We start from the raw sequence: 111,970 nt of genomic DNA, 5'->3' as shown, positions 1-111,970 counted from the left end.
ACCCGTGCTGACGACCGCCGCGGACCCCGGCGGCCCGGGCGGTGCCGCCTGGCGCACCAACGAGGCGGCGCACCGCGCGCTCGCCGACGAGCTGCACGACCGGCTCGCGGCCGCCCGCGCCGGCGGCGGCGAGAAGGCCCGCGCCCGGCACACCGCCCGCGGCAAGCTGCTCCCCCGCGACCGCGTGGACGGCCTGCTCGACCCCGGTTCGCCGTTCCTGGAGCTGGCGCCGCTCGCCGCCGAGGGCATGTACGGCCCCGACGGCAGGGACGCGCCCGCCGCCGGCGTCATCGCGGGCATCGGCCGGATCAGCGGCCGGACCTGCGTCGTCGTCGCCAACGACGCCACCGTCAAGGGCGGCACGTACTACCCGATGACGGTCAAGAAGCACCTGCGCGCCCAGGAGGTCGCGCTGGAGAACCGGCTGCCCTGCGTCTACCTCGTCGACTCCGGCGGCGCCTTCCTGCCCATGCAGGACGAGGTCTTCCCCGACCGCGAGCACTTCGGCCGGATCTTCTACAACCAGGCCCGCATGTCCGGCGCCGGCATCCCGCAGATCGCCGCCGTCCTCGGCTCCTGCACCGCCGGCGGCGCGTACGTCCCGGCGATGAGCGACGAGGCCGTCATCGTCCGCGGCCAGGGCACGATCTTCCTCGGCGGCCCGCCCCTGGTGAAGGCCGCGACCGGCGAGGTCGTCAGCGCCGAGGAGCTGGGCGGCGGCGAGGTGCACGCCCGTACCTCCGGCGTCACCGACCACCTCGCCGAGGACGACCCGCACGCGCTCCGCATCGTCCGCGGCATCGTCGGCACCCTCCCCGAGCCCGGCCCGCCGCCCTGGTCCGTACGCGCCGCGGTGGAGCCGAAGCACGACCCGGCCGGGCTGTACGGCGTCGTGCCGGCCGACTCGCGGACCCCGTACGACGTGCGCGAGGTCATCGCGCGGATCGTCGACGGCTCGCGCTTCCAGGAGTTCAAGGCCGAGTACGGCACGACGCTCGTCACCGGCTTCGCCCGCGTCCACGGCCACGCCGTCGGGATCGTCGCCAACAACGGCATCCTGTTCTCCGAGTCCGCCCAGAAGGGCGCCCACTTCATCGAGCTGTGCGACCAGCGCGGCATCCCGCTGCTGTTCCTGCAGAACATCTCGGGCTTCATGGTCGGCCGCAGCTACGAGGCCGGCGGCATCGCCAAGCACGGCGCCAAGATGGTGACCGCCGTGGCCTGCACCCGGGTGCCGAAGCTGACGGTCGTCATCGGCGGCTCGTACGGCGCCGGGAACTACTCGATGTGCGGCCGGGCCTACTCGCCCCGCTTCCTGTGGATGTGGCCCAACGCCAAAATCTCCGTCATGGGCGGCGAGCAGGCCGCGTCCGTCCTCGCGACCGTCAAGCGCGACCAGCTGGAGGCGCGCGGGCAGGAGTGGTCCGCGACCGCGGAGGCGGAGTTCAAGGCGCCGATCCGCGAGCAGTACGAGACGCAGGGCAATGCCTACTACGCGACCGCCCGCCTGTGGGACGACGGCGTCATCGACCCGCTGGACACCCGCCGGGTGCTGGGGCTCGCGCTGACCGCCTGCGCCCAGGCGCCGCTGCCCGCCAGGGACGGCGCGGCGCAGGGCTTCGGCGTCTTCCGGATGTAAGGGGGGGATGGCTGTGTTCGAAACCGTTCTGCTGGCCAACCGCGGCGAGATCGCCGTGCGGGTCATCCGTACGCTGCGCGCGCTCGGCATCCGCGCCGCGGCCGTGTTCACCGAGCCGGACGCGGGCGCGCGGCACGTACGCGAAGCCGACACCGCCGTACGGATCGAGAGCTATCTGTCCGTCGACGAGCTGCTGCGCGCGGCGCGCGAGACGGGCGCGGAGGCGGTGCACCCGGGCTACGGGTTCCTCGCCGAGAACGCGGCGTTCGCGCGCGCGTGCACGGCCGCGGGGCTGGTCTTCGTCGGCCCGCCCGCGGACGCGATCGAGCTGATGGGCGACAAGATCCGCGCGAAGGAGACGGTGCGGGCCGCGGGCGTGCCGGTGGTGCCGGGCTCGTCGGGCAGCGGGCTGCCCGACGCCGAACTGGCCGCGGCGGCCCGGGAGATCGGCATGCCGGTGCTGCTGAAGCCCTCGGCGGGCGGCGGCGGCAAGGGCATGCGGCTGGTACGGGACGAGGGCGCGCTCGCCGACGGGATCGCGGGCGCGCGGCGCGAGGCGCTCGGCTCGTTCGGCGACGACACGCTGCTGGTGGAGCGGTGGATCGACCGGCCGCGGCACATCGAGATCCAGGTGCTCGCGGACGGCCACGGGAACGTCGTGCACCTGGCGGAGCGCGAGTGCTCGTTGCAGCGGCGGCACCAGAAGATCATCGAGGAGGCGCCGTCGCCGCTGCTGGACGAGGCGACCCGGGCCGCGATGGGCGCGGCGGCGGTGGAGGCGGCGCGGTCGTGCGGGTACGCGGGCGCGGGGACGGTGGAGTTCATCGTGCCGGGCGGGGACGCCGGTTCGTACTACTTCATGGAGATGAACACCCGGCTGCAGGTCGAGCACCCGGTCACGGAGCTGGTCACCGGCCTGGACCTGGTGGAGTGGCAGCTGCGGGCCGCGGCCGGCGAGCGGCTGCCGTTCACGTCGGCCGAGGTGGCGCTGCGCGGGCACGCCGTGGAGGCCCGGATCTGCGCCGAGACGGCGCGGGCCGCGGCGGACGGCACCCGGGTCGACTTCCTGCCGTCGGCGGGCCGGGTGCGGCTGCTGCGCGAGCCGTCGGGGCCGGGCGTGCGGGTCGACTCGGGGCTGTCCGAGGGCACCGAGGTCGGCACGGCGTACGACCCGATGCTGGCGAAGGTCGTCGCCTGGGGCCCGGACCGGCCCGCGGCGCTGCGCCGGCTGCGGGCGGCGCTGGCCGACACGGTGGTGCTGGGCCTGGACACGAACGCCGGCTTCCTGCGGCGGCTGCTGGCGCACCCGGCGGTCGCGGCGGGCGACCTGGACACCGGCCTGGTGGACCGCGACGCGGCCGCCCTGGCGGCGGCCCCGGTGCCGCCCGAGGCGTACGTCGCGGCCGCGCTGCTGGCCCAGTCGGCGCTGGAGGCGGCGGCGCGGGAGCCGGCGGGCCCGGACGGCTGGACGGACCCGTTCGCGGAGCCCTCGGGCTGGCGGGCGGGCGGCCCGCCGGCGTGGACACAGCGGTGGTTCCGCGCGCCGGGGCAGGATCCGGTGCCGGTACGGGTACGGGGCCTGGCCGCCGACGCCGAGGTGGCGGCCGGCGACGGCGCGCCGCCGGTACGGGCCGGGCTGTGGCAGGGCGAGAGCGGCTCGGTCGCCCTCGAACTCGGCGGGGTCACCCACCGGTTCACCCTCGCCTCCGCCCCGGACGGCGTCTGGCTGGGCCGGGACGGCGACGCCTGGCACCTCGTCGCCCACGACCCCGTCGAGGCGGCCCTGCGCGGCGGCGCGCTGGCCGCCGGGGCGGACGCGCTCACCGCGCCGATGCCCGGCACGGTGACCGTCGTCAAGGCCGCGGTCGGCGACCGGGTGGCGGCCGGGCAGAGCCTGCTCGTCGTGGAGGCGATGAAGATGGAGCACGTGATCGCCGCGCCGCACGCCGGCACCGTCGCCGAGCTGGACGTCGCGGCGGGCGGCACGGTGGCGATGGACCAGGTCCTCGCGGTCGTCGTACCGGACACCGACGCCGCGCCGGACGCGGACGCCGCACCGGACGAAGACGCCGTACGGCACGAAGACGCCGTACGGCACGCGGACGACGCCGTACCGGCACCCGGGACCGCGCAGGAGGACCCGCGATGACCGGCTCCCCCCTCCCCCAGCGCGTCCCCGCCGCCGGGCTGCCCGCCCGGGTCCGTATCCACGAGGTCGGCCCCCGCGACGGGCTGCAGAACGAGAAGGCCACCGTCCCCACGGACGTCAAGGCCTCGTTCGTGCACCGCCTCGCCGCCGCCGGGCTCACCACCGTCGAGGCGACCAGCTTCGTGCACCCGAAGTGGGTCCCCCAGCTCGCCGACGCCGAGGACCTCTTCCCCCGGCTGGCCGGCCTGCCCGGGGACGTCCGCCTCCCCGTCCTCGTCCCCAACATCCGCGGCCTGGAGCGGGCCACCGCCCTCGGCGCCCGCCGCGTCGCCGTCTTCGCCAGCGCCACCGAGACCTTCGCCCGCCGCAACCTCAACCGCACCGTCGACGAATCCCTGGCGATGTTCGCGCCGGTCGTCGCCCGGGCCAAGGAGGAGGGCCTGCACGTCCGCGGCTACCTGTCGATGTGCTTCGGCGACCCGTGGGAGGGGCAGGTCCCGCTCGCCCAGGTGGTGCGGGTCGCCCGCGCGCTGGCCGACATGGGCTGCGACGAGCTGAGCCTCGGCGACACCATCGGCACCGCCACCCCCGGCCACGTCGCCGCGCTGCTCGCCGCGCTCGCCGCGGACGGGCTCGGCGCCGCCACCCGGCCGACGATCAGCGTCCACTTCCACGACACGTACGGCCAGGCCCTGGCCAACACCCTCGCCGCGCTGCAGCACGGCGTCACCACCGTCGACGCCTCCGCGGGCGGCCTCGGCGGCTGCCCGTTCGCGAAGAGCGCGACGGGCAACCTCGCCACCGAAGACCTCGTGTGGATGCTGCAGGGCCTCGGCGTCGAGACCGGCGTCGACCTCGACCGGCTCGTCGCCACCAGCGTCTGGATGGCCGACCGCCTCGGCCGCCCGAGCCCGTCCCGCACCGTGACCGCCCTCTCCCACAAGGAGTGACCTGCGATGACGCCGACCCTCGACCACCACCTCCCACCCGAGCTGGAGGAGCTCCGCCGCACGGTGGCGGAGTTCGCGCGCGACGTGGTGGCGCCGAAGATAGGCGACTACTACGAACGGCACGAGTTCCCGTACGACATCGTGCGCGAGATGGGCCGCATGGGCCTGTTCGGGCTGCCGTTCCCGGAGGAGTACGGCGGCATGGGCGGCGACTACCTGGCGCTGGGCGTGGTGCTGGAGGAGCTGGCGCGCGTCGACTCCTCGGTGGCGATCACGCTGGAGGCGGCCTGCTCGCTGGGCGCGATGCCGCTCCACCACTTCGGCACGGAGGAGCAGAAGCGCACCTGGCTGCCGAAGCTGTGCTCCGGCGAGATGCTGGGCGCGTTCGGGCTGACCGAGCCGGAGTGCGGCTCGGACGCGGGCGGCACGCGCACCACGGCGCGCCTCGACGAGGCGGCCGGCGAGTGGGTGATCAACGGCACGAAGTGCTTCATCACCAACTCCGGTACGGACATCACCGGCCTGGTCACCGTCACCGCCGTCACCGGCCGCAGCGAGTCGGGCAAGCCGGAGATCTCGGCGATCATCGTGCCGTCCGGCACCCCCGGCTTCACGGTCGCCGCCCCGTACTCGAAGGTCGGCTGGAACGCCTCCGACACCCGCGAGCTGTCCTTCAGCGACGTCCGCGTCCCGGCCGCGAACCTCCTCGGCGAACCCGGCCGCGGCTACGCCCAGTTCCTCCGCATCCTGGACGAGGGCCGCATCGCCATCGCCGCGCTCGCCACCGGCCTGGCCCAGGGCTGCGTGGACGAGTCGCTGACGTACGCGCAGCAGCGCCACGCCTTCGGCCGGCCCATCGGCGCCAACCAGGCCATCCAGTTCAAGCTGGCCGACATGGAGCTGCGCGCCCACACCGCCCGGCTGTCGTGGCGGGATGCGGCCTCCAGGCTGGTGCACGGCGAGCCGTTCAAGAAGGCGGCGGCGCTGGCGAAGCTGCACACCTCGACGGTGGCGGTGGACAACGCGCGCGAGGCGACGCAGATCCACGGCGGGTACGGCTTCATGAACGAGTACCCGGTGGCGCGGATGTGGCGGGACTCGAAGATCCTGGAGATCGGCGAGGGCACGAGCGAGGTGCAGCGCATGCTGATCGCCCGCGAACTGGGCCTGCCGCCCACGGCCTGACGGACGGGGCCGACGGACGGGGCGGCGGCCCGCCCCGTCCCGCCCCGCTTGCCCCGCGCCTCACGCGCAGCCGGCGTCCGTCCGCGGCCACAGTTCCGTGCCGTCCGGCGTGCGCACGTAGACCCGGGAGTCGTCCTCGTCGTCCACCCACAGCCGCCAGTCGTCGAGCCGGTAGCCGGTGTCCCGGGCGCCCTCGGGCAGTTCGGCGTCGCCGTCGTACGGTGCGGCGAGCGCCTGCTCCGGCAGCACACCCTTCGGGTCCCGGACGTACGTCGTACCGCGGCCGCCGTGCGCGTCCTCGCCCAGGGTCAGGAAGTGCGCCGACTGCCAGTCGCAGTGCTCCGGGCCGCGGTTGCTGCTCACCCGGGTGACGGGCACGCGGTTGCCCTGCTCATCGGTCCAGATCTCGTGGAACCCGTCGGCGTCGTCGGCCGGCTCGAACTCCGCCGGATCGCACTGGGCGGTGGTCTCCGGGCCCCAGCCCGGCCGGTCCTCGCGGTCCTTGGCGACGATCACCGCCTCCTTGGTCCGCCCGTCCACGTCGTGCGAGAAGAGCACCCGGTTCTTCTCCTCGCGCTCGACGCGGAAGCCGTACGGCGGCGGTTCCTCGCCGTTGATCGACCAGTGCCAGGCGAGCCCCTCCTCGGGCGTCGCGCCGCCGTCGTCCGAGGGCCACGGGTCGCTCCGGCCGCCCAGGTAGATGTCGCCGTCGCACTCCAGCGCCCGGCCGGCGGCCCCGGCCATGGCCCTCATCTCCTCGGGCCCGGGCTCCCCCTCGCCCTCCCACTCCGGGGCCGTCGGCACGTACAGCGGCCCGTCGTACGGCGCCGCGGGCGCCTCGCCCTCGACGACCAGCGACGCCGGCACCCCACCGCTCTCGCCGCCGCACCCCGCCGCCACCCCGGCCACCAGTGCCAGCGCCGCCCCCCCGACCCGTCTGCCGAACGACATCCCCGCCACCGCCTCGTCCCTCGCGTATGTGTCGTCTCTGGGACGGAAGCGGAGCCCTTCCGGATCCCCCTGGCCGGAATCCGGCGGCTGCGAGAGGAGTTAGGTTAGGTTAGCCTAAGCTGCGTCGCCGGTCCGTCAGGGCCTCCGTACGCACGAAAGAGATCCGCCATGCCCCACGTCCGTACCCGCCCCCTCTCCCGCCGCGGCCTGCTGGCCGCCGGCGGCGCCGCCGGCCTCGCCGCGTTCCTCGCCGCCTGCGGCGAGGACGGCGGCTCCGGCTCGTCCGGCGGCGGCGCGGGGGGCGGTTCGTGGTCGTTCACGGACGACCGCGGCAGGACGGCGAAGGCGGACGGGACGCCGCGGACGGTCGTCGCGTTCACCGGCACGGCCGCCGCGCTGCACGACTACGGCATCGAGTGCGCCGCGGTGTTCGGGCCGACGAAAACCAAGGACGGCGAACCGGACGTGCAGGCCGGCGACCTGGACGTCGACGAGGTCGAGATACTCGGCAACGCCTGGGGCCAGTTCAGCGTCGAGAAGTACGCGGCGCTCGCGCCCGAGCTGCTCGTCGCCCCGACGTTCGACGCCGCCGGCACCCTCTGGTACGTACCGGAGGAGTCCGCCGACAAGATCCTCCAGCTGGCGCCCAGCGTGGCCATCAGCGTCTACGACCGGCCGATGACCGAGCCGCTGGAACGCACCCTGAAGCTCGCCGCGGCGCTCGGCGCCGACACCTGGTCCGCGGAGATCAAGGCGGCCCGGAAGCGTTTCGAGGACGCCGCCGGGCGGCTGCGGCGGGCCGCGAAGAGCAGGAAGGACATCAAGGTCCTCGTCGGCTCCGGCAGCGCCGACCTCTTCTACGTCTCGGGCACCAACCTCTCCGCCGACCTGGAGTACTTCAAGCAGCTCGGGGTGAACTTCATCGATCCGCCCCGGGAGGCGAAGAAGAACAGCGGCGGCTGGTTCGAGGAGCTGAGCTGGGAGAATGCCGACAAGTACGACGCCGATCTGATCATGCTGGACAACCGCACCGCCACGCTCCAGCAGGACGCCCTCGCGGCCAAGCCCACCTGGGCACGGCTGCCCGCGGTCGAGGCCGGCCAGGTCGTGCCCCGCGTCACCGAACCCGTCTACTCGTACGACAAATGCGCGCCGGTCCTCGAAGACCTGGCCGAAGCCCTCGAAAACGCCCGGAAGGTGAGCTGACGTGACCACGGAACCGACCACCGAGCCGACGACCGAACCGACGGCGGAAGAGGCCGCGCAGGCCGCGGAGCCGTTCCGTTTCTTCCGTCTCGAAGTCGCCCGCACCGAGCGGCTCAGCCCCACGCTCCTGCGCGTCACCTTCGGCGGCGGCGAGGGCGGCGACGCCCTCGACGGCTTCGCCTCCGGCGGGTACGACCAGAGCCTGTCGCTGTTCCTGCCGCACCCCGGCCAGGCGGAGCCGGTGATGCCCACGGGCCCGGACTGGTTCAACGAGTACCGCGCGCTCGACCCCGACGTACGGGCCGTGCTGCGCTCGTACACCGTGCGCGCGCAGCGCCCCGGCGAGGTCGACATCGACTTCGTGCTGCACACCGACCCCGCGGGCCCCGCCGCGCAGTGGGCGAGCGGGGCCGTGCCCGGCGACTGGATCATCGCGCTCGGCCCGGCCGTGCCGGACAACACCGGCGTCCGCTTCCGGCTCCCGGAGGATACGGATTACGTCATCGTGGCCGCCGACGAGACCGCGCTGCCCGCCGCCGCGGCGATCCTGGAGTCGCTGCCCGCGGGGCTGCCGGCGAAGGTGTGGATCCGCGTCCCGCACGCCGACGACGCGATCAAGCTGGACTCCGCCGCGGACGTGGAGGTCGGCTGGCTCACCGGCACCGCCGACGGCGTCGTCGACGCGCTGCGCGCGGCGGAGCTGCCGGAGGGGACGCCGTACGCCTGGCTCGCGGGCGAGGCGGGGATGGTGCGGGAGCTGCGCCGGCAGCTCGTGCGGGAGCGGAAGTTCGACCGGCGCGCGGTCTCCTTCACCGGCTACTGGCGCCGCGGCGTGACGGAGGACCAGTTCCGCTACGAGCCCGAGGAGGCGGCCGAGGACACGGGCGCGGCGGGGTGAGCCGGCGGGAAGTGGCCGAAACGGCGGGGGCGGGGGACCTAGGGCCAATTACTTAGGTTAGGCTTCCCTAAGTTTTTGGGCTCCTATCCCGTTAACCCGTCGTAGTGAGGACAGCATCCATGAGGTCCCACCTGCTCAACGACCGCACCGCCGGCAGCTACCGTCGTACGGTCACCGCAGGCGTCGAGCACATCGCGGCCCGACTGGCCCATGCAGACCGCCCGTTCACGGGCGTCACACCCCCCGCCCTCGCCCCGGTCGTCGACGCCGTCGACCTCGACCGCCCCCTCGGCGACGCCGGCGCCGCGCTGGCCGAGCTGGACCGGGTCTACCTGCGCGACGCCGTCTACTTCCACCACCCGCGCTACCTCGCCCACCTCAACTGCCCCGTCGTCATCCCCGCCGTGCTCGGCGAGGCGGTGCTCTCCGCCGTCAACTCCTCCCTCGACACCTGGGACCAGTCCGCCGGCGCCACCCTCATCGAGCGCCGCCTCGTCGACTGGACCGCCGCCCGCATCGGCCTCGGCCCGGCCGCGGACGGCGTGTTCACCTCCGGCGGCAGCCAGTCCAACCTGCACGCGCTGCTGCTCGCCCGCGAGGAGGCGTGCGACGGCGTACGCAAACAGCGCGGCGCCCAGCTGCGCACCGCCGAGATCCTGCCCCGGCTGCGCATCCTCGCCTCCGCCCACGGCCACTTCAGCGTCCGCAAGGCCGCCGTGCTCCTCGGCCTCGGCGAGGAGGCCGTGGTCGAGGTGGCCTGCGACGCCGAGCGCCGGATGCGGCCCGCCGCGCTGGCCGCGGCGCTCGCGGAGCTCCAGCGCGACGACCTCGTCCCCATGGCCGTCGTCGCCACCGCCGGCACCACCGACTTCGGCGGCGTCGACCCGCTGGCGCGGATCGCCGGGCTCTGCGCCGGGTACGGGGTGTGGCTGCACGTGGACGCCGCGTACGGCTGCGGGCTGCTGGTCTCCGGCCGCCGCCGGCACCTGCTCGCCGGCATCGAGCGCGCCGACTCGGTGACCGTCGACTTCCACAAGTCCTTCTTCCAGCCGGTCAGCTCCTCCGCCGTGCTGGTACGGGACCGGGCCACCCTGCGGCACGCCACGTACCACGCCGACTACCTCAACCCCGAGCGCACAGCCGCCGAGCAGCTCCCCAACCAGGTCGACAAGTCCCTGCAGACCACGCGCCGCTTCGACGCCCTCAAGCTGTGGCTGACGCTGCGCGTCATGGGCGCCGACGGCGTGGGCGCGCTCTTCGACGAGGTCTGCGACCTCGCCGAGACCGGCTGGCGGCTGCTGGCCGCGGACCCCCGCTTCGAGGTGGCCGTACGGCCGCAGCTGTCCACGCTGGTCTTCCGCTACGTCCCGGACACCCCGGCCGCCGGCGCCGACCCCGCGCTGGCAGACCACGCGCTGGCCGACGCCGCCAACCTCCACGCCCGCGAGCAGCTGGCCGCCTCCGGGGCCGCGATGGTCGCGGCCACCAAGGTCGACGGCCGGCACCACCTGAAGTTCACGCTGCTCAACCCCGAGACCACGGCCGAGGACCTGACCGCCGTCCTCGACCTCATAGCCGAGCACGCCGCCGCCTACACGGGAGAATCCCTTGTCCCCGACGTCTCCGCCGTCCCCGCCCGCTGAGCGCCGTGTCCACGACTTCGTCGCCGTCGGCCTCGGCCCGTTCAACCTGGGCCTGGCCTGCCTCACCGAGCCCGTCGACGGCCTCGACGGCGTCTTCCTGGAGCGCAAGCCCGGCTTCGACTGGCACTCCGGGATGTTCATCGAGGGCAGCACGCTCCAGACGCCGTTCCTGTCGGACCTGGTCACGCTGGCCGACCCCACGTCCCCGTACTCCTTCCTCAACTACCTGAAGGAGACCGGGCGGCTGTACCCGTTCTACATCCGCGAGAGCTTCTACCCGCTGCGCGAGGAGTTCAACGACTACTGCCGCTGGGCCGCCGCCCGGCTCCCCTCCGTCCGCTTCGGCGAGGAGGTCACCGCCGTCCACCGGGACGCGGCGGACCGCACGTACGTCGTCCGCACCCCGCGCGGCGAGTACCGCGGGCGCCGGCTGGTGCTGGGCACCGGCACGCCGCCGTACGTGCCCGAGCCCTGCCGCGGCCTCGGCGGCGACGTCCTGCACAACAGCCGCTACCTGGAGCACAAGGAGCGGCTGAAGGCCAAGGAGTCCGTCACGATCGTCGGCAGCGGGCAGAGCGCCGCCGAGATCTACTACGACCTGCTCCAGGACCTCACGCCCGACGGCTACCACCTCACCTGGGTGACCCGCTCGCCGCGGTTCTTCCCGCTGGAGTACACCAAGCTGACGCTGGAGATGACCTCCCCCGAGTACGTCGACTACTTCCACGCGCTGCCCCCGCCCGTACGCGACCGGCTCGGCGCCGCGCAGAAGAACCTCTACAAGGGCATCAACACCGAGCTGATCGACGCGATCTTCGACCTGCTGTACGTCAAGTCCCGCCGCGGCCCGGTGCCGACCCGGCTGCTCACCAACACCGCGCTGGTCTCCGCCGGGTACGCCGACGGCACGTACACCCTGGGCCTGCGCCACGAGGAGCAGGGCCGGGACTTCGACCTGGCCACCCAGGGGCTCGTGCTGGCCACCGGCTACCGCTACGCCGAGCCGCCCTTCCTCGCCGGCATCGCCGACCGCCTCGCGCGCGACGAGCGGGGCCGCTTCGCGGTCGCCCGCAACTACACCGTGGACCGCGCGGGCCGCGAGGTCTTCGTGCAGAACGCCGAGCTGCACACGCACGGCTTCGCCGCCCCCGACCTCGGCATGGCCGCGTACCGCAACTCCTGCATCATCCGGGAGATGACCGGCCGCGAGGTCTACCCGATCGAGAAGTCCATCGCCTTCCAGGAGTTCGGAGCGCCGGCCTGATGAACCTCACCCTGCGCCCCCTCGACCCCGCCCGGGACGCGCCGCTGCTGCACGCCTGGGTCACCCACCCCAAGGCCGCGTTCTGGCTGATGCAGGGCTGCACGCTCCAGGAGGTCGAGAAGGAGTACGCGCGGATCGCCGCCGATCCGCACCACGACGCCTTCGTCGGCCTCGCCGACGGCGTCCCCGCCTTCCTCGCCGAACGCTACGACCCGGCGCACCGCGAGCTGGTCGGCGTCTACGACGCGCGGGAGGGCGACGTCGGGATGCACTTCCTCACCGCGCCGGCCGAGACCCCCGTGCACGGCTTCACCCGGGCGGTGATCACGGCGGTGATGGAGTGGCTGTTCACCGATCCGGCGGTGCGCCGGGTGGTGGTCGAGCCGGACGTGCGGAACACGGCGGTGCACGCGCTCAACGAGGCGGTGGGCTTCCGGGTGGCGCGGCGGGTGCGGATGCCCGGGCCCGCCGGGAACGAGACCGGGGACGAGGCCGGGAAGGAGGCGCTGCTGAGCTTCTGCACCCGCGAGCAGTTCGCGGCCGCGCGGGCGGCCACCGCAACTCCCGACGCCACCGCCACCGCCCACCTCACCCCCGGCCGCTGGGCGGAGGCCACGCGCCGGCTGCTGGCCAAGGCGATCGGCGAGTTCACCCACGAGCGGCTGCTGACGCCCGAGCCGCGGGGGGTCGGCTCGTACGCGCTACGGGCCGGGGACGCCGAATACCGCTTCGAAGCCCGCCGCTACGCGCTGGACCACTGGCGCGTCGACCCGCGCACCGTCACCCGCCACGCGCCGGGCGACCCGCCCGGCGGCTCCGGGCTCGACGCGCTGCGGTTCTTCACCGAGCTGCGCGAGCCGCTGGGGCTGAGCGCGGAGGTGCTGCCCGTCTACCTGGAGGAGATCACCTCCACGCTGGCCAGCACCGCGTACAAGCTCGCCGCCCCGGAGCACCCCGACCTGGCGCGGGCGGACTTCCAGACGATCGAGGCGGGGATGACCGAGGGCCACCCCTGCTTCGTCGCCAACAACGGCCGCCTGGGGCTGGGCGCCGCGGACTACCGGGCGTACGCCCCGGAGACCGGCGCCCGCACCCGTCTCGTCTGGCTCGCCGCGCACCGCGACCGGGCGACGTTCACGTGCGGCGCGGGGCTGGACTACGGCGCGCTGCTGGACGCGGAGCTGGGCCCCGCGGCGCTGGACGGCTTCGCCGCCCGACTCACGTCCCTCGGCCTCGACCCGGACGACTACCTGCTGATGCCCGCGCACCCGTGGCAGTGGGAGCACAAGCTCTCCGTCACCTTCGCGGGCGAGGTCGCCGCCCGGCGGCTGGTGTACCTCGGCGAGAGCGAGGACACGTACCAGCCGCAGCAGTCGATACGCACCTTCTTCAACACCTCGGCGCCCGGGCGGCACTACGTCAAGACGGCGATGTCGGTGCTCAACATGGGCTTCATGCGCGGGCTGTCGGCCGCGTACATGGAGGCCACACCGGCGATCAACGACTGGGTGGCCGGGCTCGTCGAGCAGGACGAGGTGCTGCGCGGCACGGGCCTGGGCATCCTGCGCGAGCTGGCCGCCGTCGGCTACCGCCACGAGGCGTACGAGGCCGCCACCGCGCCCGGCTCGCCCTACCGCAAGATGCTGGCCGCGCTGTGGCGGGAGAGCCCGGTGCCGCGGCTCGCGGCGGGGCGGCGGCTGATGACGATGGCGGCGCTGCTGCACACCGACCGGGCGGGCCGCCCGCTGGCGGCGGCGCTGGCCGAGGGCTCGGGGCTGGCGCCGGCGGAGTGGCTGCGCCGGTACCTGGACGCGTACCTGACGCCGCTGCTGCACGCCTTCTACGCGTACGGGCTGGCGTTCATGCCGCACGGCGAGAACGTCATCCTCGTCCTCGACGAGGCGGGGACGGTGGAGCGGGCGCTGTTCAAGGACATCGCGGAGGAGGTCGTGGTCATGGACCCGGACGTGCCGCTGCCGCCGGCGGCGGAGCGCATCCGGGCCGAGGTGCCGGACGACATGCAGCTGCTGTCGGTCTTCACGGACGTCTTCGACTGCTTCTTCCGCTTCCTGGCGCCGCTGCTGGACGAGGCGGGGGTGCTGGGCGAGGAGGAGTTCTGGCGGACGGTCGCGGAGTGCGCGCGGGACTACCGGGCGGCGGTGCCGGACCTGGCGGAGCGGTTCGCGCGGCACGACCTGTTCGCGCCGGAGTTCGCGCTGTCGTGCCTGAACCGGCTCCAGTTGCGGGACAACCGGCAGATGGTCGACCTGACGGACCCGTCGGCGGCGCTGCAACTCGTCGGCACCCTGCGCAACCCCCTGGCCCCCCACGCCCCCCGCACACCCACCCCAGGGTAGGCCGCCCCGCCGACAGAGGCCCGGACGGAAGCCGGGCCGAAGAAGGCGCGCAGAAGGCGCGCAGAAAGGGCGCAGAAAGGGCGCGGGAAGGGCGTCGGGAAGGGCACGGGAACCGCGCGCCCACGTGCCCCGAGATCCCCGCACACCCACCCCAGGGTAGGCGGCCCCACCGACAGAAGCCCCCGCCCACGGACACGCCTCGGCGCGGCGCCCGCGGGCGGGGCGGCGCTCAGCGCAGCGCGTCCGCGCCGCGGGCCGCCGCCCGCAGGAAGAACGGCACCGTCAGCACCGACGCCACCGCGAAGAAGCCGAACGCCGCCCGCGCCCCGGCCAGTTCGGCGAGCAGCCCCACCAGCCCCGCGCCCAGCGGCATCGCGCCCCACGCGAACATCCGGATCGCGGAGCTGAACCGGCCGAGCATCGCGTCCGGCACCGCCCGCTGGATGACCGTGCGGCTGTTGACCGTCCACAGCGTGCCGCCGAGCCCGCCGAGGAACGCCGCCGCGGCGACGGCGCGCGCGTCGGCGGTCAGCGCCGGCACGGCGGCCATCGCGGCGGTGCCGAAGAGGTCGGCGAGCATCACGCGGCGGCGGCCCAGCAGCCGGTTCAGCCGGGTGACGGCGACGGCGCCGAGGAGCCCGCCGATGCCGAGCGCGCTGAGCAGGGCCCCGTACTGGCCGGGGGTGAGGCCCATGTCGCGGGTGGCGTACAGCGGGATGAGGGCGAGCCAGGCGCCCCAGGTCCCGGAGAGCACGGTGAGGATGAGGGCGAGGGAGCGCAGCAGGCGGTGCCGCCAGAGGTAGCGCAGGCCCTCGGCGATCTGCCCGTTGACGGTGGTGGCCGCGGGCCCCGGCCCGTCTCCCCCGCCGCCCCCGGCTCCCGTGCCGCCTCCGTCGCCTGCGGCTCCCCCGTCCTCGTACGGTACGAGGACGGCCCGGAACCGCCCGACGAGCAGCACCAGGACGAGCGCCGCCGCGGCGTACGCCGCCCAGGTCGCGCCCAGCGCGTACCCCGCCCCCAGCGCGACGAGCAGCCCGCCGGCGAACGGCCCGGCGAACTCGCTGAACACCGTCTCCGCCCCCGCCATCCAGGCGTTCGCCCGGTCCCGCCCGGCGGGCGGCACGGCGGCGGGGACCAGGGCGGTGGCCGCCGTGGAGGCGACGACGTCGGCGACGCCGACGGCCGCGCCGGCGGCGGCCAGCAGCCCGATGGACAGCCCGCCGCCCGCGGCGGCGGCGAGCAGCGGCACCAGCACGAGCAGCCGCAGCACGTTGACGACCCACAGCAGCCGCCGCCGGTCGACGCGGTCGACGAGCACGCCGGCGTGCAGGGCGACGAGCAGCCACGGCAGCGAGATGGCCAGCGCCACCCCGGTGACCTGCGCCGCCGAGCCGCCGGCGCGGGCGGCGAGCAGCGGGAGCGCCATCTTCAGAACGCCGTCGGCGAGGTTGGTGACGGCGGTGAAGCCGACGAGCACGGCGGTGTTGCGGCGCCCGGGATCCCGGGCCGCCCGTATCCGACCGCCCTCCAGCACCGCGGACGCGTCCGCCATGACCCACCCCTAACCGTCAAAGCTGTTTGCCGGTGAGATGAATTTACCAGCAAACGCGATAGCCGGTAAAGTGGTCCGTATGCGCGCACCGCCCCGGGCCGCCGAGCTGGTGGCCGACTTCGCCAACACGCTTGACATCCACGCGGGCACGGACGCGCTGCGCACCCCGGCGGACCTGGCCGCCTGGCTCACCGCCCGCGGCCTGCTCCCCGCGCCGGGCCCGGCCCCCGCCCCGGCCCCCGCCCTCGACTCCGCGCTGCACGAGGCGTGCGTAGCCCTGCGCGCCGGCATCCGCGAGCACCTCGGCACGCACGTCGGCGACACCCCCGACCGCGCGGTCACGGAGGCCGCCGACGCGGCGCTGGCCCGCTTTCCGGTACGTATCGCCGCCGACGGCACCCTCGCACCCGCCGGCGCCCCGGCGGACGGCGCCGGGCGGGCGGTGACGGAGCTGGCCATCGCCTGGAGCACGCTGGCGGTCACCGGGGACGCCGCCCGGCTCAAGCGCTGCGCGGAGCACACCTGCCACGAGGTGTTCTGGGACGTGTCGAAGAACCGCAGCAAGCGCTGGTGCTCGATGCAGGGCTGCGGCAACCGCGCCAAGGCCCGCGCCTACGCCGCCCGCCGCGCCGCCTCGTCCGCCTGACCGCCGGGGGCACGCCCCGGACAGCCGTCAGGCCCGGTCTCCGTGTCGGAGAACCGGGCCCGGGCCGTTCTACTGCCGAGGGTGAGTGACGGGACTTGAACCCGCGGCCACCTGGACCACAACCAGGTGCTCTACCAGCTGAGCTACACCCACCGTGAGCTGATGCTTCCGCACCGGCCGACTAGAAGTGTACAGGGTCGCCGGCGGTGCTCGCCGCCGGCTTTCCCCGTCGTGCTACGAGCCGTCCGGTGCCAGCGTGTGCCGGGCGGCGATGGCCTTCGCGGTGTCCGAATCCGGGCCCGGCGGGGGCACGAAGACCGCCTCGCGGTAGTAGCGGAGCTCGGCGATGCTCTCCCGGATGTCCGCCAGGGCGCGGTGGTTGCCCGCCTTCTCGGGGCTGTTGAAGTACGCCCGGGGGTACCAGCGGCGGGCCAGCTCCTTGACGGACGAGACGTCCACGATGCGGTAGTGCAGGTGCCCCTCCAGGTCCGGCATGTCCCGGCCCAGGAATCCGCGGTCGGTGCCGACGGAGTTGCCGCAGAGCGGGGCGCGGCCGGGCTCGGGGACGAACGCGCGCACGTAGTCGAGCACCTGCCGCTCCGCGTCCGCCAGCGTGGTGCCGCCGGGCAGCTCGTCGAGGAGGCCGGAGGCGGTGTGCATGGCGCGTACCACGTCGGGCATGGACGCCAGGGCCGCCGCCGGCGGCCGGATGACGATGTCGACGCCGTCGCCGAGCACGTTCAGCTCCGAGTCGGTGACGAGCGCGGCCACCTCGACGAGCGCGTCGTCGACCAGCGAGAGGCCGGTCATCTCACAGTCGATCCAGACCATCCGATCGTTCATGGCCCTCACCCTACGTGCCGGTCCCGCTGCCCCGGCACGGTCGCGCGGCGGACGAGTGCGCTCCGGTGGCGCTGCGGGTGCGGCTCGGGGTGGCCGGGGGCGTACGCGTCGGACTGCGGCTTCTCGGCGCCGTCCGCGCCGCCGCCGCCCGCGGCGGCGGCCGGGCCGCCCACGCCGCTCACGGGACCGCCGGGGACGCCGCCCGGGACGCCGCCCACGGCCGCGCCCGGGACGTACCCGCCGGGGCCCGGCGGGCGCCGGGGCGCGGGCACCGTCGGGGGCTCCGGCGGCGGTACGGCCTGGGGGTTGCGGGCGCGGTAGGCCGCCCGGTACGCGGCCGGGGAGGAGCCGAGCTGGCGGCGGAAGTGCCCGCGCAGCGCGACGGGCGAGCGGAAGCCGCACCGCCCTGCCACTTCGTCCACGGAGAAGTCCGACGTCTCCAGCAGCCGCTGCGCCTGAAGCACCCGCTGGGTGATCAGCCACTGCAGCGGTGCGCTGCCGGTGAGCGTGCGGAACCGCCGGTCGAACGTGCGTCGGCTCATGTACGCGCGGGCGGCGAGAGTCTCCACGTCGAACTGCTCGTGCAGGTTCTCCAGCGCCCAGGCGACGACCTCCGCCAGCGGGTCTCCGCCGATCTCCTCGGGTAAAGACCTGTCGAGGTAGCGCTCCTGGCCTGTGCTGCGCCGCGCGGGCACCACCAGCCTCCGGGAGAGGGCGGCGGCGGCCTCGGCGCCGTGGTCCTGGCGGACCAGGTGCAGGCACAGGTCGATGCCGGCGGCCGTGCTCGCCGAGGTGAGGATGTCGCCGTCGTCGACGAACAGCTCGCGCGGGTCCATGTGGACCGACGGGTAGCGCTTGGCGAGCGTCGGCGCGTACATCCAGTGCGTCGTCGCGGGGCGGCCGTCGAGCAGCCCGGCCGCGGCGAGGGCGAACGCCCCGGTGCACAGCCCGACGACGCGGGCGCCGTCCTCGTGCGCGCGGCGCAGCGCCTCCAGCGCGGCGGGCGGCGGCGGCTGGGTGATCGAGCGCCACGCCGGTACGACGACGGTGCCGGCCCGGGCGAGGGCCTCCAGCCCGTACGGGGCGGAGAGCTCCAGGCCGCCGGTGGTGCGCAGCGGGCCGTCCTCACCGGCGCAGACCAGGAGCCGGTACCGGGGGGTGCCGGCGTCCTGGCGGTCGACTCCGAAGACGGAGAGGGGGATGGAGTTCTCGAAGACGGGGCCACCGCTGAACAGCAGTACGGCGACGATCTCCCGTCGCCGGCGGGGCGGGCGTGGTGCCTCGCCCGCGCGTGCCGCGGCTCCCGCCACCTCGGGTGGGCGTGGCCCGCCGGACCGGATCGTTGCGCCCGCTCCGGTGGAGTCCTGGCTCATGACGCTAAGCCCCCTCGCTTCTCTCCCTCTGCGTCCAGCACCTACACCCCCGAGACGATCTCGGTCTCTCGGCCAAGATCAAATCTACTGCGTCGTGTACGACGGACCGGACAGGTTCAGCCCCGCATCTATATCGACAGGTAAAGCGTGTCTTGTGTGACACGCGGGGCAGGTTCGGCCCCACCTGGGTGTCGACATGGAAACTTGGCGTGAAGCCATCGATCGCGAACGGTGTCACCGGTTCACGCGACAGGGAAGGCCACCCCCTCCGGTTCTCCGCCCTGCACGGCTCGTGCGCCCCGACTGCGCCCCCAGCCCCCCGAGCCCGGAACGTTCCCGCCCTGAGTCTCGCAACTCCAGTGTGCAGAAGGGAAGTTGGCCGAAAAGATCGGGTAGCCGGGGGCGGTCCGCGCCGTCCCGGGCGTACGGCCGCACGGAGTCGCGAAACCGCCGGTGAGAGGCCCGGCCCCGCCGTGTCCTGCGCCGCGTCCGGGGCGCGCGCGCCGCGTTCGCGTTCGCGGCGGCGACGACGCGCCCGGGGGGCGCGGCGAGAGCGCACGGAAGCGTGGGGGGCGGCACGAAGGCGGCACACCGGATCGGCGAGCGCCGGTACCGTGCGCCCCCCGGGCCGATCGCCGGGCCGCCCGCCCGGACCGGGCGGGCATTGCGCGGGGCGCCGCACTGGGGCATGCTCCTGTGAACCGTTCGCCGGGGCCACCTGGCATACTGCCGCCCGAGCCTGGGCAAGGGAGGTAGTGTCGCCGTACCCTTGTTGTACGGGATTGGGAAGATGATTCCCGGACACAGCATCCGAGTCCCTCCAGTCACGAGGATTCCCTTCGCCGAGACACCGATGGCCGGTCACGAATTCCCCGAACCCGCGGACCGCAAGCCGGTCGCCGATCCACTGGCGGACCTGGAAGCGGCGGCCGAGCCGCGCCAGAGTTGCGATCCGGCGTTCAAGCACGGCGTCGTCTGCGGCTTCGACGGCTCCACCTCCAGCGAACGCGCCCTCGCCTACGCGGTAGGCATGGCGCGCCGTCTGGGCTGCGGCCTGATCATCGTGCACGTGGCCAACCGGCTGCCCGCCACCGTCTGGGCGGGCTGCGAGCCGCCCGTCTTCGTGGACGTGCCGGACCACCGCACCGAGGTGCTCGGGCTGGAGCTCGCCTGCGCCGACTACCTCACCGACGTGCCGTGGATCCTGGTCGAGCGCGGCGGCGACATCTGTCACGAACTGGAGGAGGTCGGCCGGGAGTACGAGGCCGACGCCATCGTGGTCGGCTCCACGCAGGGCATCGTGGGCCGCATCTTCGGCTCCGTCGCCGGCCGTCTCGCGCGCCGGGCCCAACGGCCCGTCGTCGTCGTGCCGTAGCCGCCTCACGCGCGCGGATGCGCCGGTGGCGCCGGGGGTGGCGGCCGGTGCGGGTGCGTTCCCGTATCCCGGAGAAATTTACTCGCGAGTAGATGTGGGTTGTGAATTTGTGAGGGGCATATAGGGGACACGACGACGCGCTGCCCACCGGGAGGTGACGGTCCCCGGTACGGCAGCGGCACCGCCGGCGTATTGGGCGACGCCGGCACAGGGGAGGCGGCCCTCTGCGCGACGTGGTGGCACGCGCAGAGGGCCGCTCTTTCGCGGTTTCGCCTCCCGCTGAGGGGCGGCGGGGTGGCGCGGGGCCGGGTGGCGCCGGATCCTCGCGGTGCGTCGGAGGTTTCGGGTGTGCGTACGGTCGCCCTGCGCGGGGATCTCACCTTGCGCCCGGGGTCCGCGGCTTCGCCGCGGGGCTCCCACCCGCCCACCCTGTGGGCGGCTGCGCCCCGCGGCCGGGTGTTCCGGGGCTACTCCACCGTCACCGACTTCGCCAGGTTGCGGGGCTTGTCGATGTCGCGCTCCAGCTCCAGGGCCGTGTGGTACGCGAGGAGCTGGAGCGGGATGCCCATCAGGAGGGGGTCCAGCTCCGGTTCGCTGCGGGGTACCACGATCGTGTGGTCGGCCTTCTCCTGGCGGCGGTGGGCGACCGCCAGGATGCGGCCCTCGCGGGCCTTGATCTCCTCCAGCGCCGCCCGGTTCTTCTCCAGCAGCTCGTCGTCCGGCACGATCGCCACCGTCGGCACCTCCGGCTCGATCAGCGCCAGCGGGCCGTGCTTCAGCTCGGAGGCCGGGTACGCCTCGGCGTGGATGTAGCTGACCTCCTTCAGCTTCAGCGCCGCCTCCCGGGCCACCGGGTAGCCGCGGACCCGGCCGATGAACATCATCGACCGCGCGTGCGCGTACTCCCTGGCCAGCTCCCGGATCTCGTCCTCGCCACGCAGCATCTCGGCGATCTGCTCCGGCAGCCGGCGCAGCCCCTCGATGATGCGGCGGCCGTCGGCGACCGACAGGTCGCGGATGCGGCCGAGGTGGAGGGCGAGCAGGCCGAAGGCGACGACGGTGTTGGTGAAGCACTTGGTGGAGACCACGCAGACCTCCGGGCCCGCGTGCACGTAGATGCCGCCGTCGGTCTCCCGGGCGATGGCCGAGCCGACGACGTTGACGACGCCGAGGACCCGCGCGCCCTTGCGCTTCAGCTCCTGCACGGCGGCCAGCACGTCGTACGTCTCGCCGGACTGGGAGACGGCGACGTAGAGCGTGTCGGGGTCGACGACCGGGTTGCGGTAGCGGAACTCGCTGGCCGGTTCGGCGTCCGCGGGGACCCGCGCCAGCTCCTCGATCAGCTGCGCGCCGATCATGCCCGCGTGGTAGGAGGTGCCGCAGCCGAGGATCTTCACCCGGCGCACCGCGCGCGCCTCGCGCGCGTCCAGGTTGAGGCCGCCGAGGTGGACGGTGGAGAACCGGTCCTCGATGCGCCCGCGCAGCACGCGGTCGACGGCGTCGGCCTGTTCGCAGATCTCCTTGTGCATGTACGTGTCGTGGCCGGCCATGTCGTACGCCTCGGGCGACCACTCCACCGTCTCCGGCGAGGACGACGTGCGCGAGCCCTCGGTGGTGTACGTGCGGTAGTCGTCGGCCTTGACCGTGGCCATCTCGCCGTCGCCGAGGGTGACGACCTGGCGGGTGTGCGAGACGAGCGCGGCGACGTCGGAGGCGACGAACATCTCCCGCTCGCCGATGCCGAGGACGACCGGCGAGCCGTTGCGGGCGACGACGATGCGGTCCGGGAAGTCGGCGTGCAGCACGGCGATGCCGTACGTGCCCTCCACCAGCCGCAGCGTCTCGCGGACGGCCTCCTCCAGGGTGCCGGCGGCGGAGCGGGCGACGAGGTGGGCCAGGACCTCGGTGTCGGTCTCGGAGACCAGCTCGACGCCGTCGGCGGCCAGCTTGGCGCGCAGGTCGGCGGCGTTGTCGATGATGCCGTTGTGGACGACGGCGACCTTGCCGGACTCGTCCAGGTGCGGGTGGGCGTTGGCGTCGCTGGGGGCGCCGTGGGTGGCCCAGCGGGTGTGCGCGATGCCCGTGGCGCCGGCGAAGCGCTTGGGCAGCCGGGCCTGGAGGTCCCGTACCCGGCCCTGGGCCTTGACGGTCTTCAGCGCGCCGGAGCGGGCGGCGATGGCCACCCCGGCGGAGTCGTAGCCGCGGTACTCCAGCCGCTGAAGCCCTTCGAGCAGCAGGGGCGCCGCGTCGCGCTTGCCGATGTAACCGACGATTCCGCACATATCGTTCGCTTCCTGTCGGGAGGGTGAGGGGAGGGTGGGGCGGCTAGCCGTAGACGATGCGGCGCAGCTGACGCCGGGTCAGCTCGGGCGGGGCGACCGCGCGGTGCGCGAGCTCCCGGGCGATCCGGTCGAAGATCTCGTCGTTCACCAGGCCGTCCGCCCGCAGCTCGCGGTGGCGCCGGCGGACGAACACGGGCGTCGTCTCGTCGAAGTAGGCCAGGACGTCCTGGACGACCCGCGCGGCTTCGCCGCGGCTGAGCGGCGCGCTGCGTATCAGGTGGTCGATGAGGTCGTCGTGCACCCGTCGATACTGCTCGATGATCTTCCTTTTCGCAAGAAATCTGCCCGGAATCGGGCAGGGATTACTCCTTTCCCCGGACCTCCTCCCCCGCTTCTCGCAGATTGGTCTACACCCTTGACCCGGTCTCGCTTCCGGCGGTACGCCGGGGAATGTCCATGGCAACGCCGCACGATCCGCTTCTCCGAAGGGACCACCGTGAGACGTCACCCCCCGGACCGCCGCCTTCCACGCCTCGGCGTCGCGCTGCTCGTCGCCGTCGCCGCCGCCCTCGGTGCCGGCGCCTCGCCGGCGGCGCCCGGCACCACGGCGCGGGAGGCGCGGGCGGCCGAACCCGTCGCGCTGGACTCCGTGATCCCCGCCCCCGCCGAGGTCGCCCCCGGCGGCAGCCCGTACGAGATCACCGCCGGCTCCGCCATCCGGGTGCCGCCCGGGCGGTCCGACGCGGCCGTCTCCGCCCGCGCCGCCGGGGAGTACCTGGCCGGCGTGCTGCGCCCCTCGACGGGCTTCGAGCTGCCCGTCGGCAGCGAGTCCGGCGACGTCGAGCTGCGGCTCCGCCCCGGGCTCAGGAAGGCCGTCGGCCCCGAGGGCTACGAGCTGACCTCCGGCGCCGACGGCGTGCTGATCACCGCCGCCGCCCCCGCCGGGCTCTTCCACGGCGTCCAGACCCTGCGCCAGCTGCTGCCCCCGGCCGTGGAGGCGGACACCCCGCAGGACGGGCCGTGGCCGGTGGCCGGCGGGCGGATCAGCGACGAGCCGCGGTTCGCGTACCGCAGCGCGATGCTCGACGTGGCCCGGCACTTCTTCACCGTCGAGCAGGTCAAGCGCTACGTCGACCAGCTCGCGCTCTACAAGTACAACACCCTCCACCTGCACCTCACCGACGACCAGGGCTGGCGGCTGGCGATCGACTCGTGGCCGAGACTCGCCGAGTACGGCGGCAGCACGCAGGTCGGCGGCGGCGAGGGCGGCTTCTACACCAAGGACCAGTACCGCGAGATCGTCGCGTACGCCGCCTCCCGGCACATGACCGTCGTGCCCGAGGTCGACATGCCGGGCCACACCAACGCCGCCCTCGCCTCGTACGCCGAGCTGAACTGCGACGGCGTCGCCCCGCCGCTGTACACCGGCACCCAGGTCGGCTTCAGCACGCTGTGCGTGCCGAAGGAGGTCACGTACGACTTCGTCGACGACGTCGTGCGCGAGCTGGCCGAGCTGACGCCCGGCCCGTATATCCACATCGGCGGCGACGAGGCGCACTCCACCCCGCACGACGAGTACGTCGCGTTCATGGAGCGGGCGCAGGCGATCGTCGCGAAGTACGGCAAGACCGTGGTCGGCTGGCACCAGATCGCCGGCGCGGACCCCGCCGACGGCGCCGTCGCCCAGTACTGGGGCACGAGCGGCGACGAGCAGGAGGTCATCGACGCGGCGAAGGCGGGCACCCCGGTGGTGCTGTCGCCCGCCAACCGGACGTACCTCGACATGAAGTACCACGAGGGAACGCCGCTGGGGCTGAGCTGGGCCGGGTACGTCGAGGTGCGGCAGTCCTACGACTGGGACCCCGGCACGTACCTCGGCGGCGGCGTGCCCGAGAGCGCGATCCTCGGCGTCGAGGCGCCGCTGTGGTCGGAGACGCTGACGAACTCCGACGAGATCGAGTTCATGGCCTTCCCGCGCGCCGCGGGCGCGGCCGAACTGGGCTGGTCCCCCGCCGCGAAGCTCGGCTGGGACGGCTACCGCGACCGGCTGGTGGGACAGGGCCCGCGGTGGGAGCGGATGGGCGTCGACTTCTACCGCTCGGCGCAGGTGCCCTGGGAGTGACCCTCCCAGAAGAGGAGGCACGGGCCCGCCTCCCCCCGCCGCTGCCGGTCCGCGGCGGGCCGCGGAGCCCGCGGGGGGAGGCGGTGGGGGGACGGCCCGCACCGCTCGGCACGGCCGGCGGCCCTGGGCCGCCTCGCCGTCCCGAGGAACGCTACGCACGCTACTGACCCCGACTCGGGCAATGCGCCCAAGAGGGACGCCGGGCGCCAGCCTTAAGGCTCTCTTGAGGAACGCATCGGGGGCGCTTAAGAGCCGCGGCCGCACGCGTGTGCGCCGCCGGGGCGGGAGCACTCCCGCCCCGGCGGCCGTCGTTCAGCCGACGAGCTTCACCTCCTCCGGGGCGCCGTTGGCGCCGCTCCAGCCGGCGTTGAAGCCGAAGGAGACCGAGCCGCCGTCCGGGACCGCGCCGTTGTACGGCGTGTTCCGGCAGCTCACGGTGGTCCCGGACTGGGTGCAGACGGCGTTCCAGGCGTTCGTCATGCGCTGCCCGTCGGGGAAGTCCCACTCCACGGTCCAGCCGTCGAGGGACGCGCCGTCGCAGGAGAGCGTGACGCTGCCGGTGAAGCCGCCGGGCCACTCGTTGGGCACGGAGTACGCCGCGGCGCACTCCTCACCGGGGCCCGGGCCGGGGCCGGTGCCGCCGTCCGCGGCGCCCAGGTCGTCGGCGTAGCCGGCGATCCAGGCGAGCGGGGCGTTCCAGTTGATCGTGATCTCGTTGGTGGAGTACGACTCGATGTGGTCGATGTAGCACATCGCCGGCGGGCAGCCCTGGAGCTCCTGCTCGGCCACCGGGTCCTCCAGCTGCGAGTCCGGGCCGCCGGCGATCGAGCCGGGGGCGGGGTTCGGCAGGCTCGGGTCGAGCTGGTTGGCCCAGAACCGGTGGTGCTGGTTCTTCGAGTCCCGCTCGCCGTAGCCGGTGACGTACGACTGGTTCAGCGGATTGCGGCCCAGCAGGTAGTCCAGGCCGGTGAGCACGGCGTCGCGGTAGCCGGACTCGCCGGTGAGGCCGTGCGCGGTGGCCAGGACGACCATGTTGTTGAGGACCTGGCTGTTGGAGCCCCAGACGTACCGTCCGCCGTCGGGGGCGTACGGGACGCCGTAGGCGGCGTTCGCGGCGTCGGCCGCGTAGCCGTCGGCGGCGTCGGTGACCATGCCGCGTACGACGCCCAGCTGGGCGTCCGTCAGCCCGCTGTCGACGGTGGCCAGGTCCAGCGCGCCGAGCCCGGCGGTGGCGCCCCACGACATGCCGCCGCGCGGGAAGACCGCCTCGGCGTCGCCGTGCAGCGGCGAGCCGAGCACGTCCTGGAGGTAGGCGTCCTCGCCGGTGGCCAGGTACAGCTCGGCGGCGGCCCAGTAGAACTCGTCGCTCACGTTGCTGTCGCTGTACGCGCCGCCGCCGGTCCCGTCGTTCGGGTCGGCCAGCATGTCGGGGTGCGCCTCGGCCGCGGTGTACGCGGTCCGGGCGGCCGACAGGCAGCGGTCGGCGAACTCCGCGTCGAAGTCCGCGTACAGCCGCGCGCACTGCGCGCCGGTGGCGGCCAGGTTGAGCGTCGCGGCGGTGGACGCCGGGTGCAGCTCGCGCGGCTGCGGGTCCTCGTGCGGCAGCAGGGGCAGCCCGGTCCACTGCTCGTCGTGCAGCTTGTGGTGCGCCATGCCGGCCAGCTCCTCGCCCGCCGGCACCTGCATGGACATCAGGAACTCCAGCTGCCAGCGCGCCTCGTCGAGCACGTCGGGCACGCCGTTGCCCTGCTCGGGCACGGCCAGCTTGCCGTCGCCGATCGGCTCGCCGTCGGCGCCCTCGGTGGTCAGCGTGCGCTCGTACACGCTCATCACCTGGGCGGCGGCAATGCCGCCGTTGACGACGTACTTGCCGTGGTCGCCCGCGTCGTACCAGCCGCCGGCGGCGTCCAGGGTGTAGTCGCACACGCCCGGCTGGCACGGGACGTCGTCGTCGCCCTGGTTGGGCGCGACGTTCACGTGCCCGGCGGGCCGCGCGTACTCCTCGCCGACCAGGTCGGCGTCGATCTCGATGCCGCTGCGGTTGTGGTAGAAGTACGCGAGCGCGTCGGTGCGCAGCGTGCCGTAGATGTCGTCGCCGATGGTGAACGGCTCGCTGGTCTGGCCGTCGATCGTGACGGTGTAGCCCTCGCCGGCCTCGGTGAAGTCACCGAAGGCGAAGGTGTGCACGTTCTCCAGCGAGGTCGGGTCGGTGCCCGCGGGCACGGTGGTGCCGCTCGCCTTCTCGGTGCCGTCGGCGGCGTTCAGGGTCCAGGTCAGCGGCTCGGTCGCGTCGGTGACGAAGGTGCCGTTCTTCGGCCCCTCGGTGAGGTAGCCGACCTGGTTGACGCGCACCGGCGAGCCGGTGTCCGGGTCGTACGGGGGCCGTTCGGCGCCGCCGCGCAGCGAGACGTCGTCGACGCAGAAGGTGTACGCCGTGTCGCTGCCGCCGATCTGGAAGGCGAGCTGGGCGGCCTCGTCGCCGGCGGTGGCGGTGAAGATGTGCTCGAAGGTCTGCGCGGTGTCGGTGACCTGGTCCGCGGAGGCGAAGAACTGGGCCCACGGCTCCACGGCCTGCTGCACGTTGGTGCGGATGGTCACGGGTGTCGTGGCGGTGGCGGTGTAGCGCAGGGCGTAGGTCTCGCCGGCCTCGATCGGCAGGTCGTTCTGGCCGACGATGGCGTCCCACGGGTTGGCGGTGCCGGCGGGCACCTCGGCGCAGAGCCGCCCGTCGACCACGGTGGCGGGGTTGTCCGGCGTCCACCACCAGGGGTCGGTGCCGGCGGCGAAGTCGCCGTTGACGATCAGCTCGGGGCCCTCGTCGGCGGCCGCGGCGGCGCCGCCGGGCGCGGCGAGCGCTCCGGCGACCAGCACGGCGGCGAGGGCACGGGGTATGTGCCGTCTCACGGAAGACGTCCTTTCGGATGGGGGGTGTGGGGGAGGCGGGGCGCGGCCGCACCCCTCGTCGTCACGGCCGCGCCCCTCGCGGCGGGTTCAACCCGCGGTCCTGCCGCGGCCGGTGCGTACCGACGGGAGTTTCGACGGCGTACGCACCGGCCGCGCCGCCGGCGTCAGGGCTCCGTACCCCACACCGGCTGCCCGGCGACGTACGCGACGACTCGGGGCGCGTCGATGTACGTGCCGGTGGTGGCGCGGCTGTAGTCGTCCGACTCGTCGAAGGCGGACCAGTCGGTCTTGTTCAGCCGCAGCTGGATGTCGCCGGTGGAGTCGCCCGCGGCGAGGCTGCCGGCGCCGGCGGTGAAGCCGACCTCCAGGTAGTGCGTGGCGCCGGGGGTGCTGCCGCCGGCCGCGACGACGCGGTGCGTGACGTTGGCGGCGCCGAGCCGGGCGTAGTCGCAGTGCGTGCCGTACGTGGTCGCGCCGGACTCGCCGCTGAACCAGTAGCGCACGGTCAGCGTCGACAGGCTCAGCGCGCCCCCGCCGGTGTTGACGATCCGCAGGCCCGGCTTGATCTGGTTGTCGGTGGCGTTCTGGTCGTTGTTGCGGTACTCGACCTTCACCGTGCCGGTGCCGGTGCCGGCTCCGGTCGTCGCCTCCACCGCCTCCGACTGCTCCGAGGCGTTGCCCGCCGCGTCCCGGGCGGCGACCGTGTAGGAGTAGGTGGTCTCGGCGGCGAGCCCGGAGTCGGTGAAGGACGTCGTGGACGTGCTGCCGACGGGCGTGCCGTCGCGGTACACGTCGTACGCCGTCACCCGGGTGTCGTCCGTCGAGGCGGTCCACGCCAGCGCGACGCTGCTCCGAGCGGTGGCGGTGACCCGCAGCCCGCCCGGCACGGTCGGCGGCTCGGTGTCGTCGCCGGGCCCGCCGGGGGACTCGCCGCCGAGCAGCTCGCCGTAGGCGGCGAGCGCGAGGGCGAGGGCGGCCTGGGCCCAGAAGCGGTGGTACGTGAACACCGGCGCGGCGCCGCCGTCGAGGTACGTCTGCACCTTCTCCCAGTCCGGGTCGTCCCGGTACCAGGGGCGCAGGCCGATGAAGGTGACGCCGGGCTCGATGGTGTCGCCGTACGGGGAGGTGCCGGACCAGCCGTCCGGGACGTACACCTCGTCGTCGAAGCGGTCGTAGTCGCGGCGGGTCTCGGGGACGGCGATGCCCTTGTCGTCGGCGTGCGCGGCCATGGCGTCGAGCAGCGCCTTGGCCAGCGCCGCGGCATCGGCGTCCGCGGCCCCGGCGGCGTAGTACACGAGGGTCATGGCCAGCGCGGCGCCCACGCCGACGTCGTCGCCGTAGTCCACGACCTCCACGTGCAGCCCGGCGTTGTCGCCGGGGTTCGCGGCGTTCCAGGTGTCGGGGGCGCCGGTCCACCGCAGGGTGGCGGGGAAGCGGTAGCTGCCGTCGGCGCCGACGGTGGTCTCGGCGGAGGCCCAGGCGACCCACTTGGCGAGGACCGCCTCGGCGTCGGCGTTGCCGGTGGCGTGGTAGTACTGCGCCACGCGCTCCATGCCCCAGACCTGGAAGCCGAACCAGTTGTTGCTGGGCGGGTCGTGGTAGACGGGCTGCCAGTCGTACGGCATGCCGTAGAAGGTCGGCGTGCCGGTCGGCGGGACGCCGTACGCACCCTCCCAGCTGTTGGTGCAGCCGCCGGCGAGCGCGCCCTCGGTGGACTGGAGCCAGCGCAGGAACTCCAGCTGCCGCGTCAGGGACTTGGCCCAGTCGCCCTGCGCGGAGGGGGACTCGGGGATCAGCTCCGGGACGGTGGACAGCGCCCAGGCGGCGAAGGGGTTTTGGTAGCCCTGGTGGGAGGCGCCGTCGCCGATGCGCCAGGCCCAGCCGCCGCCGTCGCCGGCGGAGCCGCCCCAGGCGTAGTACCAGGACAGCAGGTAGTGCTGGGAGCTGCGGCCGGAGCCGGCGGGGCAGCCGGTGGGGCTGGTGCAGTCCCCGATCTGCTTGAAGTACTTGTCGAACATGGCGTAGCGCAGGTAGTCGCCCATCTTCGCGGCGCGCGCGACGGACTCCGCCACCTGGCTCTCGTTGCCCTGCGCCCGCGCCCAGGTCAGCGCCCAGTACGCGGCCTGCACGGCGCGCGCGTCGGCGTCCGGGGCGTTGGTGTACTTCCACTGCTGGGCGTAGGAGGCGTCCCCGACGAAGAGGTCGAGGTAGCCGTTCGGCCCGCCGAACTCGAAGAGGTCGGTGGTGGGTTGCGGGATGGTCTCCCAGACCGACTCCTGGGAGCCGCGCTGGTAGGTGTTGATGTACGACGCGCCGGGGCCGGGCCCGTTCTGGCCGCCGGTGCCGGGGGTGTTCCCGTAGCCGTAGGTGTTGTCCAGGTCCATCAGCCAGTGCATGCCGTAGACGTCCATCGTCCCGTACGTCGCGGCCAGTTCGGTGGCGATGGGGTCCTGCCCGACGGACACGTCCGGGTCGAGCTGGGACGGGTAGTCGGAGACCTCGGGGTGCTCGGGCGCGTAGGTGGCGGGCGAACCCGGCTGGTAGGAGCCGCTGCTGGCCTGGTCGGCGTGGGACGGGATGATGGAGCGCTCGGCGGTCTCCCAGGCGCCGTTGAACGGCCCCCAGTCGCCGGTGACCCTGCCGTACGCGGCCTCCAGCCAGATCCAGAAGCTGAACGCCTCCGAGGTGGTCTGGTGGCCGTGGTCGGGCGCCTCGACCATCAGCGTCTCGATGCTGTGGTACGGGATGCCGTCGGGGCTGAAGTACCCGTTGGCGGGGTCCTTGATCTTCTCGTACTGGGCGAGGAAGGCGTCGGTGTACGGGGTGGCGGCGACGGCCTTCGCGCTGCCGTTCGAGGGCGCCTCGGCGGCGTGGGCGGTGGCGCCGGCCAGGGCCTGGCCGGCGCCGAGGGCGACGAGCGCCCCGCCGGTGGCGGCGGTGAACGATCTTCGTGACAACCGTGCGGGCTCGTCGGGAGTGCGGGGTGCGTGCACGAATCCTCCTGGAAGGTGTTCGGGCGTGCGGACTCGCGAGCGGACGGCGTGGGGGGACAGCCGGGCCGGACGCACGGGGCCTTTGTGCGCCCGGCCCGGCTGAGCTGACCGGACGGGGGTGGTGGGCTGGGTGGTACGCCCCCGTCCTCGCGGCGGGAGGTGCAAGACTTGAACTGTGGGAGCGCTCCCAATCTCCCGAAGGGTTATGCACCTGTCAACCCTCCGGGCAGAAGTCGGGTTCGGCGGGGGGCGGTTGGGGCCAACGGGGCGGGGGGCGGGGCTCCCGGAGGGCGGGGGCCGGGCTCCCGGCGGCGGGGGGCCGGGGGGCGGCGTCGCGGCCGGGGCGGCGCCGGGAGACGGCGTCGGGGGACGGCGCCGGGAGACGCGGCCGGGAGACGGCGTCGGGGGACGGCGCCGGGAGACGCGGCCGGGAGACGGCGTCGGGGGACGGCGCCGGGAGACGCGGCCGGGAGACGGCGCCGGGGCACGCTGCGGCGATGGGCGTGGGGGATGTGGGGGGCGGACTGCGGCGCCGGGTGTCGGGGTTGACCTGCGGCGCCGGGCGTCGGGCTTGGCCTGCGGCGCCGGGATCGGGTCTGGTCGTCGGTGGGCGCGGTGTCGTGGGGTGGCGGTGTCGTGGGTGAACGGCGACACCCCCCGCCGGGCGCGCCCACCCCCCACCGGAGACGCCCCCCGCCGGGTACACCCGCTCTCCCCGCCGTCGGCGCCCGCCCTCCGCCGGGGACACCCGCTCCCCCCGCCGGGGACACCCGCCCCCGCCGGGGGCGCCGGCGCCCAGCGCTCCCGCCCCCGGCGCGACCACCCCCGGCGCCTCCGGCCCCGGACCCGGGTCAGCCCGAGGCGCGGACCACCAGTTCCGTCGGCAGCACCACGTGGCGGCCCTCCGCCGCGCCCGCCGCCGCGGCCCCCGCGTCCGCGTCGATGCCCTCCAGCAGGACCCGTACCATCGCCCGGCCCATCTCCTCCGTCGGCTGGCGGACGCTGGTGAGCGCCGGGTCGGTGTGGCGGGCCACCGGGGAGTCCTCGAAGCCGACGACCGCGACGTCGTCCGGCACCGTGCGGCCCGCGGCGCGCAGCACCTGGAGCGCGCCGGCGGCCATCACGTCGGAGGCGGCGAAGACGGCGTCCAGGTCGGGGCGGCGCTCCAGCAGCTCCGTCATCGCGCGCCGGCCGCCGTCCTCGGTGAAGTCGCCGTCCGCGACCAGCCCGGGGTCCTCGTGGCGGCCGGCCGCCTTCAACGCCTGACGGTAGCCGTCCAGCCGGCAGCTGGCGACGTACATGTCAGAAGGGCCGGTAATGGTCGCGATCGCGCCACGTCCGCGGCCTATCAGGTGTTCGACGGCCGCCTGCGCGCCGCCGGTGTTGTCCGAGTCGACGTAGGGTACGGCCTCGCTCGCCGCCCGGCGGCCGTTGAGGACCGCGGGCAGCCCCATGGCCGCCAGCATCTCCGGCAGCGGGTCGCCCTCGTGCACCGAGACCAGCAGCACCCCGTCCACCCGGTCGGCGCTCAGGTACGCCGCCAGCCGTTCCCGTTCCCGGGGGGAGCGGATGAGCGTCAGCAGCAGCTGTTTGTCCGTCTCCGCCAGTTCCGCGCTCACCCCCCGGACGATGTCCGAGAAGTACGGCTCGGAGAACAGCCGGGTCTCGGGCTCCGGGATCACCAGCGCGACCGCGTCCGCGCTGCCGGCGGCGAGCGCCCGGGCCGCGCGGTTGGGCACGTACCCCAACTCCGCGACCGCGCGCTCGACCGCCGCCCGCGCCTGCTCGCTGACCTGGTCCGATCCGTTGATCACCCGGGACACCGTCCCCCTGCCCACCCCGGCTCGCGCGGCGACCTGCTCCAGCGTTGGTCTCCCGCCACGGCCACCCCGTGTCACCGGCGTACGCCGATCCCTGACCGCCATTCCACCCTCCCGCGTTATGGCTGTCTGCTGACTGTCCGATTCTCGCCCCCGCCTCCGGTGCGCGGGCTGCGCCGAAGCTAACAGCCGCGTAACGGCGCGCGGTCGGGATGTCTGGTCCCTTGACACCCCCTTGCCGACGGGCCACCCTTCAACCAATCACTTCTGGGAGCGCTCCCACTCTACTCGACCCATTGAGAACCCGCACGACAAGCCCGCCCGAGCCGCCGATCCGAAACCCCCTCGTCACACCCGGCAGGTGCGGCACGCGTCAGGGCGCAAGGAGGATGCAGTGCGCAGTTACCGCACCACCCGACGGGCCGTGGGCCTGCTGGCCGCCGCCGCACTGGGCACGGGGTTGCTCAGCGCGTGCGCGAGCGATGACGACGACGGTTCGGACACCGACTCCGGCGACGGGGGCGGCGGCAAGACCACCATCACGATGGGGCTCTTCGGCACCTTCGGCTTCAAGGAGGCCGGGCTCTACGAGGAGTACGAGAAGCTCAACCCGGACATCAAGATCGAGCAGGATGTCATCGAGCGGAACGAGAACTACTACCCCGCCCTCCTCAACCACCTGACCAGCAACAGCGGTCTGGCCGACGTCCAGGCCGTCGAGGTGGCCAACATCGCCGAGGTGGTCGACACCCAGGCGGACCGGTTCATGGACCTCGGCAAGGTCGAGGGCGCCTCCGAGGAAAACTTCCTGGACTGGAAGTGGGCGCAGGCGACCACCGACGACGGCAAGACCATCGGGCTCGGCACCGACGTCGGCCCCATGGCCATCTGCTACCGCAAGGACCACTTCGAGACGGCCGGCCTGCCGACCGACCGCGAGGAGGTCGCGAAGCTCTGGGCGGGCGACTGGGAGAAGTTCCTCGACGCCGGCCGGGACTTCAAGGAGAACGGCCCCGAGGGCGTGGCCTGGGTGGACTCCGCCGACGCCGTATACGACGGCGCCATCGCCTCCAGCGAGGGCAAGTATTACAACGAGGACGGCGACGTCATCTACAAGGAGAGCCCGGACGTCAAGGCCGCCTGGGACATCGCCGCCACCGCCGCCGAGGAGAAGCTCACCGGCAACCTGGAGCAGTTCACCAAGCAGTGGGACCAGGCGATGAGCAACGGCGACTTCGCCACCATCTCCTGCCCGGCGTGGATGCTCGGCTACATCCAGGAGAAGGGCGGCAGCAAGGCCGAGGGCAAGTGGGACGTGGCCCCGTCGCCGAAGCCCGGCAACTGGGGCGGCTCCTTCCTCGGCGTGCCCGAGTCCGGTGACAACAAGGACGAGGCCGCCAAGCTGGTCGCCTGGCTGACGGCGCCCGAGCAGCAGGCCAAGCTCTTCGCCGAGCGCGGCAACTTCCCGAGCGCCCCGCCCGCGTACGAGATGGACGCGGTCAAGACCGCGACCAACCCGTACTTCGGCGACGCCCCGATCGGGGAGCTGTTCTCCGCCTCCGCCCAGGAGATCCCGGTGCAGACGATCGGTCCGAAGGACCAGATCATCGACCAGAACATCGGCAACGGCCTGCAGCTGATCGAGCAGGGCAAGGAGGACCCCGACGGCGCCTGGGACGAAGCCGTCGACGCCGCGGACAACGCTCTGGATCAGTGAGACAACCTGCTATGACGCAGACCGGTACGCCCGTGGACGCGCCCCCCTCCGCCGAGGGGGGCGCGGCCCCGAAACGGGCCGCTCCCGACGACCGGCGGCAGAGGTGGCGCAGCCGCCGCTACCGGTGGGACGCCAAGTTCAGCCCGTACGCCTTCATCTCGCCGTTCTTCCTGTTCTTCGGCGCCTTCGGGCTCTTCCCGCTGCTCTACACCGCCTGGGCCTCGCTGCACCGGGTGGAGCTGACCGCGCCCACCGACATGGAGTGGGCGGGCCTGCACAACTACACCCGGCTGTTCGAGGACGAGTTCTTCTGGAACTCGCTGTGGGTCACCTTCACCCTCGCGGTGCTCTCCACGGTCCCGCAGCTGCTCATGGCGATGGGCCTCGCGCACCTGCTCAACTACAAGATGCGCGCCGCCTCCGTCTTCCGGGTGGCGATGCTCGCGCCGTACGCCACCAGCGTGGCGGCGGCGACGCTGGTGTTCGCGATGCTCTACGGCCGCGACTACGGCATGATCAACTGGTTCTTCGGCCTGTTCGGCGTGGACGAGATCGACTGGAAGAGCGGCAGCTGGACCTCGAAGATCGCCATCTCCACGATCGTGATCTGGCGCTGGACCGGCTACAACACGCTGATCTACCTGGCCGCCATGCAGGCGGTGCCGCAGGACCTCTACGAGTCCGCGTCGCTCGACGGCGCCTCCCGCTGGAAGCAGTTCCGCTACGTCACCATCCCCTCGCTGCGGCCCACGATCCTGTTCACCGTCGTGGTCTCGACGATCGGCTCGGTCCAGCTCTTCGGCGAGCCGCTGCTGTTCGAGGAGGGCGCGGGCGCGTCCGGCGGCGCGGACCACCAGTTCCAGACCCTCGGGCTCTACCTGTACGAGCAGGGCTGGCGCAACCTGCATCTCGGCCGCGCCGCCGCCATCGCCTGGGTGATGTTCCTGATCCTGGTGGTGATCGGCATCGTCTTCGGCCTGATCTCCCGCCGCCTGCGGAAGAGCTGAAGGGAAGCTCATGGCACTGTTGACGAAAGCCGCCTGGAAAATGGACCGGAAGGAGCCCGGCAAGCGCCGGCGGCGCGGTCCGAAGGCCGGGGAGGCCGGCGGCCAGCAGCGGGCGGGCAAGCTGACGTACGCCGTCCTGCTGCTCTTCACCGTGGTCTCGCTCTTCCCGCTGATCTGGACCGCGGTCGCCGCCTCCCGTACCAACGAGCGGCTGGCGGAGACCCCGCCGCCGATGTGGTTCGGCGGCAACCTCTTCTCGAACCTGGAGACCGCCTGGTCCGACGCGAACATGGGCCTGGCGCTGTTCAACACCACGATCGTGGCCGGGTCGATCGCCGCGGGCACCGTGCTCTTCGGCACGCTGGCCGGCTTCGCCTTCGCCAAGCTGCGGTTCCGCTTCAAGAACATGCTGATGCTGCTGGTGATCGGCACGATGATGGTGCCGCCGCAGCTGAGCGTCGTTCCGCTGTACATGGCGATCGCGAAGCTGGAGTGGATCGACCAGCTCCAGTCGGTGATCCTGCCGTTCATCGTCAGCGCGTTCGGCGTGTTCTTCATGCGGCAGTACCTGATCCAGGCGCTGCCCACGGAGCTGATCGAGGCCGCCCGGGTGGACGGCGCGAGCAGCGTGCGGGTCATCTGGCACGTGGTCTTCCCCGCGGCCCGGCCCGCGATGGCCGTGCTGGGGATGCTGACGTTCGTGATGGCCTGGAACGAGTTCTTCTGGCCGATCATCGCGCTCACCCAGGAGAATCCGACCGTGCAGGTGGCGCTCACCAGCCTGGGCCGCGGCTACATCCCCGACCAGTCGGTGATCATGGCCGGGGCGCTGCTGGGCACGCTGCCGCTGCTGCTGCTCCTGCTGCTGTTCGGGCGGCAGATCGTCGGCGGCATCATGCACGGCGCGGTCAAGGGCTGAGCGGCCCATGGCTCGTTCAGCCCGTTCATCCCGCGGCGGTACGAACCGCGCGCCGCCCGGGGGCCGTTGAGATCCGACCGACCCCCGTTGTCCACGACGTTCGCCACCGCCGAGATTGGGAGCGCTCCCAGATGTCCGACACCACCGCCACCTTCCCCGAGGACTTCCTGTGGGGCACCGCCACCGCGGCGTACCAGATCGAGGGCGCCGCGCAGGAGCACGGCCGCACGCCCTCCATCTGGGACACCTTCTCGCACACCCCGGGGAAGACCGCGGGCGGCGACACCGGGGACGTCGCCGTCGACCACTACCACCGGCGCACCGAGGACGTCCGCCTCATGGCCGGGCTCGGCGTGAAGGCGTACCGCTTCTCGGTGTCGTGGCCGCGCGTGCAGCCCACCGGCCGCGGCCCGGCCGTGCAGCGCGGGCTCGACTTCTACCGCGGGCTCGCGGACGAGCTGCTGGAGGCCGGCATCAAGCCCGTCCTCACGCTCTACCACTGGGACCTGCCGCAGGAGCTGGAGACCGCGGGCGGCTGGCCGGAGCGCGACACCGCGCACCGGTTCGCCGACTACGCCCGCCTCGTCGGCGACGCCCTCGGCGACCGCGTCGAGATGTGGACCACGCTGAACGAGCCGTGGTGCAGCGCGTTCCTCGGGTACGCGGCCGGGGTGCACGCCCCCGGCCGCACCGACCCCGCCGCCGCGCTGCGCGCCGCGCACCACCTCAACCTCGCGCACGGCCTGGCGGTGGACGCGCTGCGGACCGCGCTGCCGGCCCGCGCCCAGGTCTCCGTCAGCCTCAACCCCGCGGTCGTGCGCCCGCGCACGGACACCGAGCCGGACCGGGACGCGGCCCGCCGGATCGACGCGCTGGCCACCCGCATCTTCACCGGCCCCATGCTCGACGGCGCGTACCCGCCGGACCTGCTCGACGACACCGCGCGGCTGACGGACTGGTCGTTCGTACGGGACGGGGACCTGTCGCTCATCAGCCGGCCGCTGGACTCGATCGGCCTCAACTACTACACGCCCACCGTCGTCTCCGCGGTCAGCGGCGACGCCGTGCCCGAGCGCGCCGACGGCCACGGCGGCGGCGCGTCCCCCTGGCCGGCGGCGGACCGCGTCGCCTTCCACCAGCCGCCGGGCGAGCGCACCGCGATGGGCTGGACCGTCGACCCGACCGGGCTGACGGACCTGCTGCTGCGGTTCTCGGCGGACGCGCCGGACCTGCCGCTGTACATCACCGAGAACGGCGCCGCGTACGACGACAAGCCGGAGCCGGACGGCTCGGTGCACGACCCGGACCGCATCGCGTACCTGCACGGGCACATCGGCGCGGTGCACCGCGCGATGCGGGAGGGCGCGGACGTGCGGGGCTACTTCCTGTGGTCGCTGCTGGACAACTTCGAGTGGGCGTACGGGTACGCCAAGCGGTTCGGCGCGGTGCACGTGGACTACACGACGCAGCAGCGCACCCCGAAGTCCAGCGCGGGCTGGTACGCGGACCTGATCCGCGCGGGCGCGCTGCCGGCGCTCGACATCTGACGCACGGCGCGCCGCCCCGCTGTCCGGCGCCCGGCTCGGCGCCGGACAGCTCGGCGCCGGACAGCGGCCACCGGCACCCGGGGACGGGTGCCCGAGAGACCGGCGCCCGCCGGATCGGCGACCGGTGGGCGTCTCAGGGGAGGGCGAAGGCCGTCGCACCGGCCCGGGCCGCCGCGTGACGGGCGGTGGCCCGCGGCAGGCGCGGCGCGCCGGCGCCTTTCAGGGACGGGGACCGTCCGCCCGCGCTAAGCGCGCCGCGCACCCGCGCTCGCGCCCGCGGCGGTCCCCGTACCCGCGCCCGGCCCCGGGGTCTCCGGAGTGCCCGGGGTCCCCGCGCCGCTCCTCCCCCGGCCGCGCCGCCGCCCGACCCGGTGCCGGCGCCGTTCGCCGTCCTCCGCCGGCCCGGTGCGCAGCGCCAGCCAGAGCCGTATCTCCGCGCCGCCCAGCACCGACCGGCCGATCCGTACGTCCCCGCCCGTGGACTCCGCGACCCGCCGCACGATGTCCAGCCCCAGCCCCGTCGACCCCGGCCCGCCCTGCCCCTGCCCGCGGGCCAGCGCCGCCTCCGGGTCGGGGATGCCGGGGCCGGCGTCGGAGGCGAGCACGATGACGGCGTCCCCGGCGTGGTGCACGTCGACGGAGAAGGCCGTGCCCTCCGGGGTGTGCCGGAAGACGTTGCCGATGAGCGCGTCGATCGCGGCGACCAGTTCGGCGCGCGCCACCGGCACCTGCGCCGGCCGGTCCGCCCCGGCCAGCCGCGCGGAGCGCCGCTCGTCCTCGGCCAGCGCCGACCAGAAGGCCATCCGCTCCCTGATGACCGCGGATACGTCGCAGCCGACGGCCGCCGCCGCCTGCTCCCCGGCCCCGGCGGGCGCCCCGCGGTGCTCGCGCACGGTGGCGATGATCTGGTCGATCTCGCGCTCCAGCTGGGCCACGGCCTGCCGGGTCTGGTCGGCGGCGCCGCTGTCGCCGAGGGAGGCGGCGTTGAGCCGCAGCACGGTCAGCGGGGTGCGCAGCCGGTGGGAGAGGTCGGCGGCCAGCTCGCGCTCGTTGGCGAGCAGCAGCGCGACCTGGTCGGCCATCGAGTTGAACGCCGCCGCCGCCGAGCGCAGTTCGGACGGCCCCGACTCCTCGACCCGTACGCCCAGCCGCCCCTCCCCCAGGTCGTGCGCGGCGCCCGCGAGCCGGCGCGCGGGCCGTACCATACGGGTCCCGAGCCGGTCGGCGACCGCGACCGAGCCCGCGACCAGCGCCAGCCCGACGCCGGCCAGCACCAGCCACGCCTGCGCCACGCCCTCGGTCAGCTGCCCCGCCGGCACGAACACCTCCACGACGGCGACCCGGCCGCCCTCGACGGCGATGGGCTGGAGCAGCGCGTGCCCGCCGTCGACGGCCACCAGTGCGGACGTGCCCCCGCCGGAGGCGCGCTCCACGTCGGCCGCGCCGGCGCGCGGGTGCCCGAGGCGTACCGCCGGCATGCCGTCCCCGGCGCCGCGCGGCACGTGCACCGCGATCCGCCCGGCCGCGCCGGCCCGGGTGCTGCCGACCGCGCGCTCCAGCTGCTCGGCGTCGGTGGTGATCGCCAGCGCCGGGCCGATGCCGGCGGCGATCCGCTCGGCGTTGGTCAGCGCCCGGTCCCGGGCCATCTCCTTGACGACGAGGCCGAGCGGCACGGCGAACGCCACCACGACCATCACCGTGACCGCCAGACAGACCCGGACCAGCGCCCACCTCATGACTGCCCCGTGGCCGCCGCACGGCGGCGGTACCGCCTCATGACCGCGGTGTCCCGCCCGGCGGCTCCAGCTTCACGCCGACGCCGCGCAGGGTGTGCAGGTAGCGGGGGTCGGCGGCGGTCTCGCCCAGCTTGCGGCGCAGCCAGGACAGGTGGACGTCGATGGTCTGGTCGTCGCCGTACGACTGCCGCCACACCTCGGACAGCAGCTCCCGGCGCGGTACGACGACGCCGGGCCGCTCGGCGAGGAACGCGAGCATGTCGAACTCGCGCCGGGTCAGGTCCAGTTCCCGGCCGTCCAGCCGGGCGCGGCGGCGCCGCAGGTCGATGGCGAGCCCGCCGACGCGCAGCTCCGGCGGCGGGGCGGCGACGGCGGCCCGGCCGCGGGCGCGGCGCAGCACGGCGCCGAGGCGGGCCTGGAGGTGCTCGACGGAGAACGGCTTGACGAGGTAGTCGTCGGCGCCGTCGTTGAGGAGGCGTACGGTCTCGGACTCGTCGTCGCGCGCGGTGGCGACGATCACCGGGACGTCGGTGATGCCGCGGAGCATCTTCAGCGCCTCGGCGCCGTCGAGGTCGGGCAGCCCGAGGTCGAGGATCACGACGTCGAAGCCGTGGTGCGCGACCTCGCGGAGCGCCTCCAGCGCGGTGCCCACGCTGCGCACGGCGTGGCCGGCGTCCGACAGATGCCTGATCAGCGCGGAGCGCACGAACGGGTCGTCCTCCACCACCAGCACGCTTGCCATGTCCGGCAACGTACGCCATCGGCGCGGCGCGCGCCGCCCCCCGTCCGCGGCCCGGTGCGGGCGGGGCGGGAGCGCGGACGCGGGAAGGGGGCGCGCGGGCGAGCGGCTTCGGCGGGTGTGCGGCACGGCCGGGGCGGGTGCGGCAGGATATGACCGATGCGTCGAAGGTTTGTGCACGCGCTCGCGTGGACCCTGGCGACACTGGCGGCCGTGACGGTGTCGTGGTTCGGGGTCCGGCTGGTGCTGGACAGCACCTCCGACCGGCCGCACACGGTGCCGCTCGCGGGGCGGGCGGCACCGGCGCCGGAGTCCGCGCCGGAGTCGCGGTCGCGGGTCGGTACGGCCACGGAGCGGCCGAGGCCGCCGTCGCCGTCCGCGTCGCGGGAGCCGGACGCCCCGTCGGCCACGGAGAGTTCGGCGGACCCGGCGCGCCCGGACAGCGCCGACAGCCCGGACGGCACCGACAGCGCCGACAGCACGGACAGCGCCGACAGCGCCGACGCCTCGGACGGCGGCGGGGGCGACGCGGCGCAGCAGGACCGGCCGGCGGAGAGCGCGACGGGGGACGTGCGGACGTATCCGGTGGCCGGCGGGCGGGTGACGTTCGAGATGGCCGCGGGCGCGGCGCAGCTGGTCTCGGCGACGCCGGAGGCCGGGTGGCAGATGCAGACGTGGGAGCAGACGAGCTGGATCCGGGTCGACTTCGTCGCGGGCGGCCGGCGGACGTCGGTGATCTGCACCTGGCACGACAGCGAGCCGCGGGTGGAGACGAACGAGCAGGCGGTGTAGGACGCGTACGGACGGGCGGTCGTCCGTCTCCTTAAGAGAACACCTCGGGCGGGGGCGGCGGGGACTCGGTCGCCGTGGCGTCCGTGACCGGGCGGGCGCCGGCGGCGAAGTCCCGCAGCGCGCGGCCGTGTTCGACGCGGCCGGGCTGCGGGTCGGTGGCCGCCCGCCGGGTCAGCTCGGCGACCGGCAGCGGGGCGTCGGAGGCGAGGAGCACGGCGTTGCCGAAGCGCCGGCCGCGCCAGACGGCCGGCGCGGCGGTGACGCACACCTCGGGGAAGGCCGCGGCCGCGGTGGCGGTCTGCGCGCGCAGGTACGCGAGCGGCGGCCCGTCGGCGAGGTTCGCGGCGTAGACGCCGCCGGGGCGCAGCACCCGGCGTACGCCGGCCAGGAACTCGGCGGTCGTCAGGTGCGCGGGCGTGACGGCGCCGCGGAAGACGTCCGCGACGATCAGGTCCGCCCAGCCGTCGGGCACCTTGCCGAGCACCGCGCGGGCGTCGCCCTGCCGCACCCGGATCCGCGCCCGCTCGGGCAGGGGCAGCTCGGCGCGTATCAGCGCGGTGAGCCGCACGTCGACCTCGGCGGCCTGCTGGACGGAGCGAGGGCGGGTGGCGGCGACGTAGCGCGGGAGGGTGAGCGCGCCGCCGCCGAGGTGCAGGACGTGCAGGGGGCGGCCGGCGGGGGCGGCGAGGTCGACGGCGTGGCCGAGGCGGCGCTGGTACTCGAACTCCAGGTGGGCCGGGTCGTCGAGGTCGACGTGGGACTGCGGGGCGCCGTCGAGGAGCAGCACCCAGGCGCGCGGGCGGTCGGGGTCGGGGCGCAGTTCGGCGGTACCGCCGTCCACCTCCGCCACGACGGGGCTGCGCCCGCCGCGCGACCTCTGCCTGGCCACGCGCCCAGTATCCCCCGCGCCCGGCGGTGCCGCCGCGCGGGCCGCGGGGCGCGGGACGCTCAGAGGCGGTCGGCGGCCTCGATCGTACGGGCCGCCTCGCACAGCGCCGCCGCCAGCAGCACCGGGTCCGTCACGGGCGCCGCGTCCTCCGGCGCCACCAGCCAGTGCGTGCCCGCCACCGGCGGCGCGGACAGCGCGGACGGCGTGCGGCGCAGCGCCGGGGCGCACGCGCTGCCCGGCAGGTCCCAGCGCTCCGCCGTGCCCGGCGGCACGAGAAAGCCGAGGGTGTCCATCCCGCCGTCGTGCAGCACGGGCCCGACGGCCGTGCGCAGCCGGAGGATGTCGACGGCTTCGAGGCCGTGCCTGGCCGGGACGGTGACCAGGTCACACGGGTCCGCGGCGGCCCTCGTACCGACAGTGGCCTCCCCGCCGGTGTGCGGCACAGGAACCCCTCCTCATCACAGTCCCCGGTCGTCGTGCCCCCGTTCCTCTGCCACATCCAACGGCCCGGCCGCGTCAACGGCACGGCGTGCGGCCGCCGCAAAGGATGGCGGTTTATAGCGGATCGGGGGCGGCGGGTCCCGCATGTCGGCAGACTCTCCGTGGCGGCGCGCCCACCGTCGGTACGGTCGAGCCGCCGCGCGGCTCCTCGGTACCGAGCGACCCGAGCAGCACGAGCGACACGAGCGACACGAGGGAGGAACAGCCGACGTGTCCGCCCCACCCGACCCACCGCGCCCCAACACCGCCTTCCGCGAGCTGCGCGGCAGCCGTTCACCGGGCGAGTTCGCCGCCGCGGTGCGGCGGGCCGCGCGGGAGATCGGCGAGCAGGTCTCCTGTGACGCGCGTTACGTGGGCCGCGTCGAGTCCGGCGAGATCCGGTGCCCCAACTACGCGTACGAGCGGGTGTTCCTGCACCTGTTCCCGGGCCGCTCGCTGGCGGACCTCGGCTTCGAGCCGCGGGAGGCGGTGCGCGGCCGGCGGGCCCGCGGGGCGCGCAGCTCCGACAGTGCGCCCCCCTTCACATCCGTGCGCCCGCCCCTCTCCCGTACGCCCGAGTTCCCCGAGGACGCCGTCGCCGAGGCCGTACGCCGCATCCGGCTGCACGACGACCGGCACGGCGCCGACGGCCTCTACGCCGACGCCGGCCGCACGCTGCGCACCGCCCGCGCCCTGCTCCCCGAGGCCGCCCTGCGCCCCGGCGCCGGCGCCGACCGGCTGCACAGCGCCGCCGGTGAGCTGGCACTCTCCGTCGGCTGGCTGGCCCACGACTCCGGCCGCTACGCCGACGCCCGCTCGCACTACGCCGAGGCCCTGGCCACCGCCCGCCTCGCCGACGACCCGGCCCTGGAGGCGCACGCCTTCTCCAACGCCGCCTTCCTCGCCCGCGACACCGGCCGCCCGCACGAAGCCGTACGCGCCGCCCAGGCCGGCCGCCGCGCCGCCGCCGCGCTCGGCTCCGACCGGCTGCGCTCCCTGCTGGCCGCCCGCGAGGCCGGCGGCTGGGCGCTGCTCGGCGACCGCGCCGCCGTCCACGAGGCGCTGACCGCCGCCCGCGACCTGTTCGCCCGGGGCGCGGCGGACGACGGGCCGGAGTGGATGTCCTTCTACGGAGAAGCCGAGCTCACGGGCCTGGAGGCGCAGTGCTGGGCGGCGCTCGGCGAGTACCCCCGCGCCGCCGAGTGCGCCCGCGGCGCCGTGCTCCTCCAGGACCCGCACTTCGTCCGCAACACCGCCCTGTTCACCGCCGAGCTGGCCGCCGACCTCGCCGCCGCCGGCCGCCCCGACGAGGCGGCCGCGGCCGGTGGCCGGGCGCTGGTGCTCCTCGACGAGGTCCGGTCGGCGCGGGTACGGGCCCTCCTCGGCGGCGCCGCGGACCGGCTGCGGCGCTGGCCGGGCAGCCCGGAGGTGGAGACGTTCCGCACAGCCGTCGGGCTGATTTCCGCCTGATCCGGCGTCCGGGGCAACCTTTCCGGATCATTCAGCGTCTTTCTGGCTCCCTCCACCGTTCGGTGGACGGGATATACACCGTGCGGTGGGCTGACGTACACCGTACGGTTGACCGTGGGCCACGTGGGGCGGCTCGCAGCGGGGAAGCGGAGACGGAGTGCCTGGAGCATGCGACTGAGGCAGCGTTGGTGGACCGAGCTGTTGCTCGTCGTCGTGGTGTATGTGGCGTACTCGATGGGCCGGCTCCTCGCCCGCGGCGACGTGACCATGGCGGTCGACAACGGCCTCGCGCTCCTCGACATCGAGAAGACCCTGCACATCAACTTCGAGGACCCGCTCAACAGACTGTTCACGGCGCACGCCGTGCTCGGCGTCCCCGCCGACTTCATCTACGCGTCGCTCCACTACGTCGTCACGCCCGTGGTCCTGGTGTGGCTCTGGCTCCGCCACCGCGTCGACTACCGCCGCTACCGCACCTGGCTGCTGCTCTCCACCGTCATCGCCCTCGTCGGCTTCATCCTCATGCCGACCTGCCCGCCCCGGCTGCTCGACCCGGCGTACGGGTTCGTCGACACGATGGCGCAGTACTCCTCGTACGGCTGGTGGGGCGGCGAGGCGAGCGCGCCGCGCGGGCTCGGCGGCCTGACCAACCAGTACGCGGCCATGCCGAGCCTGCACGTGGGCTGGGCGCTGTGGTGCGCGGTGGTGCTGTGGCGGCACGCGCCGCACACGCCGGTGCGGCTGCTCGGCGTCGCGTACCCGCTGATCACCACCATCGTGGTGATGGGCACCGCCAACCACTACTTCCTCGACGCCGTCGCCGGCGCCGCCGTCATGGGCCTCGGCTGGCTGCTGCTCCGCCCGTCGCTGCGGCTCGCGGACGGCATCCGCCGCCGGCTGTACCGGCTGGGCTCCCGCGCCGGCGGGAGCGGCACGCCGGCCGGCGCCGGCGTGGTCGCCGCCGGCGGCCCGCGGCCCGACGACGCGGACGGCGCGGAGGTCCCGGCGGACGACCGCGCCCCGGAGAAGGTCCGCACCGGCGCGGCCGGCGGCCTCGCCGACGACACCCCGGACAGACCGGTGATCCCGAGACCCCACGGCCCCGGTGCCCCGTCGGCCCCCGGCGACTCGTCGGCGCCGCCGGGCGGCAGACCGGCGCCGGCGGAGCAGCGGGGGGTCGTGGCGCAGATGATGATGTGCGGGAGCCTGGCGTACTGAGGGCCTGCGGCCGGCCCGCCGGGCAGGCGCGCCGTGGCGGTCGACGCCGCACGTGCCCCGCACCGGCAGTGGTCCGGCGACGGTGCCGGCCCGGGCCCCGGGCACCACGCGCCGGTGCCCGCACCGTGGGGCACCGGCCCGGGTGCGGGGCGTGCCCGGCCGCCTGTGATGGAGCACCGCCCTCGGCACGCCGTACCGCGACCGCGCCCCGGCGCGGCTCCCCTGTCGGTGGGGCGTGCCAGACTGCGGCGCGTGGAACGTACGACCGCCAAGGGCGACTTGACCCACACCGGTGACGGTGCCGGTGCCGGCCGCGACGGGGCGCCGGGGCCCGCGCTGCGCCGCCGGCTCGACGCGCTGCGCGGCGCGGACGTGCCGCCGCGCGCGCTGGACGCGCGGGCGCTGGCCGCGCTGGCGGCCAACCCCGGATGCCGCCGCCGGACGCTGCTGGACGGCGCCGGGATCGACAAGGGCGCGCTGGCCGAGGCGCTGGGCAGACCGGCGCCGTTCGGGCAGTCGCAGTTCGCGTTCGCCCGCGGCAACGCCTTCGAGGCCCGTATCACCGCCGACGACGGCGCCGAACTGCTGGGCCTGCTCGCCGAGCGCACCGGCGACCCCCCGCCCGACCCCGCCGACGTCCACGTCCCCGACCTCGCCGCCCCCGGCCCCCGCGGGCGCACGGAACGCACCCGGCTGGCGATCGCGGCCGCGGTCGAGTCCGGCGGCTGGACGCTGCTGCGGCACCCGATGGTCAGCCTGGAGGTCGCGGGCGCGCCGGTGTTCCTGGAGCCGGACGCGGCGGTGATCGGGCCGGACGGACGCTGCACGGTGGCCGAGATCAAGTCCTTCCCGATCCTCGACGGCTCCGCCGACCCGGCGAAGGTCGGCGCCGCGGCCCGGCAGGCGGCGGTGTACGTGCTGGCGTTGCAGCCGCACTGCGCGGTGCACGAGCGGGTGCTGCTGGTGTGCCCGAAGGACTTCTCCAACCAGCCGGTCGCCGAGCCCGTGGACGTGCGCAAGCAGCTCGCCGCGACCCGCCGCCAGCTCGCCCGGCTGACCCGCCTCGAAGCGATCGCCGCCGGGCTGCCGGCGGAGCTGAGCCTGGACGTGCGCCAGCCGCCGGGGCGGCTGGCGGCGGCGGTGGAGTCGGTGGAGGCGGCGTACGCGCCGGAGTGCCTGGCGGCGTGCGAGCTGGCGTTCCACTGCCGCGCGCGGGCGCGGGAGCGGGGGGACGTGACGGTCCTGGGCCGGGGCGTACGGAGCGAGCTGGGCGAGCTGCGCACGGTGTCGGAGGTCGTGGCGGCGGCGGGCGGCCCGGCGGAGCCGCGGAGGGACGCCGCGGAACCACCGCGCCAGCCGACCCCGGAGACCGGCCCGGCGAAGCCGGGGCCCGCTCCGGAGGAGCCTGCCGTGGTGGCGTTGCGGCGGGCTGCGGCGTTGCGCGCGGAGGCGCTGTCCGCGGCCGCCGCCTCCGGAGGCGTGGGCCCGGCGGCAGCACCCGGCACCCCAGCTCCCGGCGCTCCGGAACGCGACGCACACGGCTCCGACGCCACCAAACCCCGCGCCCCCGGAACCGGCGCCCCGCGGGCCGCGCCGGAGGCGGGGGGTGCCAGGTGAGCCTCCTGGTCACCCTGGCGCGGGCCGAGGCCGTGGCGGGCGGGCGGGCCACCGCGCTGGCCACCGTGCGGCACCGGCACCTGTCCGACCGGCCGCTCGTCCTCGTCCCCATGACCGCCGCCGGCGAGGCCGCCGCCCCGCTCGGCGCGCTCGTCGGCTGCGACCGCGACCGCCCGCGGCTGCTGGTCGTGCCGCAGCCGCGCGACCGCGACCTGCGGTTCGCGTTCCTGGCGGAGCTGGCCGCCGAGGTGCTGCCGTACATCGAGTCGTACGCGGAGGACGCCGCCCCCGGTGACGCCCCCGCCGCCGGGGCCGCGCCCGAGGCCCCGGACCCGGCGGCCGACGGCGGCGAACCCGCGCCGGAGCCCTGCGCCGACGCCGTGCAGCTGCTCGTGCCCAGCCGCGCCGGCGTCGAGTACGTACGCCTGCTCGGCCGCTCCATGCGCTTCCGCCGGACCGCCGAGGACGACCCCGGCACCCCGCACCCCGCGCCCCCGCGCGTGCCGCTGCTCGGCCGGTGGCTCTCGCACTACGGCGAACGGGCCCGGGTGCCCGGCGCCGCGCTGCTGCTGTCCGCGACCGAGCTGCTCGCCCGGCACTGGGCCACCGGCCAGAGCGCCGTCGAGGACCAGCACCTCGGCGCCCTGCTCGCCTGGATCAGCGACGGCGCCGCCGCCGCGGAGCGCGCGGAGACCGGCCGCGACGCCGACGGGCAGCTGCTCGTGCCCCCGGCCGGCCCCGCCACCGACCCCGCGTTCGACAACCGGCTCCTCGCCCCCGCCATCACCCGCTACGACCGCGCCCGCGCCGACGGCTCCGCCGCCGCGGTCCGGGCCGCCGAGGACGCCGTCGCCCGGCTCGTGGAGAGCCGGCTGCGGCCCACGTGGGACGCGGTCTGGCGGGCGTACGACCTGCTGCGCGCGCTGCCGCAGGGCGCGCACGTCGACGGCCGGTGGCTCGGCGACCGGTGGTCGTTCACCGCCCACCGCGACCGGGTGCGCGCCGGCGAGCCCCCGCAGCCGCGCCGCGACGACGCGGTGACCGCCGCCCGCAAGCTGGCGCAGCGGGAGCGCGCGCTGGCCGAGCTGGACGCCCAGGAGGCGCTGGACGACCCGCTGACGATGGCGGAGCGGCGGCTCGCGGGGCAGGCGTTCGTGTCCCGTACGGAGTCGGTGGAGATGGCGTACTCCGAGGGCCGCCGCCCGATGCCCCGGCCGCTGGTCACCGTCGTCACGGACGACGCGCCGCACCTGGAGGACGGCGGGAGGGTCCACCGCGAGCTGCCCGGCGGGCGGACGCAGCGGGCCCTCGTCACCGGCTACGGCGAGGGGCGGGTCACCGTGCAGTTGCAGGACGGCATGGGCCGCTCGCGCACGCCCGCCGAGGGGTCGGTGCCGGAGCCGGGGGACCGGGTGGTGTGGACGCTGTTCGAGCACACGGCCCGCCGCGGGCCGGCGCTGCCGGATCCGGAGGACACGCCGTGGACGCACGGCACGCCGCCGGAGCGGGTGGCGGAGGAGCCGGACCGGGTGACCGCGGAGGACTACCTGTGACGACGGAACCGACGACGCAGCCGATGGCGCCACCGGACCCGGGGACGGGTGCGCCCGCGGCCGGGCCGTCCGGGGCGGCGGGCGCGCAGCCCGACCCCGGCCCCGACCCCGCCTCCGCCGCCCGCCTCGCCACCGACGCCATCCTCCGCGACACCCTCGACGGCCCCTCCCGCGGCGTGCTCGTCGACTCCCCGCCCGGCGCCGGCAAGTCCACCCTCGTCGTCCGCGCCGCCCGCGAGCTGGCCGCCGCCGGCCGCCGGCTCGTCCTCGTCGCCCAGACCAACGCCCAGGTCGACGACCTCGTCGACCGCCTCGCCCAGGAGCAGCCCGACCTCCCCGTCGGCCGGCTGCACAGCAGCGACCCGCGCCCCTACGACCCCGTGCTCGACCGGCACGAGTCCGTCCGCACCGCCCCGCGCCTCGCCGACCTCGACGGCCTCGACGTCGTCGCCTCCACCGCCGCCAAGTGGGCCTACGTCGCCGCGGCCCGCGCCAGGGACGGCGCCGACGCCGAGCGCTGGGAGCACGCCATCGTCGACGAGGCGTACCAGATGCGCTCCGACGCGCTGCTCTCCGTCGGCGGCCTCTTCGAGCGCGCGCTGTTCGTCGGCGACCCCGGGCAGCTCGACCCGTTCAGCGCGGTCGGCGCCGAGCAGTGGTCGGGGCTGGCCTGGGACCCGGCGGCCAGCGCGGTGACGACGCTGCTGGCGCACCACCCGGGCCTGCCGCAGCACCGGCTGCCGGTGTCGTGGCGGCTGCCGGCCTCGGCCGCGCCGCTGGTGTCGCGGGCGTTCTACCCGTTCACGCCGTTCCGCAGCGGTACGGGGCCGCAGGACCGGCGGCTGACTTTCGCCGGGCGGTCGGACGGCTCCGGCGCCGACCGGGTGGTGGACGAGGCGGCGGCGAGCGGCTGGGGGCTGCTGGAGCTGCCCGCGGCGCACACGCCGCGGACCGACCCGGCGGCGGTGGCGGCGGTCGCGCAGGTGGTGCGGCGGCTGCTGGAGCGGCGCGGCACGGCGGTGTCGGAGCGCGGCGAGGGGGCGCTGACCGCGGACCGGATCGCGGTCGGCACGGCGCACCGGGACCAGGCCGCGGCCGTACGGGACGCGCTCGCGCGGGCGGTGCCGGACGAGGCGGGCGCGGTGACGGTGGACACGGCCAACCGGTTGCAGGGCATGGAGTTCGACGTCACCGTCGTGCTCCACCCGCTGTCCGGCCGGCCGGACGCCACCGCGTTCCACCTGGAGACCGGCCGGCTGTGCGTGCTCGCCTCGCGGCACCGGCACGCGTGCGTCGTGGTGTGCCGGGCGGGCGTGCCGGAGCTGCTCGACGAGCACCCGTCGACGGAGCCCGTGCGGCTGGGCGCGGCGGTGAAGTTCCCGGACGGCTGGGAGGCCCACCAGGCGGTGCTGGCGCACCTCGCGGACCATCGCGTACGGGCGTGAAAGCCGGCGCGCGGGCGCCCGTTCGGGCGGTCGTGCCGGCGGCGCGGCTGCGGGCTTGCGCGGCGGGGGAGAATGGGCGATGGCCCTCAAGGCGAGTGGAGGATCTTTATGACGGAGCCGGACCCGGCCCGGCCAGGCCGGACGGAGCAGCGGCGCACCGCGCGCCGCCCCGCCGCGCTGCTCTTCGAGCCGCCGCTCGCGGAGCCCGACACCGAGCACTTCTTCGGCCTGGAGTCCCTTGAGGACCCTCGCGAGCTGCTGGCCCGCGCCACCGACCTCACGCTGGCCTTCCGGGCGGCGACCGACCGCGCCATCGAGTTCCAGGCGATGGCGGCGGCGCAGCTGGCCGACCCCAAGCGCTTCGACCGGCTGACGCCGGCGGCGATCGCCGAGCGCGCGGACTGGACGGAGGACTACGCGAAGCGGATGGTCGAGTTCGGCCGCGACCTCCTCGCGAACGGCGGCGCGGCCTCCCCGGAGGGATGACCGCCTGCCCGCCGGGCGCGGGACGCCTGCGCGCCGGGCGCGGGCGCGCGGGCCCGCGTAGGCTACTCGCCCCGCCGCCTGGTGTCCCGGGTTCCCGGGATCCGTACGGGGGCGCGGCGCCGCGCGCGTAGACGTGGTTTCCATGAACCGCCACGCATCGGACACCTCCCCCAGCGACGTGACCCCCGCCGGCGCCGACTGGCTCGCCTCCGCCAGCCCCTTCCCGCGCAGCGCGCACGCGCTGTGGTCGCAGCGGCCCGCCGCGCCCGCGGTGCTGCCGTGCGGCGGGGCGTTCGACGTGGTGAGCTTCCCCGCGCTGCCGGGGCGCCGGGTGCTGGAGCAGCTGTGGTCGCGGGGTCCCGGCAGCGGGCCCGCCGCCGCCGTACGGGACCGGACGCTGCTGTTCGCCGCCCCCGGCACCGCCGCGCGGCTGCCCGCCCTGCTGGCCTGGGAGGAGTGGCGCCCCGGGCTGCCGCCGGCGCTCTGCCACGGGCCCGGCGACGCGGTCACGCTGCCGCCGGTGTACGGGCGGCGGGCGGGGGCCGGCGCGGCGGCGGCGCGCTGGCTGGTGGCGCCGGAGGTGCGGTACCCGTGGCTGCCGGGGGCGGGGGAGCTGGTGTGGGGGTGCGTACGGGCGGCGTTGGCGGCGCCCGAATACCGATTTTCGATCTCCGGGGCCCGGGTGCTAAGGTCGTCCACGTCGACAGGCGCCGTTAGCTCAGTTGGTTAGAGCAGCTGACTCTTAATCAGCGGGTCCGGGGTTCGAGTCCCTGACGGCGTACCATACGCAGGATCGTCGACCCGGGCGCTTTCGGATCTCCGAAAGCGCCCGGTCCGCGTTTCCGGCCCGGCCCCGTGCCGTACGGGCCCGCCGTCAGCCGCGCTTCGCGTCCCGCTCGACCCGTACGCTCCAGCCGCCGTCCGCCGTCCGCCCGGCGACCTCCACGCGCACGCCCTCCCGCTTCAGGTACAGGCTCTCGCCCTCCCCCAGCGGCGCGTCCGCGAGCGGCGGGTAGACGGACGTGTCGTGGCAGGCCGCCGAGCCGGGGTGGCCGTCGACGACCTTGACGGGGCCGCCGCCGGAGTCGGTGCCGGAGTGGACGCGGTAGACGAGGACGCCCTCGGTGCAGGCGTGCCGGTCGTTCTCGTACCGGCCGCGGGCCTCGACGGCGACGGCGGTGGTGGCGCCGGTGGGCACGACCACCAGCCGGGTGTCGCGCCGCAGGACCGCCGCTCCCCTGCCGTGCTTCCCCGTCCCCGCCGCCGCTCCCGTCTCCTTCGGCTCTCCCGCCTTTCCCGTCTCCCTCCGCCCCGGGGCGTCCCCCGCCCCGTTCTCCGCGCCCGCCTCCGTCGTGCCGTGCGGGGGCGTCCGCGGGCTCGCGGGGGCGGAGAGCGCGCGCAGCGCGAAGCGGTCCGACCCGGCGCCGACGGCGCATCCGACCTGGTCGTTCCCCAGCCAGCCGAGCTTCCACTTGTGCCAGCCGAAGGGGTCGGGCGCCAGCCCGAACTGGCTGCCCATGAGGTCCCAGTCGCCGACGTGGGTGTCCCAGTCGGCCTTGCCGTCCGCCGGGCGGTGGTAGAGGTCGGGGAGGTCGAAGACGTGCCCGGTCTCGTGGGCGAGGACGTTGCGGTCGGGCGGGTGCTGCTCGAAGACGGTGACGATGCGGTGCAGGTCGGTGCCGTCGGCACGCATCGGGGTTTCGAAGTTGACCACTTTCGTGGCGTCGGAGTCGACGCCGGGGGCGTCCGGATCGGCGACCAGGTAGACGACGTCGTAGTCGCCGAAGTCCACCTTCCGGTCCGCCGCGGAGACCGCGTCGTTCAGGAACCGGCCGCGCGCCGCCGGATCCCAGTCCCGGGCTATGCCGTACGACAGGGAGTCCGACGGCATGCGTATCCAGCGGTCGCGCGCGTCCACCCGCAGCCGGAACTGCCCGTAGGAGGCGCGCTCGAAGAACTGCGACGTGGCCGGGAAGTGGTCCTCGGTCAGCTCGTCCGGCGAGGTGAGCGGCGCGGCGTCGGGGAAGGAGAGGAAGACCATGACCGCGTCGAGGGTCTGCTGCGGCCGGGGGTAGGCCGGGTCCCAGTCGCCGACGCCCTCGGAGTGGTGGGCGGCGGTGCGCTCCAGCGCACAGGGGTGGCCGGGCTGGGCGGTGACCGGGTCGGCGATGAGGGAGGTGGCCATCACGGCGGACAGCGAAGTGGCCACGGCGGCGGCCCGGTGCATCGCGCGCGACTGGTCCTGTTCCACAGGGGGTATGGATGGGTGGGCCACATCGACCTCATCGGCTCGGAAGAGTAGGGAACACAGCCCACTTTGTTCGTGTTTGTTCCCGCCCGTCCTGTTCCAGTGCCCCACTCGGGTGATCCCGGTGCCGGACGAGAGGGGAGATCAGGAGCATGTGCGGGTAACACAAAGTCACATCTGGTCATTCGCCCGGCAGGAGGCGGCCATGTGCGATCACTCCCGGCCCCGTCCGGCTCAGCGCTTTCCACGCCGCAGCGGCGTCACTGGATCGACACAGCCGGTAGCCCTATGATCGGGCACATTTCCAGCGCTGTGGCTCTGCAGCGGCGGAGCCGGGCGGTCCCCACGGGCGGGAGCGAGCGGTGAGCGTATCTCTCGAAGGTCCGGGCGGGGGTCCCGGGACGTCACTCCAGGCGGTCACGGAACGTCACCTCGCCGCGGGCACGCCCGTGGACGACTTCCGCGCCGCCTTCGACGGGGCCCAGCTGGCGATGGCCGTCGTGGGCGGCGACGGCCTCGTACGGGCCGCGAACAGCCGGATGCTGGAGCTGGTCGGCGCCGGCGAGGGCGGGCTGGCCGGCGCCTCGGCCGCGGAGCTGACCGGGCTGCGCGACGAGCCGTGGAGCTGGGCCGGGTTCGTGGACGTGCTCCAGGGCAGGCGCGCCTCGCTGCGCTGTACGCGGCGGATGAGGGACGCGGGCGGGCGCTCGCTGTCGGTCGAGATGACCCTCACCCCGCTCTCCGGCGGCCGGGCGCTGCTGTCGCTGACGGACGTCACCGAGCAGCGCGAGCTGCGTGCGAAGCTGCGCCATCTGAAGATGCACGACCCGGTGACCCGGCTGCCGAACCGGGAGCTGTTCTTCGAGCGGCTCACCGGCGCGTTGCAGGAGGCCCGGCAGGCCGAGGAGTCCGGGGCCGCCGAGCACGGCGGCGCGGGCCGGGACACCGGACCGGGCGGGCCGGGACCGGGGCAGGACGGGCCCGGGCAGGGCGGCGGGACGCAGCCGCGCGCGGGCGCGCGCGGGGCGCCGGCCCGCGTCGGGCTCGCGTACCTCGACCTCGACGGCTTCAAGGCCGTCAACGACACCCTCGGTCACCGGGTGGGCGACCGGCTGCTCGCCGCCGTCGCCCGCCGGCTGGTGGCCTGCACGGCGGAGGCGGGCCAGGCCGAGAAGCACGGCATCACGGTGGCCCGGCTCGGCGGCGACGAGTTCGCGGTGCTGGTGGCCCGGTCCGCCGGTACGGAACAGCTCGGCGAGCTGGCGCAGCGGCTGCTCGACGCGCTGGCGGAGCCGTTCGACCTCGCCGGGCAGCGGCTCGCGGTCTCCGCCAGCATCGGCGTCGTCGAGCGCGCGGTCAGCGGGCAGACGGCGACGGCGCTGATGCAGGCCGCCGACACCACGCTGTACTGGGCGAAGGCCGACGGCAAGGCCCGCTGGACCCTCTTCGACCCCGAGCGCAACGCCCACCGCATGACCCGGCAGGCGCTCTCCTCCACGCTGCGCCCGGCCATCGAGCGCGACGAGTTCGCCCTCGACTACCAGCCGCTCATCGACCTCGGCGACGGCAGCGTGCGCGGCGTGGAGGCGCTGGTGCGCTGGCAGCACCCGAAGCTCGGCACGTTGACGCCGAATCGGTTCATCGGACTGGCGGAGGAGAACGGCGCGATCGTGCCGCTCGGCCGCTGGGTGCTGGCCACCGCCTGCCGCCGCGCGGCCGCCTGGCGCCGGCTGCGCCCCGCGGACCCGGTGTTCGTCAGCGTCAACGTGGCCGTGCGCCAGGTGTGGGACTCCGACCTGGTCGCCGACGTCGGGGAGATCCTCGACGAGACGGGCCTGCCGCCCGGGCTGCTCCAGTTGGAGCTGACGGAGTCGGCGGTGATGGGGTCGGCGGGCCGGCCGCTCCAGGCGTTGCAGGAGCTGAGCGAGATGGGCGTCGGCATCGCGATCGACGACTTCGGCACCGGCTACTCCAACCTCGCCTACCTCAGCCGGCTGCCGGTGTCCGCGCTGAAACTGGACGGATCGTTCGTCCGTGGCTTCAGCTCCGCCGAGCACCCGAGCCCGGCGGACGAGACGATCGTCGAGGCGCTGGTCGACCTGGCGCACCGGCTGGGCATCAGCGTCACCGCGGAATGCGTGGAGAGCGGTGAGCAGGCCGAGCGGCTGCGCCGGATCGGGTGCGACACGGCCCAGGGCTGGTTCTACTCCCGGGCCGTGCCGGCGGAGCGGGTGGCGCGGCTGCTGTAGGGCCCGTAGGGCAGGGCCCGGGGGCAGCAGGGCCCGCACGGCGGGCCCGGGCAGCGGCGCCCTGCGCCCTCAGCCCGCCGCCGCGAAGAGCCGCCCCAGCGACGGCTGCGCCGCCCGGCGGCCCAGCAGCCGCAGCCCCTCCCAGACCGTCACCTGGTTCGCCGTCAGCACCGGCTTGCCCAGCGCCGCCTCCACCTCCGCCACGTACGCCGCCGTGTGCAGCGCCGTGTCCGGCAGCAGCACCGCCTCCGCGTCCGGGTGGTCGCCCGCCCGCGCCAGAGCCAGCACCTCGTCCCGGCCCCAGGTGCCCACCTCGGCGGCGGTGATGATGCCGCTCCCGCGGGTCGACGTCACCTCGGCGCCGGCCGCCTTCAGGAACACGGCGAACAGCTCCGCCACGTCCTCCGGGTACGTCGCCGCCACCGCCACCCGGCGCACGCCCAGCTCCGCCACGGCGTGCGCGAAGGCGAAGGACGTGCTGGAGGCCGGCAGCCCGGCGGTCGCGGACAGCTCCGCCACCTGCTCCCGGGCGCCCTCCGGCCCGTAGACGAAGCTGGCGCTGGTGCACGCCCAGACCACGGCCTGCGCGCCGCGCGCCTTCAGCTCGGCCACGCCCGCGGCCAGCCGGGCGGCGGAGCCCATCTCCAGCAGGGCGTCGACGCGGTGGGCGTCCTCGCCGATGTCGGTGTGGACGAGCGGCAGGGCGGTGGTCCCGCCGAGCATGTCCTGGATGCGCGGGTAGTCGTCCTCGGCCGAGTACCCGGGGTAGAGGAATCCGGCGGTCGCCGTCGCCTTGGCGGTCTGCTGCACACTGCCTCCGTCCGTGTCGATACGTCCGTCTCGATACGTCCCTGTCCGAACGCGCGCCTGCCGGCGTGGGTCCTCCCCCACGCCGGGTTCCCGGTGATCCGTACCGGACCGGGCCGCTACGCCGGCCGCTGCCCCGGATCGTCGGGCCACAGCGGCTCCACGGCGTCGACCGCGTCGGAGTCCGGCGGCGGCGCGGAGCCCGCCAGCGCGGCCTCGGGGGGCGGCTGCGGCGACGGCACGTCCGCGGGCAGCCCCGGGACCTCCGGCGGCAGCACCGGGCCGTCCGCCGACAGCACCGTGACGTCGGGGAGCACCGTGGCGTCCGGCGGCGCCATCGACGCCCAGCCGAGCCGGGCCGCGGGGTCCAGCAGCGCCTGGTACGGGCCGACGGCGTCCTTGCCGATGCGCTGGAGCGCGGCCCAGACCGTGACCTGGTTCGCCGACAGCACCGGCAGCCGCAGCTCCGCTTCGAGCTGGGGGATGACGTCGTACGTCGGGAGGTTGGTGCAGCTGATGAAGAGCGCGTCCGGGGAGCCCTGCGCGGTGGCGATCCGGGCCATCTCGACGACCTGCCGGTACGGCACCCGCCAGATCTGCCGGGTCAGGCCGAGGCTGGCGCGCCCCGTGACCTCGATGCCGCCCTCTTCGAGGAACTCCTCCAGGGCTCCGGTGACCGAGGGTGTGTACGGCGTGACGATCGCGGCGCGGCGGGCGCCGATCTCGTTCAGCGCCGCCAGCATGGCCCCGGACGTCGTCAGCGCGGGCACCGCGGCGGCGGACGACATCGCCGCGGTCATGGCGTGCTCGCCCATGCGCCCGTCGGCGAAGCTGCCGGACGCGCAGGCGTACGCGACGACCTCAGGCGAGACGGCGGTCAGCGCCTGGACCGCCTCGCGCAGGGTCTGGTGCTCACTCACGAGCCTGGCCAGGTCGAGGCTGACCTCGACGGGCACATACGGTGTGCGCGTCAGATGCAGGGACACATCGTCCGGCACCCAGCGCCAGAGCTCGCGGTCGAGCGCGAAATCAAAAGGGGCTACGACACCCACACCACGCTGTGGCTGTGGTCCACCCAGAAAAGAGACGTCCATGAGGATGCCCCGTTCATACGGAGGGCTGGGGGAAGGTACAACTCTGGAGCAACCGGTGAGCGACCGGGACGCAGTGACAGATGCGGTTATTGACGAAGGTAGAGGCACACCCCTAGCGTGGTCAATCCTCGCATCTCCGACGTTTTTCCGCCTTCCCTTTCAGGCTACATCCAGTACCGCACCCCGTGCTGGCGACCCCATTGCAGCAGTTGAATTTTGCGGGACGGTTTCCTTCCTATGTCCGATATCCGCGTGCTCGTCCTCGACGACGATCCGCCGCCCGACCTGGACCGACTCCGCGGCCGGGCCCACGTGGTCGGCACGGACGCGGACGGGCTCCCCGAGCTGCTGCCCACCGCCGACGTGGTGCTCGTGTGGGACTTCACCTCGCCCGCGGTGCGCGAGGCCTGGCCGGGACCCGGCCGGCGGCCGGGGTGGGTGCACACCCCGAGCGCCGGCGTCGACCACGTGCTCTCGCCCGAGTTCGCCGCCTCCGACACGGTGCTGACCAACGCCCGCGGGGTCTTCGACCGGCCCATCGCGGAGTACGTCGCCGGGCTGGTGCTGGCGATGGCCAAGGACTTCCCCGGCACCTGGGAACGGCAGCGGCAGCGCCGCTGGCAGCACCGCGAGACGCTGCGGCTGGCCGGGACCCGGGCGGTGGTGGTGGGCGCCGGGCCGATCGGGCGGGCCATCGCGGAGACGCTGGGGTGCCTTGAGGTACGTACGGAACTCGTCGGCCGGACCGCGCGCGCGGGCGTGCGCGGGCAGGAGGAGCTGCCGTCGCTGCTCGGGACGGCCGACTGGGTGGTGTGCGTGGCGCCGCTGACGCCCCAGACCCGCGGGATGTTCGGCCGGGAGGCGTTCGCCGCGATGCCGGACCGGGCCCGGTTCATCAACGTCGGCCGCGGCCCGCTGGTCGACACCGCGGCGCTGGTCGCGGCGTTGCAGCAGCGGGAGATCGCGGCGGCGGCCCTCGACGTCTTCGAGACCGAGCCGCTGGCGCCCGAGGACCCGTTGTGGGAGGTCCCGGGCCTGTTCGTCTCGCCGCACATGAGCGGTGACACGGTTGGCTGGCGCGGGGCTCTTGCGGACCAGTTCCTGGAGCTGTTCGATCTGTGGGCGGCCGGCCGGCCGCTCTTCAACGTCGTGGACAAGCAGCTCGGCTACGTACGGTGACGCACAGGGAGGCGGCGGGATGACGGGGAGCACGGATCCGGCGGATCTCACGGCGGTGGAGCTGCTGCGCGGCTACCGCTCCGGCGAGCTGTCGCCCGTCGAGGCCACCCGCGCGGCGCTCGCGCGGGCGGCCCGGGCGCAGGAGCTGACCAACGCCTTCGTCACCCTCGACGACGGCGTACGGGACGCGGCGCTGGCCCGCGCCGAGGCGTCCGCGCGCCGCTGGCAGCGCGGCGAGCCCGCCGGGCTGCTCGACGGCGTGCCGGTGACCGTCAAGGACATGATCCTTCAGCGCGGCACCCCGACGCTGCGCGGCTCCCGGCTCGTCGACCCGAACCGGGAGTGGGACGAGGACGGCCCCTCGGTGGCGCGGCTGCGCGAGCACGGGGCGGTGTTCCTCGGCAAGACCACCACGCCGGAGTTCGGCTGGAAGGGGACCACGGACAGCCCGCTGCACGGGGTCACCGTCAACCCGTACGACACCGGCCGCACCACCGGCGGCTCCAGCGGCGGCAGCGGCGCGGCGGTGGCGCTGGGCGCGGGGCCGCTGAGCCTGGGCACGGACGGCGGCGGCTCGGTGCGGATTCCGGCGGCGTTCTGCGGGATCGTCGCGCTGAAGGCCACGTACGGGCGGGTGCCGCTGTATCCGGCGAGCCCGTTCGGCACGCTGGCGCACGTCGGGCCGATGACGCGGGACGTACGGGACACCGCGCTGCTGATGGACGTGGTCAGCGGGGCGGACCCGCGGGACTGGTCGCAGCTGGGCCCGCCGCCGGGCGGCTTCGTCGACGCGCTCGACGGCGCCGCGGAGGGCGTGCGGGGGCTGCGGGTGGCGTACAGCGCGTCGTTCGGCGGCCAGGTCGCGGTCGACCGGCAGGTGGCGGCGGTGGTGCGGGGCGCGGTGGAGCGGCTGTCGGACCTCGGCGCGTACGTGGAGGAGGCCGACCCGCGGCTGTGCGAGGGACTGGCCGCCTGCCAGGAGGCGTTCCACACGCTGTGGTTCAGCGGCGCCGCGCGGGTGGTGCAGCCGTACGGGCGCCAGGCGCGGGAGCTGCTGGACCCGGGGCTGCGCGAGATCGTGGAGCTGGGCGAGCGCTACAGCGCGCTGGACTACCTGGCGGCGGTGGACGTGCGGATGGCGCTCGGGCAGGCGATGGGGCGCTTCCACCAGACGTACGACGTGCTGGTCACGCCGACCGTGCCGATCACGGCCTTCGAGGCGGGGGCGGAGGTGCCGAAGGACTCGGGGTACACCCGGTGGACCGGGTGGACCCCGTTCACGTACCCCTTCAACCTCACCCAGCAGCCGGCCGTCAGCCTGCCCTGCGGGCTGGACGGGGCGGGGCTGCCGGTGGGGGTGCAGCTGGTCGCGGCGCGGCACCGGGACGCGCTGGTGCTGCGCACGGCGCAGGCGCTGTACGAGTCGGGCATTGCGGACGGCATCCGGCCGCCGACGTACGACTGAGCCGGGGCGCTACGGGGCCGGGGCCCCGTAGCGCGCGTCCGGCGGACCGGCGGCGGTCCGGCGTCAGAGCCGGCGGAAGTTGAGCGTCTCGCCCAGCGCTCCCGCGCGCCAGAGGTCCTGGCAGGCGGCGGCCATCTCGTCCAGCCCCTCGACCACCGAGCCCCAGACGATGCCGGGGACCCAGCCGGAGTCGCCGTTGATGAGCAGGTTGTTCCGCTCGTAGAACAGCGCGAGGTCGACGACGCTCGTCCGGCCCTGGTGCTTGGCCTCGGCCTCGTACCCGTAGCTGGCGGTGCCGAGGACGGTGTCGGTGAAGCTGAAGTAGCACAGGTCCCCGGGGATGGGGGTGACGGTCGGGTTCTCCAGCGGCGGCTCGGCCGGCGCGAAGGCGGGGAGCAGGGTGTAGATCTCGTTGCGGGCGTACTTGGCGTGGTACACGTCGCCGCCGAGCGGGAGCGCGTCCCACACGGCGGCACAGGTCACGGGTGCTCTGTCGTCGAGCAGCTTCGCTGTGCAGCGGACGTCGCGCTTGGCCAGAGAGACCTCGACATATCGCGCAGGCATACACCACTCCCTCGTTCGGTGTACCCCACGATAACGGGAGGATCACCGGCCGGAACCGACCCGCATAACTTCGGCGGGGGCGGGTAGCCGCGCGCCCATGGTTCTACGTGGTGAGAACGAGACGAGAAGCGGGCCGGGCGGGCTGAGGCGCCGCTCGCTGCTCGCATCAGCCGCCGCCGTCGGCGCGGCCGGCGCGATCGGCGGGGCCGCCGGTTGCAGCCGGACGGCCGAGGCGGACGGCACCGTCGAAGGGGGTGACCTGCTCGAACAGCTGCGGGAGCGCGGCGTCGTCAAGGTCGGCATCGCCGGCGAGGTGCCCTTCGGCTATATCAACGAGGACGGCGACGCCGTCGGCGAGGCACCGGCCATCGCCGAGGTGATCTTCAAACGGCTCGGCATCCCGAAGATCGAACCGGTGCCGGTCCAGTTCTCGGCGCTGATCCCGGGTCTGAAGGTGGCGCTGTTCGACGTCGTGTCCGCGGGAATGTACATCAACCCGGACAGATGTGCCCAGGTGCTCTTTTCCGACCCGGACTATCTGATGCTTGACGCCTTCATCGTCAAGAAGGGCAATCCGCATAACATCCGCGATTACAAGGACGTCGCCGAGAAGGGCCTGAAGCTGGCGAGCGGCACCGCGTACGCCGAGATCGAGTACGCCAAGGCCAACGGGGTCAAGGAGGTCCTGGTCCTGCCGGACCAGGTGGCCGGCCTGGAGGCGGTCGAGCAGGGCCGGGTGGACGCCTTCGCCGGCACCAGCGTCACCGTCACCAACGCGGTCAAGGGCTCCAAGCGGGCCGAGGGGTCCGAGCCCTTCCAGCCGGTCGTCGACGGCGAGCCCGCCTACGGCGCCGGCGGCTTCGCCTTCCGGCTCTCGGAGAAGAACCTGCGCGACGCCTTCAACGTGGAGCTGCACAAGCTCAAGGACAGCGGTGAGCTGCTCCGTCTCGTCAAGCCGTTCGGCTTCACCGAGCGGGAGATGACGAAACTGACCGTTGAGGAGCTGTGCCCCTGATGATGACCTGGGAATTCTTCCGGGAGTGGTTCCTCCCGGGCATCTGGGTCACGATCCAGGTGCTCATCTACAGCACGGTGCTGGCCGCCGTCGTGGCGTTCGTCGTCGGCACGCTGCGGACCTCGCGGTTCTGGATCGTGCGCTTCGTCGCCGGCACGTACTTCGAGATCTTCCGCGGCATGTCGGCGCTGATCCTGATGTTCTGGATGGCCTTCGCGGTGCCGCTGATGCTCGGCTGGCAGTTCGTGCCGCTGTGGTCCGGCACGCTGGCCCTCGGCCTGACCTACGGCGCGTACGGCTCCGAGATCGTGCGCGGCGCGCTGGCGGCGGTGCCCCCGGCGCAGCAGGAGGCGGGCATCGCGCTCAGCTTCACGCGCATGCAGCGGCTGCGCCGCATAGAGCTGCCGCAGGCGTGGCCCGAGATGATCCCGCCGTTCAACAACCTGCTGATCGAGCTGCTGAAGGGCACGTCCCTGGTGTCGGTCATCGCGGTCGCCGACATGACGTTCGCCGGCAACCTGCAACGGCTGGCGACGGCCGAGAGCGCGCCGATCTACACGCTCCTGCTGGTGCTGTACTTCATCATCGCCTTCATCCTCACCCGCCTGATGCGGATGCTGGAGCGCCGGGCCAAAGCGGGGGTGGGCCGGGCTCCGGAGAAGAAGAGCGGTTTGTTCACCCGTAAGCTCTCCGCCCGCGGCGAGTCCGTGCAGGCGAGCACCCAGGCCGCCGGAGGTGTCGGATGACGTTCGACTGGGATGTCGTCGACGAGTTCATGCCGAGGTTCTGGGACGGGGTGCTCGTCACCCTCCAGGCCCTCGCGCTCGGCACGCTGATCGCCTTCGCCCTCGGCCTGGTCTGGGCCATGGCGCAGCGCGCGCCGCAGCGCTGGATCTGCTGGCCGGTGACCGCGGTCACCGAGTTCATCCGGAACACGCCGCTGCTGGTGCAGCTCTTCTTCCTGTTCTACGTGGTCCCCGAGTGGGGTCCGTCCATGTCCCCGCTCACCACCGGCATCGTCGGCCTGGGCCTGCACTACTCGACGTACACCGCCGAGGTCTACCGCGCGGGTATCGACGGTGTGCCGGTCGGCCAGTGGGAGGCGTCGAAGGCGCTCAGCCTGTCGCGCGGCCGGACGTGGACGTCCGTGATCCTGCCGCAGGCCATCCGCCGGGTGGTGCCCGCGCTGGGCAACTACGTGGTCGCGATGCTCAAGGACTCGCCGATGATCGCGGTCATCGGCGCGCTGGACATGCTCGGCGAGGCCCAGATGTACAGCAACGAGACCTTCACCACCGAGGCCATCACCGTCGTGGGCGTGGCGTTCATCGTGATCGCCTACCCCGCTTCCCTTTTGATCCGAGTCCTGGAGCGTCGTCTTGTCAACAACTGACTCCACAGCCGAGAAGAACCCGCCCGTCGACGGCCGCGAGCTGATCCGCTTCGACAACGTGACCAAGCGGTTCGGCACCAACGTCGTCCTGGACGACCTGTGCTTCGACGTGTCGTCGGGCAAGCACGTGACGCTCATCGGACCCTCCGGGTCGGGCAAGACCACGATCCTGCGGCTGCTGATGACCCTGGTGAAGCCGGACAGCGGCACCATCAAGGTCAACGACGACTACCTCTTCCACGAGGAGCGCAACGGCAAGCTGGAGCCCGCGGGCGAGAGCCACATCCGCGAGGTGCGCAAGAACATCGGGATGGTGTTCCAGCAGTTCAACCTCTTCCCGAACATGAAGGTGATGCGGAACATCATGGAGGCCCCGGTGCACGTACTGGGGCTGCCGAAGGACGAGGCGGAGTCCCGCGCGCGGGAGCTGCTGGAGCTGGTGGGGCTCACCGAGCACATCGACAAGTACCCGAGCCAGCTCTCCGGCGGCCAGCAGCAGCGCGTGGCGATCGCCCGCGCGCTGGCCATGCGGCCGCAGATACTGCTGCTGGACGAGGTCACCTCGGCGCTGGACCCGGAGCTGGTGGCGGGCGTCCTGGACCTGCTGCGGGACATCGCGCGGACGACGGACATCACCATGCTGTGCGTCACCCACGAGATGAACTTCGCGCGGGACATCTCCGACGACGTGCTGATGTTCGACGCCGGGAAGATCATCGAGTCCGGCCCGCCGGAGAAGATCTTCAGCGAGCCGGAGCACGAGCGCACGCAGCAGTTCCTCAACGCGATTCTCTGAGCGTTCGCTTTCGGCCATCCGGCGGGCGCCCTCCGGCGACGGAGGGCGCCCGCCGGCGTGTGTGCGGGTCGAACTCCGGTTCGGGGTGGTCGTCTAGGATCGCGGGGATGCCGGTTAGCAGAGGGGCGACGGTGGAGCACCGTATACGCTCATTTTGGGTCATATCTCCGGGCCGGGGGGAGATTCTGAGTTCCCCGCCCGCCTGCCCGCCTGCCCGCCTGCCCGCCTGCCCGCCTCCCCGCCTCCCCGCCTCCCCGCCTCCCCGCCTCCCAATGAGGTCTTAGTCAGGACGCTGTACTCGGCGGTCAGCCGCGGTACGGAGTCGCTGGTCTTCCACGGCCGGGTGCCACCGAGCCAGTACGCGGCCATGCGCGCCCCGTTCCAGGAGGGCGACTTCCCCGGGCCCGTCAAGTACGGGTACCTCAACGTCGGCCGGGTCGAGGAAGGCCCGGCCGCGCTGCTGGGCCGGGCCGTCTTCAGCCTCTACCCGCACCAGACCCGCTTCCGCGTCCCGGCCGCCGCCCTCGCCCCTGTGCCCGACGATGTCCCGGCCGGACGCGCCGTGCTGGCCGGGACCGTCGAGACCGCGCTCAACGCGCTCTGGGACGCGCCGCCGCAGATCGGTGACCGCATCGCGGTGGTGGGCGCGGGGATGGTCGGCGCCTGCGTCGCCGCCCTCCTGGCCCGCTTCCCCGGCGTCCGCATCCAGCTCGTCGACGTCGACCCCGACCGCGCGGAGGTCGCCGCCGCCCTCGGCGTCGGCTTCGCCTCTCCCCCGCGGGCGGCCGACGACTGTGACGTCGTCTTCCACGCCAGCGCCACCGGGGCCGGGCTGCGCCGGAGCCTCGAACTGCTCGCCCCGGAGGGGACGGTGGTCGATCTGAGCTGGTATGGGGACCGGTCCGTCACCCTGCCGCTGGGTGAGCACTTCCACTCCCGGCGCCTCTCGCTACGCGGCAGTCAGGTCGGCGCCGTCCCGCCGGCCCGCCGCGACCGCCACTCCGTCGCCGACCGACTCGCCCTGGCGCTCGACCTGTTGCGGGACCCGGCCTTCGACGCGCTGATCACCGCCGAGTCCGGTTTCGACGAACTCCCCCGGGTCATGGCCGGGATCGCCGCCGGCGAGCTGCCCGGGCTCTGCCACCGCATCCGGTACGACCTCGACTGAGAGGCCCGCATGTTCACCGTCACCGTCCGCGACCACCTCATGATCGCCCACAGCCTGAGCGGCGACGCTTTCGGCCCCGCGCAGCGCCTGCACGGAGCCACATACCTGGTCGACGCCACCTTCCACCGCCCGGAGCTGAACGGCGACAACGTCGTCGTCGACATGGCCCTGGCGGCGCAGGAGGTGCGCGGGATCGTCGCGGACCTTTCGTACCGGAACCTCGACGAGGAGCCCGGCTTCGCGGGCGTGAACACGACCACGGAGTTTCTGGCCAAGGTCGTCGCCGACCGCCTCGCCGACCGCATACGCGACGGTGCCCTCGGCCCCGGCGCGCACGGCCTCACCGCGCTCACCGTGCGGCTCCACGAGTCCCACGTCGCGTGGGCCGACCACCACCGGCCCCTCTGACCGCCCGCCGGTGGCCACCCGCCCGTACGTCCTGCTGTCCGCGGCCGTCTCCGTCGACGGCCGCCTCGACGACGCGTCCGCCGAGCGGCTCGTCCTCTCCGGCCGCCCGGATCTCGACCGCGTCGACGGCGAGCGCGCCGCGGCAGACGCCGTCCTCGTCGGCGCCCGCACCCTGCGCGGGGACGACCCGAGGCTGCTGGTGACGAGCGCCCAGCGACGCGCCCGGCGGGTCGCGGCGGGCCGGCCGGCGCACCCGCTGAAGGTCACCGTCTCCGGCTCCGGCGCGCTGAGCCCTCATCTCGCGTTCTGGCACTGCGGGGACGCGAAACTGGTCTGCACGGTGGACGCCGCCCTGCCCCGCGTCCGCCGTACCCTCGGCGGCCTGGCGGACGTCGTCAGCACGGGCCCCACCCTCGACTGGCCCGCGCTCCTCGCCGAACTCGGCCGGCGCGGTGTGGCCCGGCTCCTGGTGGAGGGCGGCGGCACGGTCCATACCCAGCTCCTCGCGCTGGACCTGGCGGACGAGCTCCACCTCGCCGTTGCCCCGCTCCTCGTCGGCCAGCCTGGTGCGCCGCCGTTCCTGTCCCCGGCCGCGTATCCCGGCGGACCCGCGGCCCGCATGCGGCTCCTGGAAGCGCGCCCGGTCGGCGACGTCGTGCTGCTGCGCTACGCCCCGAAGGAGCGGACGTGAACTGACCGCTGTCCGGGGCCGGGCCCGCGCGCGGCCGATATGCTCGGCGGATGGACGACGCGGTGGAACTGCAGGACATGATCGCCCAGTTACGGCGATCACTGGGCCGGGCCATGGCGGACGGGGAGGGCGAGGGACTCCGCTTCCAGGCCGAGAAACTGGAGCTGGAACTCACCGTCGGGGTCGAGCGCAGCCGGGAGCCGGGCGCCAAGGTGCGGTTCTGGGTGTTCGACGTCAACCACTCCGCCCGCTCCGCGCACGCCGCCACCCAGCGGATCACCCTCACCCTCCAGCCCGTACGCGCCGACGCCCCCGACCGCAGCGCGCTGATCTCGGGCGACGAGCTGCCCGGTGAGCGCTGACCCGCCGGCCGGCGGGCTCGACCCCCATCGCATCGCGGAGGTCATCACCGACAGCGGGGCGGGGGGCGGGAGCCGCGGCTCCGGCTACCTCATCTCCGCCGACGCCGTCCTCACCGCCGCCCACGTGGTCGCCGGGGCACACCGGATCACCGTACGGTGCGACGCCGACCGCCCCGGCGAGTGGTCGGCCCCCGCGGTCGTGGCCTGGACGGCGGCGGGCAGCGACCTGGCCGTCCTGACCGTCACGCCCCCGGCGCACGCCCCGGCGGCCGCCGTACCCGCGCGCTTCGGCCGTGTCGCCGACGACCGGCCCGACGTCGTCGACGTGCACCTCGCGGGGTTCCCGCTGTTCAAGCGGCGCCGCCACCCGGACGGCGCGTACTTCCGCGAGATGCACCAGGCGCACGGGTCTGTCGCCGCGCTCTCCAACCTCCGTACCGGCACGCTGGAGGTGACCGTCCCGCCCCCGGGCGCGGACCCCGACCCGGCCGTCTCCCCGTGGTCCGGCATGTCCGGCGCCGCGGTGTGGGCGGGCGACCGCGTCGTCGGCGTGATTGCGGAGCACCACCGGGCGGAAGGACTGAACCGGCTCACCGCCGTCCGCCTCGACCACGCGCTGCGTGGACTGGACGAGTCCGGCCGCGCGGAGTTCACGCGGCTGCTCGCGCTCCCCGGCGCACCGGAGTTGCCGCTCGCCGTCCCCGGCGGCCCCGGGCTGCCGCAGGCGGAGGAGGTGCCGCCGGAGGTGCGGGTGGTCGGTGTCCCCGTCGCGTACGGCATCGAGCTGTTCAAGAACCGCGCCGGAGAGGTCGAGCAGATCGCCCGGCACCTGAGCGACCCGGCCATCCGCATGGTGACAGTCGTGGGGCGGCGCGGCATCGGCAAGAGCGCGCTGGCCGCGAAGATCATGGACCTGCTCGACCGCGGCGCCTGGCCGGGCCCGGCCGCCGGCGGCCTCGTCAACCTGTCCACCCGTACCTCCGGGATCTCCCTGGAACGCCTCTACTTCGACTGCGCCCGGCTGCTCGGCCCCGCCCAGACCTCACGCCTGCACAAGGTCTGGGAAGCCGGCGGCCCGCTGGAACACCGGCTGAGCGAGCTGTTCAGAACCATGGGTGGACGACAGATCTTCATCCTCCTGGACAATCTCGACGACCTTCTCGGCGACGACGGCCACGTCGAGGACGACGAGCTGGCGGTCTTCCTCGACTGGCTCTTCCGGACCGCCACGGCCCCGCGGGTCCTCGTCACCAGCCAGGTGCCGGTACGCCTGGTGCCCGAGCTGCGCCGCTTCGCCGCCCACGTCGAACTCGCCGGCGGCCTCAGCCCCGCCGAGTCCGCGGACCTGCTGCGCGAGCTGGACCGCGACGGCAGCCTGGGCGTGGCCGCCCTCTCCGACGACGAGCTGCTGCACGCCGCCGTCCGCGTCCACGGGGTGCCGCGCGCGCTCGAACTCCTCGTCGGCGCGGTCGCCGAGGACGCGGTGCCGCTGCCCAGCCTGGACGACGTGCTACGGGACTTCACCCGCCGCCACGACGTCGTCTCCGACCTTGCGCACGCCCGCTACGAGCGCCTGGACGGCCGGGCGCGCGGAGTGCTCGGCGTGCTGGCTGCGCTGCGCACCCCCGTGACACAGCGCGGACTTGAGGAGATCCTGGCCGGGATCGACCCGGAACTTCCGGTGGCCGACGTCCTCACGGCTCTCGTACGTATGCGCCTGGTGTCCTTCAGCCGGGCGGACCGTACGCTCGCCCTGCACCCCCTGGACGCGGACATCGCCCTCGACCAGACGTCATGGCACGGAACCCTGGGGAGGCAGGCGGTGGAACGGCGGATCGCATCCTGGTATGCGGAACAGACGCGGTCGGAAAGTGAGCCGCGTACGCATGAGGACGTGGAACTGTACCGACGGCGGTTCGACCACCTCGTGCGGGCAGGCGACCACGACGGCGCCGCGCGGGTGCTCAACGAGATCAGCGAATACCTCATCTGGCACGGCTGGGTGCTCGCCGCCGTCTCGATGCACCTGTCGGTCGACGGGCGCATCGAGGACGAGGAGGTGCGCCTCGCGCAGACGGTCGCCTACGGGCACGCGCGGCTCAGCGCGGGGCCGATGGAGCAGGCGGTCGAGCTGTTCACGGCGGCCGTCGACCTCGCCGAACGCCGCGGCGACCGGCCCGCGCTCCAGTACGCGCTCTTCGGCCTCGGCGACGCCCACCGCCAGCTCGCCGCCCAGGACGCGGCCGTCGAGCCGCTGGCCCGGTCCGCGGAGCTGGCGCGCGAACTCGGCAACGCCGAACGCGAGGCGCACGCGCTGCTCTCCCTCAGCCTGACGCACAGCTACCTCCGCAACGGCGAGAGCGCGCTGGCGGGCGCGGACCGGCTGACCACGCTCGCCGCCGCGAGCGGCGACCCGCTCACGGTCGCCCGCGCGGGGAACGCGCGCACCATCGCGCTGCTCACGCTGGAAAGGTGGCGGGAGACGGTGGAGTCGGGGAGCGAGACGGTACGGGCCTACCGGGCGGCCGGCGTCCGGGAGGCGACGGCGTACGCGCTGAACGCGCAGGGCCTCGCGTTCGTCGCCCTGGCCGAGCCGGGGCGGGCGGTGACGGTCCTGGAAGACGCCCTGCGGGAGGCGTCGCTGATGGAGAACCCGCGCGCGGAGGGCGTCTGCCTGCTCAACCTCGCCTGGGCGTGCTGGTGCGACGGGGCGGACGCAGAGTCCGCCGCCACCGCGGACCGCGCGGCGGCGGCCCTGACGAGCGCCGGAGCCGCCCAGGCGGAGGCGGCCCGCCTGCTGGCCGAGGCGGCCCGCACCCGCGCCAACGACCCCGGGGCCGCCGCCGACACCCTGGACCACGCGGCGACGTACCTCGACGGCAACGCCGAGGTGGTCACCCCGGACTGGTTCACCGACGAGGCCCGGCGGCTGCGCGGAGACCGGTGACCGGCCCTTCCGCGCAGCGACCCCGCCACCTACCGCGGCTCAGCTGTGGCAGGAACCTTCCCATCACTGCCGGAGGTTGAGCACCGTGCAGGTCATGCCCGGGACGGCTGCCATCTTCGCGTCGACGGTCACCAGGTCCGCCCCCAGAGTCTCGGCGAGTGCGACGTAGGAGGCATCGTAGGGCCACATGTTGTGCCGCAGCTCCCAGATACGAGGCAGCAGGGGAACGTGTGCGTAGCGTCGCATCGGGATGCGTCCGAGCAGATCCAGGGCGCGCTTGGCCTCCTGGGCCGGGAGCTTGTTGCCGCGCACCAGGCCGCGCAGCGTCGACGCGCATTCCAGGTCGACGGCGTACGGGGCGGCCAGGCGGTGTCCGGTGACCTTGGCACGGACCTGGTCGGCCAGCTTGGTGGTACCGACCAGATAGTCCACGAGAGCGGAGTTGTCCAGGACGATCACGCGGCGCGCGTCTCCCGGGTGTCGTTGATGGCGGCAAGGATGTCGTCCTCGGTGACGCTGCCGCGGGAGGCGATGCTGCGTGCTTCTTCGGCGAACTCCTCGGGGGTCAGGGTGTCGGCCTCGCCGATGAGCAGTTGCCTGACGTACGCCTGGAGGGACTGCCCGGCGCGGGCCGCCCGGACCTTCAGCGTGGTGAGGGTCTCGTCTGGAACCTCGCGTACGTGAATGCTCGCCATGCAAGCATTCTAACTCCATCGCATGCAGTCTGCCACCGCGCTCGGTGCTGCGAGCAGCCAGCGAGCCATACACCGCCGTCGCCGCAGAGCACAGTCTCGTACACGTGCCCCGTGCGGCGGGAGGGATTCGAACCCTCAAGCCCTGTCAGGGGCCACAGATCCTAAGTCTGCTGCGTCAGCCATTGCGCCACCGCCGCTCGCCCGGAATGTTACCCGGCCCCGGATCGCGGCCCCGATACCGCGGCTGCCGCCCCGCCCGGCGCGACGCGTAGGGTGCGGCCATGCGTACCGAGCAACTGGCCGACGACGCGTGGGCGCTCCTCGGCGATCGGCGGCGGGTGGTGCTGGGGCTGGCCGGGGCGCCCGGGGCGGGGAAGTCGACGCTGGCGCGGGGGCTGGTCGCGGCGCTGCGGGCGCGGCACGGGGCCGGCGGCGCCGCGTACGTGCCGCTCGACGGCTTCCATCTCGCAGGCGCCCAGCTGGACCGCCTGGGCCTGCGCGACCGCAAGGGCTCCGAGCCCAGCTTCGACGCCGCCGGGTACGCCGCGCTGCTGCGCCGGCTGATGGCGGAGCCGGACGCGGAGGTCTACGTACCGGACTTCGACCGCGCGCTCGACGAGCCCGTCGCCGCCCGGCACCGCGTCGCGCCGGGCACCCGGCTGATCGTCACCGAGGGCAACTACCTCGCCTGCGACCTCCCCGGCTGGCACGCCGCGCGGGAGCTGATGGCCGAGGTCTGGTACGTGGACGCCGCGGACGCGGTGCGCGACGCGCGGCTGATGGACCGGCACGTGGGCTTCGGCCGTACGGAGGCCGCCTCCCGCGCCTGGATAGACGCGAACGACGCGCCCAACGCGGAGCTGGTGAAGGCGTCGCGGGCGCGGTGCGACCGGATCGTGGCCGGGACGGGCGCCCCGGCGCCCGCGGAGGCGCGGGGCGGGGCGGACGGGGACGGGGCCGCCGGCGGCGACATCGTGCTCGTCAGCGGGCCCCCCGGAGCCGGCAAGACCACCGTCTCCCGCCTCGTCGCCCAGGCGTCCCCCCGCTCCGTGCACCTCCACACCGACGACTTCTGGGCCGCCATCGCCCGGGGCGCCGTCGCCCCCTACCTGCCCGCCGCGCAGCGCCAGAACGAGACCGTCGTCGCCGTCGCCGCCGGTGCCGCCGCCCGCTACGCCGCCGGCGGCTACCGCGTCGTGCTCGACGGCGTCGTCGGGCCCTGGTTCGTCGACGCCTACCGCGCCGCCGCCGCGGCCGCCGGCGTGCCCCTGCACTACGTCGTCCTCCGCCCCGACGAGCCGACGACCCTGGCCCGCGCCACCGCCCGCACCGGCCCCGACGCGCTGACCGACCCCGGGCCGGTGCGGGCCATGCACCGGGAGTTCGCCGACCTCGGGGCGTACGAGGCGCACGCGCTGGACACCGGCGGCCAGCCGGCCGAGGCGACCGCCGCGGCCGTGGGCGACGCCGTCGCGGCCGGTTCGCACCGCCTCGGCTGAGCGCGGGCGGGCAGCGCGAAGAGCCCGGGCCGACCCGGCCCGGGCTCTTCGGGTGCGTACGCCGCCAGGGACTCGAACCCCGGACCCGCTGATTAAGAGTCAGCTGCTCTAACCAACTGAGCTAGCGGCGCCTGCGCTGTCGTACGACGCCGTCAAGCATACCGGTTCCGCGCGGGTGCTCAGCCCCCTTCCGCGAGCCGTACGACCCGGCCCTCCGCCGCCGAGCGGCGGGCCGCCTCCAGCACCCGCAGCGTCGCGGCGGCGTCGGCGGCGGTGACGGGCGGGGGCGTGCCGGTGCGGAGGGCCCCGGCGACGGCGGCGTAGTACGCGGGGTAGTCGCCGGGGAGGCTGGGGACCGGCTCGCCGCCGCCGGTCAGCGGGGACTCCCCGGCGCCGAGGCGGCCCCAGAGGTCCTCGGGCTCCGCGCCCCAGGGCGCCGCCGCCCCGGCCGCGCCGCCGTCGCCCGGGCGGCGGCCCGCGCGCAGCGCCGCCTCCTGCGGGTCGAGCCCGTACTTCACGTACCCGGCGCGGCTGCCGAGGACCCGGAAGCGGGGCCCGAGCTGCGGGGCCATCGCGGTCATCCACAGGTGCGTACGGACCCCGCCCTCGTGCGTCAGCGCGACGAAGTCGTCGTCGTCCACCTCCGAGCCCGCCCGCCGGGCGTCGGACTCGGCGTAGACGGAGGTCACCGGGCCGAAGAGGGTCAGCGCCTGGTCCACGAGGTGACTGCCCAGGTCGTACAGCAGCCCGCCGGCGTCGGCCGGGTCGGCCGAGTCGCGCCAGCCGCCGCGCAGCGCGGGGCGCCAGCGCTCGAAGCGGGACTCGAAGCGGTGGACGTCGCCGAGCGCGCCGTCGGCGAGCAGCGCGGCGAGCGTACGGAAGTCGCTGTCCCAGCGGCGGTTGTGGAAGGCGGAGAGGAGCAGCCCGCGGGCGTCGGCGAGGGTGGCCAGTTCGTCGGCCTCGGCGGCGGTGGCGGCGAGCGGCTTGTCCACGACGACGGGCAGCCCGGCCTCCAGCGCGGCGGTGGCCAGCGGCACGTGGGTGCGGTTGGGGGACGCGACGACGGCGAGGTCGAGGCGGTCGGCGCGGGCGAGGAGGGCGTCGGCGGTGGCGACGGCGGTCGCCTCCGGGTAGGCGGCGCGCACCTGCTCCTGCCGCCCGGGGTCGGCGGTGACGACGGTGTCGAGGACGAGGCCGTCGGTGGCCTCGACCAGCGGGGCGTGGAAGACGGACCCGGCGAGTCCGTAACCGAAGAGACCGACGCGGAGCGGGGTGCCAGGGGTGTCAACCATGGCCGTCACTCAACCACACGGGCAGCGGCGGCGATCGCGCCGGGCCCGACGGGGCGGGCGGGGCGGGGGTTGCGCCGGACGGGTGTTGTGCGGCCGGGTTCTGGGCCGTTCAGAGTCGTCCCGCCGATCGCCGGTACGGGGGCCGTGACACGGTCGCGACCATGGGACCGCGCTCCGCACTCGCCCTCACGGCCGCCGCCGCGGCCCTCCTGACCACCCCCGTACCGGCGGCCGCCGCACCCCACCCGCCGCTCGTGCCGCTCGCGCCGCGCTGCGGCGGCCCCGGGGCCGGTGGCTTCCCCCTGACGGCCGAGCTGCGCGGCGACGGCGCCGCCCGGCTCCGGGCCGGGGGCCCGCCGCACGGCCTGACCCTGCGGCTGCGCAACACCGCGGACCGGCCGTGCCGCGCGGTGCACCCGGTGGCGGTCCTCCGCCACGAGGACGGCGACCGGCTTCGGCCGGGCGACATCCGGCTGCGGTTCTACGACGCCGGGGAGCGGCGCTGGCGGCCGGTGACGTTCGAGCGGACGGGCGCGGGAGAGAGCGCGGGGGTGTTCGCGGCGGGGTTCCCCGGCTTCGCGCTGCCGCCGCGCGGGGGGCGGGAGGTGCCGGTGCGGCTGGGCTTCGGGGAGGCCGCCCCGGAGGGGCGGGTGACCGTGAACGTGACGGCGGTGCAGCGCCGCGGGGACGACGGCGAGTGGGTCGGGCAGTCGGAGGACTACGAGGTCGGGATCGAGCCGGGGAGGTCGTGCTGCGGCGGTACGGCCCGGCCCTCGGAACCGGGGCGGGGGACGGAACCCACGGGACCGGAGGAGGAACCGGCGGGCCCGGAGGAGCCGTCCGGCCCGCCGGAGCGCCCCGCCGGGCCGGGCGCCACGCCCCCGTGGGAGGGGGCGACGCCGGAACCGCCGCGGGGCCCGGCGGAGCCGGGTACGGGAGAACGCGGAGCCCCCGGACCTCCGGCCGCCCCGCCGGCACCGGGCACCCCGGACGGACCGGACGGACCGGGCGGGCCGGACGGACCCGGCGGACCGGCGGCGCCGGGCGGCACCCCCGTACCGAGCTGGCCCGGCGACGTACCGCAGCCGCCGCCCCGGCTCCCCGGCACCGCGCCGATGCCGGACGCCCTGGCCGCGACGGGCCCCCGCCTGACCGCCGCCGCGGCGCCGCCGCGGCGTCCTCCGCCGCGACCCGCCGCGCCGCCGGCCCGCCGCTCCGCCGAGGCGCTGAGAGCGACCGCCACCCGGTCGCCTCGCCGGTGCGGCACGGCCGCCCCCGTTCCGGGGGCGGCGGGCGCCCCCGCCGGCCCGGCGGTCTTCGCCGGTCCCGGCCTGCGCCACGCCACCGGGCGGTGCGGACCAGGGCCCGGTCCCGGCGCCAGCTCCGCACAGCCACCAGCCACCCATCCTGCGCACCTGCGTCAGGCTGGTGACCCGGCCCCGGGCGCCCCCACGCCACCGCCAGCCCCCACCTCCACGCACAGCCCCTCCCACACTCTTCACCCGCCGCCCCTCCTCTCCCCCGCACCTCCGTCTACGCTGGTGGCCCAGTCCCCGAGCACCCCTGGGAGAGCAGATGGCGGAGCGCATGCCGGTCGAGTCCTGGCTGACGGACATGGACGGGGTGCTCATGCACGAGGGCATCCCCATCCCCGGCGCCGACGCCTTCATCAAGCGGCTCCGCGAATCCGGCAAGCCCTTCCTCGTGCTCACCAACAACTCCATGTACACCCCCGGCGACCTGCACGCCCGCCTCTCCCGCATCGGCCTGGACGTCCCGGTGAAGAACATCTGGACCTCCGCCCTGGCCACCGCCAAGTTCCTCGACGACCAGCGCCCCGGCGGCACCGCGTACGTCATCGGCGAGGCCGGTCTCACCACCGCGCTGCACGACCACGGCTACGTCCTCAGCGACCACCGCCCCGACTACGTCGTCCTCGGCGAGACCCGCACGTACAGCTTCGAGGCGCTGACGAAGGCCATCCGGCTCATCGAGAACGGCGCCCGCTTCATCGCCACCAACCCGGACGAGACCGGCCCGTCCACCGAGGGCCCGCTGCCCGCGACCGGCGCCGTCGCCGCGCTCATCACCAAGGCGACCGGCAAGGACCCGTACTTCGTCGGCAAGCCCAACCCCCTGATGATGCGCGCCGGGCTCAACCAGATCGGCGCCCACTCCGAGTCGACCGCGATGATCGGCGACCGGATGGACACGGACATACTGGCCGGGCTCGAAGCCGGGATGGAGACCTACCTCGTCCTGACCGGGCTCACCCGGGCGGACCAGGTGGAGCGCTTCCCGTACCGGCCCTCGCACATCGCCGACTCGATCGCCGACCTGGTCGAGCTGATCTGAGGCCGATCCGGGAAGGCGGCCCGGCCGCGGGCCGCGCTCCCCCGCCGCAACCCCGCGGCCGCCGTTCGGGTGGGCGGCAACCGGATCGGCCCAGTGCCGCCGCCCTGCGGATGCGGGGCCCCGGCGCGTGCCGACCCTGGGAGTGAGAGCTTCCCGGAGGTCCCATGCGCCCGGTCCGTGTCTGCCTCACCGCCGTTCTGCTGCTGACGGGCGGTGCCGCCGTCTCCTGCGGCACCGACGCGTACGCCCGCGGCGAGGTGAGCGTGACCCCGTACCGCGTGCAGCGCGGCGACCCGGTGCAGGTGAGCACCGGCTCCTGCCGGGGCGACCACGCCTCGGCGACCTCCGAGGCGTTCGAGGCGCCGGTGAACATGCGGCCGGACAACTTCGGCGGGCTGACCGGGGCGGGGAAGATCAAGTGGACCGCGCGGCCCGGTACGTACCCGGTGTGGGTCGAGTGCGACGGCGCCGAGCGGGTGGCGCGCGGCCGGGTGGAGGTGGAGGAGCCGCACCGGCGGCCGGACCCCTGGAAGAACAACTGGCGGCACGAGCCCTGGTCCCCGGTGACGGCGGGCGGCGGCGGGACGGCGCAAGCGCGGCAGGCGCGGGCGCGGCAGGCCGCGGAGGGGGACGGCGGCGGCCCCGGCGCGCTCCCGCTCGTCCTCGCGGGCGGCGGCGCGGCGGCCCTCGCGGTCACCTTCGCCGTACGCCGCCGGGGCCGCGGCGCCGCCGGGGGCGGCCCGTACGGGAGCGGCCCCGATGGCCGCTGAGCCCGCCCGCCGCCGTCCCTCCCCCGTCACCGTCGCCGCCTGGGCCGCGCTGCTGCTGGGCCTCTGGCTCTGGGGCCGCGGCCTGGACGGCGGCGAGGCGGGCGGCACGCTCTCCGACGCCGCCGCCGGCGCGCAGGTGCTGCGCGACGGGCCGCCGGCCGCCCGCCCGCTGCCCGGCCGGCCGGACGCCGACGCGGTGCCCGCGGGCGTCGCGGTGCCGTCGGTGGGGGTGGCGGGGCCGGTCGTCGGCCGCGGGCTGGACGAGGACGGGGCGGTGGCGGCGCCGCCGTTCGGCAACGCGAACGAGATCGGCTGGTACCGCGGCGGCGCCCGGCCCGGCGCCGCCGGCGTCGCGGTCTTCGTCGGGCACGTGGACACCCGCGCGAAGCCGGCGGTGTTCTACCGGCTCGGCGACGTGCGCCCCGGCGAGGAGGTCACCGTCACCCGGGCGGACGGACGCACGGCGGTGTTCACCGTCGAGCGGGTGGAGACCGTCGCCAAGGACGACTTCGACGCCCAGCGCGTCTACGGGCAGCACAAGCGCGGCCGGGCCGAGATCCGGCTGCTCACCTGCGGCGGCGCGTACGAGCCCGGGGAGCGGACCTACACGGGCAACGTGGTGGTCTCCGGCTACCTCACGCGGGCGACGTGATGTCGAGGTCCCTGAGGAGCTTCGCGACGTGACCGGTGGCCTTGACGTTGTACAGCGCCCGCTCGACGGTGCCCTTCTCGTCCACGACGACCGTGGAGCGGATGACGCCGGTCACCGTCTTTCCGTAGAGCTTCTTCTCGCCGAAGGCGCCGTACGCCGCCAGCACCTCCTTCTCCGGGTCGCCCACGAGCGTCACCTTCAGCGACTCCTTCTCCCGGAACTTCGCCAGCTTCGCCGGCTTGTCGGGCGAGACGCCGATGACGTCGTAGCCGGCGGCGGCCAGCACGTCGAGGTTGTCGGTGAAGTCGCACGCCTGCTTGGTGCAGCCCGGGGTGAGCGCGGCCGGGTAGAAGTAGACGACGACCTTGCGGCCGCGGTGGTCGGCGAGCGACACGTCGTTGCCGTCCGCGTCGGGGAGGGTGAAGTCGGGGGCGGGGTCGCCGGGCCGCAGTCGCTCGCTCATGGTGCTTTCCCTACTCCTCGGTGCGGGGCGGATGTCGCACCCGAGCGTAACGGCTGACAGACTGTCGAAAAGCAGACGGACGGCGAGGACGGAGGCACCGCGGTGTCGGACGGCAGGACTCCCGCGCAGATCGAGGCGGACATCACCCGCCGGCGGCAGGATCTCGCCGCGACGCTCGACGAGATCTCGCTGCGGGTGAGCCCCAAGACCCTGGTGGACGAGGCCAAGGCCCGTACGAAGGGCGCGGTGGACCGCACCGCCGGGCAGGCGTTCGTGGTGGCGAACCGCGCGGTCGACAGCGCCCGCGGCGTGCTCGTCTCGCCGGACGGGGGCCCCCGGCTGGAGCGGATCGTGCCGGTCGCGGTCGCCGTCGTGGCCGTCGCCGGGCTGCTGGCGGCGGGGTCGCGCCGGCCGAAGAAGTCCCGGGGCAGGCGGCGGCGCCGCTAGCGACGCGGGTACCGTCGGGTACGTGAATACGCCCCACGACAAGCTGCCCATCCGGATGCTCCACGACCGGGTACTCGTCCGCACCGACGCCGCGGAGGGCGAGCGCCGGTCCAGCGGCGGCATCGTCATCCCCGCCACCGCGGCCGTGGGCCGCCGGCTGACCTGGGCGGAGGTGGTGGCCACCGGGCAGAACGTACGGACGGTGGAGCCGGGCGACCGGGTGCTGTTCGACCCGGAGGACCGCGGCGAGGTCGAGGTGCGGGGCGTGGGCTACGTGCTGCTGCGCGAGCGCGACCTGCACGCGGTGGCCTCGGAGCGGCTGGAGGGCACGGAGGACTCCACGGGCCTGTATCTGTAGCCTTCCCGCTCCGGCCGGCGCCCGTCGGCGGCTTGCTACCGTTGGGGCAACCCGACGAGACGCGCCGTACCGGGTCACGCAAAGACGACGCACCCCCGTCAGCCCGACGCACGGAGGTCCGTCTCATGGCCTGGGTTCTGCTGCTCGTCGCCGGTCTGCTCGAAGTGGGCTGGGCGATAGGAATGAAGTACACCGAGGGCTTCACGCGCCTGTGGCCCAGCGTGTTCACCGTCGCCGGCATCGCCGCCAGCATGGCGCTGCTCGCCCAGGCGGCGAAGACCCTGCCCATCGGCACCGCGTACGGCGTGTGGGTGGGCATCGGCGCGGGCGGGGCGGCGCTGCTCGGCATGGTGGTGCTGGGGGAGCCCGCGACGGCCGCGCGGGTGTTCTTCGTCGCCCTGCTGCTGGTCTCGGTGGTCGGTCTGAAGGCGACGTCCGGGCACTGATCCGGGCACTGATCCGCGTACCGCCCCCTACTGCGGCACCGGCGGGGCCGCCCCCGCCGGTGCCGCGGGCGCGGGTGCGGCCGGGGCCGTGGGGGCGGGTGGGGGTGCCGGGGCGGGCGGGGGTGCCGGGGGCGGGGTGTACGGCATCCGCTGCCGGTGGGTGATCTCCAGGGCGAAGTCGCTCGCCGGCACGTCCCACAGCGCGTCCCGGGTGTACGCGCCCCAGATCTTCGCCGGCACCCCGCCGCCGCTGATGCGGTCCTCCCCCAGCACCCCGTGGAGCGACTTCTGCGCCCCGGTCTCCGGGTCCTGCCCCATCACCCCGACCACCGTGGCCAGCTCCGGGGTGTAGCCCGCGAACCACGCCGAGCGGTCGTGCTCGCCGGTGCCGGTCTTGCCGGCCGCCGGCCGCCCGGCGAGCTGCGCCTCCTCGCCGGAGCCGCTCTCGACGACGTTCTGGAGCATGGCGGTCGTCGTGTCCGCCGCCGTGCGGGAGATCACGGGGTGCGGGCGCTGCGGCGGCAGCTGGAAGATCTCGCCGTTGCGGCTGAGCTTGTCGACGAGCCGGTAGCCGCCGTGGTTGCCGTGGCCGGCCAGGGTGGCGTACGCCTGCGCGAGGTCGAGCGCGCTGGGGGTGGCGGTGCCGAGGCCGATGGAGGGGTGGTCCTTCAGCTCCGGGGTGGCGGGCGGCAGGCCGAGCCGGATCGCGGTGCCGCGGACCTTCTTGGGGCCGACGTCCTGGGCCATCTGCGCGTAGACGGAGTTGACCGACTCGTTGGTGGCGTCGGCGACGTTGATGCGGCCGTAGGAGACGTCGTCCTGGTTGTCCGGCGAGTAGCGCAGCGGTTCCCCCTTCCGGCCGATCACCTTGCGGCCGCTCTCGCCGTCGTACATCGTCCGCGGCGTGATCCGCTTGCCCTCCCAGTTCCGCGCCTTCTCCTGCACGGCGGCGGCGAAGACGAACGGCTTGAAGGTGGAGCCGGCCTGGTAGTCGCGGCGGGTGGCGCTGCTGACGTACTGCCGGGTGTAGTCCGGGCCGCCGTAGAGCGCGACGACCTCGCCGCTGGCGACGTCGACGGAGGCGCCGCCGACGCGCACGTAGGCGTCGGCGGGGTTGGTCTCCGGGTCGAGCCGGTAGGTCAGCTGCTCGTCCACCGCGGCCACGAAGGCGTCCTGCTTGTCGGGCTGGAGCGTCGTGACGATGCGGAAGCCGCCGGCGGCGAGCGTCTTCTCGTCGATGATGCGGTGCTCGACGAGGTAGCTGTTGACGGCCTCGACGAGGTAGCCGCGCTGCCCGGACAGGCCGGGGTCGAGCCGGTGCTCGCCGGGCACGGGGAACTCCATGCGCTCACGCGCGCGGGGCGTCAGCCAGCCCTCGGTGACCATGCCGTCCAGCACGTAGTTCCAGCGGGCCTCGGCGGCGGGCCGGTTGCCGGGGTGCACGGTCACGTCGTACGTGCTGGGGGCCTGGAGCAGCGTCGCGAGGTACGCGCCCTCGGCGACGGTCAGCTCCTCGACGTCCTTGTCGTAGTACGCCTGCGCCGCGGCCTGCACGCCGTAGGCGTTGCGGCCGAAGTAGCTGGTGTTGAGGTAGCCCTCCAGCACGTCGTCCTTGCTGACCTCGCGGTCCAGCTTGATCGCGATGAACGCCTCGCGGAGCTTGCGGCTGATCGTCTGCTCCTGGTCGAGGTAGTAGTTCTTCACGTACTGCTGGGTGATGGTCGAGCCGGACTGGGTGCCCTTGCCGGTCAGGGTGTGGTAGCCGGCCCGGACCATCGCCAGGGGGTTGACGGCGGAGTCGGAGTAGAACTCGCGGTCCTCGGCGGCCAGGACGGCCATCCGCACGTGGTCCGGGACGCGCCGCAGCTCCACGCTCTCGCGGTCGACCTCGCCCTTGACGGCGAGTTTGGAGCCGTCGGCGTAGAAGTAGTGGTTGCTCTGCGCGGTCGCCATCTCGTTGGGCCGCGGGATGTCGACGGTCAGATAGCCCACGGCGAACGCCCCGGAGGCCAGCGCCACCGTCAGCATCGCGGCGCCCAGCAGCACCTTCCACCACGTCCTGCGGTACGTCCGCCGCCCCCGGCGCCGCGCGGGGCGCCGGGGGGCCGGGGCGAGCGGGACGGGCGGGGCGGGCGGCGGCGCCGGGCCGTCGCCCGGGGCGTTCCCGTCCGCGGCGCTCGCGTCGGCACCGCCCCCGTCCGCGGCGCCGTCCGCACCGTCGTCCGTGCCGCCGTCCGTGCCGTCCGGGCCGTCCGGGCCGTCCGGGCCGTCGTCCTCGTCCGGCTCGTCGGCGGGGCCGAAGCTCCGGACGCCCTGTCGCATCTCCGTGTGGCTCATCTGCAGTCCGTGGGATCGATCCATCGTCTGATATGACACTTGCGATGCAGTTTGTCATTAAGAATGCAGATATCCGGGAGGTGTGGATAACCGGTCGCGGGGCTCAACCCGACTGGACTAGAGTCCGTTGCTTTGTGCCGGGAGCAGGGGGGTGGGGTGGACGATGCTGTACGGGCTGGTGGCGGCCGGCGGCTTCCGCCGCTTCTCGACGTACCGCGCGGCCACCGCCGCCGGCGTCTTCACCAACACCGTCTTCGGCTTCATCCTGGCGTACACCTACCTCGCCCTCTGGCACGAGCGCCCCCAGCTCGGCGGCTACGACCAGGCGCAGGCCCTCACCTTCGTCTGGGTCGGCCAGGCGCTGCTGGCGCCCGCCGCGCTCCTCGGCTTCGGCTTCCAGGAGGAGTTGCAGGAGCGCATCCGCACCGGCGACGTGGCCGTCGACCTGTACCGCCCCGTCGACCTCCAGCTGTGGTGGTGCGCCCACGACTTCGGCCGGGCCGCGTTCCAGCTGCTCGGCCGGGGCGTCGTGCCGATGGCCGTGGGGGCGCTGGCGTTCGAGCTGGCGCTGCCGACCGCGCCGCACACCTGGCTGCTCTTCCTGCTCGCCGTGACGCTCGGCTGCCTGGTCAGCTTCGCCATCCGTTACCTGGTGGGGCTGGCCGCGTTCTGGCTCCTCGACGGCCAGGGCATCAACCTCATCAACGCGCTGGTGGCGATGCTCCTGTCCGGCACCCTGCTGCCGCTGACCGTCTTCCCCGGCACCCTCGGCGACGTCGCCGAGGCGCTCCCGTGGGCCGCGATGCTCCAGGTCCCCGCCGACGTGCTGCTCGGCCGGCACACCGGCGCGGGCGTCGCCGGGGCGCTGGCGTTCCAGGCGGCGTGGGCGGTGGCGCTGCTGGCCGCCGGGCGGGCGTTGCAGGCGGTCGCGACCCGCAAGGTGGTGGTCCAGGGTGGCTGAGCTGGGCACGGGGGTGCGGGGGTACGGGCTGATCGTCGGCATGTGGGTGCGTACGACGATGACGTACCGCCTGTCGTTCGCCATGACCGCCCTGGGGAACCTGCTGATGACCGCCGCCGACTTCGCGGCGATCGCGATCATGTTCTCGCACACCGACGTGCTCGGCGGCTTCACCTTCGCCGAGGTCGCCTTCCTCTACGGCACCACCTCCACCTCCCTCGGCCTGGCCGACCTGCTGCTGGGCAACCTGGACCGGATCGGCAGCCGGATCCGCGACGGCACGATGGACGCGCTGCTGGTCCGGCCGGTGCCGGTGTTCGCGCAGATCGCCGCCGACCGCTTCGCGCTGCGCCGGGTCGGCCGGGTGCTCCAGGGGCTGACCGTGCTGGTCTGGTCGCTGACGGCGCTGGACGGCGTGGCGTGGACGCCGGCCGCGGTGCTGCTGGTCCCGGTGATGGTGCTGTCGGGGGCGGCGATCTTCGGGGCGGTGTTCGCGTGCGGGGCGGCGTTCCAGTTCTGGGCCACGGAGGCGGCGGAGGTACAGAACTCGTTCACGTACGGCGGCAACACGCTCACCCAGTACCCGCCGACGATCTTCGGCAAGGACCTGGTGCGCGGCGTCACGTTCGTCGTGCCGCTGGCGTTCGTGAACTGGTTCCCGGCCCTGCACGTGCTCGGCCGGGACGACCCGCTGGGCCTGCCCGGCTGGGTGGACTTCGCCTCGCCGCTCGTCGCCGCGGCCTGCTGCGCGCTGGCCGGGCTGGCGTGGCGTACGGGGCTGCGCGGATACCGCAGCACGGGAAGCTAGGGAAACTCCAGGGAGGCACGCCGTGATCGAGGTCGAGGACCTGGAGAAGGTCTTCGTCGTACGCCGCCGGGCCGGGCGGCTGCGCCGTACGAAGCACGAGGTGCGCGCCGTCGGCGGCATCGGCTTCTCCGTGCCGCGCGGCGAGGTCGTCGGCTACATCGGCCCCAACGGCGCCGGCAAGTCCACCACCATCAAGATGCTCACCGGCATCCTCACCCCCACCGGCGGCCGGCTGCGCGTCGCCGGCATCGACCCCGCCCGCGAGCGGACCCGGCTGGCCCGGCGCATCGGCGTCGTCTTCGGCCAGCGCACCACCCTGTGGTGGGACCTGCCGCTGCTCGACTCGTACCGGCTGATGCGCCGCATGTACCGCATCCCCGACGACCGCTACCGCGCCAACCTGGCGCGCTGCACCGAGCTGCTGGACCTCGGCGACCTGCTTGAGGTGCCCGTACGGCAGCTTTCCCTGGGCCAGCGGATGCGCGGCGACATCGCCGCCGCGCTGCTGCACGACCCCGAGGTGCTCTACCTGGACGAGCCGACCATCGGCCTCGACGTGCTGAGCAAGGCGAAGGTGCGGGAGTTCCTGCGCGAGCTGAACGCGGACCGCGGCACGACCGTGCTGCTCACCACGCACGACCTGTCGGACATCGAGCAGCTCTGCAAGCGGGTGATGGTCATCGACCACGGCCGGCTGATGTACGACGGCGACCTCGCCGGGCTGCACGCGGTCGGCGAGAGCGAGCGGATGCTCGTCGTCGACCTGGAGCGCGAGCTGCCGCCCATCGACGTCGCCGGCTGCCGCACCGTGAAGGTGGAGGGGCCGCGGCAGTGGCTCGCGTTCCCCGCGGACGCCAGCGCGGCGCCGCTCGTCGCGGAGGTGGCCGAACGGTGGCCGCTGGTCGACCTCTCCGTACGGGAACCGGACATCGAGGACGTCATCGCCCGCATGTACGCATAGGCTCGTTCCCATGACGAGCGATGAGCACCTGCCGGAGTTGCGCGCCTCGGACGCCGACCGGGAGCGGGTCGCCGAGATCCTGCGCGACGCGCTGGCGGAGGGCCGGCTCGCCCTGGACGAGTTCGAGGAACGGCTGGAGGAGACGTACCGGGCGAAGACCTACGCCCAGCTCGAACCGGTCACCCGCGACCTGCCCGCGGCCGGCGGCCCGCCCGCGGTCGCCGCCCCGGGCGCCGCCGCACCGGCGCGGGCGCCGGGTGCGGCGTCCGGCTGGACCGGCCGCATCGGCGGGGAGGCGACGTCCCGCAAGGGCATCGCCATCATGAGCGGGTTCGAGCGCAAGGGGCGCTGGACGGTGCCGCGGCGCTTCACGATGTTCTCGTTCTGGGGCGGCGGCGAACTCGACCTGCGCGAGGCGGACTTCGAGGCCGAGGAGGTGGAGATCCGCTGCATCATGATCATGGGCGGGGCGAACGTCATCCTTCCGCCGGACATCGCCCTGGAGGTCCGCGGCATCGGCGTCATGGGCGGCTTCGACCACTCCCACACCGGCGTCCCCCGTACCCCCGGCACCCCGCGCGTCACGATCACCGGCTTCGCCCTGTGGGGCGGTGTGGGGACGAGCCGGAAGAAGACGAAGGCGGCCCGGCGCGCGGAGGCGGAGGCGGCGCGGGAGCAGCGCCGGCTGGCCAAGGAGGAGCGGCGGCTGGCGCGCGAGGAGCGCCGCAAGCGGCTGGAGTAGGACGGGACTTGGCGGGACCGGACGGGCCCTGACGGGACCCGCGCGGCGCACGGCCCGGAGCGCGGCAGTGCGCACCCCGCCCCGGTCCTCACGTCGGCCCGTCCCCCGCCGGTCTAGCGATCGGAGGGCGGCGTTCCGGTCACGGCTCCGGCGGCCTCCGCGTCTGTGCCTGCATCCGCGTCTGCATCCGCGCCGGAGGCGTCCTTCTCCGGCGCGGCGGTCGCGGTGCGGTGGCCGAGGAGGGCGCGGGCGGCGACGCCGCCGGCGGCCAGCACGGCGGCGGTGACCGCCAGCGTGAGCGCGTAGCCGTTGTCGAAGGCCGCGAAGGCGGTCTCCAGCAGCGGCCCGGACTCGTCCGGCGGGAGCCCGGCGGCGACGGCGCGGGCCTCGTCGAGGCTGTCGGCCGCCGCGCCGGGGGCGCCGGCGGGGAGGTCGGCGGTGGCGGTGTAGACGGCGGTCAGGGTGCTGCCGAGGACCGCGACGCCGGTGAGGCTACCCAGTTCGTACGAGACCTCCTCGACCGACGACGCCATGCCGGCCCGGTGCGGCGGCGCGCCGCCGATGATCGCGGCGGAGGCGGCGGTCATGACCGTCCCCAGCCCGAGGCCCGCCAGGACCATGCCGGGGACCACCCAGCCCGCGGCGCGCCCGCCGTCCAGCAGCGGGCCGGCGCCCGGCGTGAGCAGGAGCGCGAGCGCGACGCCGAGGGCGCCGAGGAGCAGCCCGCCGCCGACGAGGTGCCGCGCCGGCACCCGGTACACCAGGGCGCCGACCACGACGCCCGCCGGCAGCGCGCCGAGGGCGGACGTGGCGACCAGCAGCCCGGCGTGCAGCGGGCTGAGGCCGAGCACGAGCTGGAGGCGCTGGGCGAGGATCAGCTCGGTGCCCGCGGTCGCGAACATCGACAGCCCGGCGCCGAGCACGCCGGCGAGCAGCTGACGGTTGCGGAAGAGCGCGAAGTCGATCAGCGGGTACGTACGGCGGCGCTGGCGGCGTACGAAGACGGTGAAGCCGGCGGCGGAGACGAGCAGCGCGCCGGCGAGGGGCAGCGGGTCGGGCGCCGGCCGCGCGGCTTCCTTGATCGCGTACACCAGGCCCACCAGCCCGGCCATGACCTGCGCGGACGCCACCGGATCCCACGGCCGGTCCCGGCTGCCGGAGCCGCCGGGCGCGAGCACCGCGGTGGCGGCGAGGGCCGCCAGCACGACGGGCACGTTGACCAGGAAGACCGAGCCCCACCAGAAGCGGTCCAGCAGCACCCCGCCCACCACGGGCCCGAGCGCGGCGCCGGCGACGGCGATCGTGCCCCAGATGCCGATCGCGACGCCCCGCTCGCGCTCGTCGTCGAAGGTGAGCCGGATCAGCGCGAGCGTCGCGGGCATCATCGCCGCCGCGCCGACCGCGAGGAAGGCGCGCGCGCCGATCAGCACCGCCGCCGAGGGCGCGAAGGCGGCCACCGTGGACGCGGCGCCGAAGACGACGAGCCCGGCCAGGAACATCCGCTTGTGGCCGACGCGGTCGCCCAGCGTGCCGGCGCCGAGCAGCAGCCCGGCCATCACCAGCGGGTAGGCGTTGATGATCCACAGCTTCGACGAGGGGTCGGCGTGCAGCTCGGCGGTGAGGGTGGGCAGCGCGGTGTAGAGGATCGTCATGTCGAGCGAGATGAGCAGCAGTCCCGCCGACACGGTGGCGAGCACCCACCAGCGTCGCGCCTGGAGCATCGGGCACCTCTCCGGGTGTGTACGTGGACGGGGCCGGGGCCTCAGGGCGCCGGGTCGGTGAGCGCGGCGAGCCGGCGCCGCACCGCGTCGGCCACCTCCGGGGCGAGCGCGGTCTGCGCGGTGGCGTGGAACAGCCACAGCCCGTCCGCCGCCAGCCGGGCCAGGAACAGGTCGACGGCCTCCGGATCCGGGTCGGGCCCGGGCGGCTCGGGCGCCCAGCGGTCCGCGAACTCGTCCCAGATCCGCGCCAGCTCCGGCCGGGTCGCCGACGCGACCATGAACGCGAAGTCCGCCCGCCCGCCGCCCTGGCCGCAGAGCCGCACGTAGGCGGCGGCCCGCTCGCGGGCGGTGGCCTCCTCGAACGGCTTGCCGAGCTCGGCGCGCAGGTCCCGCTCCAGGCACTCGGTCAGGTGCCGCTGGATCGCGAGCAGCAGCGCGTCCCGGGTGGGGAAGTGGTACATCAGCCCGGGCTTGGTCAGCCCGGCCTCGGCCGCGGCGGCGTCGAGCGTCAGGGCGGTGATCCCCGCCCGCTCGACCACGCGGACGGCCGCTTCGAGGATCTGGGTGCGGGAGCTGGGCCTCATGGTTCGTAACTTTACCATCCGGAAGGCAAAGTTACGACGGAAGTGAAAGATGGTGACCGCCCCGGGGACAATGGCCGTCGAGAGACTGCGGGAAAGCGGCGTGAGCGGACGGAGCGGGATGGATCGGCTGACAGCGGACAGACCGGGTGGCCTCGCGGACGGCTACACGGACGCCGACGCGGAGAAGCGGCGCGGCGTGCGCCAGATGAAGGCCATCGCCACCGGCCTGCTGCTGCTGGCCGCCGTGGTCTTCACACTCGCCCGCTGGGCGCAGCACAACGGCGCCGGCGCCTGGTCCGGCTACGTCGCCGCGGCGGCGGAGGCCGGCATGGTGGGCGCGCTGGCCGACTGGTTCGCGGTCACAGCGCTCTTCAAGCGGCCCCTCGGGCTGCCCATCCCGCACACGGCGATCATCCCCACCAAGAAGGACCAGCTGGGCCAGAGCCTCGGCGACTTCGTCGGCGAGAACTTCCTCTCCGCCGAGGTGGTACGCACCCGGCTGCACGCCCTCGGCCTCGGCGGCCGCGTCGGCGGCTGGCTCGCCGAGCCCGCCAACGCCGACCGCGTCACCGCCGAGGCGTCGACCGCGCTGCGCGGCGCGCTCGCCGTGCTCCGGGACAACGACGTGCAGGCCGTCGTCGGCGAGGCCATCAACCGCCGCGCCGCCGCCCTGGAAGTGGGGCCCGGGCTGGGCAAGCTGCTGGAGAAGATCGTCGCGGACGGCGGCCACCGCCGCGTCGTCGACCTCGTCTGCGAGCGCGCCGAGAGCTGGCTGATCAGCAACGGCCCCTCGGTCGTCGGCGCCGTCGCCGGCGGCGCGCCCGGCTGGACCCCGAAGTTCGTCGACCGCCGGGTCGGCGAGCGGGTCTACAAGGAGCTGCTGCGCTTCATCAGCGAGATGCGCATCGCGCCCGACCACCCCGCACGCGGCGCCCTCGACCGGTTCCTCTCCGACTTCGCCGCCGACCTCCAGGGCGACACCGCCACCCGCGCGCGCGTCGAACGGCTCAAGGGCGAGGTCCTGGCGCGCGACGAGGTGCAGGACTTCATCGCCTCCGCGTGGACGTCGCTGCGCGGCATGATCGTCGGCGCGGCCGACGACGAGCGCAGCGAACTGCGCCTGCGGGCGCGGGCGGCGCTGCTGTCGTTCGGGCAGCGGATGGCGGCCGACGAGCGGTTGCAGGAGAAGGTCGACGGCTGGGCGGAGGACGTCGCGACGCACGTGGTGACGACGTACCAGCACCAGATCACGTCGCTGATCTCGGACACGGTGGCGGGCTGGGACGCGGACCACACGTCGCGGAAGATCGAGGCACACATCGGGCGGGACCTCCAGTTCATCCGGATCAACGGCACGGTGGTCGGCGCGCTCGCGGGGCTGGTCATCTACACGGTGTACCGGGCGATCGCCGGCTGAGCGGAGCCCTCCCGGGGGGCCGGGGCGTACGGGCCGGGAGAGCCGGGGCGCAGGGGCCGGGAGAGCCGGGACGTACGGGCAGGGAGAGCCGGGGCGCAGGGGCGGCCGGGAGAGCCGGGGCGTACGGGCCGGGGAGGCCCGAGGGCCCGCGGCCCGCCCCGGCCCGGCGCGGTCGGGCGGCCGCCGGGCGCGGGCGGCACGGACCGCACCCCCTCCACGCCCCCGCCCCACAGGCACCCACCCGCCAGGCCCGGGCCGCACGGCCCATACCCCCTCCGCGGCCCCGCACCGCAGGCACCCGCCCGCCGCGCCCGCGCGGCACGGACCGTACCCCCTCCGCAGCCCCGCACCGCAGGCACCCACCCGCCGCGCGCGGGCGGCACGGGCCGTACCCCCTCCCCGGCCCCGCCGCGGACACCCACCCCCGCGGCACGGGGCCGCCCGCCCCGCCCGCTCCGCGCGCCCGCGGGCCCGGTCCGGCGCGCCCCACCCGTCACGGACGTGCCCCCGCGCCCGCGCGCACACCCCGCCCGCCGGGGGCCCGGGGCGGGTTACGATGCGCGCGGGCGTACGTACGCCCCGTCCGGAACGGCGACGCGAAGGAGGACGGCCCCGATGCTGCTGCGCATCCTCGGCGCCGCCGCCCGCGGCCGCGCGCTCGCCGTCGCGCTGCTCCTTCTCGTCGCGGACGTCGTCCTCGACGAGACCGGCGTCGCCACCGGCCTCGCCGGCGCCGCCGCCTCCGCCGCGCTGACCCTGCTCGCCGCGCTGGCCTGCGTCGCCGCCGCCGTACCGCCGCCGTCGCCCGCGCGGATCCGTACCGCCCTGCGCGAACGCGCGCTGCGCACCGCCTTCCTGCCCCAGCGGGACCCCGCCGCCGCGGGCCGCCCGCGGCCCCGAGCGCCCGGACGCGGGCTGCCGACGGCCGTGTAGGCGCCCCCCGGCGCAGCCCGCCCGCGGTTCGCAGCCCGTAGCCCGCAGCTCACAGCCCTTCCCGGCGACCGGACGGCCCTGACGTCCCCCGACGTCCCCCGACGTTCCCGGGCCTCCGCTGCCCGCTCCTCCGCTCCCCGCTGCCCGCCGTCCCGCGCTGCCGCCCGCAGGGCACCCCGCACGGCTCGTCACTCCGCCGCCCCTCATCCGGCCCGACGAGACCCGTGGAGTCCCTCCATGTCCGTATTCGGCACGCTCTCCTCGCTCCTGTCCACGCTCGCAGACGCCCTCGACCCGCTCTTCGGCGACTCCGCCACCGCCGCCGCGATCATCGTCTTCACCTTGTTCGTACGCCTCGCACTGCACCCCCTCGCCCGTGCCGCCGCCCGCGGCGACCGCGTGCGCCGCGACCTCGCGCCGCGGGTCGCGGAGATCCGGCGCCGGCACCGGGACGACCCCGAGCGGCTGCGCCGGGCGCTCGCCGAGACGTACGCGGACGCGGGCGCCTCGCCGCTGGCGGGCTGCGGGCCGATGGTGGTGCAGATCCCGGTGTTCATGGTGATGTACCGGCTCTTCACCGGGCACGACCGCGACCTGCTCACGCACACCCTGCTCGGCGCCCCGCTGGGCGGCCGGTGGTCCGACGCGCTCGCGGACGGCGGGGTGTTCGGGGCGCACGGCATGGTGTACGCGGGGTTGTTCGCGGTGATCGCGGCGGTGGCGGCGTACACGTTCCGGCACAGCCGGCGGATGACGGCCGGGCGCGGGGCGGCAGCGGAGGCCGTACGACCGGCGGCGACCGATGAGAACGGGCCGAGCGGGAGGCGGCCGGGGAAGGGGCGCGGGGCTGAGCCCGTGCCGCCCGCCGGACTCCCCGGCCCGGCCGCGGGGGCGGTCCGCTGGCTGCCCCTGCTCTCCTTCGGCACCCTCGTCACGGCGGCCCTCGTGCCGCTCGCCGCGGGCCTCTACCTGGCGACCACGACCGCGTGGACCGCCGCCGAACGCGCCCTCCTCCACCGCCACCCGGGTCCACGGGCTGAACAAGGTCTTGCGGACTAGACGCGATCAACAGATGATCGATCGACCGCGGAGAGGGGAGTCACCACCATGAAGCTGCTGCGTGTCGGACCGCAGGGGAGCGAGCGCCCGGCCCTGCTGGACGCCGGAGGGACCCTGCGGGACCTCTCCGGGGTCGTGTCCGACGTGGACGGAGCGCTGCTGTCCGACGACGCGGCCCTCGCCCGCGTGCGGGACGCCGCCGCGGCCGGCACGCTGCCGGCGCTCGACGCCGAGGGCCTGCGGACGGGGCCGCCGGTGGGCGGGATCGGCAAGATCGTGTGCATCGGGCTGAACTACCACGACCACGCCGCCGAGACCGGCGCGGCCATCCCCGCGGAGCCGATCCTCTTCATGAAGGCCCCGGACACGGTGGTGGGCCCCGACGACACGGTGCTCGTGCCGCGCGGCAGCGAGAAGACGGACTGGGAGGTGGAGCTGGCGGTGGTCATCGGCCGTACCGCCCGCTACCTGGAGTCCGACGCGGACGCGCTGGCCGCCGTCGCCGGCTACGCGGTGGCGCACGACGTCTCCGAGCGCGAGTTCCAGATCGAGCGGGGCGGGCAGTGGGACAAGGGCAAGAACTGCGAGACGTTCAACCCGCTGGGCCCGTGGCTGGTGACGGCCGACGAGGTGCCGGACCCGCAGGCCCTGGGGCTGCGGCTGTGGGTGAACGGTGAGAAGCGGCAGGACGGCACGACGGCGGACCAGATCTTCCCGGTGGCGCACGTGGTGCGGTATCTCAGCCGGTTCATGACCCTGTACCCGGGCGACGTCATCAACACCGGCACGCCGGCGGGCGTCGCGATGGGCCAGCCGGAGCCGAAGCCGTACCTGCGGGCGGGCGACGTGGTGGAGCTGGAGATCGACGGGCTGGGGCGGCAGCGCCAGCAGCTCGGCGCCGCGTAGCGGCGGGTGGAACGTGCCGCGGGCGCCGCCGGAGGGTTTCCGGCGGCGCCCGCGGCGTGCTGCGTCCCTCAGTCCCCGAGCAGCTCCCGCACGACCGGGGCCAGCGCGCGGAACGCCTTGCCCCGGTGGCTGATCGCGTTCTTCTCCGCGGGGGTCAGCTCCGCGCACGTACGGTCCTCGCCGAGCGGCTGGAGGACCGGGTCGTACCCGAAGCCGCCGCTGCCCGCCGGCTCGTACCGCAGCGTGCCCTCCAGCCGCCCCTCCGCGACGCGCTCCGTGCCGTCCGGCAGCGCGAGCGCGGCCGCGCAGGCGAAGTGCGCGGCGCGGTGGCCGGGGCCCACGTCGGCGAGCTGGGCCAGGAGCAGGGCGAGGTTCGCCGCGTCGTCGCCGTGGCGGCCGGACCAGCGGGCGGAGAAGATGCCGGGCGCGCCGCCGAGTACGTCGACGCAGAGGCCGGAGTCGTCGGCGACCGCGGGCAGCCCGGTGGCCCGCGCCAGCGCGTGCGCCTTGAGCAGGGCGTTCTCGGCGAAGGTGACGCCGGTCTCGGGCATGTCCGGCACGTCCGGGAAGGCGTCGGCGCCGAGGAGCCGGGCGGCGACGCCCGCCGCGCCGAGGATGGCGCGCAGCTCGGTGACCTTGCCCTCGTTGCGGGTGGCGAGGACGAGGCGGGGGCGGTCGGCGGTCACGGGCTGCAGACGTTCGTCAGCTCGCCGGCGGCGTCGCCCACCGGCCGGAAGTCGGGCACCTCGCCGCGGTCGGCGGCCTGCTGGGCGTTGTCGACGGCCTGTTGCAGGTCGTCGACGGCCTTGCCGACGTCGGCGTCGTCGCTCTTGTCGCCGAAGTCGTCGAGGTTCTGCTCGATCTCGTCGAGCGCGTCCGCGGCGGCCTGCGGGCTCTCGCCCGCGCCGGAGACGGCCTCCTGGAGCCGGTCGACGTCGGCCGCGATCTCGGTCGCGAGCTGGGCGCAGTCTATGGCCTTGTTGACCGCGTCACACGCCCCGGTGAGCGTCACGGCGGCGGCCCCCGCCGCCAGCGCGACGCCCGCGCGGGTCCAGAGCTTCTTCCCCATCACCGGTCTCCCTCCAGTGCCTCGCGCTGCAGCCCGTCCAGCTGCGCGCAGCCGCCGACCGCGAGGTCGAGCAGCGCGTCGAGTTCGGCGCGGGCGAAGGGCTCGCCCTCGGCCGTGCCCTGCACCTCGACGAAGCGTCCGTCGCCGGTGCAGACGACGTTCATGTCGGTCTCGGCCCGCACGTCCTCCTCGTAGCAGAGGTCGAGCAGCGGCACCGAGCCGACGATGCCGACGCTGACGGCGGCCACGGTGCCGGTCAGCGGCGTCGCCTTGGACTTGATCAGCTTGTTGCGGCGGCCCCACGCGACGGCGTCGGCGAGGGCCACGTACGCCCCGGTGATGGCGGCGGTACGGGTGCCGCCGTCGGCCTGGAGGACGTCGCAGTCCAGGACGACGGTGTTCTCGCCGAGGGCCTTGAAGTCGATGACGGCGCGCAGCGAGCGGCCGATGAGCCGGGAGATCTCGTGCGTCCGGCCGCCGATCTTGCCGCGTACGGACTCGCGGTCGCCCCGGGTGTTCGTGGACCGCGGCAGCATCGCGTACTCCGCGGTGACCCAGCCCTCGCCGCTGCCTTTGCGCCAGCGCGGCACACCCTCGGTGAAGCTGGCGGTGCACAGCACGCGGGTGTCGCCGAAGGAGACCAGCACGGACCCCTCGGCGTGCATGCTCCAGCCGCGTTCCAGCGCCACCGGGCGCAGTTCGGCGGGGGTACGTCCGTCGAAGCGGGGGGAGCCTGCGGAGGGCTCGGCAGTAGGCATGGCCCCGACCCTATAGGGCGTACATGAAAGCCCACTCCCCCGTCCCCGCCGCGGGAACAGGGGTGGGCGAAAAGGAGTTTGCGGGGCGGGCCGGGGCCGGATATCCATGAACGGCAGACGTCGCCGCACGGGTGGAGCGTGGCCTGACCGTGAACACGAACGACCTGACCGTACGCCCGCTCTCCGGGCCCGGCGAGCTGGGCCTCTTCTCCCGGCTGCCGTACGTGCTCAACGAGGAGCTGGCGGACGACCTCGCCGCGGGCCGGCGGCGCCCGGAGTGGATGTGGGTCGCGCTGCGCGGCGACCGCCTGGTGGCCCGGGCGGCGTGGTGGAGCCGGGCGGGCGACGAGGCGCCGCGCATGCTGGACATCGTCGACATCGAGGACGACCGGCCCGACGACGACCCGGTGGACATCGGCGTCCGCCTCCTGCGGACCGCGACGGCCGCCACCCTCCCGCCCGGCACCCGCCCGCCGGAGTACGCCCGCTTCGTCCCGCCGGACTGGCGGGACACCCCGGCGGCCAGGCGGGCCGTCGAGAACCGCATGCGGGTCCTCGAAGCGACCGGCGCGAGGCTCTTCGTCGAGCGGCTGCGCCTGGAGTGGCGCCCCGGCACACCGGCCCCCGGGCCCGGCGGCCGCCTCACCTTCCGCCCGGTCCGCGGCGGCACGGAGCTCGTCCCCCTGATGGCCTCGGTCCTCACCGGCACGCTGGACGCCCACGGCCGCGACGACCTGACCCGGATGTCCGCCCACGAAGCGGCCCTCCGGCACTACGAGGACGAGCTGGCCCGCTACCCGACCCCGCGCGAGTGGTGGCGCGTCGCGACCCTCCCCGACGGCACCCCGGTCGGCTTCGTCGTCCCGGCCCGCAACGACTACGGCGCGATCATCGCCTACCTCGCGGTCCTGCCCGCCCACCGCGGCAACGGCTACGTCGACGACCTCCTCGCCGAGGGCACCCGCGTCCTCGCCGCCCAGCACGTCCCCCGCATCCGCGCCTCCACGGACCTCGGCAACACCCCGATGGCGAACGCCTTCCACCGCGCCGGATACGCGAACTTCGAACGCGAGATCAACATGACCTGGCGCTGACGGCCTCCGTACCGAACCCCGCGCCCGGCACCTGCCGACCGTTTCGCCGCGCCGGCCGCGCGGGGGCGGAACTCCCCGGCGTCGTGCTCGACGCCGCGCGGGGCCGGTCGTAGCGCAGGGGGCGTTCCTCCGGCTACAGCATGTCCTCGATCTCGGCGGCCAGCGGGTCCGCGTCGGTGCCGATGACGACCTGCACCGCCGTGCCGAGGTGGACGACGCCGTGGGCGCCGGCGGCCTTCAGGGCCGCGTCGTCGACCAGTGCCGGGTCCGCGACCTCCGTGCGGAGGCGGGTGATGCAGCCCTCGATCTCTTCGATGTTCCCGATGCCGCCGAGGCCGGCGACGATCTTCTCAGCCTTGCTGGCCATGCCACACGCTCCAGGTTTCGTTCATGAGGGCACTGGTCTACTCCATTATGCGCCAGCGCCCACCGTGCACCGACCGTGGTGAGCGCCACAAAGTGGCATGAATCATCCCACCTCCGATGCGATCGGAATTCAGTATTCCGTTATGCTCGCACCGCGTGCTAGAACTGGTCTACACCACTCAAAGGTGTAGACCACCTGCGTTCCGATGGAGGAATGGATGTCCACGGCTTCCGCTTCGGCCGACGCCGGCCAGGCCGGTCAGGCCGGCCAGAGGGGCCGCGGGTCCCGCATCATGGCCAACGCGCAGCGGCTGGGCCGCAGCCTCATGCTGCCCATCGCGACGCTGCCCGCCGCCGCGCTGCTCACCCGGCTCGGCGCCGACGACATGCTGGGCAAGGAGTCCCTGCCGGACTTCTTCAACCGGGTCGGGGAGTTCATGGCCGCGGGCGGCGGCGCGCTGCTCGACAACATGGCGATCCTCTTCGCCGTCGGCATCGCCATCGGCTTCGCGAAGAAGTCCGACGGCTCGACCGCGCTGGCCGCCATCGTCGGCTATCTCGTCTTCAGCAACGTGCTCGGCACGTTCCACGACGACAACACCGACGCCCCGGTCGACGCCGGCGTCCTCGGCGGCGTCGTCATCGGCATCGTTGCCGCGCTGCTGTACCAGCGCTACCACCGCACCAAGCTGCCCGACTGGCTCGGGTTCTTCGGCGGGCGGCGGCTGGTGCCGATCCTCATGTCCTTCGCGGGGCTGGTCCTCGGCGTCGTCTTCGGCTACATCTGGCCGGTCCTCGGCACCGGCCTGCACAACTTCGGCGAGTGGCTCGTCGGCTCCGGCGCCGTGGGCGCGGGCATCTTCGGCGTGGCCAACCGGGCGCTGATCCCGGTCGGCATGCACCACCTGCTGAACTCGTTCCCGTGGTTCCAGACCGGTTCGTACGAGAACTCCGCCGGCGAGACCGTGCACGGCGACATCGCCCGCTTCCTGGCCGGCGACCCGACCGCGGGGCAGTTCATGACCGGCTTCTTCCCGATCATGATGTTCGCCCTGCCGGCGGCCTGCCTGGCGATGTACCACACCGCGCGGCCGGAGCGTAAGAAGGTCGTCGGCGGCATGATGTTCTCCATCGCGCTGACCGCGTTCGTGACCGGCGTGACCGAGCCGATCGAGTTCACGTTCATGTTCATCGCGCCCGTGCTGTACGCGATCCACGCCGTGCTCACCGGCGTCTCGATGGCGCTGACCTGGGGGCTGGGGATGAAGGACGGCTTCGGCTTCTCGGCCGGGGCGATCGACTACCTGCTCAACCTCGGCATCGCGACCAACCCGTGGGGCCTGGCGCTGATCGGCCTGGGCTTCGGGGCGCTCTACTACGTGATCTTCCGCTTCGCCATCGTCAAGTTCAACCTGCCCACCCCGGGCCGGGAGTCGGACGAGGAGATCGAGGAGGAGGAGAAGGCCCAGTACAAGGCGTAGGGACGCGTCCGCGGGGGCGGGGCCGCCGGCCCCGCCCGCTCAGACCTCGTACACCGCGCCCGGGCGCGCCAGTTCCACCGCTCCCGCGTAGACCTCCTTGGCGTCCCGCAGGTTCACCTGCGGGTCCGTCCACGGCGGGATGTGCGTGAGCACCAGCCGCCCCGCCCCCGCCGCCGCGGCGGTCTCGCCCGCCTCGCGGCCGTTGAGGTGCAGGTCCGGGATCTCCTCGCGGCCGTGCGTGAAGGCCGCCTCGCAGAGCAGCAGGTCGGCGTCCGCGCTCAGCCGGGTCAGCGCCCCGCAGGGGCCGGTGTCGCCGGAGTAGACGAGGCTGCGGCCGCCGTGCTCGACGCGGAAGGCGTACGCCTCGACCGGGTGGCTGACCAGGTCGGCCCGCACGGTGAAGGGGCCGATCTCGAACGTGCCGCGCTCCAGCGCCCGGAAGTCGAAGACCTCGCTCATCGACGTCTCCGAGGGGGTGTCCGCGTACGCCGTGGTCAGCCGCTGCTCGGTGCCCTTGGGGCCGTAGACGGGCAGGATGTCGGCGGGGCCGCCGTCGTGGCGGTAGTAGCGCGCGACGAAGTAGCCGCACATGTCGATGCAGTGGTCCGCGTGCAGGTGGCTCAGCAGGATGGCGTCGAGGTCGTACAGTCCGCAGTGCTGCTGCAACGCCCCGAGCGCGCCGTTGCCCATGTCGAGCAGGAGCGCGAACCCCTCCGCCTCGACCAGGTAGCTCGAACACGCGGAGTCCGCGGACGGGAACGAGCCCGAGCAGCCGACGACGGTGAGCTTCATCGGGGAGGGACCTCCGGCACGGTCGGGACGGGGCGACGATGCCCCGCCGGGTCTGCCGAGCGTAAGCCGGGACGGGCCGCAGCGGTCCCCCGCCCATCCCGGTTGTGGGCGGAATCACCAGGATGGCGACGGGGTACGGACCGCGCGCCCACCTGCGCGAGGTCGCCCGCGGGACGGGGGCGGTCCTAGGATCGGGCGCATGGACGCCTCGTGGTGGCCGGCCGTCGCGGCCGTGGTGGTGCTGGCGGTGATCGCCGGGCTGGTCGACAGCTTCGGCCGGGTGACGCGCGCGCACCGGCGGCCGGCCGGGGAGCGCCGCGGGCGGGGCGGGGGCCCGGCGCCGGAGCCGCTGCCGGGCGAGGTGTGGTGGGTGCGTATCCCGTACGGAAACGGGGCCGCGGACGCCGACGGCACCGACAGCACCGGCGGCACCGGCGAGGAGATGCCGTGCGTGGTGCTAAAGACGTCCGGCGAGACCGTGACGGTGGCCCGGATCACCGCCCGGCAGGGGGACGGCCGGCCCGGCGTGGTCCCGCTGCCGCCCGGCTCGGTCGACGACGGCCGGGGCGGCCCCGGCTTCCTGGACACCGACGACCTGCACGAGGTGGGCCGCCGGGAGCTCCGCCGCAGGTCGGGCCCGCTGGACCCGGCGGTGTGGGACCAGGTCCGCTACCTGGCCGACATCTGAGCGGATCCGTCTCAGCGTGCGGGACGTACGAGGCGTGCCCGCCGCGGCCGTGTCATCCTTGCCGCCATGCTGACCATCACGGAGGAGCTCTACGAGCAGATCGTCGCGCACGCCCGCAAGGACTTCCCGGACGAGGCGTGCGGCGTGGTCGCGGGCCCGGAGCCGGCCCCCGCGGACGGCCGCCCGGAGCGCTTCATCCCCATGCTCAACGCCGCCCGCTCGCCCACGTTCTACCAGTTCGACTCGATGGACCTGTACTGGCTCGACCGTGATCTGAGCGACCGGGGCGAGGAGCAGGTGGTGATCTACCACTCGCACACCGCGACCGAGGCGTACCCCTCCCGCACGGACATCGAGCTGGCCCAGGAGCCCGGCGCGCACTACGTCCTCGTCTCCCTCGCCGAGTCCGGCGCCGACGACGGGCCCGTCTCCTTCCGCTCGTTCCGCATCGTGGACGGGGTGGTCACCGAGGAGGACGTGAACGTGGTGGCGTCGTACGGCGAAGTCCCCGCGCACTGAGCCCCGCACGTCCGCATCATGAAACGGCGATCCGGCACGCGGACGGGGAATCGATACGATGAGCCCATGGTTGACCACGACGTGACCTGGAAACCGCCGGGCCGGCAGGTGCTGCTCGTGGTCCGTCTGCATGTCGACCTCTGCCGTCTCGCCAGCGCCGCCTGTCCGGGCGTGCCGCCCCGCGCGGCCGGCCCCGCCTGACGCCCGGCAGCGGCGCCCGGCGCCGGCGCCCGGCACGCGCGCGTGTACGTCCCCCGCCCCCCTGCGGAGCCGCGGCCCGGGCACGCCCGCCGCGATCGCCCCGCAGACCCGACTCCCCGCATCCCACAGGAGCCCCGAAATGGCCATCGAGGTCCGCATCCCGACCATCCTCCGCACCTACACCGACGGCGAGAAGGCCGTGCAGGGCGACGGCACCACCCTGGCGGAGCTGATCGACGACCTGGAGTCCCGGCACACCGGGATCCGCGAGCGCCTGGTCGACGGCGCCGACCTGCGCCGCTTCGTCAACGTCTACCTCAACGACGAGGACGTCCGCTTCCTCGACGGGATCTCCACCAGCCTCGCCGACGGCGACAGCGTGACGATCCTGCCCGCGGTCGCCGGCGGCGCCGTCTGATGCGCTACGACAGCCCGCTCGCGGCCGTCGGCAACACGCCCCTGGTCCACCTGCCGCGCCTCTCCCCCTCCCCCGAGGTGCGGATCTGGGCGAAGCTGGAGGACCGCAACCCCACCGGCTCGATCAAGGACCGCCCCGCGCTGTTCATGATCGAGCAGGCCGAGAAGGACGGCCGGCTCACCCCCGGCGCCACGATCCTGGAGCCCACCTCGGGCAACACCGGTATCTCGCTGGCCATGGGGGCGAAGCTCAAGGGCTACCGGATCGTCTGCGTGATGCCGGAGAACACCAGCGCGGAGCGCCGCCAGCTGCTCGCCATGTGGGGCGCGGAGATCATCTCCTCCCCGGCCGCCGGCGGCTCCAACACCGCGGTGCGGGTCGCCAAGGAGCTGGCCGCCGAGCACCCGGACTGGGTGATGCTCTACCAGTACGGCAACCCCGACAACGCCGGCGCGCACTACGCCGGCACCGGCCCCGAGATCCTCGCCGACCTGCCCTCGATCACCCACTTCGTGGCCGGTCTCGGCACCACCGGCACCCTCATGGGCGCCGGCCGCTACCTGCGCGAGCAGCGCCCGGACGTGCGGATCGTGGCCGCCGAGCCGCGCTACGACGACCTCGTCTACGGGCTGCGCAACCTCGACGAGGGCTTCGTCCCCGAGCTGTACGACGAGTCGGTGCTCACCACCCGCTACTCGGTCGGCTCCGAGGACGCCGTCATCCGCACCCGCGAGCTGCTTCAGGAGGAGGGCATCTTCGCGGGCGTCTCCACCGGCGCGTCCCTGCACGCCGCGATCGGCGTGGGCCGCAAGGCGGTACGGGCCGGGGAGCGCGCCGACATCGCGTTCCTCGTCGCGGACGGCGGCTGGAAGTACCTGTCGACGGGCATCTACACCGCCGCGACCACGGAGGAGGCCGTCGCCGCGCTGCAAGGCCAGCTCTGGGCGTAGCCGCCCCGTTCCGTACGTACGCGCCACCCCCGCCGCGACGCGGGCGGTGGCGCGGACGCGTGGGCCCGGGCACGCGCGCGTACCCCCGCCCCCGGCCACGCGCGCGTGCACCCGCGGCCCGCCGCGGCCTACGGCGTCCCCGCGTACTCCGGCGCCGGCTCCCCGCCGCGCGCCCCGGCCCGGCGGCTCACCGCCCAGCCCGCCGACAGCAGCACCGCCCACCCGGCGCCCACGTACAGCGAGACGCGGGTGTCGGCGTCCAGCGCGGTGAGCACGGTGACGAAGGCCAGGAACGCCAGCGCGAGCCAGCTGCACGCCGTCCCGCCGGGCGCAGGGAACGAGGACGCCGGCAGCCGGCCGGCGACGACCTCGCGGCGGTAGCGGATGTGGCTGACGAGGATCATCGACCAGGTCCAGATGGCGGCGGCGGTGGCCACGGACATGACGTACCCGAACGCCTTCTCCGGCACCAGGTAGTTGAGCACCACGCCGACCGACATGACGACCACCGACACGGCGATGCCCGCGGCCGGCACCCGGCGGGGGCTCAGCCTGCCGAGGAGCTTCGGCGCCTCGGAGTTGGCGGCCAGGTCGCGCAGCATGCGGCCGGTGGAGTACATGCCGGAGTTGCAGGACGACAGCGCGGCGGTGAGGACGACGAAGTTGACGATGCCCGCCGCGAGCGGGATCCCGATCCTGCCGAAGGCCGCGACGAACGGGCTGACGCCGGCGCTGAACTCCGTCCACCGCACCACCGAGAGGATGACGATCAGCGAGCCCACGTAGAAGGTGACGATCCGCCAGGGCAGCGTGTTGATCGCCTTGGGCAGGGTCTTCTCCGGGTTCGCGCTCTCGCCCGCGGTGACGCCGACGAGCTCGACGGCGAGGTAGGCGAACATCACGCCCTGGAGGGTCATGAGGCTGTCGCCGACCCCGTTTGGGAAGAAGCCGCCGTGGTCCCAGAGGTTGGCGGGGGTGGCGGTGGCGCCGGCGTCGGAGAAGCCGAGGGTGAGCACGCCGACCCCGATGACGATCATGCCGATGATCGCGGTGACCTTGACCATCGAGAACCAGAACTCCAGCTCGCCGAAGATCTTGACCGAGATCAGGTTGACGCCGAAGAGCAGCAGCAGGAAGCCCAGCGCGCTGACCCACTGCGGGACGCCGGGCCACCAGTAGTTGATGTAGATGGCGGCGGCGGTCAGCTCGGTCATGCCGGTGACGGCCCACATCAGCCAGTACGTCCAGCCCGTGACGTAGCCGAAGAACGGGCCGAGGAACTCGCGCGCGTACTCGGCGAAGCTGCCCGAGACCGGACGGTAGAGCAGCAGTTCCCCGAGCGCCCGCATGATGAAGAAGATGACGACGCCCGCCACCGCGTACATGAGGATGAGGCTGGGCCCGGCCCTCTCGATGATCTTGCCGGCGCCGAGGAAGAGGCCCACCCCGATGGCGCCGCCGATGGCGATCATCTGGACCTGGCGGCTGCCGAGCCCGCGCTCGTAGCCCTCCTCGGAGGTGGCGGCCGCACGACCGCCCTGAGGGGCCTTCGCAGTGGTCATCCGGAGTTGCGCCCTTTCCGTGCGGTCCCCGACCGCACGTTTACCACGCGAAAAGGGCGATTATGTGCGTATTACTGCAACAGTGTCTCGATCAGGGTCTCCTGGAGCCCGCCCAGCCACAGGTACGCCATCACCATCGGCTTGCGCTCGTCCTCGTCCGGCAGCCGGAAGAGCACCTCGCCGTCGTCGTCGTCCCGGATGTCGAGCCGCGCGCCTATGGCCAGCCGCAGGTCGTTGAGCGTCCCGAGCCACTGCCGCGACTCCTCCGGGCCGACCTTGAGCACCGCGCCGCCCTCGCCCTGCACGGTCAGCGAGTCGAGCCCGCGGACGACCGCCAGGGCGCTCTCCCGCTTGCTCTCCCGCAGGTCCGGCTCGGTGTAGCGGCGGAACTCCGCCGAGCGGGCCCGCTCCGTGTCGTCCGGGCCCTTGCCCGGCTCGCCGTACGCGTCCGGGAAGAGCCGCGCCAGCGCCGGGTCGGACGGCGGCTTGCTGGGACCCTCGGCGAAGAGCGCGTCCAGCGGGTCGGCGGCCGGCTCGGCGTCCGCGGGGGCGTCGCCGGGGCCGATCAGCTCCAGCAGCTGCACGGTCAGGGTGCGCAGGATGGAGATCTCCAGCTCGTCCAGGGCGACGGCCGCGCCGCCGCCGGGGACCGCCTCGAAGTGCCCCGCCATCAGCGGTCCTGCGCCAGGGTGGCCCACAGGCCGTAGCCGTGCATCGCCTGCACGTCCCGCTCCATCTCCTCGCGGGTGCCGCTGGAGACGATGGCCCTCCCCTTGGTGTGTACGTCCATCATGAGCTTGCGTGCCTTCTCCCTGGGGTATCCGAAGTACGCCTGGAAGACGTACGTCACGTAGCTCATGAGGTTCACCGGGTCGTTGTGGACGATCGTCACCCAGGGGACGTCCGGTTCAGGCACCGCCGCGGGTGACTGGGACTCGACGGTCTCCGGGCGCTCGATCTCCGTGGGTGCGACGCTCACGGTTGGCGGCAACTCCTCGTTAGCTCCGGCTGCGACCGCAGCCCTGACGGTCCCCATGCTGCCACCCGAGGCGGTGCCGCAGCCATTCGGACACCGGAAATCGTCAGAGTGACGAGTATTGGCGTAGGATCGTCGCCATGTCGGAACTGAAGCTGCCGGTCACCGTCCCCTCGACGGCCCTCTTCACCGATCACTACGAGCTGACCATGGTCCAGGCCGCGCTGCACGCCGGCACCGCCGACCGCCGCTCGGTCTTCGAGACCTTCACCCGCCGGCTGCCCGAGGGCCGCCGCTACGGCGTCGTCGCCGGCACCGGCCGGGTGCTGGACGCGCTGGAGAGCTTCCGCTTCGAGCCCGAGGTGCTGGCCTTCCTGCGCGAGTACGAGGTCGTGGACGCCCCGACCCTGGACTGGCTGGCGAACTTCCGCTTCACCGGCGACATCTGGGGCTACCCCGAGGGCGAGGTCTACTTCCCCGGCTCCCCGGTGCTGCGGGTGGAGGGCACCTTCGCCGAGTGCGTGCTGCTGGAGACGGTGGTCCTGTCGATCCTCAACCACGACTCCGCCATCGCCGCCGCGGCCTCCCGCATGGCCGTCGCCGCCGGCGGCCGGCCGCTGATCGAGATGGGCGCCCGGCGCACCCACGAGCTGTCCGCCGTGGCCGCCGCCCGGGCCGCGTACGTCGGCGGCTTCGACTCCACCTCCGACCTGGCCGCAGGCTTCCGCTACGCCATCCCCACCGTCGGCACCGCCGCGCACGCCTTCACGCTGCTGCACGACACCGAGCGGGCGGCCTTCCGCGCCCAGGTGGAGTCCATGGGCACGGGGACGACGCTGCTGGTCGACACGTACGACGTGGCCGCCGCGGTCCGTACCGCCGTGGAGGTCGCCGGGCCGGACCTGGGCGCGGTGCGCATCGACTCCGGCGACCTGCTGCTGGTCGCGCACCGGGTGCGCCAGCAGCTCGACGAGCTGGGCGCGGAGCGGACCCGGATCATCGTCACCAGCGACCTCGACGAGTACGCCATCGCCTCGCTCGCCGCCGCGCCGGTGGACGCGTACGGGGTGGGCACCCGGCTGGTCACCGGCAGCGGGCACCCGACGTGCTCGATGGTCTACAAGCTGGTCGCCCGCGCCGCCGCAGGCGGCCCGGGCGCGCCGCTGGTGCCGGTGGCGAAGAAGTCGACCGGCGGGAAGACCTCGATCGGCGGACGCAAGTGGGCGGCCCGGCGGGTCGACGCGGACGGGGTGGCGGAGGCGGAGGTCGTCGGCACCGGGCCGGTGCCGGCGGAGCTGGCGGGCCGCGAGCTGCTGGTGCCGCTGGTGCGCGGCGGGAAGGTCGTGGGGCGGGAGCCGATGGACGACGCCCGGGCCCGGCACCTGGTGGCCCGGGACGGGCTGCCGCTGTCCGCCACCCAGCTCTCCAGGGGCGAGCCCGTCCTGCCGACGGAGTACGTATCGGACCACGTATGAGGCCCGGAACAGCGGGCAGAGAACCGGGACGAGCAGCGCCCCGTTCCCCGGCGCTCCGTCCTTCAGACGCCGACCCACGAAGGGCATCGCACCATGCATCGTGCACTGATCGTCGTTGACGTGCAGAACGACTTCTGCGAGGGCGGCAGCATGGGGGTGACCGGCGGGGCGGACGTCGCCGCCGCGATCACCGACCTGATCGGCCGCTCCACCGCCGGCTACCAGCACGTCGTCGCCACCCGCGACCACCACGTCGAGCCCGGCGACCACTTCTCCGCGCACCCGGACTTCGTCCGCTCCTGGCCGCGGCACTGCGTGGCCGGTACGGAGGGCGTCGGCTTCCACCCGAACTTCGCCCCGACCGTCGCCTCCGGCGCGATCTCCGCGGTCTTCGACAAGGGCGCGTACGCGGCGGCGTACAGCGGCTTCCAGGGGGCGGACGAGCACGGGACGGCGCTGGCGGACTGGCTGCGCGCCCGGGAGGTCACGGACGTCGACGTCGTCGGCATCGCCACCGACCACTGCGTGAAGGCGACGGCGCTGGACGCGGCCGCGGCGGGCTTCCGCACCCAGGTGCTGCTGGACCTGACGGCGGGGGTGGCCGAGGGCACCACGCACCGGGCGCTGGAGGAGCTGGCGGAGGCGGGCGTGGAGCTGACGGGCAAGCCGGTCGTCGCCTGACGGCCGCCCGCGGCCGCGGGCGCGGGTGTCCTAGGTCGCCGGCCGGAGGAGGGCCCCGATGGGGTGCCAGGGCTCGGTCTCGTCGTCGAGCGAGCCGCGCCAGACCAGCCCGTCGGGGTGGCACAGCACGGCCGTCACCTCGTCGGGCGAGGGCGGGTGCGCGTTGCCGCGGAGGTAGACGGAGCGCAGGCCGAGGTTGCGCAGCCGGGTGAGCGCGCGGGGGCGGTTCCCGGCGTGGACGAGCACACGTATCCGGCGCCCGCCCGCGGGCGCCGGCAGCCAGACGGCGACGACCACGCTGCCGTCCGGCAGCCTGGTGAATCCTCCTCCGCCCATGGCGCTCCTCGCGTGACTCCCGCCGGCCGGTGGTCGGCCGAATGCTCACGCCATCTTTACGCGATCGGCCGCCGCCCCGCCAGGGGCAGCGGCCGACGCGTCTCTGACCTGCTATTTTACCGAATCACCGGGTGGAGGGGCCCACCCGGATTGTCATGGTCCGGCCATGCCAGGGCTCGCTGACGATGGAGATCCTGGTGTTGGTGTCGGGCACCTTGACGCTGCCGGTCGGGTTGTCCTCGTCCCAGTACGTCCCCCGGCGGTCGTCGAAGACGGACACGCCCCGCTTCCAGCTCACCCACGCCGGCTCGCCGTCCTTGTGCAGGGTGAACCCCTCCGTCCAGCGGCGGCTGAAGGTGGTGTCGTACGTCTGGATGCGGTTGCGCATCACCGTGCCGTCCGCCCACGTCTCCGGCTCCGGGTGGGCGTCGACCGGCAGCACCAGGCCCGTGCCCGGGTGCACGCTGGTGTTGTTGTCCAGCTGCGAGGTGTCCCACAGCCAGACGGCCAGGCCGTTCTGGTACGGGAAGTGCTCGACCCGGTTCGGCTCGTCGGTCACCCAGCCGAAGTTGTACGGGCCGGTCCGCAGCGTCCTGTCGTACGACGTGTACTGCCGGTTCTCGGCGATGTAGTACTGCGGGTAGTTCTCGGTGAAGGACTCCCCGACGCGCGAGAAGCCGTCCTTCGTCCAGCCCGCGTCGTCGCCCTCGGCGCCGTCCGCGAAGACCTCCTCGCCGTCCGCCGTGATCGTCAGCGCGTCGGCGGTGAAGCCCTTCTGCGCCACCCCGCCGTCGGTCTGGTAGCGGAAGCGCAGCTGGATCTCCTGGCCCGCGTACGCGTCCAGCGGGTACGTAAGGTCGCGGTACTCGCCGGAGACGCCGGTCAGCGCCGGCCGGTCGCCGCCGTCGCGCGGGATCTGCGTGCCGTTCGCGGTGCCGTCGACCGGGGTGAAGGTGGCGCCGCCGTCCGTGGAGACCTCGGCGTAGAGGTAGTCGTAGTTCGCCTCGATGTCCCACCAGCCCTTGAGGGCCAGGGACGCGCTGGACTTCCCGGTCAGGTCGACCGTGCGGGTCAGGGTGTTCGACAGGTCGTCGCCCATGCCGCTCCACCACTGCTGCGCGCCCTCGGCGGGCTGGGTGACGGTGGTGGTGACGGCCTTCTCCGGCAGCTCGACGACGAGCGCCTGCGGCCTGCCGTGCCGCTGCTCCTCGGCACGGCCCAGGGTGTGCTTCGAGGGCGTCGCCGCCTTGGCGGTCTCGTAGTCCAGCCAGCCCAGTTGCAGCTTGTCCCAGGCGGTCATGTCGCCGGGCAGGTCGCCGATGGCGTCCCGGCCGCGGCCGAGCCAGGAGCCGGAGGACATCAGCGTCCAGAAGCCGGTGGAGTTCTCGCCGCCGGCGGTGTCGTAGAGGTCGGGCAGGCCGAGGTCGTGGCCGTACTCGTGGGCGAAGACGCCCAGCCCGCCGTTCTCCGGCTGGATGGTGTAGTCGCCGACCCACACGCCGGTGTCGCCGATCTGGGCGCCGCCGGCCTTGTTCTCGCCGGGGCCGGTGCTGCCGGCGTCCGTGCCGTACGCGTACCAGCGGTGCGCCCAGATGGCGTCCTCGCCCTGGACGCCGCCGCCGGCGGACTCGTCCTCGCCGGCGTGTACCAGCTGGAAGTGGTCGATGTAGCCGTCGCGCTCGTTGAAGTCGCCGTCGCCGTCGAAGTCGTAGCGGTCCCAGACGTCGTACTCGGCGAGCTGCTCCTTGATCTCGGCGTCCGTCCGGCCGGCGGCCTTCTGGTCGGCGGCCCACTGGGCGGTCGCGTCGCGCACCAGGTCCCAGACGGAGGAGCAGGTGGAGTCGCCGCAGTAGTTGGAGCCGTAGCGGGCCTCGTTCCACTTGACCGAGACCCAGTCGCTGACCTCGCCGTCCACCGTGTACTTCCCGGAGGACTGCTTCTCGTAGTACTTCGCCACGGACTGCTTGTCGTCGTCCCGGGAGAAGTAGAGGTCCTGGTAGTGCTGCCGGTCGAAGTCGGCCCGCCAGTCGGTCGAGTTGTCGGTCGACCGGTCGGGCTCGGCTATCTCGTTGTGCGCGGGGCCGGGGTCGCCGCCGTACTTCACGACCGGCGGCTCGGGCCCGTCGGGGCCGTCCGGGTCGTACATGGTCTCGCTGTCGACGTCGTCGCCGAACTCGACCAGCACGGTGAATATCTTGTCGGTCTTCTGCGCGCGCCCCAGCTCGGCGTACTTGCCGTCGTCGAGCTTGACGACGGTCGAGCCGTTCTTCCGGACCCGCGGCTTCGTCTCGGTCTCGCCGGCCAGCAGCTGCTGGAGGGCGGCCTTCTCGCGCGCCTCCTGCTGCTTGCTGAACGGGCCGTCGAGGTCGTGCTGCTGGTGCTTCGGCGCCCGCGCCGGATCACGGCGCTCGATCTGGGCCGCTCCGTCGCCGGAGTCGGCGGACGCCTGCCCCAAGGGCAGCAGCGCCGCGCCGAGTGCGGCTGCAACCGCCGTGGTGACGGCAGTTTTTGACAACTTTCTGGGTCTGGTGTTCACGTCTGTGCTGTCCCTCCCGCGTCGCCGCACGAATAGGTGTGCCAGCATTCGACCGGAGTGAACAGAGAAATGACAGTCTTGACTTGGACACCTCAGGGGGCTACGGCACCCGGGCCCCCTGGTGGGACCGGGACCCCGCCCCGGCATGACACCGTGCGCCCCCTCGTGCACCCCCCGGGTGGGTAAGGTCACGCTTACTTGCGTTCCGAGGTGGGCACCGCCTTGGGTAGTGGGGGGCGGCTGCACGAACGGGGCCGCCCTTCGGCACGTTCACCCGTCCGTACCGATGCTGAGCCCACCAGGGGGGCCGCCATGCCGCGTCCGACTCTCTCCCAAATCCTGTACGGGTCGGCCACAGTCATCGCCTCAGCGGCAGCAATGCTGTTGCTCTCGCAGGCCGGCGCAGCCCTCGCCCTCGTGGCGATCTGCGTCACCGCACTGGCGCTCGGTGTGCTCGTCGCACTGACCGCTCCCCAGCCGCGCTCCAGCCGCGCCGCCCCCGCCGCAAAGGCGGAGCCGGTCGTGCTGCCGCGGCCGGAGGGGATCGCCGCTCCGGCGGCGGACCGGCGGCCGGTCGGCGCGCAGCCCGCGCAACACTGAGACGGTGCGCCGGCGTCCGCGAGGGCGCCGACGGGGGACGGCCGAGGCACCAACGCGAGGCGGCCGGCGACCGATGGGTCGCCGGCCGCTTCGGTGTGCGCGCGCCGGACCGCGCCGGGGTCAGGGCGTGAAGTGCCGGCCCTCGGTGGAGACCACCACGGTCTTGGCCGCCTTGTCGTGCACGCACTGGCGGTACGGCTTGTCCCAGGTGCAGGACAGCACGTTGTACAGCCAGAACAGGGTGCCCAGGCAGGGCACGATCCCGGGCAGCGAGTAGACCGCGGCGCGGATCCAGCCCGGGTTCCCGGCGGGGACGGCGCCGTTCTCCAGCATGCCGACCCGGATGCCCATGAGCTTCTTGCCGACCGTCTGGCCGCTGCGGGTGAGCATCAGCCCCTCGTACGCCAGGTAGATGAGGATGCCGAAGAGGCCCCAGCCGTACTGGGAGCCGGTGTTGTCGGTGTCGCCGAAGTCGTCGATGCTGCCGATGAGGGCGAGGAAGAGGGACACCGGGACGTAGACGACCAGGCCGTCGATGATGCGCGCCAGCAGCCGGCGGCCCAGGCCGGCGAGCGGGGGCATCCCGGCGAGCCGCGGATCGGGCGCGCCGTAGCCGGCGCCGTACGCCTCTCCGCCGGTGCCGCCGGTGCCGCCGTACGGCGGCGGGGGCGGGGGCATCGCGCCGGGGGGCCGGTCGTACGGGGAGCCGCCGGGGCCGGGCGGCGGGGTGGCACCGGGGCCCGCGGAGGAGGTCGCGTCGGGGCCCGGGGGCGGGGTCTTGCCCGGGCCGGCGGAGGACGTGGCGCCGGGGCCGGGGGGCGGGGTGGCACCGGGGCCCGCGGACGACGTGGCGTCGGGGCCCGTCGGCGGGACGGCGGCCCCGTACGGCGGGACGCCGCCGGGCGCCGCTCCCCCGCTCCCGTACGCCGGGGTGCCCGGGCCGCCCTCCGCGGGGCCGCCCGGGGACGGGGGCGGCGTGTGCGGTGTGTGCGGTGTCGGCGGCGGGGGTGCGGCGCCGGGCTCGTGCGACGTCGTCGGGCCGCCGACCGGCCGCGTCGTGCCGCTGCCGCGCGGCGGCGTCCCCCGCGTCCTGTGCGCCCCCTGCGCCCCCGGCTCGTCGCCCGGCGGCGTCTCCTGCTCCCCCTCCGGCCACCGCGTGCCGTCGGGGGCCGGGCCGGTCTGCGGCTGCTGCTGCGCGCGCCCGGGCCGGCCGCGGTGCGGGCCGGCGCGGTCGCCGTGGTCGTCGGAGCTCATGCACCGAGTCGACCCCGGGCGCCGCCGCCCCGCATCCCGGGCGCGGCCGAACGGCTTGCGGCCGGACCGTCAGCCGCGGGCCACGTACGTGCGGCCCGCCTTGTCGTGCCAGCACTGCCGCCACGGCTTGTCGAAGGCGCACCAGAGCACGTTCAGCAGCCCGACCAGCGGCAGCAGCGCGAACACCGCGTACGTCAGCCACCGCCGCAGCGCCGAGCCGGTCGCCGGCGGGTCCTGCGACTCGATGTCCAGCACCCGCACGCCGAAGAGCCGCTTGCCGGGCGTACGCCCCCACTTCGCCGTCGGCAGCGCCTCCACGATCAGGCCGAGGACGAGGAAGAGGCCGAGGACGATGGCCAGGTACGGGCCGGTGGTGCCGTCGATGAGCCAGACCGTGACGGTCGTGCCGGACGCCTCGGCGGCGTCGATCTTGTCCTGCACGTGGTCCACGGACTTGGTCACCAGCGGTACGGCCACCGCGCCCGCGACGCCGCCGACCAGCAGGACGTCCACCAGCCGGGCGCCGAGCCGGCGGCCCAGCCCGGCCGGCGGGGCGGTGCCCTGCGCGGCGCTGAGGAAGGGGTCGCTGGCCGGCGGGCGCCACGGGACGACCGGCGGCTCCCCGGCCCCCGCCCCGCCGCCCTGGGGCAGCTCGGCGCTGGCGGCCCGCTCGGGGAGCTGCCCGGCGGGCTGCGGCGGCGCGGCCGCGGGCGGGGCCGTCCGCGCGGCCGGGGTCAGCGGCGGCGCCGCGGGGCCCGCCTGCGGCGGGAGCTGCGGCTGCGCGGGGCGGGGCTGCGGCAGGTCCGGGGTCGTCGGCGCGGGGGGCGTCGGCGCCGGGGCCGCCGGCCCGGCGGCGGGCACGTCCGGGGCGGTCGGCGACGGCGAGGCCGCCGGCAGGTCGGGTTCGGTGGGCGCGGGGAGGGCGGGCGGAGCGGCGGGGGCGGCCGGGGCCTCCGGGGGCGGGCGGCGACGGCGCGTAGGCGCCGCCGGCCTGCCGCGGGTCGACGCCGTGCCGGGGATCGCCGCCGGACCGCGGGTCGCCGCCGGGCCGGAGGGCCGCGGCCCCGGGCCCGCTCGCGGCGCCGCGTTCCGTCCCGCCGCCGACGCCGGCCTCCGGCTCGCGGGCCTCCTCGGGCGGCGGCGCGGGCGCCGGTACGGGCGCGGGGCCGGCCAGCCGCCGTACCTGCTCGCCCCACGAGCCGCCGCCGACGCGCGGGTCGCGGCCGAGCGGCGCGCCCGGCCGGTCCTGCGCGCCCGCGGGCCCGGGATCCGGCGCTCCGGCGTCCGCCTCCGCGGCGTCCTCCGGCCGCCGGGCGCCCGGCGGCCGGGGCTCCCCCGGCACGGCCCGGCCCGGGTTCGCCCCCGCCCAGCTCCGCCGGGACCGCGAGCGCCGGCGGGTCCTGCCGGTCCTGCCGGTCCTGCGCGCCCCAGGCGACGCGGTTGTCGGCCCGTTCCCCGACGTCGACGACGTCGACCGCCTGCCACGCGCCCCGCGCGTCCGACGGCTCCCCGACGGCCGCCGCCGCCTCGGCGGCGTCCCGCACGTCGTCCTGTACGTCGTCCCGCACGTCCGCCGCGTCGTCCCCGCGCGCGGCGTGCCGCCCGCGGGGGGCGGGCACGGCGTCCTGGGGCTCCTCCTCGTCGAGGAAGACCGGTCCGGTCTCGCTCACGGGCGGTGCGGCCGGTGCGGCGGCCTCCGCGGCGCCGGCGTCGCTGTCCGTGCCGTCCGCACCCGCCTGCTCCGCCTGCGCGAGCAGGTGCTCTTCGCCCTCCTGCGCGCGGCGGCTGGTGCCGGGGACCCACGCCGCACCGTTCCAGTACCGGACGTAGCCCGGGATGGAGGGGTCGGGGTAGTAACCGGGGCCGGGGATCCCGCCGCCGGAAGGTGGTGTCGGGGCGCTCATGGCTTTACATCTACCAGAACCCGCGGACGGCCGGGTCCGCCTCACCCCCGTTCCGCCTTACGTGACTTGTCGGAAGTCTGCGGAAGTCGCGTAAGACCCCGGGGGTTCCGCCCTCTCCCCCGTGCAGGCGCGTGAGACCTGCGCGAGAGCCGAAGAGCCGAGGAGAGAGGTGCCGCACCATGCAGACCGTGGTGGAACGCGAGCTGGAGCTACGACTCGTCCTGTCGCCGGAAAGAATGGTTCCGGTTCCGTCCCGGCTGACGTACCGGGCGGCCGACCCGTACGCCGTCCACATCAGCTTCCACATCGGGTCGGCCGCCCCGGTGAGCTGGTCGTTCGCCCGGGAGCTGCTGGTGGAGGGGGTGTTCCGGCCGTGCGGCCACGGCGACGTGCGCGTCTGGCCGACGAAGTCCTCGGCGGGGAGCGTCATCTGCCTGGCGCTGACGTCCTCGGACGGGGACGCGCTGATCGAGGCCCCGGCCGCGGCGGTCTCCGGCTGGCTGGAGCGGACGCTGCGGGCCGTGCCCCCGGGGTCGGAGCCGGCGCAGCTCGGCATGGACGAGGGGCTGCGGGAGCTGCTGGGGCCGGCGACGCGGGACGAGTTGTGGCTGAGCGACCCGTGGCCGTCGGACGAGTCGGGCGACACATGAGCGCCGGTGCATCCCGCGCGGGCGCCGGCACGCGCGCCGGTTCGCGCGCCCGGCCCCGCGCGGGCGCGCCCCCGGCACGCCGCCGTCAGGCCGCCGCCCCCGCCGGCAGCTGCCCCGGCCCGCGGAACGTCGCCCGGTACGCGCTCGGGGACACCCCCAGCGCCGCCTGCATGTGCTGCCGCAGCGACGCCGCCGTGCCGAACCCCGCGTCCGCCGCGACCCGGTCGACGCTGCGGTCCGTCTCCTCCAGCAGCTGCCGCGCCCGCTCCACCCGCTGCCGGGTGAGCCACTTGAGCGGCGTCACGCCCGTCTCCTCGCGGAACCGGCGGCTGAAGGTCCGTACGCTCATCGACTCCTGCGCGGCCAGCTCGCGCAGGGCGAGGGGCCGGTCGAGGTGCGCCAGCGCCCAGGCGCGGGCGCGGCCGGTGGTGGACAGCTCCGGCTCGGCCACCGGCCGGGGCACGTACTGGGCCTGCCCGCCGTCGCGGTGCGGGGGCACGACGGTGCGGCGGGCCACGTCGTTGGCGACGGCGGCGCCGTGGTCGGCGCGGATCATGTGCAGGCACAGGTCGATGCCGGCGGCCTCGCCCGCGGAGGTGAGGACGTCGCCGTCCTCGGTGTAGAGCACGTCGGGCCGGAGCCGCACGGCGGGGAAGCGGCGGCGGAACAGCTCGGCGGACTTCCAGTGCGTCGTCGCCCGCCGCCCGTCGAGCAGCCCGACGGCGGCGAGCACGAACGCGCCGGTGCAGACGGACGCCACGCGCGCGTCGGGGCGCACGCGCGCGAGAGCCGCCCGCAGCGCGGGCGACGGCTCACCGTACCCGGTGCCGTCCGGGGCGCCCTCCAGGGCGTCCGCGGCGTGCGACGCGGGCACCACCACGGTCCCGGCGCCGTCCAGCGCCTCCGGGCCGCGCTCGACGACCACCGGGAAGTCGGCGTCCGTACGCACCGGGCCGGGCCGCAGCGCGCAGGTGACGACCTCGTACAGCGGCCGTCCCGCGGCCTGGGCGGCGCCGAACATCTGGTGGACGAGGCCGAGTTCCAGCGGCATGACGCCGTTGCGCACGAGCACGGCGACGCGGTGCGGCGGGCCGCCGGTGACGTCCTCTGCGAATCCGGTCATGGCACGATTCTTTCATGTGGTATTAATCCGGCCATTCGGCAGGGAGAGGCGGAAGATCCTGACCGGATTCTGGACGGGGTCTTCCGCTGAGCGGTGCCGCTCGCTAGGTTTCCGGACACCCCGCCGAGGAGGCGTGAGGCGGGGGCCGAAGAGATCCGCGGCAGGGCCGCCGCGGAACTGACAGCCGGTGCCGCCTGGGACCGGTGGCTCTCTCGCCGGTGCTGCACGGGACAGGTGCACCGGCGCGGGAAGGGCCGCACATCACTTGAGGAGGCGGCGTGCCCGCAGAGACCTCCCAGACCCTCGACCGTGGACTCCGCGTGCTGAAGCTGCTCGCCGACACCGACCACGGCCTCACCGTCACCGAGTTGTCGCACAAACTCGGCGTCAACCGCACCGTCGTCTACCGCCTGCTCGCGACCCTGGAGCAGCACGCCCTGGTCCGCCGCGACCTCGGGGGCCGCGCGCGGGTCGGGCTGGGGGTGCTGCGGCTGGGCCGGCAGGTGCACCCCCTGGTACGGGAGGCGGCGCTGCCGGCGCTGCGCTCGCTCGCCGAGGACGTCGGCGCGACGGCGCACCTCACGCTCGTCGACGGCAGCGAGGCGCTGGCCGTCGCGGTCGTCGAACCCAGCTGGACCGACTACCACGTCGCCTACCGCGCGGGCTTCCGGCACGCGCTGGACCAGGGCGCGGCGGGCCGGGCGATACTCAAGGGCCGCGGCCTGGGCCCGGGCGCCGGGGAGACCGACGCGGAGCTGGCGCTGGCGCTGACGCACGGGGAGCTGGAGGCGGGCGCGAGCGGGGCGGCGGCGCCGCTGCTGGGGGTGTCGGGGATCGAGGGCAGCGTGGGGGTGGTGATGCTGCACGAGATCGTGCCGGGCGAGGTGGGCCCGCGGGTGGTGTCGGCGGCGCGCGAGGTCGCGCAAGCGCTGCGCTGAGCCTGCTGCGGTGCGGTGCGACGCCGGGGGTGCGGCGGTC

The 111,970-nt window shown here is 74.5% G+C and carries 99 protein-coding genes, 4 tRNA genes, 1 pseudogene and 1 riboswitch (1 of these 105 running past the window's edge); of the genes and pseudogenes, 64 read left to right on the top strand and 40 right to left on the bottom strand.

What is annotated here, in order from left to right; all coding sequences use genetic code 11:
* The 4 genes in view from ACHZ99_RS21390 to ACHZ99_RS21375 are tightly spaced (at most 13 nt apart) and all read left to right on the top strand, a layout consistent with a single transcriptional unit that may run on beyond the window.
* A protein-coding gene (locus ACHZ99_RS21390) for a carboxyl transferase domain-containing protein (protein ID WP_420306280.1) crosses the window boundary here: on the top strand, positions 1-1,639 show its 3' portion. 11 nt of this gene lie to the left of the window's left edge; the window shows 1,639 of its 1,650 coding nt (coding positions 12-1,650); its start codon lies beyond the left edge, outside the window; it ends in the stop codon at positions 1,637-1,639.
* 13 nt (positions 1,640-1,652) lie between these two features.
* The gene (locus ACHZ99_RS21385; protein ID WP_420306395.1) at positions 1,653-3,788 is read left to right on the top strand and encodes an acetyl/propionyl/methylcrotonyl-CoA carboxylase subunit alpha; all 2,136 of its coding nucleotides are present in this window, start codon (positions 1,653-1,655) and stop codon (positions 3,786-3,788) included.
* A complete protein-coding gene (locus ACHZ99_RS21380; protein WP_420306279.1) occupies positions 3,785-4,738 on the top strand; it encodes a hydroxymethylglutaryl-CoA lyase in 954 nt (317 codons plus the stop codon). The genes ACHZ99_RS21385 and ACHZ99_RS21380 overlap by 4 nt, the downstream gene beginning before the upstream one ends.
* A 6-nt stretch (positions 4,739-4,744) precedes the next feature.
* On the top strand, positions 4,745-5,923 hold the full coding sequence (locus tag ACHZ99_RS21375; RefSeq protein WP_420306278.1) for an acyl-CoA dehydrogenase family protein: 1,179 nt from the start codon (positions 4,745-4,747) through the stop codon (positions 5,921-5,923).
* Between the two features lie 60 nt (positions 5,924-5,983).
* On the opposite strand, the gene ACHZ99_RS21370 is transcribed toward ACHZ99_RS21375, so the two are convergent.
* Positions 5,984-6,874: a hypothetical protein gene (locus ACHZ99_RS21370; RefSeq protein WP_420306277.1), complete on the bottom strand. Its 891-nt coding sequence runs from the start codon at positions 6,872-6,874 to the stop codon at positions 5,984-5,986.
* 168 nt (positions 6,875-7,042) lie between these two features.
* On the opposite strand from ACHZ99_RS21370, the gene ACHZ99_RS21365 reads away from it, so the two are divergent.
* The 5 genes from ACHZ99_RS21365 (at position 7,043) to ACHZ99_RS21345 (ending at position 14,242) form a co-directional block, all read left to right on the top strand.
* A complete protein-coding gene (locus ACHZ99_RS21365; RefSeq protein ID WP_420306276.1) occupies positions 7,043-8,080 on the top strand; it encodes an ABC transporter substrate-binding protein in 1,038 nt (345 codons plus the stop codon).
* Between the two features lies 1 nt (position 8,081).
* Positions 8,082-8,978, top strand: a complete 897-nt coding sequence (locus ACHZ99_RS21360) for a siderophore-interacting protein (RefSeq protein WP_420306275.1) — start codon at positions 8,082-8,084, stop codon at positions 8,976-8,978.
* Between the two features lie 119 nt (positions 8,979-9,097).
* Positions 9,098-10,621, top strand: a complete 1,524-nt coding sequence (locus ACHZ99_RS21355; RefSeq protein WP_420306274.1) for a pyridoxal phosphate-dependent decarboxylase family protein — start codon at positions 9,098-9,100, stop codon at positions 10,619-10,621.
* The gene (locus tag ACHZ99_RS21350; RefSeq protein WP_420306273.1) at positions 10,587-11,885 is read left to right on the top strand and encodes a lysine N(6)-hydroxylase/L-ornithine N(5)-oxygenase family protein; all 1,299 of its coding nucleotides are present in this window, start codon (positions 10,587-10,589) and stop codon (positions 11,883-11,885) included. The genes ACHZ99_RS21355 and ACHZ99_RS21350 overlap by 35 nt, the downstream gene beginning before the upstream one ends.
* Positions 11,885-14,242 (top strand): GNAT family N-acetyltransferase, encoded by a 2,358-nt coding sequence (locus tag ACHZ99_RS21345; RefSeq protein WP_420306272.1) that lies wholly within the window; start codon positions 11,885-11,887, stop codon positions 14,240-14,242. Before ACHZ99_RS21350 ends, ACHZ99_RS21345 begins: the two co-directional genes overlap by 1 nt.
* 229 nt (positions 14,243-14,471) lie before the next feature.
* Here ACHZ99_RS21345 and ACHZ99_RS21340 read toward each other — a convergent pair whose 3' ends face one another.
* The gene (locus tag ACHZ99_RS21340) at positions 14,472-15,794 is read right to left on the bottom strand and encodes an MFS transporter (protein ID WP_420306271.1); all 1,323 of its coding nucleotides are present in this window, start codon (positions 15,792-15,794) and stop codon (positions 14,472-14,474) included.
* Between the two features lie 79 nt (positions 15,795-15,873).
* On the opposite strand from ACHZ99_RS21340, the gene ACHZ99_RS21335 reads away from it, so the two are divergent.
* Positions 15,874-16,440: a CGNR zinc finger domain-containing protein gene (locus ACHZ99_RS21335; protein ID WP_420306270.1), complete on the top strand. Its 567-nt coding sequence runs from the start codon at positions 15,874-15,876 to the stop codon at positions 16,438-16,440.
* An 80-nt stretch (positions 16,441-16,520) separates the two neighbouring features.
* Here ACHZ99_RS21335 and ACHZ99_RS21330 read toward each other — a convergent pair.
* The 3 genes from ACHZ99_RS21330 to ACHZ99_RS21320 all read right to left on the bottom strand — a co-directional run bounded on the left by ACHZ99_RS21330 (position 16,521) and on the right by ACHZ99_RS21320 (position 18,656).
* Positions 16,521-16,593: transfer RNA gene (locus tag ACHZ99_RS21330), tRNA-His, on the bottom strand.
* An 81-nt stretch (positions 16,594-16,674) separates the two neighbouring features.
* Entirely contained in the window at positions 16,675-17,283 is a 609-nt protein-coding gene (gene orn / locus ACHZ99_RS21325; protein ID WP_420306269.1) for an oligoribonuclease, read from the bottom strand.
* 5 nt (positions 17,284-17,288) lie between these two features.
* Positions 17,289-18,656 carry a helix-turn-helix domain-containing protein gene (locus ACHZ99_RS21320; protein ID WP_420306268.1) on the bottom strand — a complete coding sequence of 456 codons (1,368 nt, stop codon included), beginning with the start codon at positions 18,654-18,656 and terminating at the stop codon, positions 17,289-17,291.
* Between the two features lie 853 nt (positions 18,657-19,509).
* On the opposite strand from ACHZ99_RS21320, the gene ACHZ99_RS21315 reads away from it, so the two are divergent.
* On the top strand, positions 19,510-20,031 hold the full coding sequence (locus ACHZ99_RS21315) for a universal stress protein (protein ID WP_420306267.1): 522 nt from the start codon (positions 19,510-19,512) through the stop codon (positions 20,029-20,031).
* Positions 20,032-20,498: 467 nt separating this feature from the next.
* Here ACHZ99_RS21315 and glmS read toward each other — a convergent pair whose 3' ends face one another.
* A complete protein-coding gene (gene glmS / locus ACHZ99_RS21310) occupies positions 20,499-22,313 on the bottom strand; it encodes a glutamine--fructose-6-phosphate transaminase (isomerizing) (protein WP_420306266.1) in 1,815 nt (604 codons plus the stop codon).
* A 43-nt stretch (positions 22,314-22,356) separates the two neighbouring features.
* A complete protein-coding gene (locus ACHZ99_RS21305; protein ID WP_420306265.1) occupies positions 22,357-22,614 on the bottom strand; it encodes a hypothetical protein in 258 nt (85 codons plus the stop codon).
* Between the two features lie 195 nt (positions 22,615-22,809).
* Between ACHZ99_RS21305 and ACHZ99_RS21300 the strand changes: the two genes are divergently transcribed.
* On the top strand, positions 22,810-24,435 hold the full coding sequence (locus ACHZ99_RS21300) for a beta-N-acetylhexosaminidase (RefSeq protein ID WP_420306264.1): 1,626 nt from the start codon (positions 22,810-22,812) through the stop codon (positions 24,433-24,435).
* A 312-nt stretch (positions 24,436-24,747) separates the two neighbouring features.
* Here the strand turns inward: ACHZ99_RS21300 and ACHZ99_RS21295 are convergent, their stop codons facing one another.
* The 3 genes from ACHZ99_RS21295 to ACHZ99_RS21285 form a co-directional block, all read right to left on the bottom strand.
* Positions 24,748-27,339 carry a glycoside hydrolase family 9 protein gene (locus ACHZ99_RS21295; protein ID WP_420306263.1) on the bottom strand — a complete coding sequence of 864 codons (2,592 nt, stop codon included), beginning with the start codon at positions 27,337-27,339 and terminating at the stop codon, positions 24,748-24,750.
* 164 nt (positions 27,340-27,503) lie between these two features.
* Positions 27,504-30,332 (bottom strand): glycoside hydrolase family 48 protein, encoded by a 2,829-nt coding sequence (locus ACHZ99_RS21290; RefSeq protein WP_420306262.1) that lies wholly within the window; start codon positions 30,330-30,332, stop codon positions 27,504-27,506.
* A gap of 851 nt (positions 30,333-31,183) precedes the next feature.
* The gene (locus tag ACHZ99_RS21285) at positions 31,184-32,257 is read right to left on the bottom strand and encodes a LacI family DNA-binding transcriptional regulator (RefSeq protein WP_420306261.1); all 1,074 of its coding nucleotides are present in this window, start codon (positions 32,255-32,257) and stop codon (positions 31,184-31,186) included.
* Positions 32,258-32,696: 439 nt separating this feature from the next.
* Between ACHZ99_RS21285 and ACHZ99_RS21280 the strand changes: the two genes are divergently transcribed.
* The 4 genes from ACHZ99_RS21280 to ACHZ99_RS21265 all read left to right on the top strand — a co-directional run bounded on the left by ACHZ99_RS21280 (position 32,697) and on the right by ACHZ99_RS21265 (position 37,342).
* Positions 32,697-33,869 carry an extracellular solute-binding protein gene (locus ACHZ99_RS21280; protein ID WP_420306394.1) on the top strand — a complete coding sequence of 391 codons (1,173 nt, stop codon included), beginning with the start codon at positions 32,697-32,699 and terminating at the stop codon, positions 33,867-33,869.
* Positions 33,870-33,880: 11 nt separating this feature from the next.
* Positions 33,881-34,876 carry a carbohydrate ABC transporter permease gene (locus ACHZ99_RS21275; protein WP_420306260.1) on the top strand — a complete coding sequence of 332 codons (996 nt, stop codon included), beginning with the start codon at positions 33,881-33,883 and terminating at the stop codon, positions 34,874-34,876.
* Between the two features lie 10 nt (positions 34,877-34,886).
* Positions 34,887-35,795: a carbohydrate ABC transporter permease gene (locus tag ACHZ99_RS21270; RefSeq protein ID WP_420306259.1), complete on the top strand. Its 909-nt coding sequence runs from the start codon at positions 34,887-34,889 to the stop codon at positions 35,793-35,795.
* A 131-nt stretch (positions 35,796-35,926) separates the two neighbouring features.
* Positions 35,927-37,342 carry a GH1 family beta-glucosidase gene (locus tag ACHZ99_RS21265; RefSeq protein ID WP_420306258.1) on the top strand — a complete coding sequence of 472 codons (1,416 nt, stop codon included), beginning with the start codon at positions 35,927-35,929 and terminating at the stop codon, positions 37,340-37,342.
* A gap of 245 nt (positions 37,343-37,587) precedes the next feature.
* Here the strand turns inward: ACHZ99_RS21265 and ACHZ99_RS21260 are convergent, their stop codons facing one another.
* Entirely contained in the window at positions 37,588-39,078 is a 1,491-nt protein-coding gene (locus ACHZ99_RS21260; protein WP_420306257.1) for a sensor histidine kinase, read from the bottom strand.
* 37 nt (positions 39,079-39,115) lie between these two features.
* Complete coding sequence (locus ACHZ99_RS21255; protein WP_420306256.1) at positions 39,116-39,820, bottom strand: response regulator transcription factor; 705 nt, start codon at positions 39,818-39,820, stop codon at positions 39,116-39,118.
* 156 nt (positions 39,821-39,976) lie between these two features.
* Here ACHZ99_RS21255 and ACHZ99_RS21250 point away from each other — a divergent pair, with 156 nt between their 5' ends.
* Positions 39,977-40,609 (top strand): hypothetical protein, encoded by a 633-nt coding sequence (locus ACHZ99_RS21250; RefSeq protein ID WP_420306255.1) that lies wholly within the window; start codon positions 39,977-39,979, stop codon positions 40,607-40,609.
* A gap of 31 nt (positions 40,610-40,640) precedes the next feature.
* Here ACHZ99_RS21250 and ACHZ99_RS21245 read toward each other — a convergent pair whose 3' ends face one another.
* Complete coding sequence (locus tag ACHZ99_RS21245; RefSeq protein ID WP_420306254.1) at positions 40,641-41,498, bottom strand: spermidine synthase; 858 nt, start codon at positions 41,496-41,498, stop codon at positions 40,641-40,643.
* A gap of 59 nt (positions 41,499-41,557) precedes the next feature.
* Entirely contained in the window at positions 41,558-41,941 is a 384-nt protein-coding gene (locus tag ACHZ99_RS21240; RefSeq protein ID WP_420306253.1) for a hypothetical protein, read from the bottom strand.
* Between the two features lie 268 nt (positions 41,942-42,209).
* Between ACHZ99_RS21240 and ACHZ99_RS21235 the strand changes: the two genes are divergently transcribed.
* The 8 genes from ACHZ99_RS21235 to ACHZ99_RS21200 all read left to right on the top strand — a co-directional run bounded on the left by ACHZ99_RS21235 (position 42,210) and on the right by ACHZ99_RS21200 (position 50,551).
* Positions 42,210-43,448, top strand: a complete 1,239-nt coding sequence (locus tag ACHZ99_RS21235) for a tetratricopeptide repeat protein (protein ID WP_420306252.1) — start codon at positions 42,210-42,212, stop codon at positions 43,446-43,448.
* 168 nt (positions 43,449-43,616) lie between these two features.
* Complete coding sequence (locus tag ACHZ99_RS21230; protein WP_420306251.1) at positions 43,617-44,666, top strand: phosphatase PAP2 family protein; 1,050 nt, start codon at positions 43,617-43,619, stop codon at positions 44,664-44,666.
* A 279-nt stretch (positions 44,667-44,945) separates the two neighbouring features.
* Positions 44,946-46,283: a hypothetical protein gene (locus ACHZ99_RS21225; protein WP_420306393.1), complete on the top strand. Its 1,338-nt coding sequence runs from the start codon at positions 44,946-44,948 to the stop codon at positions 46,281-46,283.
* Positions 46,280-47,836, top strand: a complete 1,557-nt coding sequence (locus ACHZ99_RS21220) for a hypothetical protein (RefSeq protein WP_420306250.1) — start codon at positions 46,280-46,282, stop codon at positions 47,834-47,836. Before ACHZ99_RS21225 ends, ACHZ99_RS21220 begins: the two co-directional genes overlap by 4 nt.
* Positions 47,833-49,281, top strand: a complete 1,449-nt coding sequence (locus tag ACHZ99_RS21215; RefSeq protein WP_420306249.1) for an AAA domain-containing protein — start codon at positions 47,833-47,835, stop codon at positions 49,279-49,281. Before ACHZ99_RS21220 ends, ACHZ99_RS21215 begins: the two co-directional genes overlap by 4 nt.
* Before the next feature lie 108 nt (positions 49,282-49,389).
* Positions 49,390-49,767 carry a hypothetical protein gene (locus ACHZ99_RS21210; RefSeq protein WP_420306248.1) on the top strand — a complete coding sequence of 126 codons (378 nt, stop codon included), beginning with the start codon at positions 49,390-49,392 and terminating at the stop codon, positions 49,765-49,767.
* A gap of 142 nt (positions 49,768-49,909) precedes the next feature.
* Positions 49,910-50,497: a bifunctional DNA primase/polymerase gene (locus ACHZ99_RS21205; RefSeq protein WP_420306247.1), complete on the top strand. Its 588-nt coding sequence runs from the start codon at positions 49,910-49,912 to the stop codon at positions 50,495-50,497.
* Positions 50,475-50,551, top strand: a tRNA-Lys gene (locus tag ACHZ99_RS21200). The genes ACHZ99_RS21205 and ACHZ99_RS21200 overlap by 23 nt, the downstream gene beginning before the upstream one ends.
* A gap of 90 nt (positions 50,552-50,641) precedes the next feature.
* Here the strand turns inward: ACHZ99_RS21200 and ACHZ99_RS21195 are convergent.
* Entirely contained in the window at positions 50,642-52,018 is a 1,377-nt protein-coding gene (locus tag ACHZ99_RS21195; protein WP_420306246.1) for a M6 family metalloprotease domain-containing protein, read from the bottom strand.
* Positions 52,019-52,464: 446 nt separating this feature from the next.
* Here ACHZ99_RS21195 and ACHZ99_RS21190 point away from each other — a divergent pair, with 446 nt between their 5' ends.
* Positions 52,465-54,264 (top strand): putative bifunctional diguanylate cyclase/phosphodiesterase, encoded by a 1,800-nt coding sequence (locus ACHZ99_RS21190; RefSeq protein WP_420306392.1) that lies wholly within the window; start codon positions 52,465-52,467, stop codon positions 54,262-54,264.
* A gap of 69 nt (positions 54,265-54,333) precedes the next feature.
* On the opposite strand, the gene ACHZ99_RS21185 is transcribed toward ACHZ99_RS21190, so the two are convergent.
* On the bottom strand, positions 54,334-55,074 hold the full coding sequence (locus ACHZ99_RS21185; RefSeq protein ID WP_420306245.1) for a maleate cis-trans isomerase family protein: 741 nt from the start codon (positions 55,072-55,074) through the stop codon (positions 54,334-54,336).
* A 116-nt stretch (positions 55,075-55,190) separates the two neighbouring features.
* On the bottom strand, positions 55,191-56,165 hold the full coding sequence (locus ACHZ99_RS21180; protein WP_420306244.1) for a maleate cis-trans isomerase family protein: 975 nt from the start codon (positions 56,163-56,165) through the stop codon (positions 55,191-55,193).
* A gap of 237 nt (positions 56,166-56,402) precedes the next feature.
* Between ACHZ99_RS21180 and ACHZ99_RS21175 the strand changes: the two genes are divergently transcribed.
* On the top strand, positions 56,403-57,344 hold the full coding sequence (locus ACHZ99_RS21175) for a D-2-hydroxyacid dehydrogenase (protein ID WP_420306243.1): 942 nt from the start codon (positions 56,403-56,405) through the stop codon (positions 57,342-57,344).
* Between the two features lie 19 nt (positions 57,345-57,363).
* Complete coding sequence (locus ACHZ99_RS21170; protein ID WP_420306242.1) at positions 57,364-58,809, top strand: amidase; 1,446 nt, start codon at positions 57,364-57,366, stop codon at positions 58,807-58,809.
* A gap of 63 nt (positions 58,810-58,872) precedes the next feature.
* Here ACHZ99_RS21170 and ACHZ99_RS21165 read toward each other — a convergent pair whose 3' ends face one another.
* Entirely contained in the window at positions 58,873-59,373 is a 501-nt protein-coding gene (locus tag ACHZ99_RS21165) for a DUF3830 family protein (RefSeq protein ID WP_420306241.1), read from the bottom strand.
* Positions 59,374-59,470: 97 nt separating this feature from the next.
* On the opposite strand from ACHZ99_RS21165, the gene ehuB reads away from it, so the two are divergent.
* From ehuB to ACHZ99_RS21120, 9 genes are all read left to right on the top strand, one after another.
* On the top strand, positions 59,471-60,388 hold the full coding sequence (ehuB, locus tag ACHZ99_RS21160; protein ID WP_420306240.1) for an ectoine/hydroxyectoine ABC transporter substrate-binding protein EhuB: 918 nt from the start codon (positions 59,471-59,473) through the stop codon (positions 60,386-60,388).
* Complete coding sequence (gene ehuC, locus ACHZ99_RS21155) at positions 60,388-61,134, top strand: ectoine/hydroxyectoine ABC transporter permease subunit EhuC (protein ID WP_420306239.1); 747 nt, start codon at positions 60,388-60,390, stop codon at positions 61,132-61,134. The genes ehuB and ehuC overlap by 1 nt, the downstream gene beginning before the upstream one ends.
* Positions 61,131-61,781, top strand: a complete 651-nt coding sequence (ehuD, locus tag ACHZ99_RS21150; protein WP_420306238.1) for an ectoine/hydroxyectoine ABC transporter permease subunit EhuD — start codon at positions 61,131-61,133, stop codon at positions 61,779-61,781. Before ehuC ends, ehuD begins: the two co-directional genes overlap by 4 nt.
* Positions 61,768-62,577, top strand: a complete 810-nt coding sequence (gene ehuA / locus ACHZ99_RS21145; RefSeq protein WP_420306237.1) for an ectoine/hydroxyectoine ABC transporter ATP-binding protein EhuA — start codon at positions 61,768-61,770, stop codon at positions 62,575-62,577. Before ehuD ends, ehuA begins: the two co-directional genes overlap by 14 nt.
* 367 nt (positions 62,578-62,944) lie before the next feature.
* Positions 62,945-63,745, top strand: a complete 801-nt coding sequence (locus ACHZ99_RS21140) for a zinc-dependent alcohol dehydrogenase (protein ID WP_420306236.1) — start codon at positions 62,945-62,947, stop codon at positions 63,743-63,745.
* 9 nt (positions 63,746-63,754) lie between these two features.
* Positions 63,755-64,153: a 6-pyruvoyl trahydropterin synthase family protein gene (locus tag ACHZ99_RS21135; RefSeq protein ID WP_420306235.1), complete on the top strand. Its 399-nt coding sequence runs from the start codon at positions 63,755-63,757 to the stop codon at positions 64,151-64,153.
* A gap of 10 nt (positions 64,154-64,163) precedes the next feature.
* Positions 64,164-64,844 carry a RibD family protein gene (locus tag ACHZ99_RS21130; protein WP_420306234.1) on the top strand — a complete coding sequence of 227 codons (681 nt, stop codon included), beginning with the start codon at positions 64,164-64,166 and terminating at the stop codon, positions 64,842-64,844.
* Between the two features lie 50 nt (positions 64,845-64,894).
* A complete protein-coding gene (locus ACHZ99_RS21125) occupies positions 64,895-65,206 on the top strand; it encodes a trypco2 family protein (RefSeq protein WP_420306233.1) in 312 nt (103 codons plus the stop codon).
* Positions 65,196-68,153: a trypsin-like peptidase domain-containing protein gene (locus ACHZ99_RS21120; protein ID WP_420306232.1), complete on the top strand. Its 2,958-nt coding sequence runs from the start codon at positions 65,196-65,198 to the stop codon at positions 68,151-68,153. The genes ACHZ99_RS21125 and ACHZ99_RS21120 overlap by 11 nt, the downstream gene beginning before the upstream one ends.
* Before the next feature lie 63 nt (positions 68,154-68,216).
* Here the strand turns inward: ACHZ99_RS21120 and ACHZ99_RS21115 are convergent, their stop codons facing one another.
* From ACHZ99_RS21115 to ACHZ99_RS21105, 3 genes are all read right to left on the bottom strand, one after another.
* Complete coding sequence (locus ACHZ99_RS21115; protein WP_420306231.1) at positions 68,217-68,612, bottom strand: type II toxin-antitoxin system VapC family toxin; 396 nt, start codon at positions 68,610-68,612, stop codon at positions 68,217-68,219.
* Positions 68,609-68,848: a FitA-like ribbon-helix-helix domain-containing protein gene (locus ACHZ99_RS21110; RefSeq protein WP_420306230.1), complete on the bottom strand. Its 240-nt coding sequence runs from the start codon at positions 68,846-68,848 to the stop codon at positions 68,609-68,611. Before ACHZ99_RS21110 ends, ACHZ99_RS21115 begins: the two co-directional genes overlap by 4 nt.
* Positions 68,849-68,960: 112 nt before the next feature.
* Positions 68,961-69,045, bottom strand: a tRNA-Leu gene (locus ACHZ99_RS21105).
* 84 nt (positions 69,046-69,129) lie between these two features.
* On the opposite strand from ACHZ99_RS21105, the gene ACHZ99_RS21100 reads away from it, so the two are divergent.
* Positions 69,130-70,347 (top strand): nucleoside/nucleotide kinase family protein, encoded by a 1,218-nt coding sequence (locus tag ACHZ99_RS21100; RefSeq protein WP_420306229.1) that lies wholly within the window; start codon positions 69,130-69,132, stop codon positions 70,345-70,347.
* A 57-nt stretch (positions 70,348-70,404) separates the two neighbouring features.
* Here the strand turns inward: ACHZ99_RS21100 and ACHZ99_RS21095 are convergent.
* Both ACHZ99_RS21095 and ACHZ99_RS21090 read right to left on the bottom strand, forming a co-directional pair.
* A tRNA-Lys gene (locus tag ACHZ99_RS21095) sits at positions 70,405-70,478 on the bottom strand.
* Positions 70,479-70,526: 48 nt separating this feature from the next.
* A complete protein-coding gene (locus tag ACHZ99_RS21090; RefSeq protein WP_420306228.1) occupies positions 70,527-71,639 on the bottom strand; it encodes a Gfo/Idh/MocA family oxidoreductase in 1,113 nt (370 codons plus the stop codon).
* Positions 71,640-73,214: 1,575 nt separating this feature from the next.
* On the opposite strand from ACHZ99_RS21090, the gene ACHZ99_RS21085 reads away from it, so the two are divergent.
* The 3 genes from ACHZ99_RS21085 (at position 73,215) to ACHZ99_RS21075 (ending at position 75,416) form a co-directional block, all read left to right on the top strand.
* Positions 73,215-73,994 (top strand): HAD-IIA family hydrolase, encoded by a 780-nt coding sequence (locus tag ACHZ99_RS21085; protein WP_420306227.1) that lies wholly within the window; start codon positions 73,215-73,217, stop codon positions 73,992-73,994.
* A 164-nt stretch (positions 73,995-74,158) separates the two neighbouring features.
* Positions 74,159-74,764, top strand: a complete 606-nt coding sequence (locus ACHZ99_RS21080; protein ID WP_420306226.1) for a hypothetical protein — start codon at positions 74,159-74,161, stop codon at positions 74,762-74,764.
* Positions 74,754-75,416 carry a class F sortase gene (locus tag ACHZ99_RS21075; RefSeq protein ID WP_420306225.1) on the top strand — a complete coding sequence of 221 codons (663 nt, stop codon included), beginning with the start codon at positions 74,754-74,756 and terminating at the stop codon, positions 75,414-75,416. The genes ACHZ99_RS21080 and ACHZ99_RS21075 overlap by 11 nt, the downstream gene beginning before the upstream one ends.
* Here the strand turns inward: ACHZ99_RS21075 and bcp are convergent.
* Entirely contained in the window at positions 75,400-75,879 is a 480-nt protein-coding gene (bcp, locus tag ACHZ99_RS21070) for a thioredoxin-dependent thiol peroxidase (RefSeq protein ID WP_420306224.1), read from the bottom strand. The genes ACHZ99_RS21075 and bcp overlap by 17 nt on opposite strands.
* A gap of 102 nt (positions 75,880-75,981) precedes the next feature.
* On the opposite strand from bcp, the gene ACHZ99_RS21065 reads away from it, so the two are divergent.
* From ACHZ99_RS21065 to sugE, 3 genes are all read left to right on the top strand, one after another.
* Positions 75,982-76,326, top strand: coding sequence for a DUF3618 domain-containing protein (locus ACHZ99_RS21065; protein WP_420306223.1), 345 nt, complete (start codon positions 75,982-75,984; stop codon positions 76,324-76,326).
* 55 nt (positions 76,327-76,381) lie between these two features.
* Complete coding sequence (locus tag ACHZ99_RS21060; RefSeq protein ID WP_420306391.1) at positions 76,382-76,684, top strand: GroES family chaperonin; 303 nt, start codon at positions 76,382-76,384, stop codon at positions 76,682-76,684.
* Positions 76,685-76,713: 29 nt separating this feature from the next.
* A riboswitch (guanidine-III (ykkC-III) riboswitch) is annotated at positions 76,714-76,778 on the top strand.
* A 31-nt stretch (positions 76,779-76,809) separates the two neighbouring features.
* Entirely contained in the window at positions 76,810-77,130 is a 321-nt protein-coding gene (gene sugE / locus ACHZ99_RS21055) for a quaternary ammonium compound efflux SMR transporter SugE (RefSeq protein ID WP_420306222.1), read from the top strand.
* 27 nt (positions 77,131-77,157) lie between these two features.
* Here sugE and ACHZ99_RS21050 read toward each other — a convergent pair whose 3' ends face one another.
* Positions 77,158-79,452, bottom strand: a complete 2,295-nt coding sequence (locus ACHZ99_RS21050; protein WP_420306221.1) for a transglycosylase domain-containing protein — start codon at positions 79,450-79,452, stop codon at positions 77,158-77,160.
* A gap of 178 nt (positions 79,453-79,630) precedes the next feature.
* On the opposite strand from ACHZ99_RS21050, the gene ACHZ99_RS21045 reads away from it, so the two are divergent.
* The 4 genes from ACHZ99_RS21045 to ACHZ99_RS21030 are packed head-to-tail and all read left to right on the top strand — an operon-like array spanning position 79,631 to position 82,939.
* On the top strand, positions 79,631-80,428 hold the full coding sequence (locus tag ACHZ99_RS21045; protein WP_420306390.1) for an ABC transporter permease: 798 nt from the start codon (positions 79,631-79,633) through the stop codon (positions 80,426-80,428).
* On the top strand, positions 80,421-81,236 hold the full coding sequence (locus ACHZ99_RS21040; protein ID WP_420306220.1) for an ABC transporter permease: 816 nt from the start codon (positions 80,421-80,423) through the stop codon (positions 81,234-81,236). The genes ACHZ99_RS21045 and ACHZ99_RS21040 overlap by 8 nt, the downstream gene beginning before the upstream one ends.
* A gap of 22 nt (positions 81,237-81,258) precedes the next feature.
* Positions 81,259-82,197 (top strand): ABC transporter ATP-binding protein, encoded by a 939-nt coding sequence (locus tag ACHZ99_RS21035; protein ID WP_420306219.1) that lies wholly within the window; start codon positions 81,259-81,261, stop codon positions 82,195-82,197.
* 10 nt (positions 82,198-82,207) lie between these two features.
* Positions 82,208-82,939: a DUF1707 SHOCT-like domain-containing protein gene (locus tag ACHZ99_RS21030; protein WP_420306218.1), complete on the top strand. Its 732-nt coding sequence runs from the start codon at positions 82,208-82,210 to the stop codon at positions 82,937-82,939.
* A 113-nt stretch (positions 82,940-83,052) separates the two neighbouring features.
* Here ACHZ99_RS21030 and ACHZ99_RS21025 read toward each other — a convergent pair whose 3' ends face one another.
* Together ACHZ99_RS21025 and ACHZ99_RS21020 are read right to left on the bottom strand one after the other, a co-directional pair.
* Positions 83,053-84,660 carry an MFS transporter gene (locus tag ACHZ99_RS21025; RefSeq protein WP_420306217.1) on the bottom strand — a complete coding sequence of 536 codons (1,608 nt, stop codon included), beginning with the start codon at positions 84,658-84,660 and terminating at the stop codon, positions 83,053-83,055.
* Positions 84,661-84,701: 41 nt separating this feature from the next.
* A complete protein-coding gene (locus ACHZ99_RS21020; RefSeq protein WP_420306216.1) occupies positions 84,702-85,244 on the bottom strand; it encodes a TetR family transcriptional regulator in 543 nt (180 codons plus the stop codon).
* Positions 85,245-85,362: 118 nt separating this feature from the next.
* Here ACHZ99_RS21020 and ACHZ99_RS21015 point away from each other — a divergent pair, with 118 nt between their 5' ends.
* The 4 genes from ACHZ99_RS21015 to ACHZ99_RS21000 all read left to right on the top strand — a co-directional run bounded on the left by ACHZ99_RS21015 (position 85,363) and on the right by ACHZ99_RS21000 (position 89,559).
* On the top strand, positions 85,363-86,661 hold the full coding sequence (locus ACHZ99_RS21015; protein WP_420306215.1) for a DUF445 domain-containing protein: 1,299 nt from the start codon (positions 85,363-85,365) through the stop codon (positions 86,659-86,661).
* 615 nt (positions 86,662-87,276) lie between these two features.
* Complete coding sequence (locus ACHZ99_RS21010) at positions 87,277-87,594, top strand: DUF6412 domain-containing protein (RefSeq protein ID WP_420306214.1); 318 nt, start codon at positions 87,277-87,279, stop codon at positions 87,592-87,594.
* Between the two features lie 237 nt (positions 87,595-87,831).
* Complete coding sequence (locus tag ACHZ99_RS21005) at positions 87,832-88,653, top strand: YidC/Oxa1 family membrane protein insertase (protein WP_420306213.1); 822 nt, start codon at positions 87,832-87,834, stop codon at positions 88,651-88,653.
* Between the two features lie 48 nt (positions 88,654-88,701).
* Positions 88,702-89,559: a fumarylacetoacetate hydrolase family protein gene (locus ACHZ99_RS21000; protein WP_420306212.1), complete on the top strand. Its 858-nt coding sequence runs from the start codon at positions 88,702-88,704 to the stop codon at positions 89,557-89,559.
* A gap of 68 nt (positions 89,560-89,627) precedes the next feature.
* On the opposite strand, the gene rdgB is transcribed toward ACHZ99_RS21000, so the two are convergent.
* From rdgB to rph, 3 genes are read right to left on the bottom strand one after another with little or no spacing between them, the layout of a single operon-like run.
* Positions 89,628-90,245 (bottom strand): RdgB/HAM1 family non-canonical purine NTP pyrophosphatase, encoded by a 618-nt coding sequence (gene rdgB, locus ACHZ99_RS20995; protein ID WP_420306211.1) that lies wholly within the window; start codon positions 90,243-90,245, stop codon positions 89,628-89,630.
* Positions 90,242-90,628: a hypothetical protein gene (locus tag ACHZ99_RS20990; protein ID WP_420306210.1), complete on the bottom strand. Its 387-nt coding sequence runs from the start codon at positions 90,626-90,628 to the stop codon at positions 90,242-90,244. Before ACHZ99_RS20990 ends, rdgB begins: the two co-directional genes overlap by 4 nt.
* Entirely contained in the window at positions 90,628-91,386 is a 759-nt protein-coding gene (gene rph / locus ACHZ99_RS20985; protein WP_420306209.1) for a ribonuclease PH, read from the bottom strand. The genes ACHZ99_RS20990 and rph overlap by 1 nt, the downstream gene beginning before the upstream one ends.
* Positions 91,387-91,535: 149 nt before the next feature.
* Between rph and ACHZ99_RS20980 the strand changes: the two genes are divergently transcribed.
* Complete coding sequence (locus ACHZ99_RS20980; protein WP_420306208.1) at positions 91,536-92,480, top strand: GNAT family N-acetyltransferase; 945 nt, start codon at positions 91,536-91,538, stop codon at positions 92,478-92,480.
* A 133-nt stretch (positions 92,481-92,613) separates the two neighbouring features.
* Here ACHZ99_RS20980 and ACHZ99_RS20975 read toward each other — a convergent pair whose 3' ends face one another.
* Positions 92,614-92,847: a glucose PTS transporter subunit EIIB gene (locus ACHZ99_RS20975; protein ID WP_420306207.1), complete on the bottom strand. Its 234-nt coding sequence runs from the start codon at positions 92,845-92,847 to the stop codon at positions 92,614-92,616.
* 292 nt (positions 92,848-93,139) lie between these two features.
* Between ACHZ99_RS20975 and ACHZ99_RS20970 the strand changes: the two genes are divergently transcribed.
* Positions 93,140-94,327, top strand: coding sequence for a PTS transporter subunit EIIC (locus ACHZ99_RS20970; protein WP_420306389.1), 1,188 nt, complete (start codon positions 93,140-93,142; stop codon positions 94,325-94,327).
* Between the two features lie 39 nt (positions 94,328-94,366).
* Here ACHZ99_RS20970 and ACHZ99_RS20965 read toward each other — a convergent pair whose 3' ends face one another.
* The gene (locus tag ACHZ99_RS20965; RefSeq protein WP_420306206.1) at positions 94,367-95,119 is read right to left on the bottom strand and encodes an MBL fold metallo-hydrolase; all 753 of its coding nucleotides are present in this window, start codon (positions 95,117-95,119) and stop codon (positions 94,367-94,369) included.
* Positions 95,120-95,318: 199 nt separating this feature from the next.
* Here ACHZ99_RS20965 and ACHZ99_RS20960 point away from each other — a divergent pair, with 199 nt between their 5' ends.
* The 5 genes from ACHZ99_RS20960 (at position 95,319) to ACHZ99_RS20940 (ending at position 97,895) form a co-directional block, all read left to right on the top strand.
* A complete protein-coding gene (locus ACHZ99_RS20960; protein WP_420306205.1) occupies positions 95,319-95,807 on the top strand; it encodes a type II toxin-antitoxin system PemK/MazF family toxin in 489 nt (162 codons plus the stop codon).
* A 66-nt stretch (positions 95,808-95,873) separates the two neighbouring features.
* Positions 95,874-96,326, top strand: coding sequence for a Mov34/MPN/PAD-1 family protein (locus ACHZ99_RS20955; RefSeq protein ID WP_420306204.1), 453 nt, complete (start codon positions 95,874-95,876; stop codon positions 96,324-96,326).
* Between the two features lie 66 nt (positions 96,327-96,392).
* On the top strand, positions 96,393-96,527 hold the full coding sequence (locus tag ACHZ99_RS20950) for a putative leader peptide (RefSeq protein WP_420306203.1): 135 nt from the start codon (positions 96,393-96,395) through the stop codon (positions 96,525-96,527).
* Positions 96,528-96,666: 139 nt separating this feature from the next.
* The gene (locus ACHZ99_RS20945; RefSeq protein WP_420306202.1) at positions 96,667-96,945 is read left to right on the top strand and encodes a MoaD/ThiS family protein; all 279 of its coding nucleotides are present in this window, start codon (positions 96,667-96,669) and stop codon (positions 96,943-96,945) included.
* Positions 96,945-97,895, top strand: a complete 951-nt coding sequence (locus ACHZ99_RS20940) for a PLP-dependent cysteine synthase family protein (protein ID WP_420306201.1) — start codon at positions 96,945-96,947, stop codon at positions 97,893-97,895. The genes ACHZ99_RS20945 and ACHZ99_RS20940 overlap by 1 nt, the downstream gene beginning before the upstream one ends.
* A 128-nt stretch (positions 97,896-98,023) precedes the next feature.
* Here ACHZ99_RS20940 and ACHZ99_RS20935 read toward each other — a convergent pair whose 3' ends face one another.
* The 3 genes from ACHZ99_RS20935 to clpS form a co-directional block, all read right to left on the bottom strand.
* Positions 98,024-99,457: an amino acid permease gene (locus ACHZ99_RS20935; RefSeq protein ID WP_420306200.1), complete on the bottom strand. Its 1,434-nt coding sequence runs from the start codon at positions 99,455-99,457 to the stop codon at positions 98,024-98,026.
* 71 nt (positions 99,458-99,528) lie between these two features.
* Positions 99,529-100,128 (bottom strand): DUF2017 domain-containing protein, encoded by a 600-nt coding sequence (locus ACHZ99_RS20930; RefSeq protein WP_420306199.1) that lies wholly within the window; start codon positions 100,126-100,128, stop codon positions 99,529-99,531.
* Entirely contained in the window at positions 100,128-100,436 is a 309-nt protein-coding gene (gene clpS / locus ACHZ99_RS20925; protein ID WP_027754315.1) for an ATP-dependent Clp protease adapter ClpS, read from the bottom strand. Before clpS ends, ACHZ99_RS20930 begins: the two co-directional genes overlap by 1 nt.
* A gap of 137 nt (positions 100,437-100,573) precedes the next feature.
* Here clpS and ACHZ99_RS20920 point away from each other — a divergent pair, with 137 nt between their 5' ends.
* The gene (locus ACHZ99_RS20920; protein WP_420306198.1) at positions 100,574-101,908 is read left to right on the top strand and encodes a nicotinate phosphoribosyltransferase; all 1,335 of its coding nucleotides are present in this window, start codon (positions 100,574-100,576) and stop codon (positions 101,906-101,908) included.
* A 93-nt stretch (positions 101,909-102,001) separates the two neighbouring features.
* Positions 102,002-102,589, top strand: coding sequence for an isochorismatase family protein (locus ACHZ99_RS20915; protein WP_420306197.1), 588 nt, complete (start codon positions 102,002-102,004; stop codon positions 102,587-102,589).
* A 30-nt stretch (positions 102,590-102,619) separates the two neighbouring features.
* Here the strand turns inward: ACHZ99_RS20915 and ACHZ99_RS20910 are convergent, their stop codons facing one another.
* The gene (locus tag ACHZ99_RS20910; RefSeq protein WP_420306196.1) at positions 102,620-102,925 is read right to left on the bottom strand and encodes a hypothetical protein; all 306 of its coding nucleotides are present in this window, start codon (positions 102,923-102,925) and stop codon (positions 102,620-102,622) included.
* A gap of 124 nt (positions 102,926-103,049) precedes the next feature.
* Complete coding sequence (locus tag ACHZ99_RS20905) at positions 103,050-105,509, bottom strand: immune inhibitor A domain-containing protein (protein WP_420306195.1); 2,460 nt, start codon at positions 105,507-105,509, stop codon at positions 103,050-103,052.
* 330 nt (positions 105,510-105,839) lie between these two features.
* Here ACHZ99_RS20905 and ACHZ99_RS20900 point away from each other — a divergent pair, with 330 nt between their 5' ends.
* On the top strand, positions 105,840-106,061 hold the full coding sequence (locus tag ACHZ99_RS20900) for a hypothetical protein (protein WP_420306194.1): 222 nt from the start codon (positions 105,840-105,842) through the stop codon (positions 106,059-106,061).
* A 120-nt stretch (positions 106,062-106,181) separates the two neighbouring features.
* On the opposite strand, the gene ACHZ99_RS20895 is transcribed toward ACHZ99_RS20900, so the two are convergent.
* Positions 106,182-107,315: an RDD family protein gene (locus ACHZ99_RS20895; RefSeq protein WP_420306193.1), complete on the bottom strand. Its 1,134-nt coding sequence runs from the start codon at positions 107,313-107,315 to the stop codon at positions 106,182-106,184.
* A gap of 69 nt (positions 107,316-107,384) precedes the next feature.
* Positions 107,385-109,219: pseudogene (locus tag ACHZ99_RS20890) on the bottom strand (RDD family protein).
* A 179-nt stretch (positions 109,220-109,398) separates the two neighbouring features.
* Between ACHZ99_RS20890 and ACHZ99_RS20885 the strand changes: the two are divergent.
* The gene (locus ACHZ99_RS20885; protein WP_420306192.1) at positions 109,399-109,869 is read left to right on the top strand and encodes an SsgA family sporulation/cell division regulator; all 471 of its coding nucleotides are present in this window, start codon (positions 109,399-109,401) and stop codon (positions 109,867-109,869) included.
* Between the two features lie 85 nt (positions 109,870-109,954).
* Here ACHZ99_RS20885 and ACHZ99_RS20880 read toward each other — a convergent pair whose 3' ends face one another.
* On the bottom strand, positions 109,955-110,992 hold the full coding sequence (locus tag ACHZ99_RS20880; protein WP_420306191.1) for a GlxA family transcriptional regulator: 1,038 nt from the start codon (positions 110,990-110,992) through the stop codon (positions 109,955-109,957).
* 278 nt (positions 110,993-111,270) lie between these two features.
* Between ACHZ99_RS20880 and ACHZ99_RS20875 the strand changes: the two genes are divergently transcribed.
* Positions 111,271-111,930, top strand: a complete 660-nt coding sequence (locus ACHZ99_RS20875) for an IclR family transcriptional regulator (protein ID WP_420306190.1) — start codon at positions 111,271-111,273, stop codon at positions 111,928-111,930.
* Positions 111,931-111,970 lie beyond the last annotated feature (40 nt).

The sequence above is a fragment of the Streptomyces sp. MAR4 CNX-425 genome (genome assembly GCF_048656465.1).
Classification (GTDB): domain Bacteria; phylum Actinomycetota; class Actinomycetes; order Streptomycetales; family Streptomycetaceae; genus Streptomyces.
This window is presented reverse-complemented; position numbering and strand designations above follow the sequence as displayed.

Coding starts and splice junctions, on each gene's coding strand:
- ACHZ99_RS21380 (WP_420306279.1), top strand. CDS start 3,785: ATGACCGGCTCCCCCCTCCCCCAGCGCGTCCCCGCCGCCGGGCTGCCC.
- ACHZ99_RS21375 (WP_420306278.1), top strand. CDS start 4,745: ATGACGCCGACCCTCGACCACCACCTCCCACCCGAGCTGGAGGAGCTC.
- ACHZ99_RS21370 (WP_420306277.1), bottom strand. CDS start 6,874: ATGTCGTTCGGCAGACGGGTCGGGGGGGCGGCGCTGGCACTGGTGGCC.
- ACHZ99_RS21365 (WP_420306276.1), top strand. CDS start 7,043: ATGCCCCACGTCCGTACCCGCCCCCTCTCCCGCCGCGGCCTGCTGGCC.
- ACHZ99_RS21355 (WP_420306274.1), top strand. CDS start 9,098: ATGAGGTCCCACCTGCTCAACGACCGCACCGCCGGCAGCTACCGTCGT.
- ACHZ99_RS21345 (WP_420306272.1), top strand. CDS start 11,885: ATGAACCTCACCCTGCGCCCCCTCGACCCCGCCCGGGACGCGCCGCTG.
- ACHZ99_RS21340 (WP_420306271.1), bottom strand. CDS start 15,794: ATGGCGGACGCGTCCGCGGTGCTGGAGGGCGGTCGGATACGGGCGGCC.
- ACHZ99_RS21335 (WP_420306270.1), top strand. CDS start 15,874: ATGCGCGCACCGCCCCGGGCCGCCGAGCTGGTGGCCGACTTCGCCAAC.
- orn (WP_420306269.1), bottom strand. CDS start 17,283: ATGAACGATCGGATGGTCTGGATCGACTGTGAGATGACCGGCCTCTCG.
- ACHZ99_RS21320 (WP_420306268.1), bottom strand. CDS start 18,656: ATGAGCCAGGACTCCACCGGAGCGGGCGCAACGATCCGGTCCGGCGGG.
- ACHZ99_RS21315 (WP_420306267.1), top strand. CDS start 19,510: ATGGCCGGTCACGAATTCCCCGAACCCGCGGACCGCAAGCCGGTCGCC.
- glmS (WP_420306266.1), bottom strand. CDS start 22,313: ATGTGCGGAATCGTCGGTTACATCGGCAAGCGCGACGCGGCGCCCCTG.
- ACHZ99_RS21285 (WP_420306261.1), bottom strand. CDS start 32,257: ATGGCGGTCAGGGATCGGCGTACGCCGGTGACACGGGGTGGCCGTGGC.
- ACHZ99_RS21280 (WP_420306394.1), top strand. CDS start 32,697: ATGGGGCTCTTCGGCACCTTCGGCTTCAAGGAGGCCGGGCTCTACGAG.
- ACHZ99_RS21275 (WP_420306260.1), top strand. CDS start 33,881: ATGACGCAGACCGGTACGCCCGTGGACGCGCCCCCCTCCGCCGAGGGG.
- ACHZ99_RS21270 (WP_420306259.1), top strand. CDS start 34,887: ATGGCACTGTTGACGAAAGCCGCCTGGAAAATGGACCGGAAGGAGCCC.
- ACHZ99_RS21265 (WP_420306258.1), top strand. CDS start 35,927: ATGTCCGACACCACCGCCACCTTCCCCGAGGACTTCCTGTGGGGCACC.
- ACHZ99_RS21260 (WP_420306257.1), bottom strand. CDS start 39,078: ATGAGGTGGGCGCTGGTCCGGGTCTGTCTGGCGGTCACGGTGATGGTC.
- ACHZ99_RS21255 (WP_420306256.1), bottom strand. CDS start 39,820: ATGGCAAGCGTGCTGGTGGTGGAGGACGACCCGTTCGTGCGCTCCGCG.
- ACHZ99_RS21250 (WP_420306255.1), top strand. CDS start 39,977: ATGCGTCGAAGGTTTGTGCACGCGCTCGCGTGGACCCTGGCGACACTG.
- ACHZ99_RS21230 (WP_420306251.1), top strand. CDS start 43,617: ATGCGACTGAGGCAGCGTTGGTGGACCGAGCTGTTGCTCGTCGTCGTG.
- ACHZ99_RS21210 (WP_420306248.1), top strand. CDS start 49,390: ATGACGGAGCCGGACCCGGCCCGGCCAGGCCGGACGGAGCAGCGGCGC.
- ACHZ99_RS21205 (WP_420306247.1), top strand. CDS start 49,910: ATGAACCGCCACGCATCGGACACCTCCCCCAGCGACGTGACCCCCGCC.
- ACHZ99_RS21180 (WP_420306244.1), bottom strand. CDS start 56,165: ATGGACGTCTCTTTTCTGGGTGGACCACAGCCACAGCGTGGTGTGGGT.
- ACHZ99_RS21175 (WP_420306243.1), top strand. CDS start 56,403: ATGTCCGATATCCGCGTGCTCGTCCTCGACGACGATCCGCCGCCCGAC.
- ACHZ99_RS21170 (WP_420306242.1), top strand. CDS start 57,364: ATGACGGGGAGCACGGATCCGGCGGATCTCACGGCGGTGGAGCTGCTG.
- ACHZ99_RS21165 (WP_420306241.1), bottom strand. CDS start 59,373: ATGCCTGCGCGATATGTCGAGGTCTCTCTGGCCAAGCGCGACGTCCGC.
- ehuB (WP_420306240.1), top strand. CDS start 59,471: ATGGTTCTACGTGGTGAGAACGAGACGAGAAGCGGGCCGGGCGGGCTG.
- ehuC (WP_420306239.1), top strand. CDS start 60,388: ATGATGACCTGGGAATTCTTCCGGGAGTGGTTCCTCCCGGGCATCTGG.
- ehuD (WP_420306238.1), top strand. CDS start 61,131: ATGACGTTCGACTGGGATGTCGTCGACGAGTTCATGCCGAGGTTCTGG.
- ACHZ99_RS21140 (WP_420306236.1), top strand. CDS start 62,945: ATGCGCGCCCCGTTCCAGGAGGGCGACTTCCCCGGGCCCGTCAAGTAC.
- ACHZ99_RS21135 (WP_420306235.1), top strand. CDS start 63,755: ATGTTCACCGTCACCGTCCGCGACCACCTCATGATCGCCCACAGCCTG.
- ACHZ99_RS21125 (WP_420306233.1), top strand. CDS start 64,895: ATGGACGACGCGGTGGAACTGCAGGACATGATCGCCCAGTTACGGCGA.
- ACHZ99_RS21110 (WP_420306230.1), bottom strand. CDS start 68,848: ATGGCGAGCATTCACGTACGCGAGGTTCCAGACGAGACCCTCACCACG.
- ACHZ99_RS21100 (WP_420306229.1), top strand. CDS start 69,130: ATGCGTACCGAGCAACTGGCCGACGACGCGTGGGCGCTCCTCGGCGAT.
- ACHZ99_RS21090 (WP_420306228.1), bottom strand. CDS start 71,639: ATGGTTGACACCCCTGGCACCCCGCTCCGCGTCGGTCTCTTCGGTTAC.
- ACHZ99_RS21085 (WP_420306227.1), top strand. CDS start 73,215: ATGGCGGAGCGCATGCCGGTCGAGTCCTGGCTGACGGACATGGACGGG.
- ACHZ99_RS21080 (WP_420306226.1), top strand. CDS start 74,159: ATGCGCCCGGTCCGTGTCTGCCTCACCGCCGTTCTGCTGCTGACGGGC.
- ACHZ99_RS21075 (WP_420306225.1), top strand. CDS start 74,754: ATGGCCGCTGAGCCCGCCCGCCGCCGTCCCTCCCCCGTCACCGTCGCC.
- bcp (WP_420306224.1), bottom strand. CDS start 75,879: ATGAGCGAGCGACTGCGGCCCGGCGACCCCGCCCCCGACTTCACCCTC.
- ACHZ99_RS21060 (WP_420306391.1), top strand. CDS start 76,382: ATGCTCCACGACCGGGTACTCGTCCGCACCGACGCCGCGGAGGGCGAG.
- sugE (WP_420306222.1), top strand. CDS start 76,810: ATGGCCTGGGTTCTGCTGCTCGTCGCCGGTCTGCTCGAAGTGGGCTGG.
- ACHZ99_RS21050 (WP_420306221.1), bottom strand. CDS start 79,452: ATGCGACAGGGCGTCCGGAGCTTCGGCCCCGCCGACGAGCCGGACGAG.
- ACHZ99_RS21045 (WP_420306390.1), top strand. CDS start 79,631: ATGCTGTACGGGCTGGTGGCGGCCGGCGGCTTCCGCCGCTTCTCGACG.
- ACHZ99_RS21030 (WP_420306218.1), top strand. CDS start 82,208: ATGACGAGCGATGAGCACCTGCCGGAGTTGCGCGCCTCGGACGCCGAC.
- ACHZ99_RS21025 (WP_420306217.1), bottom strand. CDS start 84,660: ATGCTCCAGGCGCGACGCTGGTGGGTGCTCGCCACCGTGTCGGCGGGA.
- ACHZ99_RS21020 (WP_420306216.1), bottom strand. CDS start 85,244: ATGAGGCCCAGCTCCCGCACCCAGATCCTCGAAGCGGCCGTCCGCGTG.
- ACHZ99_RS21015 (WP_420306215.1), top strand. CDS start 85,363: ATGGATCGGCTGACAGCGGACAGACCGGGTGGCCTCGCGGACGGCTAC.
- ACHZ99_RS21010 (WP_420306214.1), top strand. CDS start 87,277: ATGCTGCTGCGCATCCTCGGCGCCGCCGCCCGCGGCCGCGCGCTCGCC.
- ACHZ99_RS21005 (WP_420306213.1), top strand. CDS start 87,832: ATGTCCGTATTCGGCACGCTCTCCTCGCTCCTGTCCACGCTCGCAGAC.
- ACHZ99_RS21000 (WP_420306212.1), top strand. CDS start 88,702: ATGAAGCTGCTGCGTGTCGGACCGCAGGGGAGCGAGCGCCCGGCCCTG.
- ACHZ99_RS20990 (WP_420306210.1), bottom strand. CDS start 90,628: ATGGGGAAGAAGCTCTGGACCCGCGCGGGCGTCGCGCTGGCGGCGGGG.
- rph (WP_420306209.1), bottom strand. CDS start 91,386: ATGCCTACTGCCGAGCCCTCCGCAGGCTCCCCCCGCTTCGACGGACGT.
- ACHZ99_RS20975 (WP_420306207.1), bottom strand. CDS start 92,847: ATGGCCAGCAAGGCTGAGAAGATCGTCGCCGGCCTCGGCGGCATCGGG.
- ACHZ99_RS20970 (WP_420306389.1), top strand. CDS start 93,140: ATGGCCAACGCGCAGCGGCTGGGCCGCAGCCTCATGCTGCCCATCGCG.
- ACHZ99_RS20965 (WP_420306206.1), bottom strand. CDS start 95,119: ATGAAGCTCACCGTCGTCGGCTGCTCGGGCTCGTTCCCGTCCGCGGAC.
- ACHZ99_RS20960 (WP_420306205.1), top strand. CDS start 95,319: ATGGACGCCTCGTGGTGGCCGGCCGTCGCGGCCGTGGTGGTGCTGGCG.
- ACHZ99_RS20955 (WP_420306204.1), top strand. CDS start 95,874: ATGCTGACCATCACGGAGGAGCTCTACGAGCAGATCGTCGCGCACGCC.
- ACHZ99_RS20950 (WP_420306203.1), top strand. CDS start 96,393: ATGGTTGACCACGACGTGACCTGGAAACCGCCGGGCCGGCAGGTGCTG.
- ACHZ99_RS20945 (WP_420306202.1), top strand. CDS start 96,667: ATGGCCATCGAGGTCCGCATCCCGACCATCCTCCGCACCTACACCGAC.
- ACHZ99_RS20940 (WP_420306201.1), top strand. CDS start 96,945: ATGCGCTACGACAGCCCGCTCGCGGCCGTCGGCAACACGCCCCTGGTC.
- ACHZ99_RS20935 (WP_420306200.1), bottom strand. CDS start 99,457: ATGACCACTGCGAAGGCCCCTCAGGGCGGTCGTGCGGCCGCCACCTCC.
- ACHZ99_RS20930 (WP_420306199.1), bottom strand. CDS start 100,128: ATGGCGGGGCACTTCGAGGCGGTCCCCGGCGGCGGCGCGGCCGTCGCC.
- ACHZ99_RS20920 (WP_420306198.1), top strand. CDS start 100,574: ATGTCGGAACTGAAGCTGCCGGTCACCGTCCCCTCGACGGCCCTCTTC.
- ACHZ99_RS20915 (WP_420306197.1), top strand. CDS start 102,002: ATGCATCGTGCACTGATCGTCGTTGACGTGCAGAACGACTTCTGCGAG.
- ACHZ99_RS20910 (WP_420306196.1), bottom strand. CDS start 102,925: ATGGGCGGAGGAGGATTCACCAGGCTGCCGGACGGCAGCGTGGTCGTC.
- ACHZ99_RS20905 (WP_420306195.1), bottom strand. CDS start 105,509: ATGCTGGCACACCTATTCGTGCGGCGACGCGGGAGGGACAGCACAGAC.
- ACHZ99_RS20900 (WP_420306194.1), top strand. CDS start 105,840: ATGCTGTTGCTCTCGCAGGCCGGCGCAGCCCTCGCCCTCGTGGCGATC.
- ACHZ99_RS20895 (WP_420306193.1), bottom strand. CDS start 107,315: ATGAGCTCCGACGACCACGGCGACCGCGCCGGCCCGCACCGCGGCCGG.
- ACHZ99_RS20885 (WP_420306192.1), top strand. CDS start 109,399: ATGCAGACCGTGGTGGAACGCGAGCTGGAGCTACGACTCGTCCTGTCG.
- ACHZ99_RS20880 (WP_420306191.1), bottom strand. CDS start 110,992: ATGACCGGATTCGCAGAGGACGTCACCGGCGGCCCGCCGCACCGCGTC.